A 113663-nucleotide genomic window follows, 5' to 3' on the forward strand; every position below is an offset into this window, starting at 1 on the left:
CCGGATGCCAAAAGGACATCGCCGACCTTCAACGGATTGCCGGCGGCATTGAGGGGCCGCACCTCCAGAAGGTCATCCCCGCGGCCGCTGACCACCACCGCCAGTCCGTCGCGGCCGCGCCGCGCCGGAACGACATTCTTGCGGTCGGTAATCAACTGGATGCGGGACACAGATGGGCCGACTTCCAGCGTACGACCGATCAGGCCGGCGGCGGCACGGACTGGCTGTCCGGTACGCACGCCATCAGCAAAGCCTGCATCAAGAATGGCGTAACGGTGGGTGCTGGTCGCGGACGTGGAAAGCAGCCGGCCAATGGCGACCGGTCGCACGTCGCCCCTGGTCAGGCCCAGCAACTGCTGCAACTGCCGATTTTCGGCTTCGAGTCCACGGGCGCGGATAAGTTCGCGGCGGGCTGCGGTCAGTTCCTGACGCAACTGGCGGTTCTGTGACCCGGCATTCCACCAAGCGGCGATATTGTCATCCACCGCGCTGACCGACGAGGTCCCGGCGTTGATGACGCGGCCAACCGGTGCCGTGGCCTCAGCCACGACCATCCGCAAATTGCTGAATCCGACCGGGTCGACCATCCAGATGATGGCAGACAACAGGCCGGCGATGACCCCGGTGATGGCCACGACATAGGCCGCGAAGGCCCCATATTGGGCCCGGCGGTCATATGCGCGGCGACCGGAGCTGGACGACGCCATGCTGCTATCCCCGTGTGCCTCAGGCGGTCAGCAGGACGCCGCGATAGACCGGGTCCTCCATCGCGCGGCCAGTGCCAATGGCGACGCATGTCAACGGATTGTCAGCGACCGAAACCGGCAGGCCGGTTTCGTTGCGCAACACCGTGTCCAGATCATGCACCAAGGCGCCGCCGCCGGTCAGGACAATGCCCTGATCAACTATGTCGGCGGCCAGTTCAGGAGGTATGTTTTCGAGAACGTTGCGGACACCGGCAACAATTGCGCTGATCGGTTCTGACAGGGCATCGGCGATCTGGCCCTGGTTGATCTCGATTTCCTTGGGCACGCCATTGACGAGGTCACGCCCCTTGATGTGGATGATCGCACCCTTGCCATCGTCTGGACGGCGGGCGACGCCGAAATCCTTTTTGATGCGTTCTGCCGTGGCTTCGCCGATCAGCAGATTGTGATGGCGACGGACATAGGAGACGATGGCTTCATCCATCTTGTCCCCGCCGACGCGAACGGAGCTGGTGTAGGCTAGGCCCCGCAAAGACAGAACGGCGACTTCGGTCGTGCCGCCGCCAATGTCGACAACCATGGAACCGACTGGTTCGGTCACCGGCATGTTGGCGCCGATGGCAGCGGCCATGGGCTCCTCGATCAGGAACACCTCGCTCGCTCCGGCATTGCGGGCGGCATCACGGATGGCGCGGCGTTCGACACTGGTCGAGCCGGAGGGGACGCAGATGACGATTTCCGGGTAGCTCCACGGCATGGGGTTGCCGCCTGACACCTTTTTGATGAAGGCCTTGATCATCTTTTCCGCGACGTCGATGTCCGCAATGACACCATCGCGGAGCGGGCGAATCGCCTCGATATTCTCCGGGGTCTTGCCCATCATCATCTTGGCATCATTGCCAACGGCCTTGGTCGTGCGGATGCCGTTGATCGTTTCGACCGCCACCACCGAAGGTTCGTCGAGCACAATTCCCTTGCCGCGGACGTAGACCAGCGTGTTCGCTGTGCCGAGGTCAATGGCCATGTCGTTCGACGAGAATTTGAACAGCTTGGTAAAGAAGGACATTCCCGGTTCCATGTCTGGGGAGCTAACAATCAACCATCGACCCGATGATGGCGCTTGTTACGGCTCCGAAAAAACGGCTGACAGAGCCGCTTCCTACGGCTCTCCCGGTTCCATTGCAACGAGCCCCGGGAGCTGGTGCGGATGGACGGAAAGAATTACCGGTGGGAACGGGTCGCAGTGCCGCTTCGACTGCGCTAGGATGCACCCCATGTCAATACGCAGACTCCCCGAAAACTTGGTGAATCGCATCGCAGCGGGGGAGGTGGTCGAGCGTCCTGCCAGCGCGCTGAAGGAACTGGTAGAGAATGCAATTGATGCCCGTTCGCGTCGCATTGCCGTGCGACTGATGGGCGGGGGTATCGATGGTATAGAGGTAAGTGACGACGGATGCGGCATTTCTCGCAATGAACTGCCGATTGCCTTTGAACGCCATGCCACCTCCAAACTGCCCGACGAGGCAATTGAGGCGGTCAACACACTCGGATTTCGCGGGGAGGCCCTGCCTTCGATTGCATCAGTGGCGCAGGTCCGTCTCGAAAGCCGCGTCGCAGGGGAGGATGGCTGGTCCATCAGCGTGGACAATGGCCGGGCAACTGACCCAGTGCCTGCCGCCATTCCCCATGGCACGCGGGTAAGGGTTACAGGCCTGTTTGAAAGGGTCCCGGCAAGGCGTAAGTTCCTGCGTTCAGCACGGAGCGAATATGCCGCCTGTCTCGACCTGATGCGGCGGCTGGCGATGGCGCGTCCGGATGTCGGGTTTTTGCTGGAGCATGATGGGCGTACCATCTTCAACTTGCCGCCTGACCAGGACCGGCCGACACGGGTAGCCGCGCTGACCGACAGGGACCTGAAGGCGAACAGCATAGCTGTCGATCTGGAGCGCGATGGCGTTGTGCTTGGCGGCATTGCAGGGCTGCCGACGTTTCACCGGGGCATTGCCGACCATCAATATCTGTTCGTCAATGGCCGACCGGTAAAGGACAGGTTGCTGACCGGAGCCGTCCGCGGCGCCTATGCCGATTTGTTGGCGCGGGACAGGCATGCGGTTGTGGCCCTTTTTCTGGAAGTGCCGCCGAGCGAGGTGGATGTGAATGTCCACCCCGCCAAGACCGAGGTCCGTTTTCGTGATCCGCAACTCGTCCGCGGCATGATTGTGTCTGGCCTCAGGCAGGCGATTGAACGGGAAGGGCACCGCAGCAGCCAGCCCGCGGCCGCCAGCGCCATGGCGTTGTGGCAACGGGAAGGCGAGGGACCTCGTCCCCCGGCTGGCGGTTTTCAGCCGGCTGTGCAGGCGGCATGGGATGGTTCCCAACCATCTCAGCCTGTATCTCAATATGCCGGGCCGACGGGCTTGGTTGCTGATACCGGACGCAAGTTTGAAGGTTTTGGCGCGCTGGCTCCGGTATCTGCGCGGGCCGAGGTAGCGGTTGCGTCTGTGCCCGTTGCCAGCGATGCGCCGCTCGGTGTCGCGCGCGGCCAGGTCGCCGCCACCTATATCGTCGCGGAAGCAGAAGATGGGCTGGTGCTGGTCGATCAGCATGCCGCGCATGAGCGGCTGGTGCTTGAACGGCTGCGCGCCGGAGCCGCCGGTAGCGGCGTGGCGGCGCAACGGCTGTTGCTGCCTGATGTTGTTGATCTGGAAGAGACAGATTGTGACCGTCTGGAGGCGCGGATCGAGGAATTGTCGGCGTTCGGCCTCGACATTGAAAGATTCGGACCGGCGGCGATGCTGGTACGGGCGACGCCGGCACTCCTCGGCACGGTCGACACCCACCGTCTGCTCAAGGATCTCGCCGATGACCTCGCCGAGCATGATGCGCCTTTGTCCATTGGCGAACGTATCGATCATGTCGCCGCGACGATGGCCTGTCACGGCAGCGTGCGCGCCGGGCGCGTACTCAGCGTCGCCGAAATGAACTCGCTGCTGCGGGAAATGGAGGCAACGCCGCACAGCGGCCAGTGCAACCATGGCCGCCCGACCTGGGTCAAGCTGGGCCATGGCGACATCGAAAAGCTGTTCGGTAGGCGCTGAGGCTGATCAGCCTTCGATAGGGGCAGCTGGGTGGCGAACCTTGATGAGGCCGGTGCTCTTCATCGTCATCACTACCTCGCCATGCTGGTTGAAGACTCGGGTGACACCCGAAATCAGGCCCATTTCAGGGCGGTTGGCCGAGCGACGCTTTGACAGGGTTTCATTTTCGACGCTAAGCGTGTCGCCGGGATAGACGGGCTTGACCCAGCGCAACTCGTCAATCCCCGGTGAGCCGAGGCTGGCGCGGGGACGGCGCTGCATCTGGTCCACCATCATCCGCATCGCCATCGATCCTGTGTGCCAGCCCGAAGCCGAGAGGCGACCAAAGTAGGTTTGGGCAGCAGCCTCGTCGCTCAGGTGAAATGGTTGGGGGTCGTACCGGCTGGCGAACTCGATCACTTCCTCGCGGGTGACGGCATAGCTCCCATAGCGTTCGACGGTGCCGACTTCGACGTCTTCATAATGGATGACCTGATCTTCGGACACTAACGACCCCTTTGCTCAGCTGATGGTCACGTTGGTCGATCCGCGCGCCATGGTGGCGGTCGCACGGCGCGAGATCGTGCCGCCGGGACTCGAAACCCGGTCGAGAACCATGTAATGCGTCTGCCAAGCGTCCGGTGTCACCTCACATACGCCATAGCCCCGCTGATCATTCATGAACTTGACCTGCGGGTTGGCGGCCATCAGCACATCGGCACCATTGCGCAGATCGCGACCGTCGCCGCCGCTGCTGATCGAGGTGATGACATTCTCCATCGCCACTGGCCGATCCCCGTCAAACAGCTGGCCAGCGAAATTCTGATGCTCGTCACCGGTCAGCACGACGACATTGTCCAGGCGCGAGAAGCGGCGCATCATCCTGCGCCGCGCCGCGTCATAACCGGCCCAGCTATCGATGTTGATGATCTTTTCAGGACCCTGCGTCCGCCCGCCATCGCGCCGGTCGAGCGGCATCATCATGATCTGTTGCGCGACACAGGTCCAGGTAGCGTCGCGGCGGGCAAAGCTGGTGTCGAGCCATTGTTCCTGCGCCTGACCGAGGACGGTGGCTTCGGGATCGTTGACCCCGGCACAGATGGGCTTGAACCCGTCGTCACAGGGCTGGTCGCTGCGCCAACTGCGCGTGTCGAGCACATTGATCGCGGCAAGCGTGCCCCAGTTGAACCGGCGATGGGCGTTGATCACCCGGCCATCGGGGAAGAGGGCTGCGCGGACGGGCATGAACTCGTACCAGGCCTGCATCGCCGCGGCGCGGCGCAGGGCAAACACCTGATTGGGGATATCCCGATCCTGCGAGATATCCTGCACCCAATTGTTGTGGATCTCATGATCGTCGAAGGTCGAGATGAAGGCGTGGCGCGCGCGGGCGGCCTGCAGGTCCAGATCGAGCAGATGCTGGGCATAATGGGCGCGATAGTCATCAAGTGAATAGACTTCGCGCAATCGATGCTCGCGGATTTTCGGCACCGGCAGGCCGCCAGCGCCAAAATTATAGTCGGGCGAATATTCATAGATGAAGTCGCCATAATGGTAGACGAAATCGAGATCGTCGCCGGCCATGGCGCGATAGGCGGTGTACAGGCCGCTCTCATAATGCTGGCAGCCGGCTATGGCGAAACGCAGCCGGTTGGCGGCGGAGCCAGCCGCAGGTAGCGTCTTGGCCCGACCAAAGAGTGACCGGTCGGAGCCGATGCTGAAGCGGTACCAGTAGGTCGTGCCGGCTTGCAGGCCGCTGACCTCGACATGGACGCTGTGGCCGAGTTCGGGTCGGGCAGGGGCCTCTCCAGCCGCGACGATGGTGCGGAAGCGGTCATCGCTCGCCACTTCCCATTTTACCTGCAGCAGTGACATAGGCATGCCGCCATGCGGTGCGTAGGGTTCGGGCGCCAGCTTGGTCCAGATAACAAAGCCGTCTGACGAGGGATCACCCGCCGCGACTCCAAGCTTGAACGGATAGGCCGAAAACCAGCTTTGTGCGCGGACGATGGCCGGCGCGGCAAGCGCGGTGCCGGTGGCACCGGCAATGAACAGGCGGCGGTTCAACATGATGGCGAGCCCTTCAGACAGCGAATCGTTTGCGCGATGGTTAGCCAAGCAGGGCGTCAGGGCAATGAGGGAAACACGCTCGCCCGGAACGGATCAGCTGTGCAGGAAGTGCATCACGTCGCCGTCCTGCACGACATAGGCCTTGCCTTCGGCGCGCAGCTTGCCGGCTTCACGGGCGCGGGCTTCGCCGCCGAGCGCGACATAGTCAGCGTAGGCGACGGTTTCGGCGCGGATGAAGCCCTTTTGGAAATCGCTGTGGATGACGCCGGCGGCCTCGGGTGCGGTGGCGCCGTTGTGGACGGTCCAGGCGCGGGCTTCCTTGGGGCCGACGGTGAAGAAGGTGAGGAGGTGCAGCAGCTCGTATCCGGCGCGAACAACGCGGGCGAGGCCGGTTTCGTGCAGGCCCATTTCCTCAAGGAACATCATGCGTTCGTCGGCGTCCATGCCGACCAGCTCGCTTTCGATCGCGGCGGAGACGACGACAGCCTGCGCGCCATCCGCAGCGGCTTTCTCAAACACACGGGCGGAGAAGGCGTTGCCGCTGGCGGCGCTGCCTTCGTCAACGTTGCAGACGTAAAGGACCGGCTTTGATGTCAGCAACTGGGCCTGGGCAAAGATGCGTGCTTGGTCATCGTCATTGGGGACGGTAAGGCGGGCGGGTTTGCCCTCGCGCAACAGATCGAGCGCCTGTCCGAGCACGGCGGCGGCGGATTTGGCTTCCTTGTCGCCGCTGGTTGCCTTTTTCTGGAAGGCGGGGACGCGCCGTTCGAGGCTTTCGAGGTCGGCGAGCAGCAATTCGGTCTCGACCGTTTCGGCATCGGCGATGGGGTCGACGCGATTGTCGACATGCTGGATGTCGTCATTCTCGAAACAGCGCAGGACGTGGACGATGGCGTCGACCTCGCGGATGTTGCCGAGGAACTGGTTGCCCAAGCCTTCACCCTTGGACGCGCCACGCACGAGGCCGGCGATGTCGACAAAGGCGAGCTGGGTTTCGATGATCTTCTGGCTGCCGGCGATCTTGGCCAGCTCGTTGAGGCGCGGGTCGGGCACCGCGACCTGGCCGACGTTGGGCTCAATCGTGCAGAAAGGATAGTTCGCCGCCTGTGCTGCCTGCGTTTCGGTCAAGGCGTTGAACAGGGTGGACTTGCCGACATTGGGCAGCCCGACGATACCGCATTTGAAACCCATTATGTGCTGTTCCGTCTTGTGCGCGGCGGGGCAGCGGCCCAGCCGGAATCTGCGCGTCGCTTGGCGTGTCGAAGCAGGCGCGTCAACTCTTTCCCGCCGATCTGCATCAGCGGCGGCACTTCGTAATAGCCGAACCAAAGACTAGACCAGTGGCGGCGGGGATGGTGCGACCCGTCGACTGTCCAGGATGCGTAGTAGCCGGGCAGGCGGTAATTTGGCCGAGCCGAGAACTCCCGCACTTCATTCCAGCGGAACTGGCGAGTGAACAGTAGCCCCTGCGTCGTGAAGCCGTCAGCGTCTATCATCAGACGATACCCGATCGAGCGATCCAGCCCGATCACTGCCGCGAGCAGAAAAACCGCAGAACACAGAAGTATCAACAGCAGGGCGATCGGATTGGCGCGCGTTTCGATGCCAGCGAACACCAAAATCGCGGGCAATGTCCCAATAGGTCCGACGAGGAGCAGAGTGATGATCTGGGCCCAGACGCGTCTGTGGATCGTCAACGGCAAATGCCGCAGTTGGAGCCGGCGCGGAATGGACCGCTCCCGCTTGGGCATTATCCCGCCATCCTCAACGCCACATCATTCATGAAGCGTACGTCGTCGCCCTTGGCAAGCCATTCGGCTTCGGCGGCGATGGCGGTGAGGAGGTCGCTGAGCGGGTCCATTTCGGCTTTGGCGAAATTGCCGAGGACGTAGCCGGTGACGCGGTCCTTGTGGCCCGGATGACCGATGCCGAGGCGGACGCGGCGGAAATCGGCGCCGATGTGGGCGATCATCGAGCGGATGCCGTTGTGGCCGGCCGCGCCGCCGCCGGTCTTGACCTTGAGCTTCATCGGATCGAGATCAAGCTCGTCATAGAAGGCGGTAACGTCGCCGACTTCGGCCTTGTAGAAGCGCATGGCTTCACCGACGCTGCGGCCGCTTTCGTTCATGAAGGTTTGGGGTTTGAGCAGGATGATCCGCTCCGGGCCGATGCGCCCTTCGGCGGCAAAGCCCTGAAAGCCACGTTTCCAAGGGGAGAAATTGTAGCGGTCGGCAATGACATCTACCGCCATGAAGCCGACATTATGCCTGTGCAGCGCGTATTGCGCGCCGGGATTGCCGAGGCCTGCCCAGATTTGCATCGATCAGAATCCGTCGCCCCGGACCTGATCCGGGGCCGCTCTATTCCCGGCGGAAGGCCGGGAGCGGCCCCGGGTCGAGCCCGGGGCGACTGTCATTCTTACTCGCTGTCGTTCTTGGTCGTGTCGCCCTCAGCCGAGCGCAGGCCCGACGGAGCAACAACGGTAGCGATGGTGAAGTCACGATCGGTGATCGTCGGCTTGGTGCCTTCAGGCAGCTTGACCGCCGAAATGTGGATCGAGTCGCCGACTTCATAGCCGGTCAGGTCGATCACCAGTTCTTCGGGGATGTGGTTCGCGTCGCACGCCAGCTCAACGTCATGGCGAACGATATTGAGCACGCCACCACGCTTCAGGCCCGGCGAAGCGGCTTCATTGGTGAAAACCACCGGCACGTTGACGGTGAACTTCGAGTCCTTGTTGATGCGATAGAAATCCACATGCATCGGACGGTCGGTGACCGGGTGGAAAGCGACATCCTTGGCCAACGTCATGGTCGTCTTTCCAGCCACTTCGACTTCGATAGTGGCAGAGAAAAAGTGACCCGTCATCAGCGCCTTAACCAGCGCCTTTTCTTCGACGTGGATGGCTTCGGGCTCCTTGTTGTCGCCGTACAGGACGGCGGGGACGCGGCCCGAATTGCGCAGTGCACGAGAGGCTCCCTTGCCAACTCCTTCACGCGCTTCGGCCGACAGCGTCAGCTGTTCGCTCATGATATTACTCCGGTCTGGAAAACAGAAACTCCCGCCACGCCTCCAGGGATGACCATGTCAGGAAGTGCGCGCGCTTAGCGACAGTTGCGGCAAAAGGCAAGCGAGTGTGCCATTGGACCGCGCTCAACGGTCTGGCAATCGTTCGACCACAAATCCGCGGGCGGATAGCATGGCGGGAAGATTGTCCGGGCCGACCAGATGGGCGGCGCCCACCGCAACCAGCACAGTGCCCGGCCGTTGCATCCTGGCCGACAATTGATCAGCCCAGCGCCGGTTGCGATCGGTCACCAGCGGACCGAACAGCCCTGGCAATTGAATGAAATCCTGGTGGGCAAGCCGGGCCAGTGCCGCTGTGTCACCGCTGGCCCATGCGCGAACGGTGGCGCGGATGGTATCGGCTGCGCCATTTGAACGACGCACGCTTTGCGTCAGCATCTGATCCTGCAGCGGGACAGGCAAATCATCGAACAGGGCAAGTTGCTGGCGCGCGGTTTCCAGTCCGCTGACCGGCTTGTTCGCCCTGGCAAATGCGGCGGTCAGGCGCTGTTCCACGCCATTGTCGACAGCGAGACCGGAATCGGCAGTGGAGACGTTGCTGACGGTGAGGCTCAATGCCCAGCTTTCCATTCGGTCAGCATCACGTTCATCCAGTCCGGCAGCGCCGGCGAGATCGACCAGCCGGTCTGCTGCAACAGCGTCAAGGCGTTGGTCTATCGGCGCAACGGCTTCATCACTTGCCATCAGGGCGAAAAGGGCAGGGGCCTGCTCGACCTCGGAGGGTGCCAGTTCAAGAAGCAATTGGTCCGACTGCTCTACAGCGCGGCGGATACGGTCATCCTGCCAGTCAAGGTCCGCGGGAAGCAGGTGGACCGAGCCCAGCAGGATGATCCGCGTATCACCGTCGCTCACCTGCCACATCGCCGGATGGACAGGACCGGTGACCATCGGCTCCGGCGCGGAACAGCCAGCCACCAGCATCAGCCCCATGAGGGACGGGATCAAGCGGCGATGTGACTGGCTGTTTCGCACGAGGGAAGCCCGATCAGTAGTTTAACCGCGTGACGGTGATACCGCCGCTGGTCAGCATCGACTGGACACTGTCATTGCCTGCCAGATGACCGGCGCCAACTGCGATGAACACGGTTCCCGGCTGGTCCATGCGGGTACGGATCCACTGCGTCCAATTGGCATTGCGCCGGGTCAGCAAGGCGTCCCGCAGTTCAGCGTCATCTTCCATCTCGGCATTGATCATACGACCGAGATCATCGGCATTGCCGGTTGCCCACAGATTGATCATCGTCGCTGTCTTGTCCTCCTGGGACACCGCCAGTTCAGCCGCCTCTACCAGCAGCTTTATCTGCGCCTTTTCGGGCAACGCATCAAAAAAGCCCAGCTGTTCCCGCGGAGTTTCGAGTGCGCCGACCCGCTTGCCAGCGGCGGTGGCTGCAGCGAAGAGGATGCGTTCGGCACCCTGCGCCGGGTCATAGCCGCGCTGCATCAGGGGCAGAACCGAAAGCAAGACGCCAGGTACCCAGGGCTCAAGCTGTTCAAATGCGGCAGGAGGCAGGCCGAGCCCTTCCATGGCACGGCTGTACACAGCGCGTTCCTGCTCGCCCAAGCGCGAAGACAGTGTTCGGCCATCCTGGGCCGTGCCAAGTGACCCGATCAGGCTTTGCATCGCTGCGGGATCATCATCCTGCGGTATTTCGAAAATGACTTCGCTGCTTGCATTGAAGGCATCGGCGACCGCTTCGTCGAACCAACTGAGGCCTGGTCGAAGGGCGTGCACCGTGCCGAACAGATAGATGGTGGTGTCGGCATCCCGAACGACCCAAAGGGCGGGATCGGCATCAACTGCAGTGGCAGCAGCTGGCGCGGTCGCCGGAGCAGACTGGGCAAGCGTCGGAGTGGCCGGAGCCAGCAGCAAGGCAGCCGTCGCGAACAGGCGACGGGTGAGCGGGAACTTGATCATGACTTGGTCCTTTCCACGGGGGGTAAGCTGTTGAAACTGGCTCAGAAAAATTTGCGGCGCATCCACACGCCCATCCACAGCAGGCTGCCGAGGATGATACAGTCGATGGCCGAGGGCTCGACCGCGAGGCCGGCTTTCCAAAGCACCCACCAGACGGGGATGCCGAACATCAAGGCATGGGCAGTCCAGTTGGCACCTTCGATATAGGCGTCACGCTCATGCTCGTCGGTCTGTTTGAGCCACCAGTTGGTCAGCCACGGCCCGGCAATGCCCCACAACAGCACGGCGGCAATGGCGAGAGGTGCCTGCACCATGCCTTCGGCGTCGAACAGGAGATGGGGCGCCAAAGACTGGGTGAGGCCAAAACCCAGGCCTGTGACACCGCCAAGCGTTAGTGCGATGATGGTTATCGTTGTGGATTTGCGCTCCCGACGTGGCATCTGGTCGACGCCGCGCTTTATTGCCAAGCTGTTGCGGAGGGCGACCCAGATGCACCACATGCCGAGCGCGGCGATCACTGCCACCACGACCATCGCCTTGATTGAGAAGGGCGGATTGCCGTCGGTCGCTCGTGCTTCGAGGAAGCCGACAAAGACGCCGGACAGGAAGATGAGGCCAATCACCGAAGCGATGATCCGAACGACACGGTTTGCGGTGGTTGGCTCGGCCCCGGTTGTCGTCGGCGTATCGGTTGCCGGAAGGTCAGAGGCTGTCATCGAAAATCTCCTCGATGGTCGTTTCGAACAGGCGGGCAATACGAAAAGCGAGCGGGAGCGACGGATCATGCTTGCCGGTCTCGATGGCGTTGACCGCTTGCCGCGAAACGTCGAGCCTTTCCGCCAGATCTGCCTGACTCCAATTGCGCATGGCGCGCAGTACCTTGAGCTTGTTGTTCATCATCGTGCCTGTTGGTGTCAGGTTTCCCTGACTTTATGTCGCGATTCGCTGACAAAGTCAAGTTAACATGACATAATGTCGCATGAATATGACTTTTGTCCTGTTTTCTGTGCATTGGTGCCATCGCAAGGGCGGTTCGCTTCCATGGAACGGGAAACTGATGTGCCGATTGCTTGACCCTGCGCGCCCCTTTCGCCAAAGGCCGCGCAACACCCTGTTGCACCTGCGAAGGAATTGTCCGTGGCCGCCGCACCGACCGATGGAAAGCCGCTCAGCTTTCAGGACCTGATCCTGACGCTGCATGATTATTGGGGATCACGCGGCTGTGTCGTATTGCAACCCTATGACATGGAAGTCGGCGCCGGCACTTTCCATCCGGCAACCACTTTGCGCAGCCTGGGACCGCAGCGCTGGAACGCCGCCTATGTCCAGCCGAGCCGCCGTCCGACCGATGGCCGCTATGGCGAGAACCCAAACCGGCTGCAGCATTATTACCAGTATCAGGTGATCATGAAGCCGAGCCCGGCGGATTTGCAGGAGCTGTATCTCGGCAGCCTTGACGCCATCGGCATCGACCCGCTGGTGCATGATATCCGTTTTGTCGAGGATGACTGGGAAAGCCCGACGCTGGGCGCCTGGGGGCTGGGCTGGGAAGTGTGGTGTGACGGCATGGAGGTGACGCAGTTCACCTATTTCCAGCAGGTTGGCGGCTATGACTGCAAGCCGGTTGCGGGCGAACTGACCTATGGGCTCGAGCGGCTGGCGATGTACATCCAGGGCGTCGACAACGTCTATGATCTCGCCTTCAACAATGATGGCGTGACCTATGGTGAGGTGTTCCTCGCCAATGAACAGCAATTTTCGGCGTGGAATTTCGAGGTCGCCGATACCGACAAGCTGTTGCGCTGGTTCCGCGATTGCGAGGCCGAATATGCCGCCTGCGTCGAAAAGGGCCTCCCGCTGCCGGCCTATGACCAGGCGATCAAGGCCAGCCATGTGTTCAACCTGCTGCAGGCGCGCGGCGTCATTTCCGTGCAGGAACGCGCCAGCTACATCGCCCGCGTGCGCGACATGGCCAAGGGCGCCTGCGCCGCGCACATCGAAAAGAACAGCGCGGCCTGGACCGAGCAATTTCCTGGGTGGGTGGCGTGATGACCGATTTCCTTCTCGAACTGCGCTCCGAAGAAATTCCGGCGCGGATGCAGGACAAGGCGCGGGATGATCTGGCGCGGCTGTTTACCGCCGAAATTGAAAAGGCGGGGCTCAAGGCCGCGAGCCTGACGACCTATGCCACGCCGCGCCGTCTCGCGCTGATTGCCGCTGGACTGCCGCTCGAAACGGCGGCGGTGCGCGAGGAATTCAAGGGCCCGCGCACCAGCGCGCCCGATCAGGCGCTCGAAGGTTTTTTGCGCAAGACCGGCATGACCAAGGACCAACTGGAGGACCGTGACGGCGTCTGGTTTGCGGTGATCGACAAGCCCGGCCGGGCGACAGCCGATGTGCTGGCCGAAGCCATCCCGGCGATCATCCGCGCCTTTCCCTGGCCCAAGTCGATGCGCTGGGGCACCGCCAGCAGCACAACGGAATCGCTGCGCTGGGTGCGGCCGTTGCAGGGCATTGTCGCGCTGTTGGGTGATGATGTGGTCCCGTTCGCCATCGATGGCATCGCCAGCGGATCGGCGACGATGGGCCACCGTTTCCATCACAAGGGGCCGGTGACCATTGGTAATGCCGGTGACTATGCGGTCAAGCTGCGCGCCGCGCATGTCATCGTCGATCAGGAGGAGCGCAAGGCGACGATCCGCGACCGGGCACAGGCGCTGTGCGCCGAACGCGGCCTGACGTGGATTGCCGACGAGGCGCTGGTGGCGGAAAATGCCGGCCTCACCGAATGGCCGGTGCCGTTGCTGGGTGATTTCGACCCCGCCTTCCTCGAAGTGCCGCCCGAGGTGATCCGCCTGACGCTGGCGACAAACCAGAAATATTTCGTGGCTTCTTATCCGCCTTCGGCGGAGGCGCCTTTCCCGTCCGCAAGCGGACGCGGCGATGCCAGTGCGACGGGTTCGGTCCGGCTGGCACCGGTCTTTATCTGCACCGCCAATATCGAGGCGAAGGACGGCGGTGAGGCGATTGTCGCCGGCAACCGCAAGGTGCTCGCGGCGCGGCTCTCCGACGCCCGCTTCTTCTGGACGCAGGACAAGAAGACCGCACTCGCGGACCATGCCAGGAAGCTGGAACGGATCACCTTCCACGAAAAGCTGGGTATGGTCAACGAACGGGTTCAGCGCATAGTTGAGATCGCTGCAGATCGACTCCCTGAACTGCTGGGATGGCCAATCCAAAAGGTTCGGCAAATGCAACCTAAGCTGCGCACTGCAGCCCAAATTGCAAAGGCTGACCTAGTAACTGAGATGGTAGGCGAGTTTCCTGAACTGCAAGGCACAATGGGTGCCTACTACGCCTCCGGCCTCGGCTCTGAAATCTCGAATGCAATCAGAGATCACTATAAGCCAGCTGGGCCTGCGGACGACTTGCCGAGCGGCGAGGTAGGTACATTGCTGGCATTGGCAGATAAATCCGATGCATTGTTCGGCTTTTTCGCAATTGGTATGAAGCCTACCGGGTCTAAAGACCCATTTGCTCTTCGACGGGCAGCTTTGGGCATAATCCGGATTGTTGTTGAAAACGATTTGAGGTTATCGCTTCGCAGTCTCTTTGGTGCCATCGATTTTGAGAGAATGTATCAATCATCGACGGGAGTGGAATACTCTGACCCGACGAGCGGAATTGTTGATTTCATTATCGACCGCCTCAAGGTTCAGCAGCGCGAAGCCGGTGTCCGGCATGACCTGATCGACGCCGTCTTTGCCCTTGGCGGGGAGGATGATCTGGTCCGACTGCTCGCGCGGGTGAAGGCGCTGCAGGCGTTCATTGGCACCGAGGATGGTGTCAACCTGCTCGCTGGGTACAAGCGGGCGGCGAATATCCTCAAGAAGGAAGGCGTCCCGGCTGGGGCCGCCGCCGCGCTGACCTACACCCCCGAACCCGCCGAGGCTGCGCTGATTGCCGCGCTCGATGCCGCAGAACCGCGCGCTGCCGCCGCTGTGGCCGAGGAGCGGTTTGAGGAAGCGATGGCGGCTTTGGCCACCCTGCGGGCACCCATCGATCAATTCTTTGACGATGTGACCGTCAATGACAGTGACGAAAACAAGCGCGCCGCGCGGCTGGGCCTGCTCGCCCGGCTGACAGCGGCGGTGAACGGGATCGCGGATTTTTCAAAGATCGAGGGGTAAGGGCAACAGCCCGACCCCGTCCCCCGGCGCAGCCTCCCCAAAAAGGCGCAGAGAGGAACCATGATGACCCAGCTTGTCCACCTGTTCGGCGGCGACGCCACCACCACGGAACGGTCCAAGGAACTGCTTGGCGGCAAGGGATCCAACCTCGCCGAAATGGCGAGCATCGGCCTGCCGGTGCCGCCGGGTTTCACGGTTACCACTGAGGTCTGCACCGCCTTTTACGCCAATGGCCGCCAATATCCGGCCGAGCTGGCGCAGCAGGTCGCCGCTGGCGTCGCGCATATCGAGCGCACCACCGGCCGCACCTTTGGCGATGCCGCCAACCCGCTGCTCGTTTCGGTCCGCTCGGGGGCCCGCGCCTCGATGCCCGGCATGATGGACACCGTCCTCAACCTCGGCCTCAATGACGAAACCGTGGTTGGCCTCGCCGCCGGTTCGGGCGATCCGCGCTTTGCCTGGGACAGCTATCGCCGCTTCATCCAGATGTATTCGGACGTGGTGCTGGCGCTCGACCATCATGATTTCGAGGAAGCGCTCGAAATCGCCAAGGAAGACCGCGGCTATTACCTCGATACCGAGATGCTGGCCGAAGACTGGCAGGCGCTGGTCGGCGAGTACAAGACCATCGTTGAAAAGCAGTGGGGCCGCCCCTTCCCGCAGGATGTGCAAGAGCAATTGTGGGGCGCGGTCGGCGCAGTGTTCGAAAGCTGGGAAAGCGAACGCGCCAAAGTCTATCGCCGGTTGAACGCGATCCCCGCCGAATGGGGCACCGCGGTCAATGTACAGGCGATGGTATTCGGCAATATGGGCGACACATCGGCCACTGGCGTTGCCTTCACCCGCAATCCGGCAACCGGTGAGCGTGCCTATTATGGCGAATGGCTGGTCAATGCGCAGGGCGAGGATGTCGTCGCCGGTATCCGCACGCCGCAATATCTGACCAAGGCTGCGCGGGAAGAAGCCAATGCCAAGCCGCTGAGCATGGAAGAGGCGATGCCCGAGGCCTATGCCGAGCTCGCCGCTGTGTTCGACCGGCTTGAGCAGCATTATCGCGACATGCAGGACATCGAGTTCACTGTCGAGCGCGGCAAGCTGTGGATGCTGCAAACCCGTTCGGGCAAGCGCACTGCCAAGGCTGCCCTGAAAATGGCGGTCGAGATGGCGGCGGAAGGGCTGATCAGTGAGGCTGAGGCGGTGGCGCGGGTTGACCCGGCGGCGCTCGACCAGTTGCTTCACCCGACGCTGGACCCCAGCGCACCGCGAGACGTCATCACCAAGGGATTGCCAGCCAGCCCCGGCGCTGCATCGGGCGCGATCGTGTTTGACGCCGACACGGCGGAAAAGCGGGCTGCGGCGGGAGACGATGTCATCCTTGTCCGCATAGAGACCTCTCCTGAGGATATTCACGGCATGCACGCGGCGCGCGGCATTTTGACGGCGCGTGGCGGCATGACGTCACACGCTGCGGTGGTCGCGCGCGGCATGGGCCGTCCATGCGTTTCTGGCGCCGGATCGCTGTCGATCGACAACGCCGCCCGGGTGATGCGCGTGGCAGGACGGGAGTTGCGCGAAGGTGATCTGATCACGCTCGACGGCACCAGCGGCGAAGTGATGGCCGGCAAGGTGCCGACGGTTGAGCCCGAGCTGGTCGGTGATTTCGGCACGCTGATGGTCTGGGCTGACGCAGCGCGGCGGATGAAGGTCCGCACCAACGCCGAAACGCCCGAGGATTGCCGCGTCGCTCGCCAGTTCGGCGCCGAGGGCATCGGCCTGTGCCGTACCGAGCACATGTTCTTTGACGCCAGCCGGATCACCGCTGTGCGCCAGATGATTCTTGCCGAAAATGAGGCGGGACGCCGTGCCGCGCTCGACAAGCTGCTGCCTGAACAGCGCAGCGACTTTGCCGAGATTTTCGCCATAATGGCCGGCCTGCCGGTGACGATCCGCCTGCTCGATCCGCCGCTGCACGAATTCCTGCCGCACCGCGAGGAGGATTTTGCCGAAGTGGCCGAAGCCGCTGGCGTCGACATCGCGACTCTGAAGCGTCGGGCAGGGGAGTTGCACGAATTCAACCCGATGCTGGGCCATCGCGGTTGCCGGCTGGGTGTTACCTTCCCGGAAATCTACGAAATGCAGGCGCGGGCCATTTTTGAGGCAGCCTGCGACGTCGCGGCCTCGAGCGGCGAAGCACCGATCCCCGAAGTGATGATCCCGTTGGTGGCCACCAAGCGCGAGCTCGACCTGATGAAGGCGGTGGTCGATGCCGCGGCCAAGGCGGTGTTTGCCGAAAAGGGCCGGACGCTCGACTATCTCGTCGGCACCATGATCGAACTGCCGCGCGCCGCACTGATGGCGGGCGAGATCGCCCATTCTGGGGAATTCTTCTCGTTCGGTACCAATGACCTTACGCAGACGACCATCGGCATCAGCCGCGACGATGCAGGCCGCTTCCTGACGACCTATGTAGACAAGGGCATTTTCGCTGCAGACCCATTCGTCAGCCTTGATGTCGAAGGGGTGGGACAGCTGATCAGCCTCGCCGCGGAGAGGGGCAGGGTGACCAGGCCTGACATCAAGCTGGGCATATGCGGAGAGCATGGCGGCGACCCGGCGTCGATTGCCTTCTGTGAAGGCGTCGGCCTCGATTATGTGTCGGCCAGTCCCTATCGCGTGCCGATTGCCCGGCTGGCGGCGGCCCAGGCGGCGTTGCGCAGGCCGAGCTGACCAGGACTGCGGCAGAGCCTCGCTCTTGCCGTTGTGAAGGCTATGCTGCATCATCCCGCCTGCCTCCGCTAACGTCCGACAATGGATGCGGCGGAACGGAAGGGGAGAGGGATGTGAAATCCATTTTGAAATGGACGGGGCTGATCGTGATTGGGCTAGCCCTGGGATCAGGGTTTGCGGTCTGGCAGATCCGGGATAGCGGCTTGGGTAATGATGTGCGCGTCGGGCCCTGGAGCACAGGAAGCGACTTTGGCACGACCGATGCGTCAATGCGCACCCGGGCCATTGTTGCTTTGCGCGGGCTGTTGGCCCTGCCGAAAGAGGAAGCGCGCTACTATACCGCCGCGATGGACAGCGCTGGTCAGCCACTTTCGGGCAAGTGTAGCTATACGCTGACCGGAGGTGCGATTGAGGCGCGCTGGTGGAGCATCACCCTGTATGACCGTGCAGGATGGCTGGTTCCCAACCGCTGGAGCCGCCATTCGGTGGGTAGTGCGACCATTCCGGCGGATCAGGCACAAAGCTGGACGATCAATGTCAGCCCACAGCAACAGGCGGGCCTTTGGATCCCGACGGGGACAGACAAGGACTTCGAACTGACGCTGCGCGCCTACAGGCCGCGCGGAATGATGGCGACAGACCCTGGTCGGGTGACTTTGCCAACCATCACCAAGGGGGAGTGCCAGTCATGATCCAACGTCTTGCGTCACTGGCCCTTGTCGCTGTCTGCGCTGTGGGCGGCTATTATGCCACCATGGCTGCCACACCTTTCGCCCTGATGCGGTTGGCGGAATCGAAAATGGCTGGAACGTCACCGACCAACAGCTTTACCCATTCGCCGCCAGTCCATGCTGAACGCCAGTTTGTCGTGCGCCCGAGTCCGGATCTGCTGTATTCCAGTTGCCCGTATGATCTGTCGGCAGGGCCTCTGGAGATTACCGCTGTTCCGGTTCCCGAGCGCTACAGTTCGATCAGTGTTTTTGATGCGAGAACCGATGTCGCCTTCGTCCGCAACGACGAGGAGATGGCCGGACAACCGATGCGCATCGTGCTCGCTCTCGAAGGGCAGGGGGTTCCCGCTGGCGTGGAGGTGGTGAGGCTGCGCTATCCGACCGGCATCGTCCTTCAGCGTGTGTTGCTGGCCGATCCTGCCGAAGCGGCACAGGTTGACCCCATCCGCAGTCAGGCAAGGTGCCGGACACTGGCATCCTGAGGCAGGAGGGCCAAAAAAACCGAAAAAGGGGGTTGCGCGACGGCGCGCCCCCGCATAGTAGCGCGGCTCCAACGCGCACCCGTAGCTCAGCTGGATAGAGCATCAGACTACGAATCTGAGGGTCGGACGTTCGAATCGTTCCGGGTGCGCCATTTTCCCCTTATATCGAAGCATGGCTGACGCTTTTGTCCGCAGAGCGATTTGTCGCCAAAATGGTTCTATTTTGCACTGGATCAATGTAGTTTGATTCCGGCTGAAATAGTTCAGCGTGCTTCGCAGAGACAATCGCGGCCAGAAGGCAGCGCCTGCGTTCACCAGGTCGCGAGGTCGTCATGACTGATTTTGTGCCGGTATGGGCGAGTATGCAGGCCGGACTGCCTGTGCTGATCCTGCATTTGGCCCTCACCACCTTTTTGTGGGGCATTGCCTTGGCCCTTGCCCATGGTCTCAGCAAGTGGCGGTTCGGCCGCGATGACGCACGAGAAAATCATGCGGTTACCCTTGTCCATGGCGGCGAGGCTCTGGCGCTGGCATTGCCATTGGCGGCCGCGTTGGCGGGATCAGTCAATGCCGCCGACAATCTGCTGTGGGGTGGGGTTGTCGCTTTGGTGCAACTTGGCTGGTCTCTGCTCAGCGTCTTGGCGATGCGTGCGATAGTCAGACGGGTGGGTCAGGGTGACATGTCCGCAGCGATTCATCTGATTGGCGTGCGACTCGGATTTGCACTTCTCAATTCCGCCGCCATCGGGAGCTGAATGTCAGGCTGATTGGTGGGCAAAGGCCAGGGTGCAACCATCCGCTTTGACCATGCAGCCGCTTTTCCATGCATTGGATTACCGTCCTTTCAGCTGTTTATCGCTGAAAGATTGCGATTCACTGCCTCCTTCCGCTAATTGCCGGCCAAGGATCAAAAAGGTCCGGGTCGCAAAAAAATGGGAGGTGGGCATGAGCTTCACCAAATGGCTGCAATGCCGGGTAACCGGGCATGCTCCGCTCAAGGATCGAGCGCAGAAATACAAGGATACCTATCGGGCGCCATGCGGGCGATGTGGCGGTACAGTGGAACGGGTCCGCTCCGGGGTTTGGCGTAGCCGTTGAGCAGAACATGTCTCCCCTGAAATCTCCTGTTTTCGGCCGTCTGGGCGAATTCGGCAGGCAACGAAGTTCTTCTCTTGTTCTTTTGGAACAAATGGGATACACATCTCCTATGGCCGATGCGTTGTAGCGCCTTGGCATTGCGTCTAGGTAGGAGGGCAGTCCCATGGCAGCACAACTCAAGGTGATTGACAGCACGATGGCTAATTCCCCGGAACGGCAGCGCGCACTCGAAGCAGCACTGGCCCAGATTGATCGCGCATTCGGCAAAGGTTCGGCCATGCGGCTGGGCAGCAAGGAAGCGATGGAGGTGGAGGCTATCTCTACCGGTTCGCTTGGTCTCGACATCGCTCTGGGCATTGGCGGCCTGCCGCGGGGCAGGGTGATCGAAGTCTATGGTCCGGAAAGCTCGGGCAAGACCACATTGGCCCTGCATGTGATTGCTGAAGCACAGAAAGCAGGCGGCACGGCGGCCTTTGTCGATGCCGAACATGCGCTGGATCCTGTCTATGCCAAGAAGGTGGGCGTCAACATCGACGAGCTGATTGTCTCGCAGCCGGATACAGGCGAGCAGGCGCTGGAGATTGTCGACACGCTGGTGCGGTCGAACGCGATCGACGTGCTCGTTGTTGATTCGGTGGCTGCATTGGTTCCGCGCGCCGAAATCGAGGGAGAGATGGGCGACAGCCATGTCGGCCTTCAGGCCCGGCTGATGTCACAATCCTTGCGCAAGCTGACCGGTTCGATCAGCCGCTCGCGCTGCATTGTCATCTTCATCAACCAGCTGCGCATGAAGATTGGCGTGATGTACGGCAATCCGGAGACGACGACGGGCGGCAATGCGCTGAAATTCTATGCCAGCGTCCGGCTCGATATCCGTCGCACCGGACAGATCAAGGATCGTGACGATATTGTTGGCAACGCGACCCGGGTAAAGGTGGTCAAGAACAAGGTTGCCCCGCCTTTCAAGCAGGTTGAATTCGACATCATGTATGGCGAGGGCATCTCCAAGATCGGCGAAATCCTCGATATTGGTGTCAAGGCTGGCTTGGTGGAGAAATCGGGCGCCTGGTTCTCCTACGACTCGGTCCGCATTGGGCAGGGCCGTGAGAATGCCAAGCAGTTCCTCAGGGAGAATCCGGAGCTGCGCGAAAAGCTGGAAAAGGCGATCCGTGGCAAGACCGAAGAGGTTGCCGATGCGATGATGGTCGGCCCCAGCGCGGATGATGATGTGGAATGAGTCAAAGGGGCCGGGTGCACCACCCAGCCCCTTTCGCTATCAGCGACATCGCCGATTCCGCCAAAGCTTCTAGCCAAGGCTGACGGGAATGGGCAGGATGGGGCAGAAGGCGCGGGATATGCGTCAAGGACAGGAGCTCCCCATGACCATCATCGTTCATCATCTCAACAACAGCCGCTCGCAGCGCATCCTGTGGTTGCTTGAGGAATTGGGTGCGGACTATGAAGTAAGGCTGCACCTGCGTGACGCAGTGACCAACCTCGCACCGCCCGAACTGATCGCCGTCCATCCCCTCGGCAAGTCACCGATGATCGAGGATGACGGACGGGTCATCATCGAATCCGGGGCGATTGTTGAATATCTGTGCGAACGGCATGGCGGCGGACATTTGGTTCCTGCACGAGGCTCCGATGCCCATGTCCGTCACCTTGAATGGCTACATTTTGCAGAGGGGTCGGCGATGACGCCGATCCTGCTGCAACTTTACACTTCGCGTCTCGGGGATGCCGCAGCGCCTTTGCAACCGCGCATCCACCAGCAACTCGCCGCCCATTTTGGCTATATGGAGGGCGAGCTCAATCATCATGGACATTTCATTGGCGATACATTGTCGGCAGCGGACATCATGCTCAGCTTTCCTGCCGAAATCGCGGTGATGCAGGGTGGGGCGGCCATGTGGCCAAAATTGGCTGCCTTTGTTGCCGCCATTCATGCTCGACCCGCGTGGCAACGTGCTCTGGTGCGGGGCGAGGCAGCCTACGCCTACGGCTGACGGAGGAAAGATCAGCCTGCTTTACCACCTGTAAGGTCATTTGATCGTCGCTTTCGGTCACTCCAACCGATTTTGATAGCTTGTCGGCGCCGCTGCCCTCGCCTAAGTCGCGAGCCATGACTTCGACCAACGATATCCGCCGCTCATTTCTCGATTATTTCGCGAGCAACGGGCACGAAGCCGTTCCGTCAGCACCGCTGGTGCCGCACAATGACCCGACGTTGATGTTCACCAACGCCGGCATGGTGCCGTTCAAGAATGTGTTCACCGGTCTGGAAAAGCGTAGCTATACGCGGGCTGCTTCCTCCCAGAAATGCGTTCGTGCCGGGGGCAAGCATAATGACCTCGACAATGTCGGCTACACCGCACGCCACCACACCTTCTTTGAAATGCTGGGGAATTTCTCCTTCGGCGACTATTTCAAGGAACAGGCGATTACCCATGCATGGACGCTGCTGACCAGCGACTGGGGCCTCGCCAAGGACCGGCTGACCGTCACCGTTTATCACACGGATGACGAGGCATTCGGCCTGTGGCAAAAGATCGCCGGCCTGCCCGATGAGCGCATTATCCGCATCGCGACCAAGGATAATTTCTGGTCGATGGGTGACAATGGTCCCTGCGGTCCGTGCAGCGAGATCTTTTATGATCATGGCGACCATATTTTCGGTGGCCCGCCCGGCTCGCCTGATGAGGATGGCGACCGGTTCGTGGAAATCTGGAACCTGGTTTTCATGCAGCATGAGCAGGAAGCGGGTGAGATCGTGCGTGATCTCCCGCGTCCGTCGATCGACACCGGCATGGGGCTGGAGCGGATCGCGGCCGTCATGCAGGGCGTCCATGACAATTATGACACGGACACGTTCCGCGCGCTTATCGCGGCATCGGAGGAGCTGACCGGAACCAAGGCGGTCGACGGGCAAAAGGCGAGCCACCGGGTGATTGCCGACCATTTGCGTTCCGCCGGCTTCCTGATGGCTGATGGCGTGCTGCCGGCCAATGAAGGGCGCGGCTATGTGTTACGCCGCATCATGCGCCGTGCAATGCGCCACGCCCATCTGCTTGGCGCGAAGGACCCGCTGATGCACCGCCTGGTGCCCGCGCTGGTCGCCGAAATGGGCGGTGCCTATCCCGAACTGCTGCGGGCCCAGCCGCTGCTCGTCGAAACGCTGGAGCGAGAGGAGACCCGTTTCCGTCAGACTCTCGACAAGGGCCTCAAGCTGCTTGACGAGGCAACTGCCGGGATGGGCGAGGGTGCTACCCTGGCGGGCGATGTCGCCTTCCGCCTCTATGATACCTATGGTTTCCCTTATGACCTGACCGAAGACGCCCTGCGAACGCAGGGCATTGGCGTTGACCGCGCTGGTTTCGACGCTGCCATGGCCCAGCAAAAAGCTGCTGCCCGCGCTGCCTGGAAGGGGTCGGGTGACAAGGCCTCGGACGATATCTGGTTCGACATTGCCGAGCGCTTCGGTGCCACTGAATTCATCGGCTATTCCAGTGATGAAGGTGAAGGCGAGGTTGTCGCCATCGTGCATGATGGTGCGGAAGTCGACGGCCTGTCAGCAGGCCAAAACGGAATCATCCTCACCAACCAGACGCCTTTCTATGGTGAAAGCGGTGGCCAGATGGGTGATGCAGGCACGATGAGCGGTGCCGGTGGTTTTGCGGCAATGGTCAGTGACACCGGCAAGCCTCTTGGCAGGCTCCACACGCACCAGGTGAGCGTTACTGCAGGGTCGGTGCGGGTCGGTGATGCGGTCAAGCTGAGTGTCGATTCGGCCCGGAGGGACCGTTTGCGGGCTAACCACTCGGCGACCCATTTGCTTCACGCGGCGCTGCGGGAACATCTTGGCGCCCATGTGACGCAAAAGGGGAGCATGGTTGCCGAAGACAGGCTGCGCTTTGATTTCAGCCACCCCAAAGCGGTGTCGGCCGATGAGATTGCCCGGATTGAGGCCGATGTGAATGCCCAGGTGCGCGGCAATGATGCCGTGACGACCCGGCTGATGACCCCGGATGATGCCATTGCCGCAGGTGCCATGGCTCTCTTCGGAGAGAAGTATGGCGATGAGGTCCGCGTCCTGTCGATGGGTCGCGCGACTGACAAGAGCTATTCGGTAGAACTGTGCGGCGGCACGCATGTCCGAGCGCTGGGCGACATCGGCCTGATAAAGGTTGTCAGCGAGAGTGCCGTTTCGTCCGGTGTGCGACGCATCGAAGCGCTGACTGGTGAGGCGGCTCGCCAGTATCTGGGCGGACGTGAGGAGGCGCTCAAGGTTGCCGCCGCAACCCTCAAGACGACCCCGGATGAGGTGCCGTCGCGTGTGGCAGCCCTGTCCGATGCGCTCCGCAAGGCTGAGCGCGAACTTGCCGAGGCCAAAAAGGCTCTGGCACTGGGTGGCGGCGGCGCTGCTGGAGCACCTGTGGCATCTGTGGAGCAGGTGAACGGTATCGGTTTTCTCGCCCAGATCGTCGAAGGGCTTGATCCCAAGGGACTGCGTGCCACGGTCGACGAGATGAAGGGACGGGTTGGTAGCGGCGTGGCCGTGCTTGTCGCCGTGAATGATGGCCGGGCCTCGATCGCGGTTGGCGTGACCGACGATGCAACCGGCAAGGCCAATGCGGTCGATCTGGTCAAGGCTGGCGTTGCCGCCCTTGGCGGCCAGGGCGGCGGCGGTCGACCGGACATGGCGCAGGGCGGCGGGCCGGACGGGTCCGCGGCTCAGGCTGCGGTGGACGCCGTCAAGGCGGCGCTGGTCGGCTGATGCGGCAGGCCCTCGCGGCTGTTGCCTTGGTGCTGGCGGGATGCAGCCCCAGCATTGAGGAACAGCGCGCCGAAAATCTGAAGCGCGACGCGATCGCCGCGGGGACCTATGGGTCACCGCAGGCGGGCTTTGTCCTGACATTGGAGCGTGGCAGCGACAGCCCTTTTGCTGAACTCGCCCGTTGCCGGAACGGCGCCTGCGAACCGGCGCAAACGCCACAGATTCGTCGCGGACTGAATGGTATCTTCTTTGAGCTCGCCGGCGACGGACAGGGCCGGCCACCGGCTTTGGTGGCTGTTGAGCCGGCCGAGGCCGGCGTCACCCTGCGCGCCGATTGGGGGCAGGGACTGGAGGAACATCATTTGCCCGTGCAGACACCCTCTGCTCGTTGAACCAGAGGCGTCCAAGGGTCGTCCTAAATGGCATCGGCCATATCATGATAATGATCGCCATATCATGATAATGATCGGAGTGCCCATCAGGGCAGTGTTTCTCGCGTTGCAAAGGATAATTGGTCGGGACGACAGGATTCGAACCTGCGACCCCCACACCCCCAGTGTGATGCGCTACCAGGCTGCGCTACGTCCCGACCGGAGCCGCGCCTCTAGCCCTGCCGTGCCGAGTATGCAAGCCAAGCGGGTGAGAAAATTGAGGCTCCCGCTTTGGCCGGTCATGGCAGGCGTCACGGGGTAGTTGTTGCGCCGACATGGCCGGCGTGATAGTCGCGCGCTCTCTTGCGTCCGGACGTTGAGGTACCATCTAGCGATGGTGCCGGACTTTTGGACCAGCCTTCCCGGCAAGCCATTTTGAAAGAATGCCATGACCTTGTTCCTGACACATGCCCAGGCCACTGCCTCTGCCAGCAGCACCGGTTCGACCGTGATGCTGATTGCCCAATTTGTCCTGCTCGGTGCCGTATTCTGGTTCTTCCTCATCCGTCCCCAGCAAAAGCGGATGAAGGAACATGCCGCAAAGCTTGCCGCGACCAAGCGGGGCGACATGGTGGTCACTGGTGGCGGCATCATTGGTAAAGTTACCAAGGTCGATGACAGCGAACTCGAGGTCGAAATCGCCAATGGCGTAAAGGTGAAGGTCGTCAAAACAACGCTCAGCGATGTTCTTACGGCGACCGGCAAGCCCGCAAACGACTGAACCCGGCCAACCGGAGCCTGATACATGCTCGACTTCCCTCGCTGGAAAACCATCCTTGTTTCGCTCGCGGTGGTGCTCGGCGCAATTCTCGCGGCTCCGACGCTGTTGCCGTCTCAGTGGACCGATGGCTGGCCCGAATCCTTGCGGCCCAAAGTCAATCTTGGTCTCGATCTGGCTGGTGGCAGTCACATCATGCTCGAGGCTGACATACTGGATGTCCGCAAGCAGCGCATTGATGCGATGGAACGGTCAATCCGTGAAGCCATGCGCGGTCAACCGGGCGGCGCTGATGACATTTCCATCGGGGATCTCGTGCGTTCGGCGAACAGCATTTCTTTCCTCGTGCGCGACAGCAGCAAGATCGATGAGGTACGAGAGCGGCTGAATGCGCTGACGACAGGTGCCGGCTTGTCCGGTGAACGAACCTGGACGATAGAAGTGCGGGACTCCACTCGTGTGGTGATGACTCAGACCCGTGCCGGTCTTGACCAGTTTGTCACGGATGCGATGGTCGGGGCGCGTGACATCGTCGAAAAGCGGGTCAATGCGCTTGGCACCCGTGAACCGACGATTGTGTTGCAAGGCAATGATCGCATCGTGGTGCAGGTACCGGGCCTTCAAGACCCCAAGGACCTTAAGGACTTGTTGGGAAAAACCGCGCGGCTCGAATTCCGGATGGTTACTGTTGACCCCGCTGCGGGTGAACCGGTTCCAGCCGTGCCGCCGGTTGGCAGCGAAGTTGTGCCTTATGCCAACGGCCAGGGCATGGAGATCGTCAGCCGCCAGGTGATGATCTCTGGTGACCAGCTTGAAGACGCGCAACAGGGGTTTGACCAGCAGACTGGCCGGGCCGTCGTCAACATCACGTTCAATAGCCAGGGTGCGACGATCTTCTCTCGTGTTACCCGGGAAAATGTCGGCAAACGTTTTGCCATGCTGCTGGATGGTCAGGTCTTGTCAGCACCATCGATCAATGAACCGATCAATGGCGGTAATGCCCAGATCAGTGGCGGCTTTACCACTGAATCTGCCAATGCCTTGGCCATATCCCTGAAGTCAGGGGCGCTGCCGGTCAAACTGACGGTGGTCGAGGAACGGACAGTCGGTCCTGACTTAGGCAAGGAATCGATTGAAAAGGGCGCCATCGCAGCGGCTATCGCCACCTTGCTGACACTGGGATTCATGCTTGTCGTTTATGGGCGGTTTGGCCTCTATGCGGACATCGCGCTGGTCTTCAATATTCTGATGATCGTTGGTGCCATGGCCATCATGGGGTCAACCCTCACTCTGCCCGGTATCGCAGGCTTTGTGTTGACCATTGGCGCGGCCGTTGACGCGAACGTGCTGATCAACGAACGTATCCGGGAAGAACTCAATCGCGGCCGAAAGCCGCTGGCAGCGATCGAAACAGGCTATACCGAGGCCAGTCGCGCCATTTTTGACGCCAACATTACCAATGTTATCGCTGCGGCTCTCATGTTTGCGTTCGGTACCGGTCCGATCAAGGGATTTGCGGTGGTGTTGACCATCGGGATCATCACATCAGTCTTCACTGCCGTGACGGTAACCCGCATGTTTGTCGCCCGTTGGTTCCGGTCAGCACGACCGGCCACCATCAATATTTGACGGAAAAGGGCTGAATCATGAAGCTTCTCAAGCTCGTTCCTGACAATACCAACATCCAGTTTCTCAAATGGCGCAATGTTGCCATGATCATTTCGATCATCACGATTTTGGGATCGATTGCGCTTGTCGCTGTACGTGGGCTCAATTTCGGCGTTGACTTTGCCGGCGGCCAGATGGTGCGTGTGGAATTTGCGCAAGCGCCCAATGTCGATCGTTTGCGTGATCAGCTTTCGTCACTGTCCGAAGGTGACATCAGCGTGCAGACCTTTGGCAAACCTACCGATGTTGCCATTCGTATGCCGCTTCCCGACACATCGAACATGAGTGCTGTCGATGCCAAGGCAGCGGCAGATCGCGCGGCCCAGCAGTTGGTGACAGCCATTCAACGCAGCTATCCTGACGCTCAGGTCAGTTCGGTGGATACGGTGTCCGGGAAGGTGTCGGGAGAACTGCTGAGCACGGGCGCGTGGTCGCTGGCGCTCGCTATGCTGGCTATCTCAATCTATATCTGGTTCCGGTTTGAATGGCAGTTCGGTGTCGGAGCGCTTTTTGCCCTTTTCCACGACGTCGCATTGACCTTTGGATTCTTTGCGCTGACCCAGCTTGAGTTCAACCTGAATGTCGTGGCGGCTTTGCTGACCATCATTGGCTATTCGTTGAACGATACCATCGTCGTTTACGACCGCATTCGGGAAAATTTGAGGAAGTATCGCAAGATGCGAATGGTCGAGTTGCTTGACCTGTCGGTGAACGAGACCCTCGCCCGAACCGTTATGACCTCATTGACGATGCTTTTGGCCTTGGCAACTCTGGTGCTGTTGGGACCGGAAGTCATTTTCGGATTCTCGATCGCTATGCTGCTGGGCATCTTTGTCGGCACATATTCGTCAATTTACATGGCGGCGCCGATCCTAGTTTGGCTCAAAGTCGGCCCGGACAGCTTCCTGGCGCAGAGTGAGACGGAACCAACGGCCAAGCCGGTAGACCCGAACGCGGGGGCAGTGGTCTGAAGCGGCGCAGAAGCCCCGCTGATCCGGCGGGGTGCCTGTTTGGCAGCACAGCTGGTGTCAGGCGACGCGATTGCCGCCCTTCCAGACAGCGGTAACACGACCCTGGACGGGGAGGCCGTCAAATGGCGTGTTTCCTGCAAGACCGGGCATCCGCCGTGCGTCGACTTGCCAGGGTACTTCGGAGTCGATCAAGATCATGTCGGCTTCCAGGCCCAGTTCAAGTTTGCCAGCCGAAACGCCCAGCAATCGAGCCGGAGCGGCGGAAAGTAGTTCAAACAATCGTTGCAGGCTGATCAGGCCGTCGCGGACGAAGCCGAGGCCGGATGCCAACAAGGTTTCTGCCCCGGCCATGCCAGGCGCGGCATCCGCGAAAGGAAGGCGCTTGTCCTCTGGTCCGCGTGGATCATGGCCTGATGCCAAAACATCAATTGTTCCGTCGGAGAGTGCCTGAAGCGCTGCCTGTCTGTCTCGCTCGTGGCGAAGCGGTGGGGAAAGGCGGGAGAAGGTTCGCCATTCGCCAAGTGCGACCTCCGAAAGCAACAAGTGAGCTGGGGTAATGCCGCAGCTCACTGGCAGCCCGGCAGCTTTTGCCGACCGGATGAGATCAAATCCACGAGCCGTGGTTACCTGTCTGAAATGGACTGGTGCGCCGGTCTGCTCCACCAGCGTCAGGTCCCGGGCGATCGCCATCGCTTCGGCCAAGGCCGGAGCCGCTGGCAATCCCAAGCGCAAAGCCATTTCCCCTTCGGTAGCTACGGCATTGCGGGTGAGACCTTCATCCTCGCTATGGACAATGGTGGTAAGCCCCAATGCGCTGGCATAGGACAGCAGTCGGGCCATCACGCCTGCATCGGCAATCCTATGCCTGCCCGTTGCAACCGCCCGCGCTCCTGCGCGTTGCATCAAGCCCACCTCGGCCAGTTCCCTGCCATCGAGGCCGCGGGTTGCTGCGGCCAATGGATGAACCCAAAGGTCAGGCTTGCCACCCTTGGCAGCGCGTTCGATGAGGCCGGGATTGTCCAGTACCGGTGGACCATCCGGCATCAGGGCCGCACGCGTGATGCCACCGAAATGAAAGGCGCGGCGATCCGTTGCGAAAACGCCAAGGTCAATAATGCCAGGTGCGAGCAATTGGCCCCGAGCGTCAAAAGTCTCGACATCGAGTGAAGCCGCGTCCGGATTGATCGCGGCGATGCGGCCATTCTCGACGAGCAACGTGCCGCTTTGCGATACATCGGCGTCTGATCGCACAAGGCGGGCATTGATAATCAGCATCATGCTCATGCCCAGCCCTCCGCACCGCGTGCCTTGCGGGTCAGGACATCGAGGCAAGCCATGCGGACCGCAACGCCCATCTCCACCTGCTCGGTAATCGCAGAGCGTTCAGGATCGTCGGCTATTGCGCTGTCAATTTCGACGCCCCGGTTCATCGGTCCGGGATGCATGACCAAGGCATCGGGCTTGGCCAGCGCGAGACGGGTTGCGGTCAGGCCGAACAGAGCATGAAATTCGCGGGCGCTGGGAATGAAAGTTCCATCCATCCGTTCGTTCTGCAGGCGGAGCATCATCACAACATCCGCGCCGTCGAGCGCATCCTCGATGCGCGTGAACCGCTGGGCACCCAGCAGCTCAACCTCTTGCGGCACGAGTGTGGCCGGCCCTGCGACTCTCACCTGTGCACCCATGGTCGCAAGGCCAATCATGTTTGAGCGAGCAACACGGCTGTGGCGGATGTCTCCGCAAATCGCCACAATCAAGCCGTCAAGGCGACCCTTGCGGCGGCGAATGGTGAGGGCGTCGAGCAAGCCCTGCGTGGGATGTTCGTGCCAACCATCGCCGGCGTTAAGCACAGGGCAGTCCACCTTGTCAGCAATCAGCGCGACGGCGCCGGAACTCATGTGCCGGATAACCAGCGCGTCAGCGCGCATGGCGTTGAGCGTCATCGCTGTGTCGATCAGCGTTTCGCCTTTTTTGACGCTGGATTGGGCAACATGCATGTTGACCACATCGGCGCCGAGGCGTTTTCCTGCGATTTCGAAACTGAGCAGTGTGCGGGTACTGTTTTCGAAGAAGGCGTTGATCACCGTGAGGCCGTGGAGGACGTCGGCTTTTTTGACGGCGCCACTGCGCCCCAGATCGACCCAGCGCTCGGCTTCATCGAGCAGGAAGCTGATTTCCCATGGCTGCAGTCCGGCAAGGCCGAGCAGGTGAGGATGCGGGAAGGCTGCTGACCCGGCTGGGTAGCGGCTGAAGGGGGCGGGCGGTGGCGATGTCATTAAAGCGAAGCCATTACGCCGCGGCAGGGGCTGGTGCAAGGGGAGGGTGGATCAGGGGCGTGGAAGTAGCTGCGACGCGTAGAAATAGAGGGTCAGACAGAGTGGGATTTCGATCACGACCAAAGTAGTCAAGATACTGGAAATAGGCTGTTTTGTCGTTTTGTGACGGAGAATCTGCTGAGCGGCAAAGACGCCATTGGCGCCGCCGACGACAGCCCAGAAAATCAGGGTCGACTCCGCAACCCGCCAACCCCCGGTTTTCGCCTGATGCTTGTCCCAGACCATCAGGGCGAATCCGGTGAAACTGGCGAACAGCAACCAATAGAACGCGATCTCGGTTCGGCTCATGCCTGCCTGACCAGTGCATCGAGGGCCCCCTGGAGGATATAGGCGGCGGCGGCATTGTCGACGCGCTCGGCCCGTTTGGCCCGGCTCATGTCGGCGGCGATCATTGCCCGTTCGACAGCAGCGGTTGACCAACGTTCATCCCAAAGCAGGATAGGCAGGCCAAGGCTGCGGATATTGCGGGCAAAGGCGCGGACCGACTGGGTACGCGGGCTGTCACTGCCGTCGAGATTGAGAGGCAGGCCCACGATCAGGCCAACAACATGTTCGCGCTGCACTTGTGCCGTCAGGCTGGCCAGATCAGCCGAGTATTTGGTCCGCCTGACCAGATCGGCAGGAGTGGCAAAGGACCAGCCGGCATCACAAAGTGCCGTGCCGATGGTTTTTGTCCCGACATCCAGGCCGATGAGCCGTCCTCCCTCAGGCAGGGCGGCGGAGAAGGCGGCGACATCCTCTGTCAGCAGGACTGGTGCCTCGGTCACCCCTCAGCGTGCCTGAAACGCGGCCAGCCGTCGCCGTGCGTCAGCGCGGACATTGGCCCAGAACAGGGGATAGTCGAAGACATGGTAATTGTTGCCGGGCAGGACAAAGGGTCCGACCTCCGGGCCTTCGCCGATCAAGAGGAAACCGCGCCCGCCGTCGCAGCGGGCACCCGTCGCTCCAGGGAAGAGAGTGCCATCGGCAAAGCCGTCGTCCGCCTTGACAGTCCCGAGATTGGCCGAACGGGGGGCAGTGCCGTTTGCCGTGCCACTGATGGGATTGACGCACAGCATCGCACTGTCGCGACGTGACTGCCCATCAAATCCGATGCTGTTGTCATACACTTCGAGTATCAACGAGGGATCTGCGGGTTCGGCAAAGGTCTGCCAACCGAGCACGCAATTGGTGCTTTCCTGCCCTTCGCAAGCCGGCAGGCCCATCCGCGGCAGGTCGTGGCGAACCGACACAGGCCAGCCGACCACATATGCGGCGACAATACGCGAGGCGATGGGCCGCCCGGCTACCTTGTCTCTGAGCAGGCGCGTGAGGTGCAGCGCGCCCTGACTGTGCCCGGCGAGGATGATCGGCCGATCCGGACCGACATCGGCAAGGAACTGATCAAAGGCAGCCGAGACATCGCCGTAGGCGACATTCAGGGCACGATTGGCGGTATCTGTATCCTCTGTCAAAAAGGCGCCCATGGCCGCCTGTTGATAGCGGGGCACCCAGACATCGCCGGCCCCGGCCATCGTCGAGGCCATGCCACGAACGAACAGCAAAGCTCGCCAATTGGCTTCGGCGTCATCCAGCGGCGCATTCCAATGATCCCGCTTGAGATAGCTGGTTGGGTGTATGAAAAAGATGGCAGCATTGCCGCGTTCCGGTTCGACCGGAACGCGCGGCGGATTGGCCACAGGGCCTTCGGCAGGGTCGCGGGTAGCCGTGTCGATAGCGCGCGGCATCCAAAGGGTGGGATTATCGCCGGTCATGCCGGCTCGAGCGATCCACATGGCATTTTCGGCATAGCCTTGCCGCAGCGGTTGGGGTTCGCGAAACTCCTCTGTTGGTACCATCGCCGCCCGCATGAACGGACCGGGGTTGAGGCGATAGGCGACAGCAAGAACGATAACCAGGGCGATAACAAACGCCACCAGATAGAGGAATTTCCGGACCACAGGCCATCCTTTGCATCCGCCGCGCGCACCACCCGGCATCCGGCGAAATAGGTTGCCAGTCCGGGGCGCGCAATGCCAGAGTGATTGTGATCAGACCGGGAGAGCGGGCCATGGCCGAAGGCAGCAGTCAACGTATCGATGTCCGCGACATTCCCTGGGCCGCGCGGCCATGGATCATGGCCATGGTCGGCACAGCAGCAGGCTGGATATTCTGGTGGGCGGTTACCTCGGCCGATCAATCAGGGCAGGACATGGCGCTGTCCCGCGGATGGTCGGTAACAGCGACATTCGTCGCTGTGGCCGCAATCAGCTTCATCATGACAGTGGAGCTTCGCCGACTCCACTGGGCGACTGGCTTTGCCCTGTTCTGGGGCGCGATCATCGCTTTTGTTGGCTGGTCATCCCTGGGCTATAACCGTGGTTTCGAACTGGTCAGCCTGTCGTTTCTGGCGTCGATATTCGCCGTTTTGCTGGCCGCCCCACTGTTCCAGACGGCACGTGACGAGGGCGGTTGGCGCTTCCCGCCATTGGCGGTGCAGATGCATGCATGGACCGACGCGGTAATCGGTGCGACCGGCATGGTTTTCGTGGGAATAAGCTTTGCGCTGTTTGCCCTGATCGCTGGTCTGTTCGACCTGATTGGCATCGAATTTTTCTCTAACCTGCTCAAGGAAGGCTGGTTCGGCCTGATGCTCGCCGGTTCCGCATTTGGCGCGGCGGTCGGCATCCTGCGCGAGCGGGATGCATTGGTTGGCACCATGCAGCGGCTGGTGCGGATCATTCTTTCGGTTCTGGCGCCGGTGTTGGCTTTTGCGCTGGTTCTCTTCCTGCTTTCCCTGCCAGTCACTGGACTCGCCGGGCTGTGGGATGGCTGGGTATCGGCGGCGGTATTGACCCTGCTTGCAGCGGCAGGATGCTTCATTTTGCTCAATGCCGCGATTGGCCCAAAGGATGGCGATGAGGTTGGAGACGGGGAGGCCAAGCCGGTTCAACCGGTTTTGCTCTGGTCGGCACTGGTCCTGGCGCTGGTAGTGCTTCCGTTGGCGCTGCTGGCCGTTTCAGCCCTTTGGTTGCGGATCGGGCAATATGGTTGGACGCCTGAACGCATCTGGGGTCTGCTGTCGGCGCTGATTGCCTTGGCCTATGGGATTGCGGGCTGGTGGGCGGTGATTCGTCAGCGGCTCGGCTTTTCCTCCCTGCTTCGGATCCTGGAAACGCGGCTGGCGCTGGCAGTTTGTGGGCTGGCGTTGTTGCTTTCGCTACCGATTGTTGACTTTGGAGCGATTTCGGCGCGCGACCAGCTGTCACGGCTGCAATCCGGTGCGGTCAAACCGGCCGATTTTGACTGGGCAGCGATGGCGTTTGATTTCGGTCCGGCCGGGCGGGCGGCGCTGGAGCGTCTCGCTCGCACTGGTCCGGCGGATCAGCGCGAACTGGCTGGTGAGGCGCTTAAGGCCGAGGACCGCTACAGGCTTGCGAATGCGCAGCGCAACGCGCCCGACAGTGCCACGATCAGGCAGGCGATGGTGATCCGTCCCGCAGGACGCGCCGTGCCTGACGCTGCCGTGAGAGTCATCCGCCAGATGGGTCTGTGCGGCGCCGGAACATGTCTTGTGCAGTGGATAGACGATGAACGTTTCGTGCTGGTGTCTGGTCGCGAGGAAGGCGAATATCCCCTGGTCGTGCTGTTCACCTCCGCTGAGGATGGTGCCCAATGGTCGAGCAATTACCTCAACAGCGGGGCTTCCCAGCTGACCGGTGATCTGGAAGCCGTCCGGATTGAGGCGCGCCCGGTCAGCCGGCGACAGGTGTACGTCAATGGCCAGCCGGTCGGGGATGAGTTCGAATAGGGCAGCGGCGGCCGGGCTGACAGGACCGGGTCGCGGGGTTGGCGCTTGAAGCAAGCGGCTCCCCCTGCTAGCGGCTGATCTCCGCACTTTTGCAAGCCAAGGATGATGCGCCAGCATGTCTGTCGATAATGCCACCGTGACCAAGATCGCCAAGCTAGCCCGCATCGCCGTGAGCGATGCCGAGGTTGAAGCCCTGGTCCCCGAACTCAACAATATTCTCGGCTGGGTAGAGCAATTGGGTGAAGTGGATGTGACCGGTGTGGAGCCGATGACAGCGGTGATCCCCAACACGCTGCGGTTGCGGGACGATGTGGTCAATGCCGATCCGCTGACCGGTGGCAATGTGCGTGACAAGGTGCTGGCCAATGCCCCTGAACCGCAACATGGCTTTTTCGGCGTGCCCAAGGTGATTGAGTGAGTGCCAAAGGCATGAATCCGATCATCCCGTGCAGCCGCGCAGTGGCGACTGGCACGGGATCCAGAAACGAAAACCGGAATGCGATCCCGCTCTGGGTCCCGGCCTTGGCCGGGGAACTTCGAGAGATTTTGATATGACCAACCTGACCGACCTTGGCATTGCCGCGATCCGCGATGGTGTGCGCGATGGCAGCTTTTCGGCTGTCGAGGTGGCCACCGCTTTCAACGCTGCGGTGGATGGCGCGGACGCGCTGAATGCCTTTATCGTCAAGACGCCGGAGCATGCGCTTGCTGCTGCCAAGGCTGCCGACGATGCGAGGGCCAAGGGTGAGACGCTGGGCGCAATGGCCGGCGTGCCGATTGGCATGAAGGATTTGTTCGCGACGCAGGGCGTGCAGACCACGGCGGCGAGCCACATGCTTGAGGGTTTCGTACCCCAGTATGAATCGACCGTGTCGGCCAAGCTGTGGGCGGCGGGTGCCGGGATGCTGGGCAAGCTCAACCTCGACCAGTTTGCCATGGGGTCGTCGAACGAAACGAGCTATTTCGGCAATGTGATTTCGCCCTGGCGTCGCAACAATGGCGATACGGCTCCGCTGGCGCCGGGTGGATCGTCGGGTGGCTCGTCGGCGGCGATTGCCGCACGGCTGTGCCCGGCGGCGACCGGTACCGACACGGGCGGGTCGATCCGCCAGCCGGCGGCCTTTACCGGCATTTCGGGTATCAAGCCGACCTATGGCCGCTGTTCGCGCTGGGGCATCGTCGCCTTTGCTTCGAGCCTCGATCAGGCCGGGCCGATGGCGCGTGACGTGCGCGATTGCGCGATCATGCTCGAAGCCATGGCCGGCTTTGACCCCAAGGATGCGACCAGCCTCGACATGGCGGTGCCGCAGTGGGAAGCAGGCCTGAACGCCGACCTCAAGGGCAAGCGCGTTGGCATTCCCAAGGAATATCGCGTTGATGGCATCGACGCCGATATCGCCAGGGTGTGGGATGATGGGATCAAGTGGCTGAAGGACGCGGGCGCGGAGATCGTCGATATCTCGCTGCCGCACACCAAATATGCGCTGCCGACCTATTATATCATCGCCCCGGCCGAAGCCTCGTCGAACCTCGCCCGCTATGATGGCGTTCGCTATGGCCTGCGTGACCTGCCGCAGGGTGCGGGTTTGCAGGACATGTATGCGGCGACGCGGGCGGCGGGCTTTGGCCCCGAGGTCAAACGGCGCATCATGATCGGCACCTATGTGTTGAGCGCGGGCTTCTATGACGCCTATTACACGCAGGCGCAGAAGGTGCGGGCGCTGATCGCCCGGGATTTCGAACAGGCCTGGAACAGTTGCGACGTCATCCTGACGCCAACCGCGCCGAGCGCGGCATTTGGCCTCGGCGACAAGACCGCTGATCCGCTGTCGATGTATCTCAACGACGTGTTTGCGGTGCCAGCGTCGCTTGCCGGCCTGCCGGCGATGTCGGTACCCGGCGGACTCGATGCCCAAGGGTTGCCGCTGGGCCTCCAGATCATCGGCAGGGCATTTGACGAGCAGGGCGTTCTCAACGCCGGCCTCGCAATAGAACAGCGCAGCGGCTTCAACGCGCGCGCGGACAAGTGGTGGTAAGATGAGCAACTATCGTATCAAGGGCGAAACAGGTGAGTGGGAGGTCGTCATCGGCCTCGAAGTCCATGCCCAGATCACCACGCAGGCCAAGCTCTTCTCTGGCGCGGCCACCGCTTTCGGGGCCGAGCCCAATACGCAGGTGAGCCTCGTCGACGCGGCGATGCCGGGGATGCTGCCGGTGCCGAACCGTGAATGCATCCGCCAGGCGGTGCGCACGGGTCTCGCCATCGAGGCCGAGATCAACCAGTGGAGCCGGTTCGACCGCAAGAATTATTTCTATGCCGACTTGCCGCAGGGTTACCAGATCAGCCAGCTGTATCATCCACTTGTTGGCGAAGGCTCGCTGACAATCGAGGCGGATGAGAAGGCGGGCATCCCGGAGGCGAAGCGCATTGGCATCGAGCGGATCCACGTCGAGCAGGACGCCGGCAAGCTGATGCATGACCAGCATCCGTCGATGTCCTTTGTCGATCTCAACCGGTCGGGCGTGGCGTTGATGGAGATTGTCAGCCGGCCGGACATGCGCTCGCCGGCGGAAGCGGGTGCCTATGTCCGCAAGCTGCGTTCGATCCTGCGCTATGTCGGTTCGTGCGACGGAAACATGGAAGAAGGCTCGATGCGTGCCGACGTCAACGTTTCGGTGCGCAAACCGGGCGAGGAATTCGGGACGCGGACCGAGACCAAGAACGTCAATTCGGTGCGGTTTGTCATGGCGGCGATTGAGTATGAGGCGAAACGCCAGATCGAGCTGATCGAGAGCGGCGGCACGGTGGTGCAGGAAACGCGGCTGTTCGATCCCGACAAGGGCGTGACGCGGTCGATGCGATCCAAGGAGGATGCGCATGACTATCGCTACTTCCCCGATCCCGACCTGTTGCCGCTGGTGCTCGACGATGCCTTTGTCGCCGAATGCCGGGCGAGCCTGCCCGAGCTGCCCGACGCCAAACGGGCACGGTACGAAGGCGCAGGCATAAGCGCCTATGCTGCGGGTGTTCTGACGGCGGAAGTCGAGGCGGCGCGCTGGTTCGATGCGTTGCTGGATACAGGCGCCAAGCCTGTGGCAGCCGCCAACTGGGTAACCTCCGAGCTATTCGGCGCGCTCAACCGGTTGGGCCGCGAGATCAGCGACAGCCCGGTGAGCCCGACGCAGGCAGCCGAGTTGCTGGCGCTGGTCGATGACGGCACCCTGTCTGGCAGCCTTGCCAAGCAGGTCTTTGAGAAAATGCTGGAAACCGGCGATACGGCTGGGGTCATTGTCGAGCGCGATGGCCTCAGGCAGACAAGCGATACTGGCGCGATCGAGGCGGCGGTTGACGAGGTGCTCGCCGCCAATGCCGACAAGGTCGAGCAGTATCGGGCGGGCAAGGAAGCCCTGTTCGGATTCTTCGTGGGGCAGACGATGAAGGCGATGGGCGGCAAGGCCAATCCCAAGATGGTCAATGAGGTGATCCGCGCCAAGCTGGGTTGACACCGGTCAGGGCGCGGCAGGTAGCTCCTGCGGGCCGCGGCCCGGATAGACGGTATCGCCACCATCCGGCAGGGATTCGGGGGGCGTCGCATCCGGCCCAGTGGGAACGGGTTGTTCCACCGGTGACGGCGTTGCGGGTGTCTCGTCAGGTGATTGCGGGTTGATCGTGTCGGGTCGTGGGCTGGTGGCCATGGTCATTCTCCCGGGATGGCGAACCGCAAGGGTCCACCGGTTCTGTCCCCTACGGTCTGGCAGGCTGACAGTTCCACGTCATTGATCTGGCGCATGACGGGACCGTTTGGAGCAAGAAGGCACAGGGGCTTTCACAGGGGAGGGGACTCGCCCCTTGCCCTATCCCCCCTCGCTGCTATAGAGCCGCCCGACCGGCGAACCGCCGAGGTCCAGTTCGTGCGCGGAACGCGCATGGCCGGGGCAGACAGGCGGGCGTGGCGGAATTGGTAGACGCGCTGGTTTTAGGTACCAGTATCGCAAGATGTGGGGGTTCGAGTCCCTTCGCCCGCACCAGTTGCCATGCCTGACAGGGCCTTCGCGTCGCGGAGGGCCGGTTGAACAGAGTTTTTGCTGCATTTGATGCAGGTCGATTGAGAAAGCGCCGGATAAGACGATGAAGCATGTCGAAACGTTGAACGAGGGCCTGAAGCGCGCCTATTCGCTGACCATCACCGCTCAGGACATTGAAGCCCGGGTGACTGAGGAACTGAAGGCCATTGCGCCGACCGTGCGCATGCCCGGTTTCCGCCCCGGCAAGGTGCCTGCCAATCTGGTGCGCAAGCTCCACGGCGAAGCGCTGGCTGGTGAAGCCCTGCAAAAGTCGGTGCAGGAAGGCGTCGATACGCTGATGCGCGCCGAAAAGCTGCGTCCGGCGATGCAGCCGAGCGTCGCCCTGGGCGAAGGCTATGCCCATGGCAAGGATGCCGAAGTCACGGTTGAGCTGGAAGTGCTCCCGGAATTCGAACTTCCCTCGCTCGACAATATCGTGCTCGAGCGCCTGACCGTGCCGGCCGATGAAGCCGCGATTGACGCGCAGGTTCAGCGTCTGCTTGGCCAGATGAAGCAGTTTGAAGATGCCCCTGCCAAGCACAAGGCGAAGAGCGGCGATCAGGTTGTCATCGACTTTGAAGGCAGTGTCGACGGCGTGCTGTTCGATGGCGGCAAGGGCGAAGACATGGCGGTCGAAATCGGTTCGGGCATGCTGATTCCGGGTTTTGAAGACCAGCTGATCGGGGCCAAGATCGACGAAGAGCGGACGCTCAATGTCACTTTCCCTGAGGATTATCAGGCAGAGAATCTGAAGGGCAAGGCCGCCCAGTTCGCGATCAAGGTCAAGGCGGTCAAGGTGCCCGCCGAAGCAAGGGCTGACGACGATTTCGCCAAGCAGCTCGGCCTGGAAAGCATGGAGCAGCTTCGCGGTATCCTCAAGGATCAAGCCGAACAGGAGCTGAATGGTCTGACCCGCACCCACATGAAGCGTCGCCTGCTCGACCAGCTGGCCGCCGCCCATGATTTCCCGGTCCCGCCGACCATGGTCGAAGCCGAATATGCCCAGATTTGGCAGCAGCTTGAGCAGGAAGCCCTGCGTGAGGACGATGTCGAGGCCGCCAAGGCAGAGCTGGAAAAGGACAAGGATGAGTATCGTGGCATTGCCGAACGTCGCGTCCGCCTCGGCCTGCTCCTCTCGGAAATCGGTCAGGCCAATGGCGTGACGGTTGCCCAGCAGGAAATGAACCGCCTGATCGCTCAGGCCGCGCAGCAGTATCGTCCGGAAGACCGCCAGCGTTTCGTCGAATATATCCAGCAGGATCCATTGGCGGCTGCCCAGCTGCGCGCGCCGCTGTTCGAGGACAAGGTCGTAGACTTCCTGTTTGACAAGGCGACGATCACTGATCGTGAAGTGACCCGCGAAGAGCTGGAAGCGGCGATCGAAGCTGACGACGACGGCCATGTCCATGGCCCGGGCTGTGGCCACGACCACAGCCATGACGAAAAGCCCAAGGCCAAGAAGGCTCCGGCGAAGAAGGCCAAGGCTGACGAGGCTGCCGCAGAAGACAAGCCGGCGAAGAAGCCGGCGGCCAAGAAGGCCAAGGCTGACGAGGCACCTGCAGCCGAAGCCGCGGAGAAGCCAAAGAAGGCTCCGGCCAAGAAGGCCGCCAAGAAGGACTGATGATACCCACCGCCGGCCACTTCACCAGAAGGGCCGGCGGTTTGGTAACGGGCTGTCAATAATTGTCCTGAGATATCGGCCCCTCTTGAACGGGCCTGCGTTGCGTCCGATGTAGGGCGAGAGAGCTGAAGAGTTTGAGAAGGAAGATACGAACCATGCACGATCCGTTTGACACCATCACCAACGCGCTGGTTCCGATCGTCATCGAACAGTCGAATCGCGGTGAGCGCAGCTTCGACATTTTCTCGCGCCTGCTGCGTGAGCGCATCGTTTTCGTCACGGGCGAGGTTGAGGACAATATGGCCTCGCTGATCGTTGCGCAGTTGCTGTTCCTGGAATCGGAAAATCCGACCAAGGACATTTACATGTACATCAACTCGCCGGGTGGCGTGGTGACCGCCGGCATGGCGATCCACGACACGATGCAATATATCCGTCCGCGCGTCGGCACGGTGTGCATCGGTCAGGCCGCGTCCATGGGGAGCTTCCTGCTCGCCGCCGGTGAGCCGGGCATGCGTGTGGCCTTGTCGAATGCCCGCGTGATGATCCACCAGCCGTCAGGCGGTGCGCGTGGTATGGCATCCGACATCGAGATCCAGGCGCGCGAGATCCTGCGCATCCGCAAGCGGATGAACGAGCTCTATGTGAAATATACGGGCCAGCCGCTCGAAAAGGTGGAAAAGGCGATGGACCGCGACACGTTCCTCGAGGCGGAAGAGGCCAAGGAATTCGGCCTGGTCGATCTGGTCTTTGAAAAGCGCCCCACTGGCACTGACGCAGTTGCCGGGGCCTGATCCGGTCCCGGCCCGCGGGGTTGGCTGGTGCCAGCCCCCACAGGCAGACGTGACAGGTTGCAGCCAACACGGGACAGTCTGTCCCGCTTAACCTCAACCGTTCACCCATTTGTCTTATTGTATTCTTGTCGCCCGCGCTTAGGATGGGGGGCGACCGGCAATCTAACGCCGTCTGGACGAGTGATTTATGACGAAATTGAGCGGCTCGGATTCCAAGAGCACCCTCTATTGCAGTTTCTGCGGGAAGTCGCAGCATGAGGTACGCAAACTGATCGCTGGGCCGACCGTGTTCATCTGTGATGAATGCGTGGAGCTGTGCAACGACATCATCCGTGAAGAAGCCAAAGGTGCGGCCGCACCGCGCAAGGGCGGCGGCGTGCCGAGCCCCCGCGAAATCTGCGATGTCCTCGATGACTATGTGATCGGCCAGTTTGCCGCCAAACGCGTGCTGTCGGTCGCGGTGCACAACCACTACAAGCGGCTCAATCACTCGGGCAAGGGTGATGACGTCGAACTGGCAAAGTCGAATATCTTGCTTGTCGGTCCGACCGGTTGCGGCAAGACCTTGCTGGCGCAAACGCTGGCGCGCACCTTTGACGTGCCCTTCACGATGGCCGATGCGACCACCCTGACCGAGGCGGGCTATGTGGGTGAGGATGTCGAGAACATCATTCTCAAGCTTTTGCAGGCCGCCGACTATAATGTCGAAAAGGCCCAGCGCGGCATCGTCTATATCGACGAGATCGACAAGATCAGCCGGAAGGCCGAGAATCCGTCGATTACCCGCGACGTGTCGGGTGAAGGCGTGCAGCAGGCACTGCTCAAGATGATGGAAGGCACTGTGGCCAGCGTTCCGCCTCAGGGTGGACGCAAGCATCCGCAGCAGGAGTTCCTTCAGGTCGACACGACCAATATTTTGTTCATTTGCGGCGGCGCCTTTGCTGGTCTGGAAAAGATCATCGGCGACCGCATGCAGGGCAAATCCATCGGATTCGGAGCGCATGTTGCGGGACCCGAGGAGCGGCGCACCGGGGAGGTTTTGCGCAATGTCGAACCAGAGGACTTGCTGAAGTTTGGCCTGATCCCGGAATTTGTCGGTCGTTTGCCGGTCATTGCGACGCTCGAAGACCTGGACGAATCGGCGCTGGTCAAGATCCTGTCAGAGCCGAAGAATGCTCTGGTGAAGCAGTACCGCAAGTTGTTCGAGCTGGAAGAGGTTGGCCTGACCTTCACGGATGATGCGCTGGTGGCGATTGCCCGCAAGGCGATCCAGCGCAAGACGGGCGCTCGTGGTCTGCGTTCGATTGTCGAGGCGATCCTGCTTGATACCATGTTCGACCTGCCGCAGCTTGATGGCGTCAGTGAAGTGGTCATCGACAAGGATGTCGTAGCCGGCAGCAAGGAACCGATTCGCGTGTTTGCCGAAGCTGCAAGGGCAGGGGCGGGCGACGCTGCCTGAGGCAGAGGACGAATCTTTTTCATTGTTGCATTTTTGCACTGCGTCAAAGGAGTGGAATTCTGCGGAATTCCGCTCCTTTCTGCCATGGCGGCATTGATTTTCCTGATTCAGTGGCATGCCACAGCGTGACGCGGTGCTTCGGGCTTGATAGGGGCCCCGCCATGTAACAGTCCCGACACATTGGCTGTCCAATGCGAAGGGGTTGCCGGATACCCGCACCAGTTGAGGATGCTGAGGCAAACAGCGGGACCGGAAGACAAGGCAAGGGGCGAGCCGAGCGGTCCAGCCCGTTGCCAGCCGTTTCAGGTTGCACGATTGTTTCAGGGGATTCAGCATGAGCATGCGCATTTATCTTGCCGCCAGCGTGGCGGGCCTTTCGCTGGCTACAGCCATGGCATCGCCAGCCGCGGCACAGGAAACCACCGCTGCTGTGCGCGGTACCGTCGAGGCCGAAGGCGCCCCGGTGACCGGCGCGACGGTTGTCATCACTCACGGCCCCTCGGGCACGACGGTCCGCACCACGACCGGCTCGGATGGCAGCTTCTCGGCCAATGGTCTGCGTATTGGCGGGCCCTTCACGGTTACCGTTGACGCGAGCGGTTACGAAACCTCGACCATCACCGACCTCAACCTGACTGCCGGTCAGGCCTTCCGCCTGCCAATCGTGCTGCAGGCCAGCAACGATATCATCGTGACCGCCGCCAATCTGGGCGGTGCTCTGGAAACCTCGACTGGTCCGATCACGGCTCTGGGGCGCACCGAGATTGAAGGGGCCGCCTCGATCAACCGCGACATTCGTGACCTTGCCCGTCGTGACCCGCTGGTGACGATGGACCTGTCCAACTCGCGCACCATTGAAATCGCCGGTAACAACGGCCGTCTGAACCGCTTCTCGGTCGACGGTGTGCAGTTCAGTGACGACTTCGGCCTCAACAACGGTGGCTTGCCGACCTCGCGCGGGCCAGTGCCGTTCGACGCCATCGAACAATTCTCGGTCAAGACCGCTCCTTATGATGTCGCCGAAGGTGACTTCCAGGGTGGCGCGATCAACGTCGTGCTGCGTTCGGGTGGCAATCGCTTCCGTGGATCAGGCTTCTTCACCTACACCGACGACAGCCTGACCGGTGACAGCACCCGCGGCCGCGCCGTTTCGCTCGATTTCGATTCGAAGCAGTACGGCGGCCATATCTCTGGCCCGATCGTTCGTGATCGCCTGTTCTTTGCGCTGACCTATGAGCGCACCGAGGAAAGCGATCCGTTTGATAATGGCGTCGGCGCAGGCTTCTCGAACCAGGTCCCCGGTATCACCCAGGCCCAGATCGACCAGGTCAGCGCGATTGCCCAGTCGGTTTATGGCTATGATACGCTGGGCCAGATCCAGAATGCCACCGAGACGGACGAGAAGATCGTTGCCAAGCTCGACTGGAACGTCACCGATGATCATCGTGCGTCGCTGACCTATATCCGCAACGTCGGGACCCAGCAGTTCCAGCAGAACACCTTCACCACTGCTCCTTTCGCCCTCGGCCTGTTCTCGAACGGGTATGAACTGTCCGAAGAAGTGAATTCGGGCGTGTTCCAGTTGAACTCGACCTGGTCAGACGACCTGTCCAGCGAATTGCGCGTGTCCTATCGCGACTATAACCGCGATCAGACGCCATTCGGCGGTCGTGGTTTCGGCCAGTTTGAAGTCTGTCTTGATCCGACCTCGATCAATGCCGGCACCAACACGGCCATTTCGTGCGGCGGTTCGCGTCTGTTCTTTGGTCCGGACGTTTCGCGCCAGTCGAACGATCTCAACACCGAGAATCTCTCGGTTGATTTCACCGCACGCTATGAAGCCGGCGATCACTCGTTCAAGTTCATGGTGGGTTACACCAATGTGAGCGTGTTCAACCTGTTCCTGCAGCGCAGCCTCGGCGATTTCTACTTCGACTCGGTTGCTGATCTTCAGGCCCGCAATGCCAACCGCCTGCGTCTGGGTGGTGCGGTGCCGAGCCTCGATCCGAACGATGCTGCCGCCAGCTTTGGCACGCAGAACTGGACGATCGGCCTGCAGGACGACTGGCAGGTGAACGACACGCTGCAGGTCACCCTAGGTGTTCGTTATGACCTGTTCAATAACGACGCCTATCCGCCGCTCAACCCGAACTTCGTGGGCCGCTATGGTTTCTCGAACCGCGAAACATTCTCGGGCAAGGGTGTGTTCCAGCCGCGCTTCGGCTTTAACTGGCAGGCTTCGGACGCGCTGATCGTGCGTGGGGGTGTCGGCATCTTTGCCGGTGGTACGCCGGACGTGTTCGTTTCGAACAGCTTCTCGAATACCGGTCTGCTGACCAACTCGATCGACATCAACCGGACAAACTGCGCCGCGTCGAACACATGCGCTGGTCTGAATGGCGTGACGGGTCGCACCATTCCGGGTGAAGTCGGCAACTTCCTGGCGACCAACGTCGGTTCGCTGGCGCTGGCTCCGACCAATGCCATTGACCCCGACCTCGACGTCGCCCGCAAGCTGAAGGCTTCGCTCCAGGCCGATTATGAAGCCGATCTTGGTGCACTGGGTGACGGCTGGCTGTTCGGTGCCCAGATCCTCTATGATGAGAATCTGCGTGGCTATACCTGGACCGACATCCGTTCGGTTCCGGGTGGCACGCTGCCGGACGGCCGCGTTCGCTATCGCGCCCTGCCAGGCGTCACGGGAACCAACCAGGATCTGTTGATGACCAACAGCTTCCGTGGCCGCGGTATCTTTGGCTCGTTGCGCGTTGCCAAGGAGTTCGACTTTGGCCTGTCGTTCGACGCCAGCTACACCCGTTCGGATGTACAGGACGAAGGCGCGCTGACCTCGGCTACCGCCGGTTCCCTCTATTCGAACAACGCTTTTGCTGACGCCAACTTCGCTGCCTATGGCCGCTCGATCTATGAGATCCGCGATCAGTGGAAGTTCAGCGTTGATTTCCGTCGCGAGCTGTTTGGCGACAACGAGACCCGCATCTCGCTGTTCGGTGAATATCGTTCGGGTCGGCCCTACTCCATCACCGCGCTGGACAATTCTTCAGGTCGTCTCGCGACCTGGGGCACGATCGGCAATGGTGGTCGCGTTCTGGCCTATATCCCGACGCTCAACGACCCCCGCGTCAGCTTTGACACGGCAGCCAGCGAAGCGGCGTTCAACACGCTGGTGACCCAGCTTGGTCTCGATCGCTTCCGTGGTTCGGTCGTTCCGAAGAATTCCCAGACCTCGCCGGACTTCTTCAAGATCGACCTTCACCTCAGCCAGGAGCTTCCGGTTCCGGTGCTGGGCGGCGCCAAGATCCGGCTGTTCGCCGACATCGAGAACGTCCTGAACCTGATCGACAGCGATTGGGGTGCCCTTCGCCAGGTCGGCTTCCCCTACACGGCTGCGCTTGCTCGTGTAGCCTGCCTCACCGCGGCGACCCCGACCGGCACCGCTGGTACGGTGAGCACCAGCACAGCGACCAACTGTGCACAGTATCGTTACTCGAACGTGCTTGCGCCGAACGAAGTGCTGGTCACCCGCCAGTCGCTGTACGGCATCCGCGTTGGCGTCCGCTTCGAGTTCTGATCCGGACACAGTGTGAATCGAGACAGGGCGCGGTGGCTGAGGTCGCCGCGCCCTTTCTTTTTGTCTCTCCAACCTCCGTTGAACGCCAGATTCGTCAATCACCAGATGGTTTGGTGATGTTTTTGAATGGTTAGCGCAAGCAGCTGTCCAATCCGCTGCCTTCTACAATCCGCATGCGGGCTATGATGCTGTTGCCATAGCGTCGCGTGAATCCACGGGGCGCCACGGCGCCACGCTTTTTGGGCAACGGCAAGACGGCGGCAATGCGAGCAGCTTCTTCGCGCGAAAGACGGCTGGCATCATGACCGAAATAGCGTTGCGCACCGGCATTGGCTCCATAAGTGCCAATCCCGGTTTCCGCGATGTTGAGATAGACCTCCATGATCCGCCTTTTCCCCCAGATAGTCTCGATGAGGAAGGTGAACCATGCTTCGGGAATCTTGCGCAGGGCCCGGCTGGCGACCCCGCTACCTTGCCAGAGGAATGCGTTCTTTGCGGTTTGCTGGCTGATGGTCGATCCGCCCCGCATCCTCCCTCCTTCAGCATTGCGGCGCATTGCTTCGCGGATCGCTTCGATCTCGAAACCATTGTGACGGCAGAAATTGCCATCCTCTGCTGCGATTGCAGCTCTGGCCATGTCCGGGTCCATTTCCGCCAGAGTCATCCATTCCCGGGTGGCCCCGCGATCATCGAGCATCATCGTCAAGGTCGTGGGCGGCGGAATAACCGCATAGGCCAGAACCCATAAAAGCGAGAGGCCGACAAACCAAAGGATGGATTGGAGCAGGAACCGTAGGGCTTTTATCATCGGGCAAATCTGCCCCTAGTTGCCAGCCGGTTGCAAGGGGAGAAGATCCGGATCCGGTCGATGGAGACCCTGAAGCGGTGCACCCAGCTGTTCCGCGCGCTTCATCATCGAAAGGCGTGTCATTGGTCGGTCAAGAGCCAGAAATTTGCTGGGTGCCATGCCCAGGAATTCCTGACAATCGCGCACGAAATGCGCATAATCGAAGTAACGCTGGTCGATAACCCCGCTCCAATTGGTGTCGGGCATGCTGATGATGCTGCTGATTGATTTGAGGAAGCGGGTTCGACGCAGCAGCAATTTCGGCGGCAGGCCAAAATGGTTTCGGGCCAAACGGCGCAACTGGCTGGCGCTCAGATCAAGCACAGTCTGGAGATCAGCGAGTTCGCTATCGTCGGAATGGGTCAGTCTGGAAAACAGGCCGGCAATGGACGGGGCAACTGGCGACGCCGGGCGCAGACAGCTTGTGAGCCATTCGTCAAAGAGCTGCTGGATAGCCTGAGGTGAGGGATCGTGCCGGGCGCGCTCTATCAATCCTTCCGGCACGTGCGCGATATGGGGCGAGAGAGGGACAATGCAATCGGTCAAAACATGTGCCGGCACACGGAAAAGACGATGCCAACCCAATGGGGTTATGCCCGCACCGACCATCAAGCCGCCAGTTGAACGACTGTGCACGCCACGGCTGGCGGGGCCGAACAGGGCGATTTCCGGAACGGGTCGCATCGGCTCTCCGACCGGCGCGCAGTGCCAGCCACCATCCTCCAATGTCAGCCGGATATTGCTCCAGCCGGGAAAGAAGAGTTCTTGCCAGACAGGGCTCCCCGGCGGACCGGCGCAATAGACATGATAGCCCGAAACCAGTCCTTCGAGGGACGGGGCAGGACGCATGAACTGGACGGACAAGTCCATTTGGTCGACTGGTCGAACTGGCATGATGGCGAGGGGGCCTAGCGGTCTGGTCGCCGCTATCAGCAATAGAATCTGCGCAGATGCAAGCGTAAACCGCTGATTAGGCGCCAGCATCCGCGAGAAACTTGATTGGTGGGCGCGGGTGGTCGCTCATGCCTGGGTGTGCTGACGCGCAGCATGATCCACGTTTGGAGGTCATTGGGCGGCGAGGCAGTCCAGACTGATTGGCTGACCTGCTCAATCCGCTATCAATTTGCCGGCAGAAGTTTGCGCTCACCAGCTATCGCGAGCATCGCCTTTTGCAGCTTTTCAAAAGCACGCACCTCAATCTGGCGAACCCGCTCTCGGCTGACGTTGTAGGTCTGGCTGAGCTCTTCGAGTGTTTCCGGCTCGTCGGTCAGACGGCGACGGGTGAGAATGTCCCGCTCCCGGTCATTGAGCCGTTCCATCGCTTCGGCCAACAGCGCATGACGATGATCACGCTCCTGCGCATCGGCAACCCGCTCATCCTGAAGCACAGTGTCGTCCTGGAGCAGGTCTTGCCACTGGCCTTCGCCATCCTCCCGCATCGGGACGTTGAGCGAGGCATCGCCGCCCATCGACATGCGGCGGTTCATGCTGACCACCTCTTCCTCGGTCACGCCGAGGTCGGTTGCGATCTTTGCCACATGTTCGGGTGACAAGTCGCCATCCTCAAAGGCGGCGAGGTTATTTTTCATCCGGCGAAGATTGAAGAAAAGCTTCTTCTGGGCGGCCGTCGTGCCAAGTTTGACGAGACTCCAGCTGCGGAGGATGAACTCCTGGATTGAAGCGCGGATCCACCACATCGCATAGGTCGCAAGGCGAAAGCCGCGATCAGGGTCAAATTTCTTAACACCCTGCATCAGGCCGATATTGCCTTCAGAAATAAGTTCGCTGACCGGCAGGCCGTAGCCGCGGTAGCCCATGGCAATCTTTGCAACGAGCCGCAGGTGGGACGTGACAAGTTGCGCTGCAGCATCGGAATCCTGATGCTGCTGATACCTTTTGGCCAGCATATATTCCTGCTCAGGCGTGAGCATCGGGAATTTGCGAATCTCCGACAGGTAACGGTTGAGGCCTGCCTCACCGCCCAATGTGGGCATCGTTGCCGGTACGTTGCTGCCTTCAGCCATGATCTTATCGTCTTTCCCTGGGCGACTTGCGTGTTTGTTGCGGGAGAATCATACGCTCAGTCGGGTGAACAGTTGCTGCATGTCCGTTGGCAGGGGGCTGTCGCAAAGGACGGTTGCCCCTGTCACCGGATGAATAAACCCCAGCCGCGCCGCATGCAACGCCTGACGCGCAAAGCCCACGGACCGGAGTGTGCCGGCATGACGTGACTGGGCGCGCCCGTATACAGGGTCGCCCAGCAAAGCATGACCGATATGGGTCATATGAACGCGCACCTGGTGTGTGCGTCCGGTTTCCAGTCGGCATTCCACCAAAGCAGCGCCGGACAGCCGCTCCAAAGTGCGGAAATGCGTCACTGCGCGCTTGCCACGCCCATCGTTGACGACTGCGATTTTCTTGCGGTCGTTGGTTGAGCGGGCGAGCGGGGCGTCAACCGTGCCGGCTGGGGGGGCCGGGTGTCCGTTGACGATCGCCTGATAGACGCGTTCGATACTGTGATCGAAAAATTGCCGGGCCAATCCTTCATGCGCCTTGTCAGTTTTGGCGACCACGATCAAACCGGATGTGTCCTTGTCGATCCGGTGAACGATTCCGGGACGCGCGACTCCGCCGATACCAGACAATTGACCGGCGCAATGGTGGAGAAGGCCATTGACCAGTGTACCATCGGGATTGCCGTTGGCAGGATGGACGACCATCCCGGCTGGTTTGTCGACCACCACCAGATGTTCGTCTTCCCACGCAATGACCAAATCCATCGCTTCGGGACCGGCTTCTGGTGTGACGGGTGGGGGCAGGGTGATGGAGAGCAGCATTGGCGACCCGACCCGGGCGGAAGCGCGCGGAACGTCATGTGCGCCGGTTACTGCTATTCGTCCCTCGGCAAGAAGCGCTTGTACCCTTTCACGCGAGAGGTCCGGAACGCGATTGGCAATCGCGCGATCAAAACGCTCACCCACCTGGCTGGCGTCGATTTCGACCGGCAAGATTGTGAACCCCCGTTCCATGGAGTAGGAAATGGGTATGGCGGTTCGCATATCAAGAGCGGTGCTGGAAGCGATCATCAGCGATGCTTCGACAACGCCGACTGTCGAGCGATGCGGCCTCTTGCTGGGTTCGGCCGATCATGTGACCGCATGGCTATCCGTCGCCAATGTTCATCCTGAGCCCGACCAGCATTTTGAGTTAGACCCGGCGACTTTGATCGCTGTGGAAAGGGCCGCAAGGCAGGGTCATGGCCCGGGTGTGGCCGGCCATTATCATTCCCATCCCAAAGGGTCTGCGGTGCCGTCACTGGCCGATGCAGAGGCGGCGGCGCCCGACGGGCGGCTTTGGTTGATGACGGCACAAGGCGAATGCCGATTGTGGCGTAGCGTCGCCGCGATGCCCCTGGCCAATGATGGTACCGGCGCGCTGTGGTTAAGCCGCTTTGTCGAAGAAGAGATTGACGTGACGGACTGAGTGGCTGCTTGCCAGTCGCGGTCAGCCACCCTAACAGCCATCGGGACCGGACCGGTGTCAAGGTTCAGCAACGCAGGGAAGCAGTGCCATGGCTGATGATGCCATTGATTTCGCCAGCATGATGGTTTCACGACTGTGCCATGACCTGCTCAGTCCGGTGGGTTCCTTTGGCAACGGTCTGGAGCTTCTTGCCGACGAACAGGATGCGGAGATGCAGAAGCGGTGCATCGAACTGCTTGAATCATCGGCAAGAGTAGCCATCAACCGACTGAAATATTTCCGTATCGCCTTTGGATCGGCCGGCGGGTACGGGGATGCGATTGCCGCTGCTGATATCCGCGAGGCGCTCCTTGGTCTGGTACCAGAGGGCCGTGCGGTGGAGCTGAACTGGATTGGCGGCGAATCCGGTGTGCCAAAATCAGCTGCGCGTTTGCTGTTACTGTTTGGCATGGTGACGGTAGACGCGCTGGTGCGCGGCGGGCGCATCGACATGGCGATTGAAAGCCGGGGTGAGACACTGGAGCTTGCGGTGCGCGGGTCCGGTGACCGGTTAGTGATCGATACGGCCAGTGAGGCACATTTTGCCGGCGGCACTGAGCCGCTGGCGCCCAAGACCGTGCCAATAGAACTTGCGCGCCGTATTGCACGGGAGCGGGGCGGAGACATCATGATGTCGCGCCCGTCTCCGACTGAACTGGTGGTCGGTGCGATTATCAAAGCGGAATAGGCACTTCCTCCGGATTTCAACAAGGCGTTAACCATGGTTGTGCATAGCTGATCCCGATGATCGGGACAGGCGTGCCATGGATGACCTGCTGAAAGAATTTGTCGGCGAAACGCTCGACATGATGGATGCCGTTGCCGGCGATCTGGTCGCTTGGGAAGCGGACCCCGCCGACCGTTCCGGCCTCGACGGGATTTTCCGCACAGTTCACACGGTCAAAGGTAGCAGCAGCTTTTTTGACCTGCCCCGTATCACCGCCATTGCCCACGCTACTGAGGAATTGCTGGACGTTTTGCGATCGCGCAAGGGCGCGCCCACCCGGGCCAGCGTTGCCGTGGTACTGGTCGCCTTTGACAAGATTCGAGAGATAGCCGTTCACCTTTCTGCCTCAGGTGGCGAGCCGCTTGGTGACGACAGCCGGTTGATAGCGGCGCTGCTTGCCGACGTGCGTTCAGCTGATCGTCAGTCTGTTGTTTCCGCGTCCGGCGAAGCGCAGCTTGGCCACGCCAAAGGGTCAGCGCCGGCGCTCGAAGAATTGCCCCAGGCCTGGCGAACAGTCCGGGTTCCGCTGGCCCTGCTTGATGAACTGATGATCGGTGTTTCGGATCTGGTTCTGTCGCGCAACGAGGTGGCCGCTCAGTTGCGGGCTCGTGGCGAGGATATGGAAGCCTTCGCGGCCTTTGGGCGGATGAGCCAATTGCTGGGTTCGGTGAGGGCGATGGTCAGCACCATGCGCATGGTGCCGCTACGTCACCTTTACGCGCCATTGCCTCGACTGGTGCGCCAGCTAGCGGGCGAACTGGACAAGCAAGTGCAACTGTCGCTTGAAGGCGGCGATGTAGAAATAGACCGGGAACTGGTTGAAGTCCTTCGCGACCCGATCATCCATATGCTGCGGAACGCGGTTGACCATGGTGTCGAAGGCGAGACGCATAGGCAGTATGCGGGCAAGCCGGCGGCCGGACACATTCGGGTTTGCGCCCGGCAGGCAGGCAATCGCATCCTGATCAGCATCAGTGACGACGGCAAAGGATTGCCGATCGAGGCGATTGTGGCCAGTGCGATCAGGGCGGGACATGTCACGCCGGATGATGTTGCGGCGATGGACGAAGCCGGCAAGGCGGACTTGGTGTTTCTGCCGGGCCTGTCAACGGCGGCAACCATCAGCGGCATTTCCGGGCGGGGAGTCGGCATGGATGTCGTGAGGGCCAATATCGAGAGGCTCGGCGGGGTCATCCGGATTGACTCAAGGTCTGGGCATGGAGTCACGCTAACACTCGATGTGCCAATGACACTGACGGTCATATCGGCCCTGGCTGTCGATGCAGGCAATCAAAGCTTTGCTATTCCCCGCAGTGCTATTGACGAGGTGATGTTGCTGTCCAGCGACGCCGTGCAGCAGCATGATCAGCCGGCCACCGCTGGCCTAGTCCGGGTCAGAGAGCGGATGCTGCCGATGCTCAGGCTTGAGTCGATTTTGGGCGTTGGTGACGATGGCGCGGATGAAGAGGGTGACCGCGCACTGATTATCTGCCGCCATGGCAATGCCGCTGCCTTTGCCCTTGATGTACCGGATGTGCGCGATCATGAGGAGCTGGTGATCAAGCCCCTGCCGCCGGTGCTGCTGTCGATTGGCATGTACAGCGGGCTGAGCCTGCCGGACAGCGGCAAACCCATGCTGGTGCTGGATATTGATGAAATTGCGCGTCGGCACATCGGCACGGTTCCGGCCAGCATCAAGCCGGATCGCAAGGATGCGGTGGTGCCGGCTGAGAAGAGAGGCAGATCCTGGCTGACCTATAGGGCCGAAACTGGCGGCCCCTGGCGCGCTGTGCCGATGGACCATGTCGAACGCCTCTACGATGTTCCCGCCAATCATGTGCATGCAAGCGGTGGCGGCCTCGTCGCACAGGTTGACGACCGGTTGATCGCGGTCGCCGGAGACCGGTTGCCCGAGGCAGCTTTGGCACACTATCGCATGATAAGGTTGAACGATGGCTGTCGTGTCGCAATGCTGCCGGTGTGGCAGATTGGCGATACAGTGGAGTTGAAAGCGGAACTGCCACCCGCTGATCTGAATGCGGGCCTGAGTGGTCTCACCCTGATGGACGGCGATTTGGTCGAACTGGTGGACAGCTATGTGCTGCTGGCCAGGTATGGCAATCTGCCGGGACGGCGCGATGTACCTTGCAGCCCAGACCGTCCCGAGCCGGTTGAACATAACCGTGAATTGTGGATTGTTGACCCCGCCGGAAGCGAATGGACCACATCCTTCCTTGTCCCCACCCTGGTTGCGGCGGGTTACCGTCTGGCCATTGTCACCGAGCGGAACCAGGTGACAACCGAAAGAAGCCCGGTCATCCTGCTATCGCCCAAGGGGCCGGCAGATCCGCTGACATTGGAAACAGGGGAAGCGGTGCATCACTTGTCGGCTTATGATCGGGAGGGATTGCTGAGCATCATCGGTGGCGGACCAGCTCCGAGCGCACCGATACCGGTCGTCAGGGACGAAGGGGCGGCGGCATGAGCGGATCAGGATCAGCCAGTTTGCATCTGCTGTGCCTTATAGGTGGCAGCACCGTTGCCTTTCCAGCTGCCGAGATCGAAGCTGTCGTATCGGTTGATGCGATTGTTCCGGTTCCGGGCGCGCCATCGATGGTGCGGGGACTTGCAGCCATGCGCAGCCGGTTGCTGACCGTGCTGGATTGCCCGTTGATGGTTGGTGCGCCACATGAGCGGGCAGGACTGATGGCTGTCATCACTGTGGCTGGCCATGGCTATGGCCTGTTGATTGATGATGTTGTTGATGTGGTTGAGTTGACCTTGGTCGAACCATTGCCTGGTCGACCAGACGCTGCCTGGCAGAAGTTGCAGCCAATGCTGGCCGACCATCATGGCGAACCAGTTTTAGTCGTTGATCCGTCGCGATTTGTTGACATGCCGAGGGCGAGTTTCCCGCATGCGGCTTAACCGGTCATGCACCAGTTGTGTTTAACTGTATCGGCAGCGTGATCAGGGAGTAATGCAGCATGGCCACATGTCTGGTGGTGGATGACAGCAAGGTAATCCGCAAGGTTGCACGTCACATCATCGAAGGATTAGGGCTGACCGTGGAAGAGGCCGGAGACGGCAGCGAAGCGTTGTCTGCCTGCCGGGAACGTCATTTTGACCTTGTCCTGCTCGACTGGAACATGCCCGTGATGAACGGCATGGAGTTTCTTTCAGCAATCAACGGTCATGGCCTGGCGCACCGCCCCAAGATCATGTTCTGCACGACGGAAAATGGCACTGCCCATATTCGCGCTGCAATCGAGAATGGCGCAGACGAATATGTCATGAAGCCTTTCGACCGGGATACGCTCGAACGGAAATTGCACCTGATCGGGCTCGCCTGAGGGGGCGGGACGATGTCCGCACATGCAGCACAGCCGATCACCGCCCAGACGGGGCCCGACGGACATATCAGCGTCATGCTGGTCGATGACAGTATTGTTGTGCGTTCGATCGTCGAGCGCATCATAGAATCGGATGCAGGTTTGCATATCGTGGCCTCGGTAGCCACTGCACCGGAGGCGCTGGCGATTCTGGAGCGGGAAAGGGTGGATGTCATCCTGCTCGATCTGGAAATGCCTGCGATGCACGGTCTCGAGGCCTTGCCTCTGTTACTGGCAAAGCAATCCGATACGCGCATCATCATCCTCTCGGCAAATTGCGAGGACGGTGGCACGGCAGCGGTTGAGGCATTGTCACTGGGTGCGGCAGACACATTGCTGAAGCCAGGCCGGGGCACATTCGCCGGGCGCTTTGGCGTGACGCTGATCGAGCGGATACGGGCCCTTTCAGAGCGTGGTCCGGTTGGAGCTATCAGTGAGGAGAAGGCGCCGCTTCGCCACTGTTCGGTCCCTGACTCTGTGCCATCGCGAAGTATCGGCGCTGTGGGCATCGGGGCATCGACCGGCGGCATCATGGCAATCAACCAGTTCCTTGCTAGCCTGCCGCGCTGGTTCGAAGCACCCCTGTTCATCACACAGCATCTGCCAGCCGGATTTATCAGCTATTTTGCCGAGCAGCTGCAAAGGGCAAATGAACGCGCAATAAGGGTTGCGGCCGACGGAATGGCGGTCGAGGCCGGCCATGTCTATGTTGCACCCGGCGATGGGCATTTGCGCGTGGTTGGAACGACAACCGGAACCCGGATCATTATTGATCGCGCAGCAATGCCTTCAGGCGCCACACCTTCGGTTGACCCGATGCTGGCTTCGCTGGCCGACGCCTATGGCCCGCAACTATGTGGTGTCATGTTATCAGGGATGGGGCGTGACGGGTTGGAGGGAGCACGCCGGCTGTGCGCGCATGGCGGGATCATGCTGGCACAGACAATGAGCAGCAGTGTTGTTTGGGGTATGCCGGGCGCTGTGGTGCGCGAGGGGCTGGCGCAAGGACAAGGCGATCCGGCCGAACTGGCCCGTTTGATTGGCCGCATCGTTCGGGGATTGCATCGATGACTGTTCGCAATCCGTCTGATCAGGCTGCGGAACGGATCCTTGCTGCCTTGCTGGAGGCACGGGCTGGCCATGCCCTGTCGCCGGAACGGATGTGGCGGATTGAAACCGTATTGCACCCTATCTTGCGCGAGCGGGGATATCCTTCGCTCGAAGCGTTGGTGGTGGCTCTTGCATCAGAGGCGGACCGCAATCTGGTTGACCAGGTGGTCGATGCATTGATCAATCACGAAACATATTTCTTTCGTGATCACGCCCAGTTCCTCGACATCGAACGGGTTGCTCTGGAATGCCTCAGGGAAAGACGGACGCGTCATCGCACATTGTCGGTCTGGTCGGTCGGATGCAGCACCGGGCAGGAGCCCTATTCACTCGCCATGGCCCTTGCCGAACGGCCTGAGCATTGGGCCGGTTGGGACATCAACATATTGGCCACAGACATCAGTCCATCAGTGATCCGGACGGCCCGGGCCGGGCGTTACAGTCATTTCGAGATCCAGCGCGGCCTCCCCACGCGGCTGATGCTGCGCTGGTTCGAACCCGATGGTTCCGACTGGTTGTTGCGGGGTGATATCCGCGACAGAGTCCGTTTTGCCGAACACAACCTGTTGTCCGATACACTGCCGCCGGGTCCGTTTGATCTCATCCTGTGCCGGAACATGTTATTCTATCTGACCCCGGAGCATCGCAGTCGTGCCGTGACACGGCTGGCCGCGGCTTTGGCGCCTGATGGCCTTTTTATGCTTGGCGCGTTTGAAACCATGTTGACACAGGGGGCGGCATTTGCGCCCGATCCTGAAGCGCGCGGATTTTACCGCTTGTCTGCCGCCGAAGCGAGACCGCAGGGCAGATTGCAGGCGCGCTGACACTCGGCGCTTGCCTGTGCCGGTGCCGGGTGGCATGCCGGCTCTGAGGAGCGGCGCCGCCGCATCGGAGGCATTGCACACTATGGTGGGACAGCGATGAGCAGGATGATCGAGCGCTGGTCGCCCAATTTCGACGAACGCACCTCTCCGATCTCCATGATCGTGTTGCACTATACCGGTATGCCTGATGGACCTTCGGCAATCGACTGGCTTGCAAATCCCGAAAGCCGGGTTTCGTCCCATTATGTTGTCAGCGAGGACGGAACCGTCACCTATATGGTGCCGGAGGACAAGCGCGCCTGGCACGCCGGGCGCAGCTATTGGCGCGGTGTGGTCGACATCAACTCGGCGAGCATCGGCATCGAGATCGTCAATCCGGGGCATGAATTTGGGTATCGGCCCTTTCCCGACGAGCAGATCGACAGCGTGATCCGTCTGGTCCATGGCATCAAGGACCGGTACCAGATCACGCGCGGAAACATCGTCGGCCATTCCGACATTGCGCCGCAGCGCAAGCAGGACCCGGGAGAATTGTTTCCCTGGAACAAGCTCGCGCGGCTCCGGCTGGCCCTGCCTCGCCCGACACGCAACCTCACGGATCCGCTATGGTCGGATGCCGGGTTTCTGCTAGCCCTCGAACGCTTTGGCTATGACGTGTCCGACAAGCTGGCGGCCGTCGTGGCGTTTCAGCGGCGGTTCCGGCCCGAACTGGTAGACGGCACGATCGACGGCGAGTGCCGGGCGATCCTGCTGGCGCTGCTCTTGCCACAGCCACAGGGGGATTGACCGTGCATCATGAGGGCAGCTGTCTATGTGGCGAAGTCCGTGTGCGTGTGGACGGCGAACTTGGGCCTCCCGATGCATGCCACTGTAGCCAGTGCCGCAAATGGTCGGGTCACGTCTGGGCATCGACCGATGTGCTGCGCGAACAGGTGGCATTGGAGGGCGAAGAGCATCTCCGCTGGTTCCAGTCATCCGAAAAGGTGAGGCGGGGATTTTGTTCCCGCTGCGGCTCGTCCCTGTTGTGGGACGTCGAGGGCAGGTCGCGGCTGGCGATCGCGATGGGTGTGTTTGATACGCCGACCGGTGCGCGCTTGCACGCGCATATCTTCACCGCCGACAAGGGCGACTATTATCCGCTGGATGAGGGAATCCCGCAGGAGTGATCCGGCGATTTGCGCTTGGCAAGACGATAGCCTAAAGCGGTTGGGCCAGAGGGCCGGGCGGCCGCGGGTGCAGTGATGCGCGCGAGGAAAGTCCGGGCTCCGCATAACCACGGTGCCGGATAACGTCCGGCGGGGGCAACCCCAGGGACAGTGCCACAGAGAAGAGACCGCCTATGGCCGTCGTCCGGGCAACCGGATACGCGGTCAGGCAAGGGTGAAACGGTGCGGCAAGAGCGCACCGCGCGACTGGCAACAGAAGCGGCACGGCAAACCCCACCGGGAGCAAGACCGAATAGGGATGGCGCGAACGCTGGCGAAAGTTGGGGTTCAGGGTGTGGTTGTCACCCAGTCGTCCGGGTTGGTTGCTTGAGCCCGTCGGCAACGGCGGGCCTAGAGGAATGGTCGCCCAGTCGCAGCGATGTGATGGACAGAACCCGGCTTACAGGCCCTCTGGCACCTTTTATCCAAACGTTGCCAGCCATGGCTGGCAATCCCTCCTTGCCCGAAGTAAGGGGAGGTCATGGTGCGACAGACCCGAAGTGATAATTGGGGTTTTCCCAGCTGGCGAGGCTATGGCAAGTCACGCGAGACGGTAAAGGTGCGGATCTGTGACCGGCATGGTTGCACGGCGCCCGGCATTTGCCCGGCACCGAAATCACCCAACAGCCCCGAACGCTGGATGTTCTGTCAGGACCATGCGGCAGAATATAACCGGGGCTGGGATTATTTCGAGGGACTGTCCGCCGAAGAAGCCGCCGAGCGCGAGCGGCAGGAGAGGGCGACTGCTGCCGGTTATACCACGTCCAAGCATCAGCAATGGGCGGTTCGTGGTGATGAAGGTCGGAGCGCCGATGAAATGCGGGCGCTCGATGTGTTCGACCTTGCGCCGGATTGCTCGTTTGAGGATGTTCGCAAGGCATGGCGGGCGCTGGCCAAGGAAACGCACCCCGACGTGTGTCCCAATGATCCCGCTGCCGCCAAGCGGTTCCACGCCGGACAAACGGCGTTTGAGGTGCTGCGACAGGCCGAGGAGCGGCGCAGCTGGAAGGGTTGAACAAGGTCGCCCGATGGCAGCACATTGTTGCCCGTGTCTTGCCGCAATTGCCCGTGAAGAAGGCCCCCGAGTATGGGGGGATGAAAATGGTCAGAATGGCTTTGGCGGGGTTGGTGCTGTGCGGGTTGCTGGTTCAGCCGGTGCAGGCGCAAATGCATCCGCTCAATGGCGCAACAACCGTAACCGCTCGCGGAGCAGAGGTGCGTGCCACGCTGCGGCTTGCACTTGGCAGCCGGGCGCAAGTGCGACGAGATCGGCAGCCGATTCGCCTTGAGCTGATGGCCGGGCCCAATATGCGTGTCGCCGACGGCGCGCCGATCGGCAGGACAGCCGTGCTGGGTGGTGACGGCGTCCGGTTCAGCTTTTCGCCCGGCCATTCGGCTGAAGTTGCGCTAGCCGGCGTCCCCGTTTTCACTCGCTATGCCAATGCCCGGGTTGCCGCTGCAGAGAATGCAGAGCAGGGAGGCGGGGTCAACGGATGGGCAATCGCCGGCGGGGCCGTCCTGATTGGACTGGGCGTCGCCTTTCTGGCGTTGGAAGACGCGATCGATTGCAATGAGAATGGCGATTATGTTTGCGAATGACGCCGGCATCGATTGACGCGCGATTGGAGCCTTTCAGGCGTAGCGATTGGCTGTTTCGCGGATCAGGGCGATCATGTTGGGGATACCTTGCGTCCGGTTGGACGACAATTGCCTGGTCAGATCAAAGGGCGCCAGTTCCGCTGCAATGTCGGTTGCCAATATGGCGGCTGGCTCGCGATCCTGCACTGCGATCAGTACGAGTGCGATGATGCCTTTGGTAATGGCGGCGTTGCTGTCTGCCAGAAAATGGAGCCGGCCATTGTCGTTGCGGACCGGATAGACCCAAACCGATGCCGAACATCCGCGCACGAGTGTGGCATCGGTCTTCAGCGCATCGGGCATGGGTTCAAGGCTACGGCCGAGATCTATCAACAGTCGATAGCGATCATCAGCGTCGAGGAAATCATATTCCTCTGCGATTTCAGAGAGAGTCGTGGCGGTCATGCCGGGCCTATAGCCGCTGCGCTCCCCTTACGTCACCCCCGCCGCTGATGGGCGGCGGGCACGTCACCGGGTTTAGAGATCGACTCCTGCGGCAATGGCTTCGAGTTTGCGCAGCCGCTCCCGAAGATCGGCAATCTCTATGCGGCTGGCGGTGTCCTGGCTGCTTCCAGAGGCGTCGCCCCGCACGTGGCCGGCACCAGCATGTTCAATCTCGAACCGTTTGAGATTGACCCAGTCACGCCAGCCATTGAGCGCCACAAGGCTCATGACGGCAACTGACAGAAAGCCGAGCGAAGCCGATGTCAGATAGAGCATCTGGTCAGTCATCATGCATCTCCCTTGGGAAAATCCGCGCGCGGTGCATCGGGCAGGGCGCGCAGGGCATCAATTTCATCGGCAATAGCGGTGCCGCGATCGGTGAGAATACGTTCCAATACCCGTACCCGATGTTCGAGTCGTTCGACATGGGCCGCATATTGCGCTGATTTTTCAGCGGTCAGTTCCGACTGCCTTTCGAGCTGTCGCTCCTTGAGATCGATCCAGCGTTTCCAGGCGGCGAACAGCATACCAAAAATCGGAATCGACAGGGCCAGGATCGGGATGAAAAGCGGGCTCATGCAGGCGTCCTCATATTGGCGTTCAATTGGCAGGACCGCGAAGGGCCTCGATCTCCGCTGCGAGATGGACCCCGCGATCGGTGACGATGCGCTCGACATTGGCGAGACGATCCTTGATTGAACCGAGCTCAGCGCGAAGCTGCGCATTTTCCTGGGTCAGCAACTTGATCCGCTCGCCCTCGTCGTTGCGCATCGGGTAGAGGGACTGACCCCAAGCGCCATCGAGCGGGTAGCCATTTTTCACCCGGAGCCAGGTGGTGAACACCCACCCCACCAGTCCGATAACGCCCAAGATGGCGATGGTTGGTGCCATGGCTTCAAAAAATGCCAGCTTGTCCATTGCAACTCTCTCTTTCACCCGAAGTGCGGCTTGGTCAGCGCAGATTCTCGATTTCCTCGGCGAGGCGGGTCGACTTGTCCGTGGCGATACGCTCCAGCACAGCGACGCGTTCCTCGATCCGCAGCAGCTTGCCCTTCAATTCGGCATTCTCCTGGCTCAACAGGTCGATCTGGCGGTTATCGGGCAGGCTTGGCCTTTCAGTCTTGCCGCCCCATTCGTCTTCCAGCGGATAGCCATGACGGGCGCGTATCCAGTTGTTTACCAGCCAGCCGACAGTGCAGAGCAGCACGATGGCAACAACCATTGAAGGTCCTTCAAACATGGGTCTGGTCTCCTGTGACTGAGTGATCAGCGAAGGCTGTCGATTTCGTCGGCCAACCGCTTGTTCCGGCTGGTGTAAAACAGTTCGATGTCGGCAAGGCGACGGTCAATGTCGCGGAAACTGGCGCGGACATCACGGGTCGATCGGGCAGGGTTGGCGCGGACACCCTGCCAGAAACGCTGCTCTTCCGGACCTGCATAGAGGTCACGTGGCTTGGGTTGGGCAAACCAGCCGGCGCAGACATAGGCTATCAACGTCCAGGGAAATCCGCCCATCAGGGTGAGCAGCACCATCGCTACACGAACCCAGACCGTATCGATGCCGGTATAGTCCGCGATACCCGAGCAAACGCCCATCCATTTGGCATTCTGCTTGTCGAGATAGAATTGGGTGCGGCGTGCAGACATCTCAGTTGCTCCTGTCTTTGCGATAGTCGAGCCGCGGTTCATCATCGCGTTCGGATCTGATGGCCGGGCGCCAGTCGGGATTGTCGGCGGCAACGATCCGCTCAACGGTGTGCATGCGGTCTTCGAGGCGACGGGCGAGATCATAGAGATCCTCTAGCAGCCGTTCATCCTCTACCGGCAGCGTCGCGGCACTCTTCCATTTCGTGACATAATGGAGGATCAGCCAAGGCAGGCCGACAAACAGCATGCCAACGACCATGACGGGTCCGAGTACATCTTCCATGGGATCAGCCCTCCCGCTTGGCGGCAGCAGCTTTCATGGCCGCCAGTTCTTCTTCGATTGAATCCTCAGCGCGCAGATCGGCGAACTCGTCCTCGAGCGTGCGCGGTTGGCCGAGGTTCAGGGCGTCGGCGCGGCCTTCCGCGTCATCAACCCGGCGTTCCAGATCGTCGAACCTGGAAAAGGCTTCCTGCACGCGCTCACCATTGGTCAGCTCACGCAAGCGGATCTTGTTCTCCGCTGATTCCAGACGGTTGGAGATGCTGGTCTGTCGCGTGCGCGCTTCCCGCAGCTTGGCCTGCAATTTGGTGATGTCATCCTCATACCCGCGCAAGGCTTCGTCGAGCACAGCGATTTCGCCTGTCAACCGTTCCGCCATCTCACTGGCTTTGCGCTTTTCACCCAATGCTGCTTTGGCCAGATCCTCACGGCCCTTGGACAAGGCCAGTTCGGCCTTTTCATGCCAATTGTCCTGGAGTGCTTCGAGCTTGGAGATGTGCCGACGCATTTCCTTCTGGTCGGCGATGGTCCGGGCGGCGGACGCGCGCACCTCGACCAGCGTTTCCTCCATTTCGAAAATGATCATGCGGATCATCTTGGCCGGATCTTCCGAACGGTCGAGAAGATCGGTCACATTGGCGGCAACGATGTCACGGGTTCGTGAAAAGATGCCCATGATTTTTTCTCCTTTTGGCCCGCGGGGGGCTTGCGACGCTGTCTGTATCGGGAAAGGGCGGGAAGGAACGGGTGGAAAAAAGTGGTGCCGGGGCAGGGCAAGGGGGGGGAAGTGCCCCGGCACCACATCGGCCAGGCGGGTCATGCCAGGCCGGCTTTTACTCCGACAGCCACCAGGAGGGCAGCCGAAGGAGCGGGAAGGTCGGGCCGAAAGGACTGGTTCATGCCCAACACCAGCGGGATCAGCAGCATCACGGCAGCGATGCTTGCCTGTGTTGCACGAAGGGTGGTGGCGGTCATGGTCATCATCCTCATCGGAATATGTCGTTCGAAACATGTATCGCAGGAACTGTGCCAATTTCGCGAAATCCCGAAAATCTGCGGTTTCGATGAAAGTGTGACGGCTGAGTGGGAAATTTCGCTTGCCTTTGGTTGGGAAATTTCACCATCTATTGGGATGCAACGCGAAACTCGCTTCGTCGGCCAATCCAGCGCCTTTCTCGACAGTGTCGAACGGGCAACCTCTGCCGCTCTGCTGCACCGTCCCGTTTTGGTGATTGGTGAGCGAGGCACGGGCAAGGAATTGATTGCCGAGCGTTTGCATCGCCACAGCAACCGCTGGTCCGGACCGCTGGTCACGATGAACTGTGCAGCGCTACCCGAAACACTCATTGAGGCTGAGCTTTTCGGCCATGAAGCCGGTGCCTTTACCGGTGCCACGCGCGCGCGACCCGGCCGCTTTGAAGAGGCTGACGGCGGTACTTTGTTTCTTGACGAACTGGCCACCCTGTCGACCGCTGCACAGGAGCGGCTGTTGCGGGCTGTGGAGTATGGCGAAGTCACGCGGATAGGATCGTCAAAGCCGCTGCGGGTGGATTGCCGGATCGTGGCGGCGACCAACGAACATTTGCCGGACTTGGTCGCACGAGGGAAATTTCGTGCCGATTTGCTCGATCGCCTGTCGTTTGAAGTGATAACCTTGCCGCCGTTGCGGGCCCGCGAGGGAGATATTGCCGTGCTGGCTGAGCATTTTGGCCAGCGGATGGCAGCCGAACTCGGGTGGAGCATGTGGCCCGGTTGGGGTCCGCAGGCATCTGCATTGCTCGAAGCGCATGACTGGCCGGGCAATGTGCGGGAATTGCGCAATGTGGTCGAGCGGGCGGTCTATCGCTGGCCGGCACCGGACAAGCCGGTCAATGAGATCACATTTGACCCCTTTGCCAGCCCCTGGGCGCCGCAGGGCAGCGGATCGCGAAAGGTCACCGGAGACGGAAATGCATCGCCGGATGCCAAAATCGTGCCCAATCCATCGGCCTCGCCTTTGTGCTCTGATTTGAAGGCAACAGTTGACGCTTATGAGAAGTCGCTGATTGAAGCGGCCTTCGCGCGTTGTCGCTACAACCAGAGGGCAACGGCCACGGCGCTCGGTCTGACCTATGACCAGCTTCGCCATGCGATGAAGAAGCACGGGATCGGCGCCTGAGCCTCAACAAAAAAGGCGCCCTGATCGTTCGACCAAGGCGCCTTCTTCAGCGTCAAGGGATGATCAGCCGTGGTTCGCGGCAATCATCGCGAAGAACATCGGGATCGAGAGCAGCGTGTTGGTGCGGCTGAAGATCATCGCCCGCGTTGCGGAAGCGGCTTTTGTCGCGTCATCGGCTTCGACGAGGCCAAGGGCCTTTTTCTGTGCCGGCCAGATGATGAACCAAACGTTGAAAGCCATGATCAGCGCAATCCACATGCCGATGCCGATCAGGCGGTAGTTGGGATCGGTCAGGGTGAACGCCTGATGGGCGTAATTCCCATGAATGGCGATAGCCAAGCCGGTGAGGACTGTGAACGCCGCACCCCAGCGGAAGAAGAACAGCGCCTTGGGAGCGATGTATTTCGATACGCCCGGTTTCAGTTCGGCAGGCACGCTAGGCATGGTGGGGATCTGTACGAAATTGAAATAATAGAGGAGACCGATCCAGACCACCCCGAAAAAGAGGTGTAACCAGCGCAAAACGCTCGTCACCATTTCGCCATTGCCGCCGACCAAGGCGATCAGCGCTATGGCGGCGACCAGGCCGACGCCGAGCACCGCGTGAAGATTTCCGAAGAATTTTGTCATGCGAATCCCCTGATGTTGCGAAGGCAAGGCGCGACGCAAGTCCCGGTTGCCCCGTGTAATTCCTGCAAAGGGCTTATGGCACTGCCCGGCACAGGGGGCAAGCGGTTGCGCGGGTTGCCGTCACAGTCATCAACGGGCGAGACCGAGAGACGGATTGCCGGTCAGGTTACCGATCCCCGAGGTTGAGGCCGTGGCGCATGAGGAGCGGCACCTGGCTCATCGCAAAGAGGAACGAGACGGCGGTGATGCCCCAAGTCTTTATGGTAAGCCATTGATCAAACGAAAAAAAGGCGCGCATCCCTTCGTTGGCGATAGCCATGGCGAGGAAGAAAAGTCCCCAATTACGAGACAGCTTCAGCCACCCCTCCTGGGAGAGGCCGTCATAAGCGGCCTGCAGCAGATATTTGAGCAAAGGCTTGCCACGCATCCAGCCACCAAGCAGCAGCAGGGCGAAGCCGGCATAGATGATCGTCGGCTTGATCTGGATGAAAGCGGCATCATGGAAATAGATGGTCAGCGCGCCAAAGCCGAGCACGAGAATGGCCGACAGCCACAGCATCGGCGAAACCTTCTTGAGTTTCCATTGGGAGACCAGCAAGGCGATGATGATGGCGATCATGAAGGCGATCGTGCCCTTGATCGCACCACCAGTGGCCGCAAAGGCGCCTTCACCCTTGGTAAGCTGGAACACCGCGAAAAACACCAGCAGCGGACCGAAATCGATAACGAAGGGCAGCCATGACGGGTGCGCCGGCTTGGCAGCCTCTGGCGGGCCACCAGCGACTTCGACTGCATCCTGCGGCATTTCCTCGCTCATTTCATTCGTCCTGCAATGGCATCGGCAAGTTGGCGGGGGTCAAACGGGCGGAGATCGTCAATGGTCTCACCGACTCCGATGGCATGCACTGGCAAGCCGAACTTTTCGGCCGCTGCCACCAGCACACCGCCGCGCGCGGTCCCATCCAGCTTGGTCATGACGAGGCCGGTTATACCAGCCAGTTCGCGGAAGGTTTCAATCTGGGTCAGTGCGTTCTGGCCGGTGGTGGCGTCCAGCACCAGCACGACATCATGCGGTGAAGCGGCATTGAGCCGACCCAGCACCCGCTTGATCTTGGCGAGTTCGTCCATCAATTCACGCTTGTTGTGCAGCCGACCGGCGGTGTCGACGATGAGGACGTCGATCCCTTCGGCAGTGGCCCGCTTGACCGCATCATAGACCAGCCCGGCAGCGTCGCCGCCTTCAGGTCCGGTCACGATGGGCACGCCGATGCGGTCCGCCCAGATTTTGAGCTGGCCGATGGCGGCGGCGCGGAACGTGTCCCCTGCTGCCAGCATCACGCCATAATCCTGTTCAACAAAATTATGGGCAAGCTTGGCAATGGTTGTTGTCTTGCCCGATCCGTTGACGCCAACCACCAGAATGACTTGCGGACGGGGAAAAGCGACAATGTCGAGCGGTTTGGCCACCGGGGCCAGCACCTTTTCGATTTCGTCCGCAATCAGGGCCCGCAAGGCGGTTTCATCGCCCGGGGTGTCCAGTTTTTCGTCGGCAAGCCTGGACCGGATGCGCGCCGCCATGGCCGGGCCCAGGTCGGAAACGATCAGGGCATCCTCGATCCGGTCGAGGGTCGCGTTATCCAGCTTTCCACCGGAGAATAATCCGCCCAGATTTTCACTGAGCCGTTCTGACGTGCGCTTCAGGCCTCCAAAGAGGCGGTCCTGCCATGTCGTTGCGGCAGATTGAGGGAGGTCATCGGTCATGCCGCCTCCTTGCCGATCAGGCCGCGTTCGTCCAGTCCGATGATGGTTACCGCGCATATCGACCCGGCAGCCGCCGGTGCGTTCAGGCGAACGCGGGCAAAATTGTCGAGATGTCCGCTCATCCCGTCCCTTTCAACCAGCATCCTCTGCCGGGTGCCAACAAGGCTGCTGAGCCAGCCATTGCGATGGGTGCTGCCGACCAGTCTCAGGGCCGTTGCCCTTGCCTTTACCGTGGTACGGGACAGTTGGGGCATACGGGCTGCCGGTGTGCCTTCCCGCGGGCTGTAGGGAAAGATGTGGGAAAAGACGATGTCGCAGGCGTCGATCAGGCTTTCATTGGCCAGGGCGGCGCTCTCGTCCTCGGTTGGGAATCCCGCAATCAAATCGGCGCCGATGGCAATTTCTGGCCGGGCCGATTTGAGCCGTTCAACCATGGCGATAGCCTGAGCGCGGCTATGCCGCCGTTTCATCCGCTTGAGCATCAGATCATCGCCATGCTGCAGCGACAGGTGCACATGAGGCATCATGCGCGGTTCATCAGTGAGCAGCTCAAACAGGGCATCGTCAATCTCGGCGACGTCGATCGAGCCTAGGCGGAGGCGATGTACAGCCGGGACCGCATCGAGCAAGGTCCGGATCAGACTGGCCAACGTTGGCGTGCCCGGCAGATCATGACCGTAGCTGGTAAGGTCAACCCCAGTCAGAACCAGCTCGGCATGTCCGCCGCCTGTCAAACGGCGGGCGGCAGCAATAGCGTGATCTATGTTGACGGAGCGCGAAGGGCCGCGGCCATAGGGAATGACGCAAAATGTGCAGCGATGATCGCAACCGTTCTGCACCTCGAGAAAGCCGCGCGCATGATCGGCGAACGCAGGGATGAGTTGGGGTGCTGTCCGTGTCAGCGCCATGGCGTCGCCGACAATGATGCGATGCATAACATTTGCGTCAAAGCGGTAATGGATGGGATCGAATTTTTCGGCATTGCCAAGCACCCGATCAACCTCGGGCATGGCTGCGAAACGGGCCGGATCGACCTGGGCGGCGCAGCCAGTAACGATGATGCGGGCATCAGGTTGTTCGCGTCGCGCGCGACGGACGGCGGCTGAAGCATCCCGCATGGCGCCCGAGGTGACAGCACAGCCATTGACGACAACGAGCTGGTCTACCGCGCCTGATCCTAAAGATGCCAGAGAGGTGCGGATAGCCTCGCTTTCGGCAATGTTGAGGCGGCAGCCGAAACTTTTGATGGTGAGGGCCGGACCGGACTTATTGTCGAGATTCATTCGAAGCGGGCCCAGTCGGTTGTGCCACGGAACACCTCCACCGCTGGCCCTTGCATGACCAGGCTGCCATCCGCCCGCTGATCGATGATCAGTTCACCGCCCGGCAGGCTTACCGTCACCGGACCGGTCACGCGGCGTGACCGTAAAGCGGCGGCCGCTGTCGCAATGGCGCCAGTGCCGCAAGCGCGAGTAAGCCCGACTCCCCTTTCCCAGACACGCAGCCGGATGGCTGATGGACCGGTAACAGTCGCCACATTGACGTTGATCCGTTCGGGGAACAGCGCATCATGCTCAATCAGGGGGCCCAGCCGATCCAATTCGACCGAGTCACAATCGGGCACGAAGAAGATGATGTGAGGATTGCCAACATTGATTGCGATGGGGCCGGACAAGTCATCCCACGAGACTGGCATGGCCAGCGTATCTATCGGGTAGGCCAGTGGAATGGCATCCCAGTCAAAGGCGGGCGGAGGAAAGTCGATGCTGATCAGGCCACCCGACAGGTCTGCACAAAGCAGGCCGCCTGACGTTTCAATACGCGGAGACCCTCCGACCAGGCGGGCGACACAGCGGGTCGCATTGCCGCAGGATTCAACTTCTGACCCATCCGCGTTCCAGATGCGCATGCGGACATCGGCGACAGTTGAGGGCTCGACCAGGATCAGCTGGTCGCAGCCGATCCCTTCGTGGCGGTCAGCAATGGCGCGGGCGCTTTCAGCCGTGATGGTGACCGGCGTCTGACGGGCATCAATCACGACAAAGTCGTTGCCCAGCCCGTGCATCTTGATGAATTCGCCAATCATGGGGCGCAAATAAGCGTGCAACGCATACATGTCCATGACCGGCGGGTCTCGCCCCGTTCGCCATGCACTGGTCAGGCAGAGTGGCGGTGGCCTGAGTGATCCAGTTCGGGGAAAAGGTTGGGAGCGACTTCAGTGTGGCGCTGTTGCACCATCTCGGCTGTCAACGCCCCGCCAAAATAGTGACCCTGACCGATCGCGCATGAAAGTTCGCTCAACCGGCGAGCCGTGTCATCGCATTCGATACCCTCGGCAACGACCGGAAGTCCAAGCGATTTGCCGAGCTGCAGCACGGCTTCGGCGACCGAGTCAGGGGCTTGGTGCTTAGACATTTGGGCAATGAACTCACGATCGATCTTGACACTGTCGAATGGCAGTGCGCGCAGGCTGGCGATCGAGGAATAGCCGGTGCCGAAATCGTCAAGCGCCATACGGATACCTTGATTGCGCAGACTGGTGAAAATGGTCTGGGCCATCGGCAGATTATCAACAATGGCGCTTTCGGTGATCTCAAGAATCAGCCGCTGCGCGGGAAAGCCCGTTTCCGCCAGCAGCTTCAGAAGCTTTTGCGCGAACCAAGGGTCACGCAGCTGCAATGGGGATACATTGATGGAAAGGCTCAGGTCTGCCGGCCACAGGATGGCATCAGCAAAGGCGCGACGGAACATCTGATCCGACAGGGCGGAAATCAGCCCCTTTTCCTCGGCCACGGGAATGAAGTCAGAGGGTGGCACAATGCCCAGACTGGACGAGTGCCAACGCGCCAGCATTTCATACCCAACCGGTTCTCCACTCGCCAAGTCTATCAGCGGTTCATAGACTGGATACAGGGCATTGCTCGCCAGCGCGAGGCGCAACTCTCCCTCGATCCTGTCGCGTTTGGCGAGCGCTTCGCCCATGCTGGCATCAAAGCCGGTATAGCGGCTGCGGCCTAGGCGCTTTGACTGGTACATTGCCGCATCGGCATTGCGAAGTAATTGTTCTATGGTGATCGAGGGATTGTCGGCGAGAGCCCCCCCGAGCGAGCTGCTGGTCGATGCGGCGAGGGCTTCAATCTGCACCGGATCAGTAAGGAAGCTGACGAGAGCTTCCCCCAGCTTGTGGAGTGCCTCATGATCTTCCGTTGGCAACGGAAGAAGAACGGCAAATTCATCGCCGCCAAGGCGGGCACACAGCGCGCTGGGCGGGCAGGCCCTGGCTATGCGGTTGGCCGTTTCCTTGAGAAGCCGATCGCCACCGGCATGGCCATAGAGATCGTTGATGCTTTTGAAGGAGTCGAGGTCGATCACCAAGGCGGCAACGGAATGACCTGCAGCGCGCCACTCAGCGAGGCGGGCGCTGCCGATCTCATCCAGCGCTCGTCGGTTCAGAAAGCCGGTAAGTGCATCATACTGGGCGAGTTCAAGAGCCTTGGCTTCGGCAAGCGTGCGGCGGACGACTTCGGAACGAAGGTCTCGATATCGGCGCCAGCCGAACAGGATGAGGGCAATATTGAGTAACAGGGTGCCAGCCACCGCGGACTGTGACTGGCCTACCATGTTTGTGAAGCCGAGTATTGAGCGCAGCCACGCTGTCCCTGTGCCGACCAGCAACAGGATGGCGGCAAGGGTGATCCCGCCGACCAAAAAGTCGTGGCCGACGCTGTTCATGACCTGCCGGGTGGCGGTCTTGGTAAGGGTCGGGTCTGTCGAGAGGCTCAAGTGCAGGGCCTTTAATGATTGATGCCGCTGGTTTAGAACTGCTTTGGTAACTTTGTGGTTAATGGCTCTTTGGCTTGCCTATCGGCCATAGCGACGCTAAGGGACGTCCAGTTTCGGGGCGGGCCAATCGGCCGCGCCGGACCTATCACCACGCTGGTCGGCGAGTTTTCGCCCACCGGCGTTTTTCGCGTTCACCTGCGCTGCTCCGATTCGGGCGTGCCGGGACAAGACAGGAATGGCCATGTTCGATAGTTTGAGCGAACGCCTCGGCGACGTCTTTACCCGGCTAAAGGGTCGCGGCGCGCTGAATGAGAATGACGTTCGCGAAGCGATGCGTGAGGTGCGGGTTGCGCTGCTGGAGGCAGATGTGGCCTTGCCGGTGGTGCGCAGTTTCATCGACCAGGTGACCGAACTGGCTATCGGTCAGAATGTCCTGAAGTCGATCACACCTGGTCAGCAGGTTATCAAGATCGTTTCCGATGCGCTGACCGAAATGCTCGGATCAACCACGTCTGACCTCGTGATTGATGTGGTGCCCCCGGCCGTTATCATGATGGTCGGACTGCAGGGCTCCGGTAAAACCACGACAACGGCCAAACTGGCCAAGCGACTGAAGGAAAAGGATCGCAAGAAGGTCCTGATGGCGTCGCTCGACGTCAATCGCCCGGCGGCTCAGGAACAGTTGGCAACGCTCGGCACACAGGTTGATGTGGCGACATTGCCTATCGTGCCAGGCCAGCAGCCGGCGGAAATCGCCCGACGGGCGATGCAGGCCGCCAAGCTGCAGGGCTTTGACGTGTTGATGCTCGACACGGCAGGTCGTCTCCACGTTGACCAGCAGCTCATGGACGAGATGCGCGCGGTCGAGGCAGAGGCCAAGCCGGCGGAAACCTTGCTGGTAGTGGACTCGCTGACCGGTCAGGATGCGGTGCAGGTGGCGCAGCGCTTCTCTGATGATATTGCCCTGACTGGTGTTGTGCTGACCCGGATGGACGGCGATGCGCGCGGTGGTGCGGCGCTTTCGATGCGTGCCGTTACCGGAAAGCCGATCAAGTTCGCTGGCACCGGCGAAAAGATGGACGCCATCGAACCCTTCCATCCGGAGCGGGTCGCTGGACGCATCCTTGGCATGGGCGATGTCGTCAGCCTGGTCGAGCGGGCGGCGGAAACGATCCAGCAGGATGAGGCTGAGAAGATTGCGGCGCGGGTTGCCAAGGGGCAGTTCGACCTCAATGATCTGCGTGCGCAGTTGGGCCAGATGCGCCGCATGGGCGGCATTGGCGCTATTGCGGGGATGATACCCGGCCTGAAAAAGGCGCAAGCGCAAATGGCGCAGGGTGGCATGGATGAACGTATCCTGTTGCGCATGGACGCGATTATCTCATCGATGACGGCCACCGAGCGGGCGCGGCCGGCGATCATCAACGCCAAGCGCAAGATCCGCATCGCCAAGGGGTCGGGCACGCAGGTGCAGGACGTCAACAAGCTCCTCAAGATGCATCAGGAAATGGAAGGCGCCATGAAGCGCCTGAAGAAGATGGGTGGATTGAAGGGGCTGGGCGCTATGTTTGGTCGCGGCGGCGCTGGTGGCATGGGCGGTCTTGGCGGCCTGATGGGTGGCGGCGGCGGCATGGGGGCCATTCCGCCGGACATCCAGAATTTGCTCAGGAAGAAATGAGTTTGGCCTGGTCCCGCTGAAGCGGGGGAGGGCGGATTGCACAGTAACATAGATAGACGAACAGACAGAAAGAAGGATTATAACAATGGCAGTCAGCATTCGCCTTTCGCGCGGTGGTTCCAAGAAGCGCCCTTATTACAAGATCGTCGTTGCCGATGCGCGCAGCCCGCGTGACGGCCGCTTCATCGAGCGTATCGGCAGCTACAATCCGCTGCTGGCGAAGGACAATCCCGAGCGCGTCAAGCTTGACGTCGAGCGCGCCAAGCATTGGGTAGAAGTCGGCGCCCAGCCGACCGACCGTGTCGCTCGCTTCCTCGACGCCGCTGGCGTGAAGGAGCGCGCCGCGCGTAACAACCCGAACAAGGCTGAGCCGGGCAAGAAGGCCAAGGATCGCGCCGAAGAGCGTGCTGCCAAGGCTGCTGAAGCGGCTGAAGCCGCTGCTGCCGCCGCCGCCGCTCCGGCGGTCGAAGAAGCACCGGCTGCTGAAGAAGCCGTCGCAGAAGCCCCTGCCGCTGAAGCGACCGAAGAGCAGGCCGAAGGCTGAGCCTCGCCATGCGCAACCCCGACCGCCCGGTGATGCTCGCCGTGATTACCGGCGCGCATGCCCTGGGCGGCGAGGTGCGGCTGAAACTGTTCGGCGAGGGCGCCGACGCATTGAAGCGCTACAAGAGCTTCAACGGCGGCACCCTTGTCCTGTCATCCATCCGTCCCGACAAGGGCGGGGCGATTGCCCGGTTCAAGGAAATCGCCGATCGCAGCGCGGCTGAAAAGGCCCGGGGAACCGAACTCACCATCCCGCGCAGCGCCCTGCCTCCCCTGGCTGAGGGCGAATATTATCACCACGACCTGATCGGACTGCCAGCTGTCGCTACGGATGGCACAGTGCTCGGCGAAGTGGTGCAGGTGGACAATTTCGGCGCCGCGGACATTCTCGATATCCAACGCCGACCGCAGATTGATGGCAAGGCGGGGAAGCGCTTCATGGTGCCGATGACTGTCCAGGCTGTGCCGGAATGGAATGACGAACGGCTGGTGATCGCAGATGAATTTGTCGAGCCGGAATAGCCGATCCCCGCTAAGCAGCCTGGCTGTTTGACCCTGCTACCGCAATTGTATATACAGAACGTATATACGGAGGGCGGCATGGGCAAGGAATATCGCGCCAAGGTGTTCAAGTCTGGCAATTCGTTGGCGTTGCGGTTGCCCAAGGATCTGGGGCTCAAGGAGGGATCGATCATGGTGTTGCGCGAGCAGGCCACGGGATTCGTCGTCGAGCCTGAGGACCGGTCCCAGCGGAAGATCGACATCAGCGGCTTTGCCGGAAAGGCACCATGGCTGAAGCCAATTCCTGCTGAATTGCGTGAATTTGAGGAACGACCGACTACTGTCGCGGCCCGTGAGGCAGAGGCGCAAAAGGCGAAAGAGCGACGTCAGCCGTGATCCGTTACATGCTTGATGCAAATTGCGCCATTTATGCCATGATTGATGCGTCGTGCGCGATCAGCCAACGCATCGCTGGATTGTCTCCGGGGGACATCGTCATGTCGGCGGTCAGCTTCTCGGAAGTGGCGCTGGGGACTCAAAATCAGCGACCGCCTCCGCCCGAGGTTCTTGATGCCTTTGTCGAGGCGGTGCCGATCCTTCCCTTTGATGAGGCTGCCGCTCGGGTATATGCAAGGCTTCCGTTCAAACATGCGCACTTTGACCGGTTGCTGGCCGCCCATGCGCTGAGCCTCGGGGCGATTGTCGTGACCACCAATGAAGCCGACCTTGCTGATGTGCCGGGGTTGGTGGTTGAGAATTGGGCTGTTTAATGCTGTCACCACTTTGCGACCCGGATAACGCGACCTTTTGGCTCTATATGGCCATGGCCGTCTTCGCTGCGCTGGTAGTGGGTTTCGGCTATGGACGCTGGGCTGGATCTCGAGTTCGCGGCGGCGGATTGATCAGTGCGCAGTCTTGGTTGATCTTGATGCTTTCGATCGCATTTCCCTTTGCCGCCACGCTGTTGGCGGCACTCATCTATGATGCGCTGTTTCCAAGTGTTGATCATTGCGGAACGACGGATCGTCACGTGCTTCCAATTCTAATGACATTGGCGACATTTCCGAGCATCTGGTTTGCTGCTGTGGTAGGCAGTCGACGTAAAGCGCTATGACCTTCATCACCCACATCCTCACCCTGTACCCGGACATGTTTCCGGGGCCCTTGGGGCACAGCATGGCAGGGCGCGCGCTGGAGCGGGGGCTGTGGTCCTGCGCCGCGACCAACATTCGCGACTTTGCCACTGATAAGCATCGCACGGTGGATGACACTCCGGCGGGTGGCGGGGCGGGGATGGTATTGCGCGCTGATGTGCTGGCGGCGGCGCTGGACGGGGTGGTGCGCAACGTAGACCGGTCCGTTTGTCTTGAGCCCGTCGAAGGGTGGTCCTTATCTGAAACCGAAGAGAGCAAGAGCGGTCCTTCGACAAGCTCAGGACGAACGGATTCTGGGGACGGGGAGAATCAGCCCCTCCCCGTTCTCGCCATGACGCCGCGTGGCAAACCCATCACGCAGCAGCGCATCCGCGAGTTGGCCGCTGGCCCCGGAGTGATCATCCTCTGCGGGCGGTTTGAGGGGTTTGACGAGCGGCTATTCGAGGGGCGGCCCGCGATCGAGCAGGTCAGCATGGGCGACATTATCCTTTCCGGCGGGGAGATGGGCGCGCTGATGCTGCTTGATGCTTGCATTCGGCTGCTTCCCGGCGTAATGGGCGCGGCTTCTAGCGGGGATGAGGAGTCGTTTGAAAACGGTCTCCTCGAATATCCCCACTATACCCGACCCCAAGAATGGGAAGGGCGCACGATCCCTGAAGTGCTGCGATCGGGGGATCATGCGAAGATCGCCGCCTGGCGGAAACAAAGGGCGGAGATGGACACACGGTTACGCAGACCGGACCTTTGGGAGCGCCATGTCGGCGCTCGGGACCAGTCTGCCTCTGGCGCGCGGCGTGAGACAGAGGAAGAGGCATGAACCTCCTGCAACAGATCGAGGCCGAAGAAGTCGCCAAGGCGATGGAAGGCAAGACCATTCCCGATTTCCGTCCGGGTGACACGCTGCGCGTCGGCGTGAAGGTCGTTGAAGGTGAGCGCACCCGCGTGCAGAACTATGAAGGCGTCTGCATCGCCCGCTCGAACAAGAGCATCGGTTCGAACTTCACCGTTCGCAAGATTTCGTTCGGCGAAGGCGTGGAACGCGTGTTCCCGCTGTACAGCCCGAACATCGACAGCATCACCGTCGTCCGCAAGGGCGCCGTGCGTCGCGCCAAACTCTATTATTTGCGCGGTCGCCGCGGCAAGTCGGCGCGTATCGCTGAACGTCGCGACAATCGTCAGGACGCTGAATAAGCGCCGGTCGGGCAAGCTGTGCTTGTCCGGACAACAGCAGAAACGCTTTTGTGAAAGGGACCGGTTGCTCCAAGGGGCGACCGGTCCTTTTGCCATATAACCATTTGCCATTGCCGACCGCCTGAACGGTCGCACAAGCAGGGAATTTCGCCATGGGTTATCGGGTTGCAGTTGCAGGCGCCACCGGCAATGTCGGCCGCGAGATGATCAATATCCTCGCCGAGCGGGCCTTCCCGATAGATGAACTGGCGGCACTGGCCTCGTCCCGTTCGGTGGGTGAGGTGATCGATTTGGCCGACACCGGCAAGACGGTGAAGGTACAGAACATCGAGCATTTCGATCCCACCGGCTGGGACATCGCCCTGTTCGCCATCGGTTCGGAAGCGACCAAGATTTATGCGCCCAAATTTGCGCTGGCTGGCTGCGTGGTAATCGACAACAGCTCCCTGTACCGCATGGATCCGGATGTGCCGCTGATCGTGCCGGAAGTGAACCCGGATGCCATTGATGGCTATACCCGGCGCAACATCATCGCCAACCCCAACTGCTCGACCGCGCAGATGGTGGTGGCGCTCAAGCCGCTGCATGATGCTGCGACAATCAAGCGCGTTGTGGTCTCGACCTACCAATCGGTGTCAGGCGCCGGCAAGGCGGGCATGGATGAGCTGTTCAACCAGACACGGCAGATTTTCGTTGGCGACGAAAAGGACGTCAGCAAGTTCACCAAGCAGATCGCCTTCAACGTCATCCCGCACATCGACAGCTTCCTCGACGACGGCTCGACCAAGGAAGAATGGAAGATGGTGGTCGAGACCAAGAAGATCCTCGATCCCAAGATCAAGGTGCATGCCACCTGCGTGCGCGTGCCGGTGTTTGTCGGCCACTCGGAATCGATCAACATCGAAATGGAGCGCGAACTGGGGGCCGAGGAAGCGCAGGCGATCCTGCGCGAAGCACCGGGCATCATGCTCGTCGACAAGCGTGAGGATGGCGGTTACGCAACGCCGATCGAAGCGGCAGGCGATGACGCGACCTATGTCAGTCGCGTGCGTGAGGACCCGACGGTGGACAATGGTCTGGCGCTGTGGTGCGTCAGCGACAATCTGCGCAAGGGCGCGGCATTGAACGCCGTCCAGATCGCTGAACTGCTCGGGCGGCGACATCTGAAAAAGGGCTGAGAAGGGGGGTGTCCGCGCTTGGCCTTTCGCGCTTTCAATTGACTGCCTTGGCGATTTTGGCCCTGCTGGTTATGCTCGTCAATATTCGGCAGCCATTCCCGAGCGTGGCGCCTTTGCATCATGTCCCGACGGTTGCTGTGATTCTCTGCGCACCGTGGTGGCTGCGACGCTGGCCGCTCGGCAATGTGGCACTGGTTTGCCTGTTGGGCTTTTTCGCACTGCACAGCTTTGGTGCACGATGGACCTATAGCAGCGTTCCCTATGACGCATGGTTCAGGACCTTGGTTGGTACTGATTCCTCACATTTGTTCGGTTGGACGCGCAATCACTATGACCGCCTCGTACACTTTGCCTTTGGCGGATTGATGATGATGCCCGTGATGGAATGGCTGCGTCCGGTCTTGCCGGGGCTGTCAAGCAGGGTTCGATGTGTCGCAACGGTCGTTACCCTGCTGTCCGCAAGCGCGGTTTATGAATTATTCGAGGGGCTGCTCGCCCTTGCGGTGCCAGCAGACCTTGCAGAGGACTATAATGGGCAACAGGGTGACCCTTGGGATGCACACAAGGACATGGCGCTCGCATTGGCTGGTTCATTGCTGGTCGCTGCGGGATTGAGATGGAACCGCCCGGTCCTTAGTCACTGATCGGCGGGGGCTTGCCGATCATTTTGGGCTCCTTGGCGAGGAAAATCAGCGGGACACACAGGGCCACCAGCCAAGTCAGCAACCAGAAATCATCGAGATAGGCGATCATCGCCGCTTGCTGTGTCACCATGGCATTGAGTGCGGTCAATGCACCATCCCCGACAGGGCCCAACCGATCGATGCTCGACAGGTCAACGCCCGGCGTGTTGAACGGTGTGAGGGCGGTGCCAATGTCGGCATGGCTTTGCTGCATGTTGCGGTAGAGCAGGGTGGTGATGAGCGAGATTGAGGCGCTGGCGCCGATCGACCGGAACAGGTTGAGCAGGCCGGCGCCGTCGGTGCGATAGGCCGGCGGCAGAGTCGCGAAGGCGATGACGTTGAGCGGCATAAAGCACAGACCTGTTCCCAGCCCTTGTATAAGGCCGACAATGACAAAGGGCTCCCACCCCATTTCTATGGTCCAGCCGGTCGACATCCACAGCGAGTATGCGCAAATGGCGAAGCCGATGGCGATCAACCAGCGCGGGCCGATGACCGTGACGAGGCGAGAGGCAATGAACATTGAAATCAGCACACCAACACCGCGTGGCGCGAGGATCAGGCCCGTGTCGAGCACACTATAACCGTAGATCCCCTGCAGCATCGGGGGCAGCAGGGCGGATATCGCTATCATCACCATGCCCATGATGAGCATGTAGACGAGGGCGGTCAGAAAATTGGTGTTCGTGACAAGACCGCGAGGAAATATGGGATTTTTGGCGGTGAACAGATACACGCCAAACATCCACAACGCCGCTACCGCGATGAACAGTTCGACAATGACTTCGGTTGATTCCAGCCAGTCTTCGGTTTGACCGCGGTCGAGCATCAACTGAAGCGAGGCAAGGCCAATGGCAAAAAGCAGATAGCCGACATAATCCAGCCTGCGGCGCGTGATAGGACGCGACGGCAACAGCCACCACAACATCAGCAGTGTTGGAATGCCGATGGGTATATTGATGTAGAACACCCATCGCCAGCTATAGCTTTCGGTCAACCATCCGCCAATCATCGGTCCGCTGATCGGGCCAATCATGACGCCCATGCCCCAAATGGCCATGGCCTTTGCCTGTTGTGACGGCCGATTGATGTCGAGCATGATGGTCTGGCTGATCGGGCCGATGAAGGCGGCGCAGACACCCTGGAATATACGGAACAGCACCATTTCCGTGAGGTTTTGGGCAATGCCGCAAAGCATCGAAGCGACCAGGAAACCAAACACTGCCCAGAGAAAGAGATTGCGGGAGCCGACGCGGTCGGAAAGCCAGCCGGTTATCGGTGTCGCGACAGCCGAGGCTATGATGAAGCTGGTAAGCACCCAGGTGACCGATTCCGACGTGGCCCCAAGGCTGGTTTGCATGTGCGGAATCGCGACATTGGCGATCGTGGAATCGAGAAACTGGATGATCGAGGCGCCCATCACGGCCACCATCAACAGACCGCGATGCTTGACCGGCAAGGCCGCAACATCGGTATCGGGCACTGCCGCCGCGGGAACGGTGTTCCGTTCAGGCTGGCCCGCAACCGATGCCATCGTCAGCGATTCTGATTGTCAAAATGGACAGTCACATGGGCTGAAAGCCCGGCGATCAGCGGGCGCGAGGACCGTTGATCAATGGCAATCCGTACCGGCACACGCTGGGTCACCTTTACCCAGTTGCCCGTGGCATTCTGGGCGGGAAGTACCGAGAACTCACTGCCGGTGCCGGCACCGATACTTTCGACATGACCAGTGAGGGAAAGGTTTGGGTAGGCGTCAAATTCAATGGTGGCGCGCTGGCCGACGCGCATCCTGTCCAGATCGGTCTCCTTGAAGTTGGCTTCAACCCAGCTTTGCCCGTTAGCCACGATGCTGACGGCGGGCAGTCCGGCAACGATCATCTGGCCAACGTGCAGGCGTTCGGCCTGGCTGATCACACCTGAAGTAGGCGCCCTGACTTCGGTTCTCCGCAATTGCAGCATGGCTTGGTCGCGGCGGACTTCGGCAGACAGAATGCCGGGATTGACCCCGGGCGCGATGGAACCCGTTGCCAATTGCGCCATTGCCCTTGCCTGTGCCGCCTGTGCGTCGGCAAGCCGCCCTCTAGCCTCGTTCACTGCATTCTCGGCAGCGTCGATTCGGGCACGGGTATTGAATCCGCGTGCCATCAAAGCCTGTTCACGCGCCAAATTGGTCTGGGCAAAGGTGAGGGCACGTCTCGCCGTTTCGATATCTGCTCCCATGGTGTCAGCGGTCAGTTGCAGGGTGGTGACATTGGCCTGCGCACTCGCAATGTCGGCATTGGCCTCGGCAATCGCGATCCGATGGGGCTCCGGATCGATGCGGAACAACAGGTCTCCGGCCTTGACCTGCTGATTTTCACGGACAGCCACTTCCACGATCACTCCACCGATCTCGCTGCTGACCGAGACCTTGTTCTGGGCAACATAGGCGTTGTCGGTGGAAACTGATCGGCCGCTGGTCAGCCACAGATAGCCACCAGCAAGCGCCAGAAGCAGAGGCACGCTGAGCATCAGGCCATAGCGCCTTAGTTTGCCACCGATGGCAGAGTCTCCTTCTGCTTCAGCCTCGATAGATGGCTTTGCTAAATCGGCAACCGGCGGCACCGCCGATGCAGTGTGCTGGGGCGCCGGTTCTGACGGCCGCATGTCGTCGGTTTCCGGGGACGAGAATCCTTGGCGGTTGTCCTGTTCAAGCGGTGGCATGGGTTGCCTCACTCTTGCGGTCATCATTATCAATCTGTCTGGAGGCGACATTGTTGCGGAACCGGTCAACAAAGTCCGCAAAACTGGCCAGCTCAGTTGTCGTGAATCCCTCCAGGGCCACTTCAAGCAGACGATTGGCTATGGCGCGCATGTCTTCGACCAAGGGAATGGCCTGATCTGTGAGATAGAGACACCAGGCCCGACGATCGGCTGGGTCAGCCCGACGTTCGACCATTCCCGATTCCTGCAACCGGTCGATCATCCGGGAAAGGGTGATGGGTTCGACCTCCATCAAGTCTGCAGCTTGACCCTGTTTGATACCCGGATGTCTGGCAAGCGCTGCGAGAACGCGCCACTGTTGACCGGTAATGCCAATGGATCGGGCCTCGGCGTCAAAGGCCCTGCGGAAAAGGCGCGAAGCATCGGCCATGAGAAAGGTTATAGGTTCGCTCATAACACTGACTATAATAGCAGTGCTTATAATAATCAATGCTCAGTGGGCGCGATTCAAAACCGATGCAAGCCGGCAACTGTGCCTGTTCCTGCCGGACGTGCTATGCCAAGAAAGCTCACGGATCTGGGTTCCGCGAAAGGGGAGAAAGCAGACGCTATGTCAGAGGCACACAGGATCAGTAAGGGCAGCTTTCGTGCCTCGGACGGCTGTGCGCTGGTCTGGCACGAGATGGGCCGAGGGCGACCGGTGATTTTGCTGCATGGCCTGTTTTCAAATGCCAACGTCAACTGGATCCGCTTTGGCACAGCGGCGCGGATTGTTGAACAGGGGTATCGGGTCATTATGGCCGATCTCAGGGCGCATGGCGAGAGTTCGGCCCCCCACGATCCCGCATGTTATCCTGACGATGTCCTGGCGCGTGATTGTGAAGAATTGATCGCCCACCTTGGGCTCTCCGAATTTGATCTTGGTGGATTTTCGCTGGGAGCAAGAACAACGGTGCGTGCGGTGGTCGGCGGGCTGCGCCCCGACCGGGTGATCCTTGGCGGTATGGGACTGGCTGGCCTTGCCGGGTGGAGCGGTCGCCGGGATTTTTTCCTCCGGGCCATTGACGCCTACGCCACCGCCAGGCGCGGTGACGATGTGTGGATGGCAATCCAGTTCATGAAGACGATGAAGGTTGATCTGGTGGCCGCGCGCCTGTTGCTGGGCACATTTGCCGATACTAGTCCGCAAGCGCTCAAAGCGATTTCAATGCCGACGCTGGTGGTATGCGGGGCAGATGATGAGGACAATGGATCGCCATGCGAACTGGTTGCGGCATTGCCGGACGCGAAGCTGGCCACCATTCCCGGAACGCATATGAGTTCGGTCACCGAACCGGCTTTGGGGGAGGCGATGGCCGCTTTTCTGGGGCCCCCATCCTGATCATCGCCTTTCGCGGCTTGACCCCCGCCAGTCACGGTTTCACTCTGATCGCCAACAGGAATTTTTTGTGAGGATGCAGTCAATGAAGAGTCGCTTGCCGCGGGCCATCTGGGCGCTGTCGATTGCCGTTTCACCCTTGGCCGTCGCCTCGGTTGCCCAGGCCGAGGAACTGGAAGGGGGAGGCGATCGGCCAATGGCAGTGGCCAGTGCAGCTGTTTTCCAGCCTGCACCAGCCACCGCGCGGACCAATGCCGCACCGACTGCGGCAGAGGCGGAACGATTTGTTATCGAAGCAGAGCGCCAATTGCTTGAGTACAGCAACCGGGCCCAGCGTGTGGCCTGGGTTTATGAAACCTATATCACCCCGGACACCGAGGCGATGACGGCTGCGGCGGGCGCGGAAGGCACCGAGCTTTCGGTCAGGCTGGCGCTGGAAGCGGCGCGCTTTGCAACAGTGCCGGGATTGCAGCAGGAAACCGTGCGCAAGCTCAACATGCTACGCACCGGCATAACCTTGCCCGCACCGACTACCGATGGGGCGGCTGATCAGCTTGCGTCTGTGGTAACGCGGATGCAATCGGCCTATGGCGCAGGTCGTGGAACGTTGCGTGGCCAACCAATCAACGGTTCCGATATTGAGGCTGAAATGGGAACCAATCGTAATCCGGCAGAGCTGGAGGAGATGTGGACCAGTTGGCACGACAATGTTGGCGCACCGATGCATGATGATTATGCGCGGATGGTCGAGATCGCCAACCGTGGCGCGCGGGAGCTCGGTTATGCGGACGTCGGTGCGCTGTGGCGGTCCAATTACGACATGCCTCCGGCAGAGTTTGCCGGGCTGACTGAGCGGTTGTGGCAGGAAGTCAAACCGCTCTATGACGAATTGCATTGTTTTGTCCGGGCGGGGCTCAACGCGCGTTACGGCGAAGAAGTGCAACCGGCGGCAGGACCGATCCGCGCCGACCTTCTGGGCAACATGTGGGCGCAAGAATGGGGCAACATCTATGACGTGGTTGCGCCCGTCGGTGCCGGCGAACTGGGCTATGATGTCACCGATCTGCTGACCAGCAACAATTTCGACGCACTGCGCATGGTACGTCAGGGTGAGGCCTTTTACTCGTCACTCGGTTTCGAACCGCTGCCGCAGACATTCTGGGATCGTTCGCAGTTCCTCAAGCCTGCCGACCGGGAGGTCATTTGTCATGCATCTGCCTGGAACATAGACAATGTCGACGATATCCGGATCAAGATGTGCATCAAGGTGAATGGCGATGACTTTGTCACCATCCATCATGAGCTGGGCCACAACTATTACCAGCGGGCCTATAACCGGCAGAGCTTTCTCTATCTTAACGGTGCCAATGACGGCTTCCATGAAGCGATCGGAGACACGGTGGCGCTGTCAATGACCCCCGATTATCTGGTGCAGATTGGCCTGCTCGATCCGCTCAATGTGCCGGGGCCGGAACGCGACGTAGGCCTGTTGCTACGGCAAGCGCTGGACAAGGTGGCTTTCCTGCCATTCGGATTGCTGATTGACCGCTATCGCTGGGGCATTTTCTCAGGTCAGATCCGGCCTGATGGCTATAATGCGGCCTGGAACGCGCTTCGCCTGCAATATCAAGGTATCATGCCGCCCGGGGATCGGCCTGCCAACGGCTTTGACGCCGGGGCGAAGTATCACATACCGGCGAGCGTTCCCTATACTCGCTATTTCCTCGCCCGGATCCTGCAGTTCCAGTTTTACGAGGCCGCATGCCAGCAGGCTGGCTGGACCGGGCCGCTGCATCGCTGTTCCTTTTATAACAACCGCGAAGTTGGAACACGACTTAACGCGATGCTGGAAATGGGCGCGAGCCGCCCATGGCCTGACGCACTGGAAGCCTTTACCGGCAGCCGGGAAATGTCGGGGCGGTCAATGGTGGCCTATTTCCAGCCACTGCTTGACTGGCTCCGGACCCAGAATGAAGGCCGCGCTTGCGGCTGGTAAGCAAGGGCGGGGAGCGGGCTGATGCGCCCGCTTCCCCTCCCCGGCCATAATCAGTCGGTAACAGCTGCGTGCCATGGGGCAAAAGGTCCGTTCCCAAGGGCGGCAGACTGGACCTGGGCCGCGCAGGCGTTGATTGCGTCTGTTCCCCGGGTGTTGGGATGCACCGGGCGGCGAAGTGGGCGTCTTCCCAGTGGCAAGGCGATAATCTCGATAATCGCCTTGGCCACATCGTCGGGGTCGGTTGTGCCGCCTCCGGCAAAGCGACGGCGCGATGCAGCCAGAAACTCTGCATAGGCGGCGCGCTGTTCCTCACCTGAGCGCGCAACCATTTCATCTGACAGTCGCTCGCCTGTCCGCCAGATGTTGGTCGGATAACCGCCTGGCTGGACAATAGTGACCTCTACACCATGTGGTGCCAGCTCATAGGCCATCGCCTCGAACATTGCTTCAACGGCATGTTTGGTTGCCGCATAGGCCCCAACGCCAGGCATAACGACGCGCCCTAGTTGCGATGAGACATTGATAATGAGCCCACGCCTTGCCCGTCGCATGGCAGGCAGGGCCGCCCGGGCCGTGCGCATATAGCCAAACACATTGGTATCAAAAATGAGGTCGAGTCCCTGGTCGTCCGTCAGTTCGACCGGTCCGGAAAGGCCGATTCCAGCGTTGTTGACCAAGGCATCAAGAGCACCTCCGGCCAGACGCTCGCCCTCGGCAACCGCACTGCGAACCATCATGGCGTCATTGACATCAAGCTCGACCAGATGAAGGTCGAGCTGTTCTCTTGCCGCAATTTCGGCGAGTTCGCGCGCCTCGCTGCGGCGTCCCCCATCAAGGTTGCGCATGGTGGCGATGGTCTTTGCGCCCGAACGAGCCGCGCGCAGGGCGGCCAGCCGACCAAAGCCCGAGGAAGCACCAGTGATCAAAACTGATTTGCCCGAAAGATCCGCTGTTTGAGCCGGGGTGCTCGCCGAAGCAGCCCCTTCGAAAAGGGATGCCGTGGCAAGTGTTCCCAGCGCGGCGCCCGCTCCCAGCAAGGACCGGCGGGTGGGAGCGATGGGATGGTCAGACATCTGTAGTTCCTCTCTTGATATACAACTGGGGGGAAGGAAATCTGTCGATCAGGCGTTGCGTGCCATCAGGCCACCATCGACCGGAATGACAGCGCCCGTAATGTAGCTGGCAGCCGGGAGAACGAGGCTGAGAGTGATGTTGGCGACTTCCTCTGGCAGTCCATAGCGTTTGAGGGCCGTTCGCCGCTTGGCAAAGATGATCTTGTGCTCATCGGGGACCTTGGCCGTCATGCCTGTATCAATTGGGCCTGGGCATATGCAGTTGACAGTGATGCCTTCAGGGCCAAGGTCGACCGCCAGTCCCCTGGTGAGGCCGGTCACGCCGGTTTTTGCAGCGACATAGGGTGTGTCGCCGGGTGTCGCGCCCAGCCCTTCGGTCGAGGCAATGTTGACGATCCGCGCCGCATCGCTTTGTCGCAACCAGGGCAGGGCCGCGCGCACCATGCGCTGATGCGCCGTCAACATGACAGTGAGGGCACGGGCCCAGTCCTCGTCATACGCATCGCCATCAAGGGCGCTGAAACAAGAGATCCCCGCATTGTTGACGATGATGTCGATGCCGCCAAAAGCGCCGGCAATGGCTGCAACGGTGGCTTTGATTGCGTCATGGTCGGCGACATTGAGGGCAAAGGCGCGGGCAGAGGTGATGCCGTCAGCGGCCAGCTCATCAACAACCGCTTGGCAGGCATCCAGTGAAACATCGGTGACGGCAACCTGGGCGCCTTCCCGCGCGAACAGATGGGCTGTGGCCCGGCCCATGCCAGACGCTGCACCAGTCACAATCGCGGTGCGCCCGGCAATCGAACGGTCAAGAGGGCGATAGGGTGGCATCATCGGGTAACGTCCTTTTGCACGGCGTTGCTGCGGTCTCGCAGGATCATCGACTGGCTGGCGGATGCCATCAGCGTTCCGTCGCGCGCAAAGATGCGCATCGTGCCGAGCGTAAATCCATTGGCGATGGCTTCAAGAAATACCTCGCACAATACCCAGTCGGTGGCCACCAGCGAGCCATAGCGAATGGTGTTGTCGAGACTGTTGCCACCCAGAACCTTGCCCGTCGCATTGCGGATTCCAGGCGTGAAAAAATCAGCCATGACGGCCAAAACGGTACGGTTTATCGGCACATCCTCTGTTGGGCGCATCCAGAACAGGAGCCGCCCATCCTCCTGCCTTCCGGCGGTCGGAGCATAGCCAAAATAGCCATGGGCAGGCCTGAACACAAAACGGCCGCCGATGCTGGCATCGGTGTTCCAATGCGCAATCTCGGAACAGTCCTCGGGTGGCGGAGCTACCGCGGGGCGGGCCCACTGGTCGCTCGGACCATCCCGCTGACCCAGCGCGGCGGTCGCTGTGATGATTTCCCGCCCTTCATGGCGGATGGTTGCCCGTGCCTGAGTGATGGCACGTCCGACAGTTGCCAGATCGACAGCAATATCAATTGTGCTGCCTGGACGAACATAGGACAGATATTGCGCGGTGGCCCATATTGCGGGTCGGCCGCTGGCATGTTGCATGGCCTCCACCGCGCAGGCGAGACCGGCTCCGCCGAACAGGAAGCGATGATCGCCTCGTCCAGCGGCCAGCCCGTCTGTGACTGTCATCGTCCAGCGTTGATCGCCGGAGGGTCGAAGAGTAAGGAAATCCTTGGTCATCCCGTGGCTGTATCAGCGCGGCGGGCCGCTGAAACCTACTGCCTCTCGCAGGGCGTTGGCGTCGATCAGGCGACCATCGGTCATTACCCAGAGCGTGTGCCGCAGGTCACCGATGCGTTGACTGGGGTCACCATCGACCAGAACGAGATCGGCTTCCTTGCCGACGGTGATCGAGCCGGTGCTATTGTCTGCACCAACCAGCCGGGCAGGCCGGATGGTTGCCGACTGAAGCGCCTCGGCTGGCGTCATACCGGCTTGAACATACAGCTCCAGCTCATGGATCAGTTCCAGCCCGCTTCCATCGGTACCGGCAACGATGGGCACGCCAGCGGCCTGCATCCGTCCGACCAGTTCAACCAGCTTGGCAAAGCTGGCCTGATAGTCGGCGCGGGTCAGATCGGCGGGGGGCGCGAAACCACCGGCGCGGAACGCACGTTCGGTTTGTGGTGGCAAGGTGCCCACGAACGGGGCGTACGAGGCAGATACCTGCCCGGATTCAGCGTTTAGAATTCCCGCAAAGGCAACCAGGGTCGGATCGCTGACGATGCCTTCGCTGGCCATGCGGGTGATCAGTGTCGATATTGGCGGGGCCGTCAGATCCAGCGTCCGGGCGTAACGCCCCGGTCCTTCAAAACGGGCAAAGCCGTTGGACACATTGACCACACTGTCCGGCATGGCCTGCATGGCTATGAAATTGATGTGGGTTATCTCGTCATAACCGGCATCAATCGCATCCATCGCGCGCATGGTCGCCGGGACATGGCCATGGACATGCATGCCCAGACGATGCGCCTCTGCGATGCCGGCACGCAACCAGTCCGGTTGCATTGACGTGTAGAATTTGATTGCGCGGAACCCATTGTCATGCGCTTGGCGCACGGCGTTAGCCGCCTCCTCGGAGGAGGTGACCGTGACGCCGCCCTGAGCAGCTAAGGGGCCGGCGCCGTCGATCAGGACCGATGTGAAAACCGTCGGGCTAAGCAATTGCCCGGTCGCGACGCGCTGTTGCCGAGCCAGTGCAGGTTGCACGTCGGCGCCGGGATCCCGGGCACTGGTGACGCCGAGCGTGAGCAGCATCGGTCCGCTGGCATCGTCACCCATGTGCATGTGCGCGTCCCACAAGCCGGGCACCAGCGTCTTGCCGCGCCCGTCGATCCGGCGGGCATTGGCCGGAACCGGAGTGCTCGCTGCAGGGCCAGTCGCAGTGATCAATCGGCCGTCGACCACCACCGTTTGATCCTCGCGCCACGCGCCCTCAATACTGTCAAAGAGGCGAACATTCTCAAAAGCGACAGGAGTAGACGGCAGCTGGCCAAAACGCTCGACAAAGGCAGGATTGCGCCGGGCCATGGCCTCATCCTGGATCTGTTGCAGACGCGCCATTTCGCCTGCCGCTGCGGATGGCATCAATGAAATCCAGGACGTGATTGCGAAAAATTTTCCGTCATCCATCCAGATGGGGAAAGCCGATAGCGCGAGGCCGCTGATCGCCCATAGCTGGATTTCGTTCTGGCCGATGGTTGCTGTCGCAATCTGTTCGGCCCGTGCCTGACCACTTGGTAACAGGGCAAGCCTGTGTTCGGGCGCTGCTATCAACCGTTCAGCAAAGTCAGCGCTGGCGACAAATGGGCCGCCAAAGCTCGAATAGACCGCAGCACCGTCACCGGCGCTTTCCCCGCTGTCAACCGGGCTGGACCAGCGTGCTCTGCCATTGGCAAAGCTGTAACTTTCAGCGGCGTTGCCGTTTGGCGTGAAACCGCGGATGATCAAGCTGGTGATGTGGCCATTGGCATTGACGGCTATGCGCGTGTCCTGCTCAAAAACCTGTCCGCGCAGGTTCATGGATTCTCGAAAAAGGTTGTCGCCGTTGGCGTCGCGCCAGCGAAAAGCGGTGCCGTGCTGTCCTGCGGTCGAAAGCAGCAAGAAGGGCTCCGCATCCGTGGGCGGGGCGGCAAGCTGATCAACAGGAGTGGGCACTTCGGAGTCAGTTGCGCTTACGGCGGCAGGTGGCGGCTGATCTATATGCGCCATGGCGGGAACCGAAACGGCGGCAAGAAGCATGGCTGCTGCATGGGTGAAGCGCATGAAAATCCCCTTGGTCCAATGGAGTCGGACCAAGACTGACATTCATGCCGGGAGAGAGCAAGCGCCTAGGTGGCGTGGACAAATTGGCTGCGGCCAGCAGATTTGCTATTGGGGCTTGAGATGACCTGTGCACGCTGCGAAAACCTGGCCGAGGATGTACGCTTTCGGTCGCGAGGCGAACTCTTCCGCGCGATTGAGACAGTCCGACAGGCTTTGGCGAACGGTGACGTCGTAGAGGTCGATGCAGGGCCGATGAGGGGAGTGGTTGCGTTCAGCGACCTATCGGATGCCGGTCCGCTCGACGACCTCTTACTCTATCGCTTCCGCTGCCCTGACTGCGGGCAGATCTTTGTGCTGGGCGCGGAAACCTATCACGGCAGCGGTGGCTCTTGGGGCAAATCAGAGCCGCTCGGGCCACCGTGATTGACGTGGCTTCCCCGGATAGATTCAAGGCTGCTTTTTGGAGGCAGGCTTGAGCAGGGGCGATGTCACTGGAGCAGAATGGCGCGTTCCGAAGGGCTAGTCGCACTTCGGGGCCGAGAGCCGTGGTCGAGACCGGCCACCCTGTACAACCAGCATGCCAACTCCTTCCTCGGACAGGTTCATATCGCCGCGACCAGATACTGGCGCAAATTTGTCCACGCCGGTCAGGCAGGCACCTCAGCGGAAAGGTGGCTCATTGAAGGCGCGCAGCTTGCGGCTGTGCAACTTGGCGCCTTCCTTGCGCAACAGGTTGATCGTTTCGACACCAATCTGAAGGTGAGCCGCGATCGCTTCCTCATAAAACCGGTTGGCCTGTCCGGGCAGTTTGAGTTCCCCGTGCAGCGGCTTGTCGGACACACACAGCAAAGTCCCGTAAGGCACGCGGAAGCGATAGCCTTGGGCCGCTATCGTAGCCGATTCCATGTCTATGCCGATGGCGCGTGACTGGCTGAACCGAAGGGCGCTTTCCGAGTAACGCAATTCCCAGTTTCGGTCATCGGTCGTGACAACAGTGCCAGTGCGCATCCGACGTTTCAGATCTGCACCGCTCTCGCCCGACACTTTTTCTGCGGCCTCGGCGAGGCTGACTTGCACTTCGGCAATCGCCGGAATCGGGATTTCGCGTGGCAAGACAGTGTCCAGCACATGATCATCGCGCAAATAGGCATGGGCCAGAACATAGTCGCCAATGCGTTGGGTGGGGCGCAAGCCTCCGCAGTGGCCGATCATCAACCAGGCCTCGGGACGAAGCACGGCCAGATGGTCCGTGACCGTCTTCGCGTTGGACGGACCGACGCCGATGTTGACCAGGGTGATGCCGGAACGGTCCGGAGCGATCAGGTGATAGGCCGGCATCTGGTGGCGGCGCCAAGCACTGTCCGCGACAAGTTGTGTCGGGTCCGCGCCCGGTGCTTCGGTATAGAGACCACCTGCGCCCGACAAGGCAGTGTAACCGTCCTTGCCGACCTGATCTGCAGCCCAGGCAACAAATTCATCGACATAGCGATGATAGTTGGTGAACAGGATGAACTTTTGGAAATGCTCCGGCGGTGTGCCGGTATAATGTTTGAGCCGGGCGAGGGAAAAATCCGTGCGCAGCGCATCAAACAGTGTCAGCGGATGGTTGTTGCCGACTTCGGTGATGAACAGGCCGTCGGCCAGCTCGTCACCAATGTCGGCCAGCTCCGTCGAAGGGAAATGGCGGGATAATTCTTGCGTGGAAACGCCGCCCAGTGCTCCACCGGTGAGCCCGTCGAGAACATAAGGAAAGGGAATTTCCTGTTTGCTGGAGACCACTTCAAAACGGACGCCATATTGGCCGGAAATCAGACTGAGCTGTTCGCGCAAATAGGGTTCGAACAGGTCTGGCCTGGTGATGGTGGTAGCATAGCAGCCCGGACCAGGCAGGCGGCCAAAGGCCACTGACCGGTCACCGCCAAGTTCTTCACCATCGTAATGGATGCGCAGTTCCGGGTAACAAAATGCGCCCGTGGATCTGACAACCGGGTCCGGCAATGTCCCTTTCGCCACATAGCCGGCCACGGCTTCGCGCAAGCGGTGAACCGCCGCATCATATCGCCGGTGGATCTGGTCTATGGCTGTATCGACAGCTGCGCGGTCCCGGTTGGTCATTTGGAGAGCCCCGATCAAAGCTGACCGAGCATATGCTCCGCGCTGCTGACATTGTATTCGCCGGGCGCTTCGACGTTCAGTTGCTCGACTACACCGTCATTGACGACCATCGAGAAGCGCTGGCCACGGGTGCCCATGCCAAATTTGCTGCCATCCATCGTGAGGCCAAGGGCGGAGACAAATTCGCCATTGCCATCTGCGAGCATGGTGATGCCGTCGGCGCCGGCTTGCTTGGCCCAGGCGCCCATAACAAATGCATCATTGACCGCTGTTGCGGCGATTTCCTCTATGCCCTTGGCCTTCAGCTCGTCTCGCTTTTCAATGAAGCTCGGCAGATGGCGGGCCGAGCAGGTCGGAGTGAAGGCACCCGGAACCGAAAAAACGGCAACTCGGCGTCCCTTGAAATAGTCGGTCGTCGCAACCTGTTCGGGGCCGCCTTCGGTGACCTTGACAAGGGTCGCGGCGGGGAGGGTGTCACCCTTTTGAATGGTCATGGTGTATCGCTCCTCAATTGGTTTTGGCGTTGTTGTTGCCGTGCCTATAGAGCGCAAGCGCCGGTCCTGCCAACAGAGGAACCAGTGAAAAGATGAACATCGCCGTCCGCCATTTCCTTTTGTGGCGCAGATGTCCGCTGTCGCGCATGGCGCGAATGCCGTCCCTTGGCTTGCCGGCAAGCACCCAATCCACGCCCATTTCAAAACGCGAAATGGCCTGAGCCTCGTCACGCAGCGCCTCGGCAAGGGCTGCTTCTGGCCTGCCGGAAAGGGCAAGTGCAGCCTTTTGATAAACAGCCGCAGTCGTCTCCATAAGGCGCGCGCGATTGCTCGACAAGGAAGCCGGGTGACGACGATAGTCCACCAGCGGCTCGGCCACCAGGCGGCCCGTTGCACCGGTCGAGAGCAGGCGGAGCCAGAGATCAAGGTCCTCTGAAGAACGCAGTGACTGGTCATAACCGCCGACTGCCTTCAACGCCGCAGCCCGGACAGTGCAAAGGCCAAAAACCGCTCCTTCGCGACGGAGAAGCCGTTCCAGCGTAATAGGTTCATCTTGCGGGTAACGGTCGGAAAATCGTTCGCCGGCATGAGCAGGCGTGCCAAAGGAAATTGCGTCGCAAGTAACAAAAGCTGCCTCGGGATGCTCGGCCAGCTTGGCGACCATTTTGGCGAGATAATCCGGGTGATAGCGGTCATCCCCGTCAAGCAGGGCAATCAGAGGCGCGCGTGCTAAGGAGATGCCATGATTGCGCGCGCCAGCAAGCCCCGCGTTGTCGATCCTTACGAGCGAGAAGCGCGGATCGGTCAGAAAGGGCGCGCACACAATGGCTACATGGTCGGGAGAGCCATCATCCACGACAATCGCTTCGAAATCGCCAAACCGCTGATTTTTTAAAGACTCCAACGCTTCCGCCAGATAGGCGGCAACATTGAATGCCGGTATGATCACGGACACGGCAGGGTCGACCTTGCTTGGCCCGCTCGTCACCCCGCCTGGTCCTGGGGGCATTTGTGTCATTATCAGGGCATTCTTTCAGTCAAAGGCTGCGCGCCAAGGTATAGCATCATGCATAGTCCAAGATATTTTACCGGACAGTTACTCCTGGCTTTGCCGGCCATCGGAGACCCGAGATTTGACCATGCGGCCATCGTCCTCATCAGCCATGATGACCAGGGTGCCATGGGCATAGCGGTGAGCCATCAAGCCGAATTCACTGTCTCGGAACTGCTTGATCAAGCAGGCATCGCCGGCACTGTGTCACCCGACCCATGGGTTCTTGTCGGCGGCCCGGTCGAACAGCAGCGCGGATTCGTGATCCACAGCCGGGACTGGGGCGGTGAGGGGACGATAGATGTGGCTGGCGCTTTTTGCGTGTCAGGATCGCTGGATGTGCTGAGGGCAATCGCGCAGGGTCGAGGTCCATCGATCTGGCAGGTCGCGTTGGGCTATGCCGGTTGGGGACCGGGGCAGCTGGAAAGCGAAATTGCGAATGACGCCTGGCACGTTACCAAACTTGACCATAGTTTGCTGTTCGACATGAATCCCCCAGATCGCTGGCGAAGCGCCATGGAAAGGGATGGCATCGACCCTGCCAGGCTGGTTGCAAGGGGCGGCACCGCCTGACCGTTGTTGCCCCATGATATAAGGAAAACTTTATATCTTCTTGCGCGAACAGGGTGGGGGCAGTAAGGGGCCGATCAACGCCGGATCGGGCCATGGAACCCCAGCCGATCCCGCTACGCCTTTCCAATGGAGTACAGACTGTGGCATCGACCGCCCCTGACTATGTGATTGCCGACCTGTCGCTGGCCGAATTCGGTCGCGCTGAGATCAATATTGCTGAAACTGAAATGCCCGGCCTGATGGCACTTCGTTCCGAATATGGCTCGTCGCAGCCGCTCAAGGGTGCCCGTATCACCGGCTCCCTGCACATGACGATCCAGACCGCCGTCCTCATCGAGACGCTGGTTGCTCTGGGTGCCGAGGTCCGTTGGGCCACCTGCAACATTTTCTCGACGCAGGATCACGCGGCAGCCGCAATTGCAGCGCGCAATATTCCGGTCTTTGCGGTCAAAGGTGAGAGTTTGGCCGATTATTGGGACTATGTCGGCCGCATTTTCGACTGGGACGATGGGGATGGCCAGACCTGCAACATGATTCTGGATGATGGCGGCGACGCCACCATGTTCGCATTGTGGGGTGCCCGTGTCGAAGCCGGCGAGACCCTGTTCGAGCCGAGCAATGCCGAGGAAATCGAGTTCGTTCGCGCGCTCAAGGCATTTTTGGCCGCGAAGCCGGGTTACCTCACCGAAACGGTGAAGAATATCAAGGGCGTGTCGGAAGAGACGACCACCGGCGTTCACCGGCTCTATCAGATCGCCAAGGACGGCAAGCTGCCGTTCCCCGCGATCAACGTCAACGACAGCGTTACCAAGTCGAAGTTCGACAATCTCTATGGCTGCAAGGAGTCGCTGGTCGACGCGATCCGTCGCGCCACCGACGTTATGCTCGCGGGCAAGGTGGCCTGCGTCGCCGGCTTCGGCGATGTCGGCAAGGGTTCGGCTGCCTCGTTGCGTCAGGGCGGCGCCCGCGTCATGGTCACCGAAGTCGATCCGATCTGCGCGCTGCAGGCGGCGATGGAAGGCTATGAAGTCGTGACAATGGAAGAAGCTGTCACCCGGGCTGACATCTTTGTCACCGCGACGGGCAATGAAGATGTTATCACCGCCGAGCATATGAAAGCGATGCGGCCCATGTCGATTGTCTGCAATATCGGTCACTTCGACAGCGAGATCCAGATTTCCGCGCTCGACAATTACAAGTGGACCGAAGTGAAGGCTGGTACCGACCTCGTCGAGTTCCCCGATGGCAAGCAGATCATCATCCTGGCCAAGGGCCGTCTGGTGAACCTGGGCTGCGCCACCGGCCACCCGTCGTTCGTCATGTCGTCGTCGTTCACCAACCAGACGCTGGCGCAGATCGAACTGTTCACCAAGAGTGACCAGTACAAGAATGAGGTCTATGTTCTGCCCAAGCATCTGGACGAAAAGGTCGCTGCGCTGCATCTCGAAAAGCTTGGCGTGAAGCTGACCAAGCTGAGCGACAAGCAAGCTGCTTACATTGGCGTGAGCTCCGAAGGACCTTTCAAGCCGGATCATTATCGGTACTGAGGGTCCGTCAGGCCTTCCAGGCCTGTTCGTTGACAGGCCGCTCAAGACCCACCGTCCGGCCCAATGCCGGACGGTGGTTTTTTTGCTTTCCGGCAGGCACTGGTCGCCCTGTCTGTCGAGCCCGGCTGTGGAACAGGTCGACCGCAGCCGCTTTGCCGCAGCGCCAGTTTCGGCTAGGCGGGCAGGGCATGAAGCCAATCCCGCGCCTCAACCTGATTCCCTTGTCCAAACGATGGCAATGACCAGTCCCGAAACCATGGCTATAGTCGGCGCACTATTGGCGCTTTGGTTGGCTGTGGCCGGTTGGGCGATTGTCCGGGGCATCATGATGCAACGGGCCGCAGCGTTCAGTGCCCGTAAGGCAACCCAGCTTGCGGCATTGCTTGATTGCTCGCCATCGCTTCCGCTTATCGTCCGCTCTGACGGACGTATCGAAGGCCCCGGCGGCATTGCCCAGTTGTTCGGTTTGGAAACGCTGCCGGCGACGATTTCCGGGTTGGCAAATGGCGGGCCGGTAGTGATCGAACCGGCTGGCATGGACCAGCTGATGCAGGAAATTGTTGCAGCCCAACGGACCAGCAAGTCCTTTGCCATCGTCCTCAAATCAGTGACTGGGGGAAAGGCACTGCGTGTGCGCGGTGTCCCCGCGCCGCCTCAGCTCAACAGCAGCGGTTCTGCCCTGCTATGGATCACCGATGCCAGCGACAGTGAGGCCAAGGCCAACCAACTGCGTCAGCAGCGCGAAGACGCGATTGCGGCGTTTGAGGCAATTTCCTCACTGATCGAAGCGGCGCCCTTTCCGATGTGGTTCCGCGACAGCGAGTTACGACTGGCACTCGTCAACCAAGCCTATGTTCGCTCCGCAGAGGCTGACAGTGCGCAGGATGTTGTCGCGCGGCAAGTTGAACTTGTCGAACCCATCGCCGGACAGAGCGCGCAGGCAGCGGCGCAGGCCGCCCATGATTCAGCCGAGTCCGTCTCGCGCTTCATTCCTGTCACAATTGCCGGCTCGCGGCGCATGATGCAGGTCGTTGATGTGCCAATCGCGGATGTCGGTGTGGCGGGATATGCCATCGATAGACAGGAATTGGAGGACGCGCGCAGCGATTTTCGTCGCTTTTCCGAAGCGCGGCGATCCATGCTGGACCAAATGTCTGCAGCAGTGGCTGAGTTTGCCCCGGATAGGTCCTTGCGTTTTGCCAACAGGCCATTTCTTCGCCTGTTCTTGCTGGATGAGGAATGGGCGGCCACGGCGCCACCATTTGAACGATTGCTTGACAGGTTGCGGGACAATAGCCGCACGCCGGAAGTGCGCGATTTTCCGGGCTGGCGGGCGGAGCGCCGCGGCTGGTTCGCAGCCACCGGCATGATCGAAGAAAGCTGGCTGCTGCGCGATGGCACGCATTTGCGAGCGGTTGCCCAGCCTGCACCGGATGGCGGGCTTTTGCTGATCTTTGAGGACCGCACTGAACAGATTCGCTTGGCAAGTGCGCGTGACACATTGCTTCGGGTGCGGACAGCGACGTTTGACAATTTGTTCGAAGCGGTCGCCGTCTTTGCCCCTGACGGCAAGCTGAACCTCTGGAACCAAAGATTCCGAAGGCTTTGGGATGTCAGCGAGGAGTTTCTGGTCGGTCACCCAAGGATCGACGCCCTGCTCGACAAGATCGGCCCGCGGCTGGAGGACCCGCGTCAGCAGAGCGTGCTGCGACAGATGATTGTCGGCGCCACCGGAGAGCGACAGCAACGGAGCGGCCGCATTGGCTTCAAAGGCGGGCAACAATTTGATTTTGCCGCCATTCCCTTGCCGGACGGCAATGCCTTGTTCACGTTGATCGATGTGACGGACAGCCGCAAGATCGAAAGGGCATTGCGTGACCGGGCGGAGGCACTGGAGGCTGCGGATCGGGTCAAGACCGATTTCCTATCACGCATAAGTTATGAACTACGCACGCCACTGACCTCGATCGGTGGTTTCGCGGAAATGCTCAATGGCGGTTATGCCGGCGATTTGCCTGACGCAGCCAAGGATTATGTAAAGGCAATCCTGTCCTCTACCGAAGCATTGGGCCAACAGATCGACACCGTTCTTGATCTCGCACAGAGCGAGGCGGGGACCATGCCCTTGGAAAGACGGCCTATCGCACTGGGCGCGCTGCTGCGTGATGCAGTGGCCGCCGCTCAGCCAGATGCCAAGGCAGCGGGCGTGGAACTGGTCACTGACATCAGGGTCGGATTGGGCCAGATTGACGGCGACGCAAAACGTCTGCGTCAAGTGGTCGACCACATGATCAGCCATGCCATTTCCGCTTTTGGGAATGCGCAACATCAACCCGAAGGCGGGCGGCGCGTATTGGTGCATGGTGATGGCAATTCATCATCTGCCCAATTGGTGGTGTCGGACAATGGACAGGGCAGTGAGTCGTCCGGGACTCAGGCTGTCGCCATGGCGCTCGCGCGCCAACTGGTCCAGGCGCATGACGGTCGTTTCGACCTGGTTCGGCGTCCCAGTGAAGGGTCAATGACAGCAGTGTTCCTGCCGCGATGAGTTTCCACTTCACCCTTGCCCAGACAGACGAGATCGGCGTCGCCATCGCCGCTGTGATCCAACCCGGTGACTGTATCGGCCTGGTGGGTGATTTGGGCGCTGGCAAGACCACGCTGGCGAGGAGCATTCTTGGCGCTCTCGGGCTCAAGGGTGAGGCTCCGAGCCCCAGTTTCGCGATCGTCCAGCATTATGCCCCGCCTGAAACCAGCATGCCCGTTCTGCATGTCGACCTGTACCGCATAGATGATGCCGCCGAGATTGCCGAACTGGGACTGGATGAGGCCCGTGATGACCATGTCTTGCTGATCGAATGGCCCGAACGGATGGGGACGTCCATGTGGTCCGACATGATGCGTCTCCAAATAGATTTCGACGGCGAGGATGCCCGACGCTTGACAGCGTTGGTGCCACCGGCTTGGGAAGGGCGATGGCCGTTCCCGCAATGATTCCGCCCCCTGCCACTCACGATTTCCTCGTAACTGCCGGTTGGACAGGTGCGGACGTGCAACCTCTTGCCGGGGACGCATCGTTTCGTCGCTATTTCCGGGTTTTGCTGGGCGGCCGCAGCGCAGTTTTGATGGATGCGCCTCCGCCGCATGAAGACCCGCGCCCATTCATCACCATGGCTGAATTTCTGGCCAAGGTCGGGCTTTGTGCGCCGCGCATTCTGCACCATGATCTGGAGCAGGGCTTGCTGCTTATTGAGGATCTGGGTTCCGACCGCATGCGGGAAGCGGTGGATGCTGATCCTGCTTCCGAATTGCTGACATACTCCGGCTTGATCGATGTTCTCGTGACCTTGCATCGCCATTCGCCGGCTCCCGGTTTGGCGCACCATGATCTGTCCGTCTGGCTTGATGAGGTCATGCTGTTGACTGACTGGTATGGGCCTGCAGTGGGCCTGGATCTGCCGCGCGACAGTTTTCGAGCAGCCTGGCAATCCGTGCTTGAGCCGGTCGAGCGTGATGGGCTGGACCGTGTAACGATCCTGCGTGATTTTCACGCCGAGAACATCATGCTTATCGCAGGCGGAACAGGTGTGGGACGATATGGCCTGCTCGATTTTCAGGACGCACTGGCCGGTCACCCGGCCTATGATCTGGCATCGGTGCTGGAAGATGCACGTCGCGATGTGACGCCGGAAGTTGAATGGTCACTTATTGATGCCTACGTCAATGCGACCGGTCGGGACGATCGGTTCGAGCGGGCCTATTGGTCACTGGCGGCTCAACGGAATACCCGTATTCTGGGTGTGTTCTGCCGATTGTGGAAGCGTGACGGCAAGGCCCACTACACCAGTTTCCAACCGCGTATGTGGGGGCTTTTGGAACGTGATTTGGCTCATCCCCATCTCGCTCCGGTCAAAGCCTGGTTTGATGAGCATATCCCCGCCGAGAAGCGCGCACCCATCTGGTCACGTCTGCCATGACAGGGGCCGGGGACACCGTGAAGAGCGCGATGGTGATGGCCGCCGGCTTGGGCAAGCGGATGCGTCCACTCACCGCGACGAGGCCAAAACCCCTGGTGCACGTCGCGGGTCGGGCCCTTATCGATCATTGTTTTGACCGGATTGCCGACGCCGGGATCGGTCATGTCATCGTCAACGTCCATTATCTTGCCGATGCTTTGGAAGCACATCTGCGTGGACGCAGCTGGCCCTTTGACGTGGACGTTTCCGATGAACGGACCCGGCTTCTTGAAACCGGTGGTGGCCTCGTAAAGGCTGCGTCGCTTTTTCGGGGAGACCCGATTTTATGTGTCAACAGCGACAATATCTGGACGGATGGACCCACCAACGCAATCTCCCTTTTGGCGGAGCGGTGGGATGATGAGCAGATGGATGCGCTTTTGCTGCTGGTTCCCCAGGCGAGGGCGACAGGTCATTCCGGGCAGGGCGATTTCCACATGGATCAGGTTGGCCGGCTCTCGCGGCGCAAGCCGGGCAGGGTAGCCCCCTTTGTGTACACGGGGATCCAGCTTCTGTCTGCCAGATTGCTGCGGGATGCGCCTGAAGGGCCCTTCTCGACCAATATTCTCTGGGACAGGGCGATGGCCGACAGGCGATTGTTCGGGCTTTCGCACATTGGCCAATGGTTCGACGTAGGCACGCCGCTGGCCATCCCAAAGGTCGAGACCGCGCTTGCCGGTTGAACCGGTCCGGAAGCACGCTCAGGCAGGCGAGCGGCTGATCTATTTGACCCGTTTGGACATGATTTGTCGTGCAAACCGGCTTTGCAGGTGATTGAAGGGCAGGGCATGAGCAAGTCGTCTTACCCGTCCCTCTATACGATTCCGGTGCATCTTACCTTTGCTGACGCACTGGTGACGGGGATTATTGAGCAGCGCGGCAGTGACGTCATGGCGTTAGCCGGCGGATTGGTTTTACTGCCCAACAGTCGAGCGGTAACGGCTGTCCGTGACGCCTTCATTCGCCATGGTGGCGGGTCGTTGCTGTTGCCCCGTCTCGTCGCTCTGGGTGACGAGGAGCTGGACGAAAGTGTTGGTGCGGCACTCGATCGGATTGATGGGAACGATATCGACCTGCCGCCGGCCATGCCATCCATGTCTCGGCGCTTTCGCTTGGCGCAAATGGTGGCGCGTCAGCGTCCGGATATTCCAGCCGGAGAAGCATTGCGCCTTGGCGATGGTCTGGCGCGTGTGTTTGATGCCCTGGCGATTGAAGATGTGCCGCTGGACTCACTGACGACCCTGGAACGTCACGAGCCTCTGGCGGAACATTGGGAAACCGCATTCGGCATGCTGCAGCAGCTTGCAGCGGAATGGCCAGCGATCCTTCGCGAGACCGGGATGATCGACCGGAGCCGCCGTCGGAACATGGTGTACGATCGCACATCATCACGTTGGGCGAGGTTGGGCCTGCCCGCTGAATTCGTGATCGCTGCTGGCATCTCCACCCCGGCACCAGCGATTGCGCGTCTGTTGAAAACCATTGCCTGGGCCGATGGAGGCGCGGTTGTCCTGCCCCATCTCGACCTAGCGATGGATGAGGCCTGGTGGGATGCGCTCGGGGCTGATCCACAGTCGGCGGGCGAAGCCGCTCCTCCTCCGCTTGAAAGCCATCCGCACCTGCATCTGAAGCTCTTGCTCAATCGCATGGACATGCGACGTGAAGATGTCCGACCTTGGCCGGTCAACGAAACTGCCGGCAATGGACCGGCGCATCGTCAGCACCTTGTCCGTCATGCCTTTGCGCCAGCCAGTTTCACTGCCGGCTGGCTTGATGTGCCTGGCGGCGAAAGGCGGTCCGACGGCATAGCACAATTTGACTGCGCAACACCTGCTGAAGAAGCGCTGACTATTGCGCTCGCGATGCGGGAGGTTCTTGAAACACCCGGAAAAACAGCGGCCCTTGTAACGCCCGATCGTTCGATTGCGATACGTGTTGCCGGACATCTTGGCCGATGGGGTATCACGGCCGATGATTCCGCAGGGCAACCCTTGCCATCAACAACAGCTGGCGGGCTCGCTTTGGCACTTGCCATTGCCATGGCTGATGGTTTTGCCCCTGTCGCGTTGATCAGCCTGCTGTCGCATCCCCTGGTCAGGGCAGTCGAAGCCGAAGATCGGCGCCAATGGATGGATCAGGTCCGCCAACTTGACCTTGTGCTTCGGGGTCCGCGCCCGGCAGCGGGGCTCGCGAAGCTCTCGGAATTGTTGGCACAGCGTGCACAGGCGCCAAAGATCAACGGACGTGAAAAGGCGATCCGGGGAGCGCTTTTGCAATGGTGGCTCGACCAGGCCACTCCATTGCTTAGCAGGGCTGGAGGAGACCTGTCCGACGCAAAGGGGCTGTCGCTGGTCGCTCTGTTGTCCGCACTCAGGCAAGGCCTTTCTGCACTGTCTGATGACAATGTTTGGGCCGGCGCAGATGGTCGTGCACTTTCGTCCCTGCTCGAAGAGGTTGAGAGTGTAGCCAGCCTGCTCGATGTTCCTCTCAAGGCTCGCGACCTGCCTTCATTGCTGCGCCAATTGATGCAGGATGTTGCGGTCCGGCCGCCGCAGGGCGGACATCCGCGCCTTTTCATCTGGGGACTGATCGAAGGGCGCTTGCAGCGAGCGGATAGGATGATCCTGGCCGGTCTGAATGAAGGGCAATGGCCGCAAAAGGCATCGCCTGATCCCTGGTTGCCGCCGACTGTGAGACGAAGTCTCGGTCTGCCCGGACTGGAACGATCCTCTGGCCTTGCCGCGCATGATTTTGCCAGCGCCCTTGGTTCACCGGAAGTCATCATCACAAGGTCCCAGCGCGATGGGCCGGCGCCGACGGTGCCTTCGCGCCTGTTGCTTCGGTTGACGGCGTTGGCGGGTGAAGATCGGATCAGGGCACCGTCATTCGATTTTGCAGGGTTGGCTGGCGCACTCGACATTTGTGAGTCCCCGCAACCCTTTGCGAGACCCGCATTTGCGCCATCGGCGGATCGTCGGCCGCGCTCGCTGAGTGTTACCGAGGTTGATACACTAGTTGCTGACCCATTCGCCTTTTACGCCCGCAATGCCCTGGGGTTGAGGCAGCTTGATCCGCTCGATGCAGAACCGACCGCGGCATGGCGTGGTACGCTGGTGCACGCCGCGCTCGAACACTGGCTGAAGCAACCGCACCGCAGCATCGAAACGATCGGTCCCATCGTGGAATCCTTGTTGGCCGGGCCCGGGGTGAGCGCCGTCTTGCGCGCCTTGTGGGGACCGCGTCTTTTTCCGCCCCTGCAATGGGCGGCCGAAACGGTGATTGCGGATCAGCTTGCCTCAGGCCGGGTAGCATTGGTTGAGGCGTCGGAATCCCGCGGGACTGCGATGCTTGGTGCAATCAGCCTGTCCGGTACGCCAGACCGGATCGACAGGTTGGCGGACGGGAGCCTGGCGATTGTTGACTACAAGACCGGCAGTGGTCCGAACAAGAAAGCGGTCGACAGCCTTTTTGCGCTGCAATTAGGCTTGCTGGGCCTGATTGCCGAAGCTGGTGGCTATACGGGGAAGCCCGAGATCGTCTCGACATTCGAATATTGGCGCATGAACAAGTCACAGAGCAAACCGCGCAAGGGGCAGCTTGGCTGGATCGATACACCGTTCCGAAAAACCAAGGACGCGCGCATTCATCCCGGCAATTTTGTTGCCGAGGCCCGTGCGAGACTGGAAGGCGCCGTCGCCCGATGGCTGGTGGGCGAGGATGCGTTCATCGCCAAACTGGAACCCGAGTTTGCCCCCTATGCCGATTATGACCAGCTGATGCGGCTGGAGGAATGGTATGGCCGGGAAAGTGGCCCGAACGATCCCGGTGATCGGGCATGAGCAGGATCAACACCCTTTCAGAGGAGCAGAAACGGGGCGCTGATCCTGAGGCGAACGCCTGGATGTCTGCTTCTGCCGGAACAGGCAAGACCCAGGTGTTGACGGCGCGGATCAAGCGGCTCCTGCTTGATGGCGTGCCGCCACATGCCATCCTGGCCATCACCTTCACCAAAGCGGGAGCGGCTGAAATGGCCCGGCGTGTTCGGGCGGACCTCGCCAACTGGGTGCGTCTGAAGGATGCCGATTTGCGGGCCGAGCTATTTGCCATAGGCGATCGCCGATTTGACGATCCTGTCCGGCTTGCCTTTGCAAGGACGCTGTTCGCCAAAGTGATTGATGCGCCGGGTGGTGGTCTGGCGATCCAGACAATCCACAGTTTCTGCCAGACACTGCTAGCCGGATTTCCTGAGGAAGCCGGTTTGTCACCGGGCTTCAGAGCGCTGGATGAGGCGGAAAGCCGCGAAATGCGCGCCGAAGTTCTGACTGATATCATTGTTGATGCAGGAACGGGCAGGGACGAGGTGCTGCTGCGCCGTATCCATGACCTTGCGCTCGCCGTCCATGAAACGGACCTGCACGGCTTTCTGGATCGTTGTGCGGCCAGCGCCGATGCGCTCGACCATTTGCCCTCCGGGATCAGCCCTTGGCTACGGCGGGAATGGGGATTGCCGACCGAAATGACAGGCCAGCAATGGCTCGAATCTAGATGCAGTGATGACGCCTTTGATTGTCAGGGTCTGCGGGCAGTCGAGGCTGTCTGTTCCGGCTGGGGTGCTGAGACTGGCAGAAAATACTGCGCCGTGATCGCCAACTGGCTCAGCGCGCCACTGTCACAGCGGTGTGCCTTGCTCCCTGAGTTGCAAGGAATATTCCTCACCCAGAAGGGTGACCTGAACAGTCATTGGAGCAAGGCACTTGTTGCCGCGCAAGACCTTGCCGTGCGCCTGTCGGATTCCATCCACGAGACGTTGGCCGTCGCCAGATTTCTGGCAAAGGCTGATGAAATTGCCAATGCGCTGGAGGTGGGCCGCGCATTTGCAAGAGCAGTTGCCGGTCGCAAGCGGCGGGATGCGTTGGTCGATTTTGACGATCTTATCCGCCTCACCGCGGAGTTGCTTGCGACGCCGGGGCGTGCCGACTGGATTCGCTATAAACTGGACCAGCGGATCGATCATATCCTGGTTGACGAGGCGCAAGATACAAATGAACGGCAATGGCAGATTGTCTCTGCCCTGGCCGAGGAATATTTTGCCGGTCGTGGTGCCAAGGACGATGCCCTGCGCACCCTTTTTGTTGTCGGTGATTACAAGCAGGCCATCTATGGCTTTCAGGGCACCAGCCCTGAGAATTTCGCAGGAGCGCGCCACCAGTTTTTCCAGCTTGCCGCGGCTGCCGAACGCGACTTTGACGACGTCGGGATCAATCGCAATTTCCGTTCGTCCCCTCCTGTCCTCTCGGTCGTCGATGGCGTTATCGCAAGCCTTGGACCCGAGGCACTTGGTTTGCCGCTGCAAGCCGTGCGTCATGAATCAGCCATCGCAGGCGCGCCAGGCCGCGTTGTCCTGTGGCCGGTTGTTTCGGCCGATGACGAGGCCGAGGATTCCGGTGCCGATGAAGCTGGCGTTGACGAGGAGGGCTGGATCGATAGTGCCACCCGGCGTGTGGCCAGCCGGATTGCGGCGACCGTACGCGACTGGATAGACAATGGTCTAGATGGCGAAACTGTTCATCCACGCGATGTCATGGTGCTCGTCAGAAACCGGCGCGATCTTGCCGGATTGCTGGTTTCCCGGCTTCAAGCGCACGCCGTGCCTGTTGCCGGGGTTGACCGGCTCAAACTCAAAATGCCGATTGCCGTTCAGGATTTGCTCGCGGCCGCCCGCTTCGCCCTTCAACCGAATGACAGCCTGACGCTGGCCAGTTTACTGGTGTCACCGCTGCTGGGCTGGACTCATGAGGAACTGCTTGAGCATGGCTGGCGTGCCGACAGTGATGGCCGCAACGGTCCGCTTTGGCCACATCTTCGGCAGCGTCTCGAACAGGGTTTGCTCGATCGGTCGCGAATGGCACCCTTGTTCGACATGCTGCGCATGGTCGGCAATGTAACGCCCCATAGGTTTTTTGAGGAGATATTGTCTGGGCCTGCCCAAGGCAGGGCGAAGCTGCTTGCCCGGCTTGGCAATGCCGCGCGCGATCCTGTTGAAGAACTGGTGAGCAAGGCGCTTGAGTTCCAGACCCGCGAAAGCGGCTCTTTGCACGCATTTCTGAGTGCATTTGACAGGGGCGAGGTGGAGATCAAGCGCGAGCTCGACAATGATGCGGACGAAGTGCGGGTGATGACGGTCCATGGCTCCAAGGGCCTGCAGGCGCGCATTGTCATCCTCGCTGATGCAACCCACGATCCGGAGCAAAGCCGCGAGCGCGGGATCGACTGGCCCACTCCGCATGGTACCGTGCCGTTGCTTTCCATCCGCAAGGATGAGCGGCCCGAACCAGTGGCCGCTGTTGCCGAAGCGTTGCGGGTCAAGGAGATGCAGGAACATTGGCGACTGCTCTATGTCGCCATGACCCGCGCCGAGCGCATGCTGTTTGTTGCTGGGTCCCTTGGCAAAAAAGCGAAGGACGGAGAGCCGCCGGAAAGCAGCTGGTACAAGGTCTTGAAAGAGGTGGTTGAGGGCATGGGTGCCGGCTGGCAACCGATTGCCGATTCCGCCTGGGCCAGCGAATGCGCTTATGTGGTCAGGGGGAGGGAGCCGCGCGGCAGCAATGCCCGGAGCCCGCAGCATGCGCCAGTCATACCGGCTTGGGCGCGCGTAGCCGCACCCCAGGAACCGCGTCCATCCCGTCCGCTTGCACCATCTTCGATCGGTGAGGCTGACGAGCTGACTGTGCCCAGGCCGCCCGTGCCGCAACCATCACCGGGGCTGGCGGCTGAGCGTGGCTCCCTGATCCACGCCCTGTTTGAGCGATTGCCCCCGGTCGAGCCCTCCCGTCGCCGGACGGCAGCAGCGCGCTGGCTTGAAAAAAGTGGAAGCATTTTCTCGGAAAAAGAGCGCGCTGCCATGCTTGATGCCGTGCTCGCCATTCTCGATGATCCCGTCCATTCGGCGTTGTTTGGCCCCAACTCCCTTCCCGAGGTGCCCTTTTCGGCACTGGTCGGGGGGCAGGTCATAGCCGGTGCCATGGACCGATTGATCATCGACTCTGACCGTGTCCGTGTTGTCGATTACAAGACCGGTCATTTTGTTCCCGCCACGCCGGACGATGTGCCGATAGGGTATCTGCGCCAGATGGCGGCATATACCTGCGCGCTGGAAACCATCTTCCCGGCCCATAGGGTCGAGTCGGCGCTACTGTTTACCAACGGTCCCACTTTGATCGAACTGCCGCCATCTTTGCTGGCAGCGCACAAGCCAGACTTGTCGGGGGGCAAGGCAAAGTCGGTCGATAGCGCTTGAGCGCAAGCCTCTGCATCCCTATTTCGGTTGTCGTACAGAATATTGCAGGAGCATAACAATGGGTACCAAGGCTATCAGTGACGCGAGCTTCGAGGCAGACGTGCTTCAGTCGGACGTGCCCGTCCTCGTGGATTTCTGGGCGGAATGGTGCGGTCCGTGCAAGATGATCGGTCCTGCTCTTGAGGAAATCAGCGACGAACTGGCCGGCAAGGTTATCATCGCCAAAATGAACATCGATGATCATCCCGGAACGCCCGGAAAGCTCGGTGTCCGCGGCATCCCTACGATGATGCTGTTCAAAAATGGTCAGAAAGTAGCGGAGAAAGTGGGTGCTGCACCCAAGAGCGCGCTGAAGGGTTGGCTCGAAGGCGAACTCTGACGTTCAACTCCGGTAATCGGCGTTGATGCTGATGTAACCATGGGTCAGGTCGCAGGTCCAGACTGTTGCCTGACCCTCTCCCAGCCCAATGTCGACATGGATTCGAATGTCCTGTCCCTTCAGATGGGCGGCAACAGGCGTTTCGTCATAGCCATCGACAGGCAATCCATCTCTCGCCACCACAGTATCCCCAAAGCTGATCGCCAACCGGTCACGGTCGGCGGGTTCACCAGCCTTGCCGACAGCCATGACCACGCGGCCCCAATTGGCATCCTCGCCAGCAATGGCAGTCTTTACAAGTGGAGAATTGGCGATGGCTAGGCCGATGCGCTTGGCGCTGCTGTCGCTTTTCGCACCGGTCACGCTGATGGCAACAAACTTGCTCGCGCCTTCGCCATCCCGAACGATCTGATGGGCAAGGTCTCGGCAGACAGACCGGATCGCCGCCGCCAACGCATCGGCGCCGCAGTCGTCCATTCGCCGGATGATCGGGTTGCCGGCTTTGGCCGTCGCGAATACCAATAAGGTGTCGCTGGTTGACGTATCGCTGTCGACGGTGATGCTGTTGAATGTATCGCGATTGGCTGACGAAAGCATGGCTTGCAGGATGGCCGGCTCGACCGCAGCGTCGGTAAAGACATAGGCAAGCATCGTCGCCATGTCGGGAGCAATCATTCCTGATCCCTTGGCGATGCCGACGATGTTGACCGTGCGGTCGCCAATGACTGCTTGTGCCATGGCTCCCTTGGCGAAGGTGTCAGTGGTGAGGATGGTATTCGCGGCCTCCTCCCATGTGCAGGGACTAGCCTCAAAAGCAGCGGCAAGCCCGTCGCGCGCCTTGTCTTTGGGCAATGGCACGCCGATCACACCTGTCGAGCAGACAAAAACATCTTCCTTCGCGCAGCCGAGATGACCGGACACCGCGGTCATGATCAGCTCCACCGCTTCGCGGCCCCGATAGCCGGTGAAGGCATTGCTGTTCCCTGCATTGACAATCAGTGCCCGGGCCGAACCTCTGGCAATGCCTTCCCGGCACATTTCCACTTCGGTAGAACAACAAAGGTTGCGCGTCGTCACCCCGGCGACAGCCGTACCCTCAGCCAGTTCGACATAGGTGAGGTCGCATCTGTCCCAATTCTTGTATCGCGCGCGGGCGACACGCAGCGTCACGCCGGCAATCGCTGGCAGGTCAGGAAAGTGTGTGGGCGCGAGTGGGGATGTTCCGTTCATTGCCGTGCAGATGCATCAGCCCGATAAAGAGGTCAATTGCCAGCCTGGATAACCGCAGGTTCATTCACAGTGGGTCATGCACTACAGAGCAGGTTGACCTTTCCGACCGGAGAGCGCCATTAAGGCGCTCCAGCTTCGAACCGCTCCTTGCAAGGATGTGCCTGACTGTGATCCGTTACAACACCATTTTCCGTCGCGTTGCAGCCGGTGGCACAGCTGCCTTGGCCTTGCTTGCTGCGCCTGCAATCGCTCTGGTGCAAACGCCTGCTCCGTCAGCACCAAGTCCGGCCCCGAATGCCGATGGCAGCACGAATGCCCGCCCGCTCGGCTCGATCGCCAATTGGGTGGCGATGGAAGACTTACCCTCGGCAGCTATGGCACCGGGCATCAACCACGCAGTGCGGGTGCGCTTGAGCGTTTCACCGCTCGGCTTTGTTGATGGTTGTACGGTGCTGGCAAGCAGCGGAGATGCCAATGTAGACAGCGCCGTATGCACCGCGCTGCAACGCAATGCCTTTTTCACGCCCGCGATGAATGCTGCCGGCCAGGCGATTGCCGGAGAATATGTTCGGAACGTCCGCTGGGCGCCGCCTCCTGCGCCAACTGCCCCAGCTGGGACACCGCCGGCGCAATAGGGCAGGGCACTTGCCGCCTTGATTTGATAGGTTGCCAGTGGCCCTTGAACATCCGTGCGCTTTCAGTTGGACGAACGCTTTGGCAAGGACTATGTGCCATTGTATGACAAGATTGTGTCCTGTTGACACGGCATTGAGTAGCTGACCAGCCTTGGAAATCCTGCCTTTCTTTTATGCGCTGCTGGCGGTCCTGACCGGTGTATCTGCCGGGGACCGTGTCGCGCTGGCCGAACGGGCTCCAGTGGCTGCCTGTGCTGCTCAGGAGTCTCAGGCTTGTACTGTCGTTCAGACGTCGTCTGTTCCTGCGAGCCGACCTGTGGCCGGCCTGCCTTTGATGCGCTTGCTGCTGGACGTGCCGCATTGGACAGCCATCGACACTGGTCGCATTTTCCGTGTGGCCGGGTTCGCGGTACGTCGGATCTAGCGGCTGTCTGCCTGCAAAGCTGCATAGTCAGCTTGGCTGGAATTTGAGGCGCAAGGCGTGCCATCGACCAGCCCTATCCTTTCCCATATCCTGCTTGGTCGGCGTCCCTGTTTACGCGACGATTGGTCAGGCCCCATCAGGACTTCACCATGTTCAACAAAATCGCCAAATCCATCTTCGGTTCCTCGAACGATCGCTATGTCAAATCGCTGCGCAAGACGGTCGAAAAGATCAACGCTTTCGAACCCGCAATCTCTGCCCTCGACGACGATGGTTTGCGGGGAAAAACGGTTGAGTTTCGTCAACGTCTGGAAGCTGGCGAGACACTGGATGCCCTGTTGCCCGAAGCCTTTGCTGTCGTGCGCGAAGGCGCCAAGCGGACGCTTGGGCAGCGTCATTATGATGTACAGATGATCGGTGGCATTGTCCTTCACCGTGGCGAAATTGCTGAAATGCGTACCGGTGAAGGCAAGACGCTTGTCGCGACGCTGGCCACCTATCTCAACGCTCTTGAAGGCAAGGGCGTGCATGTTGTCACCGTCAACGACTATCTGGCCCGGCGCGACTGCGAATGGATGGGTCAGGTCTACCGTTTCCTGGGTCTGACGACCGGGGTTATTGTCCCCAACATGCAGGAACATGATCGGCGAGCAGCCTACGCCGCCGACATCACCTATGCGACCAATAATGAGTTGGGTTTCGATTATCTGCGCGACAATATGAAATATACGCGTGAGCAGATGGTCCACAGGCCCTTCAATTTTGCCATTGTTGATGAAGTTGACTCGATCCTGATTGATGAGGCCCGCACGCCACTGATCATTTCCGGCCCGACTGATGACAAATCGGAAACCTATGTGCATGTCGATGCGCTGGTGAAGCAGCTCGTCGAGGAAGATTATGAGAAGGACGAAAAGCAGCGCACGGTCATCCTGACCGAGGAAGGCACCGAAAAGGTGGAGCGCTTGTTGGAGAACGCCGGTCTGCTCGAAGGGTCAAACCTCTATGCGATCGAGAACACCCAGATCGTTCATCATGTGAACCAGGCATTGCGCGCCAATGTCCTGTTCCGCCGGGATACCGACTACATCATCAAGGACGGCAAGGTGATCATCATCGATGAATTCACCGGGCGCATGATGGATGGCCGGCGCTGGTCGGATGGCTTGCATCAGGCGGTTGAGGCCAAGGAAGGCGTGAAGATTGAGCCGGAAAACCAGACACTGGCGACCATCACCTTCCAGAATTATTTCCGCATGTATCCAAAGCTTGGCGGAATGACCGGAACGGCGGCCACCGAAGCCGCTGAATTTTATGACATCTACAAGCTGAACGTGGTCGAAATTCCCACCAACCGTCCTGTCCAGAGGATTGACGAGGAAGATACATTCTACAAGTCAACGGTCGACAAGTTCAAAGGCATTGCCAAGACCATCAAGGAACATGCCGACAAGGGGCAGCCGGTTCTGGTTGGCACCGTTTCGATTGAAAAGTCCGAGCTCTTGTCAGGCTTCCTCAAGGAAGAGGGAGTGGAGCATAATGTTCTCAATGCACGATACCATGAAAGCGAAGCGCATATCGTGGCCCAGGCCGGCCGTACCGGAGCCGTGACCATCGCCACCAACATGGCCGGTCGCGGAACCGACATTCAACTTGGCGGCAATGTGGAGTTCCGCATTGATGACGAGCTGCGCGATATGCCTGAGGGGCCTGAACGCGACGCGGCTGTCGCCCGCATAACCCGCGAAGTTGAGGAAGAACGCGAACGGGTGAAGCAGGCCGGTGGCCTGTTTGTCCTGGGTACGGAACGTCACGAAAGCCGGCGGATCGACAATCAGCTCCGTGGCCGCTCGGGCCGTCAGGGCGACCCCGGCCTGTCGCGCTTCTACCTCAGTCTGGACGATGATTTGTTGCGCATTTTTGGCCCGGACACGCTTTTTGCCAAGATGATGCGGTCAAACCTTGAGGATGGTGAGGCATTGCCGCCTTCGCGTTGGCTGTCGAAGGCTATCGAGACGGCGCAAAAGAAGGTCGAGGCGCGCAACTATGAAGCGCGCAAGCAGGTCGTCGATTACGACAACGTCATGAATGACCAGCGCAAGGTCATATATGAACAGCGTAGTGACATCATGGATGCCGAGGCTGTTGACGATGTGCTGTTTGATATGCGCCAGGAAACGGTCAATGCCATCGTTTCGGACGGTTGCCCGATCGGCAGCTTCCCGGAACAGTGGAATGTAGAGTTGATCGAGCAGCGGTCGCTCGAGATCCTGGGCGTGGAGGTCCCGCTTCGTAAGTGGATGGATGAAGATGGCCTCGATCCTCAGATCATTGAGGAGCGTATCGCCGGGCTTGCCAATGCGCATGTCGAAGCAAAGGCCTCAGAGATAGAGGCATCCATGTGGCGTTCGGTTGAAAAGAGCATCCTGCTCCAATCGCTGGATCACCACTGGAAGGAGCATTTGGCCACACTCGACGCCTTGCGCACGGTCATCTTCCTGCGGGCGTATGCGCAAAAGACACCGCTCAACGAGTATAAGCGGGAGGCTTTTCACCTGTTCGAACGGATGCTGGCCACTATCCGTGAGGATGTGACCCGCACTGTTGCCCGCGCCCAGTTCCGGGTGGAAGAACCCGCCCCACTGCCCGAGTTGCCGGACTTTTTGACGACCCATATTGATCCGTTCACCGGTGACGACGACAGTCACGACATTGATGGGGGGGCGCTGGGTGTCGTCAGTACGTCTGCGCCGCGTATGGCTGCTGCACCGCAAGCGGGCGGTGCTGCCGATGTCCCGCCCCCGGCGAGCCGCAATGCGCCTTGCCCCTGCGGTTCGGGACAGAAATACAAGCATTGTCACGGCGCCCTCTGACAGGTCGGGTACACAGTCTCGAAAGCGAAGGGGGCAGTAGTGTCTATCTGCCCCCTTACTCCGCTCCCGATCCCGTTGCATGGCGCGTGCTGTGGTCCCGCTGATCGTGAAGCTGCGGACGCATCAGCTATGTCCTTAGGGCAGGGACGAGGAGCCCTGTCCATGCTATTGAGCATCTCAGTCACGCAGGAAGGCAGAATCAGATGAACAAGGGCCAGTGGATCATCAGCGCATTTGTTGCGGGTGCCCTGGCAACCGCCGGCGCCTATATCGCCATTCAATGGAACGCGATGCCGCCGGAAGGCCAAGCGAGCGCCGACGATCGAGCCAATCCGAACGGCCCGATGGCCGGGCAGACCTCGCCGCGGTTGAGCGAACAGGCAGCGCAAACCATAGCTGTGCAAACATTGATGGGCGATCCTTACGGACGGACAAGCGCCGAGGTGCTCAAAAACATGACAGCCAAAGGCCTGGAGCTGAACGCCGGTCAATCCGAATGGGTGTGGGAAGTCAGGATCGCACCGAGCGCTGACATGCCCCAAGGCATCAACGGCGAGCTTCGCATCAATGCCAATGATGGCCGGCTTACACCGGTAATGCTCCCGTTCCTCGATTGAGGATCCGTAACAGCCATCGAGGGGGAGGATAGCGATGCTGCCAAGTGGCTCCCCGGGCAGGATTCGAACCTGCGACCGATCGATTAACAGTCGATTGCTCTACCGCTGAGCTACCGAGGAATGCCTTGGCTGGCGGCGCCGTGTCGGCGCGGAGAGCCCTTTGCAACGGCAGCGCGCCGAATGCAAGACCGCTTTGGGCAAAATTGTGACTTTGTTGCCTTCGTACCGATCAACCCAGAAATTGTTCCTGGGCAATACGATCATCAAGCGCATGTTCGGGATCGAACAACAGCGTCAGCTGCCTGCTGCGATCAACCGCCACATCCACGCTGCGCACATCGCGCACCTCGCGTTGATCGGCGACGGCGCTCACCGGGCGCTTGCTGCCTTCGCGAACGATGAAACTGAGCCGGGTACGCTCCGGGACGATGGCCCCGCGCCAGCGTCGGGGGCGGAAAGGGCTGATCGGGGTCAACGCCAAGGCTGCGGAATCGAGAGGGAGTATCGGACCATTGGCGGACAGGTTGTAGGCGGTAGAGCCCGCAGGGGTCGCCACCAATATGCCGTCGCATATCAATTCGGGCAGCATACAGCGGCCATCAACCATAACTTCGATTTTTGCCGCTTGCCGCGTTTCGCGCAGGAGCGATATTTCATTGATTGCCGGCAGCACATGGTTTTGGCCCGACATGGTGGTAATTTGGGCCACAAGGGGATTTACCGTAAAGGCCTTGGCCCGATCAAGGCGCGCCTCGAATGCATCGAGGCGATACTCATTCATCAAAAAACCAATTGTACCCCGGTTCATGCCAAACACGGGCACAATTCGGTCTCCATCGAGCAGGCCGTGCAGGGTCTGGAGCATGAAGCCATCCCCCCCCAATGCGACGATCAGATCTGCCTCTTCTGGTGCGACCCAGTCATATCGATCGCGCAATTCCCGCGCGCCGGCCTGGGCAAGGAGCGAGCCCGAATCGACCAGCGCCACCTTGCGTCCGCTGCCAATACTGTTCATCCTGCTCTCTGCCCTGTTTTGCCGGCGTAATCATGCCTTGTTGCGGTGGCTAGCTTGCCCGTGGGGGCGGTGCAAGCAATAGGCAAGGATTAGGCCTTAAGGATGGCGCATGAATAGGGGCGAACATCAGCGGCGCATCGACGCTGAACATGGGGTGATGGTTGGCAACGACCCGTTGCTTATCCTGTCGTTCCGCCATCGCGATGATCTGGCGGATGAGGTGACGAAGCTCGGCCATGGTGTCATTGCCGCGCGGCGAGCCGACGGCCTCGCCCAGCGGCTTTCCTCCCTGAATTGCCGGTTGATTCTCCTGGACGCGCGCGAAGCGGTTATCGAGGCACTCAAGGCTGCCGAGCAATTGACGGCCAGATTAGGGCCATCGGCTGTTTCGATACTGCTGATCTATGATCGCCGGGATTCGGATTATCTTCCAGCCTTTGTTGATGCTGGCGTTGATGCGATGCTGGCAGCCCCCTGGCAACCAGCGGAATTGTCGGCTGCCCTCCAACTCGCGCGTCAGACAGTGACTGTTGGCGGAAACCATGGACCCGGCGGCGGTCAATGCTGGTGGCAGGCTGATCGGGAGGGCCGCCATCTGCAGATTGATGCCGCGTCCGACCAGCAATTGCGGGACAGCTTTCCCGTGAAGTCCAGTCTCAGGGCGGTTGTTGCCAGCTTTGGCAGCGAGGACCGGCGCCGCGCATTCGCCGCCATGCGCAAATTGCGGGCTGAGGGTGGATATGCTGCCTTCGTCCAGCGTGTGCCAAGCGGCAATCTGCCGGGAGAGTTTGTCCATCACCTCGTTTTGCAGGGCAATCGTCTTGCCGGACAAGTCGAATGGAGCCGGGCGCGGCAGGACCATACCGTGCTGCGCGGCAGTGATTCCGTGACCGGATTGATGGATTTGTCGACGGCAGTATCTCTCGTTGAAAATCATGTGTCTGCCCGACAGGAACCCTTGGCAATTTCGCTGGTCCAATTGGTCGGCCTGGATCGTTATAATGATGACGCCGGATTTTCCGCTGGAGACGCGCTGCTGCGCAGTGTCGCCCGCCAGCTTGAACGGGCCGTCCGTCAGGAAATAGGCGGCGATGCAACCGTGGCCCGTGTTGGCGGAACGCGCATGGCGGTGATTGTACCCGGCATGCACTCGGCAGGTCGGCTTGATGTCGGCCTCAGGGGCTTTGCGGCTGCCCTGGCCGATACGACCCTTGGGCCGGCCCATTCCGCATTGGGTATCCGCATTGCCACTGGCCTCATCGAACCGGGCCAGTTGGTCCACGAAATGCTTAGCCGGCTTGCTCGCCG

The 113663-nt window shown here is 60.6% G+C and carries 110 protein-coding genes, 4 tRNA genes, 1 other RNA gene and 1 pseudogene (2 of these 116 cut by a window edge); 65 read left to right on the forward strand and 51 right to left on the reverse strand.

Annotated features, from left to right (window positions below; translation table 11 throughout):
• Together GV829_RS11155 and GV829_RS11160 are read right to left on the reverse strand one after the other, a co-directional pair.
• Window positions 1-707: the 5' portion of a rod shape-determining protein MreC gene (locus GV829_RS11155; RefSeq protein ID WP_169946692.1), read on the reverse strand. 205 nt of this gene lie to the left of the window's left edge; 707 of the gene's 912 nt are visible here — the first part of the coding sequence; the start codon lies at window positions 705-707; its stop codon lies off the left edge, out of view.
• Between the two features lie 19 nt (window positions 708-726).
• On the reverse strand, window positions 727-1773 hold the full coding sequence (locus GV829_RS11160; RefSeq protein WP_169946694.1) for a rod shape-determining protein: 1047 nt from the start codon (window positions 1771-1773) through the stop codon (window positions 727-729).
• 208 nt (window positions 1774-1981) lie between these two features.
• Between GV829_RS11160 and mutL the strand changes: the two genes are divergently transcribed.
• Window positions 1982-3805, forward strand: a complete 1824-nt coding sequence (gene mutL, locus GV829_RS11165) for a DNA mismatch repair endonuclease MutL (RefSeq protein WP_169946696.1) — start codon at window positions 1982-1984, stop codon at window positions 3803-3805.
• A gap of 6 nt (window positions 3806-3811) precedes the next feature.
• Here the strand turns inward: mutL and GV829_RS11170 are convergent, their stop codons facing one another.
• From GV829_RS11170 to GV829_RS11215, 10 genes are all read right to left on the reverse strand, one after another.
• Window positions 3812-4291 carry a MaoC family dehydratase gene (locus tag GV829_RS11170; protein ID WP_169946698.1) on the reverse strand — a complete coding sequence of 160 codons (480 nt, stop codon included), beginning with the start codon at window positions 4289-4291 and terminating at the stop codon, window positions 3812-3814.
• Between the two features lie 15 nt (window positions 4292-4306).
• Window positions 4307-5902, reverse strand: coding sequence for an alkaline phosphatase D family protein (locus tag GV829_RS11175; protein WP_425505412.1), 1596 nt, complete (start codon window positions 5900-5902; stop codon window positions 4307-4309).
• Between the two features lie 45 nt (window positions 5903-5947).
• A complete protein-coding gene (gene ychF / locus GV829_RS11180; protein ID WP_169946700.1) occupies window positions 5948-7045 on the reverse strand; it encodes a redox-regulated ATPase YchF in 1098 nt (365 codons plus the stop codon).
• The gene (locus tag GV829_RS11185; protein WP_169946702.1) at window positions 7045-7605 is read right to left on the reverse strand and encodes a hypothetical protein; all 561 of its coding nucleotides are present in this window, start codon (window positions 7603-7605) and stop codon (window positions 7045-7047) included. The genes ychF and GV829_RS11185 overlap by 1 nt, the downstream gene beginning before the upstream one ends.
• Window positions 7605-8174 (reverse strand): aminoacyl-tRNA hydrolase, encoded by a 570-nt coding sequence (pth, locus tag GV829_RS11190; RefSeq protein WP_169946703.1) that lies wholly within the window; start codon window positions 8172-8174, stop codon window positions 7605-7607. Before pth ends, GV829_RS11185 begins: the two co-directional genes overlap by 1 nt.
• Before the next feature lie 98 nt (window positions 8175-8272).
• Complete coding sequence (locus tag GV829_RS11195) at window positions 8273-8884, reverse strand: 50S ribosomal protein L25/general stress protein Ctc (protein WP_169946705.1); 612 nt, start codon at window positions 8882-8884, stop codon at window positions 8273-8275.
• Window positions 8885-9007: 123 nt separating this feature from the next.
• Window positions 9008-9871 (reverse strand): TraB/GumN family protein, encoded by an 864-nt coding sequence (locus tag GV829_RS11200; RefSeq protein ID WP_169946707.1) that lies wholly within the window; start codon window positions 9869-9871, stop codon window positions 9008-9010.
• A 55-nt stretch (window positions 9872-9926) separates the two neighbouring features.
• Complete coding sequence (locus tag GV829_RS11205; RefSeq protein ID WP_169946709.1) at window positions 9927-10856, reverse strand: TraB/GumN family protein; 930 nt, start codon at window positions 10854-10856, stop codon at window positions 9927-9929.
• A gap of 41 nt (window positions 10857-10897) precedes the next feature.
• A complete protein-coding gene (locus GV829_RS11210) occupies window positions 10898-11572 on the reverse strand; it encodes a hypothetical protein (RefSeq protein ID WP_169946711.1) in 675 nt (224 codons plus the stop codon).
• Window positions 11559-11753 (reverse strand): helix-turn-helix transcriptional regulator, encoded by a 195-nt coding sequence (locus GV829_RS11215; RefSeq protein WP_169948265.1) that lies wholly within the window; start codon window positions 11751-11753, stop codon window positions 11559-11561. The genes GV829_RS11210 and GV829_RS11215 overlap by 14 nt, the downstream gene beginning before the upstream one ends.
• Window positions 11754-11987: 234 nt before the next feature.
• Between GV829_RS11215 and GV829_RS11220 the strand changes: the two genes are divergently transcribed.
• The 11 genes from GV829_RS11220 (at window position 11988) to GV829_RS11270 (ending at window position 25253) form a co-directional block, all read left to right on the forward strand.
• A complete protein-coding gene (locus tag GV829_RS11220) occupies window positions 11988-12905 on the forward strand; it encodes a glycine--tRNA ligase subunit alpha (RefSeq protein ID WP_425505413.1) in 918 nt (305 codons plus the stop codon).
• The gene (gene glyS, locus GV829_RS11225) at window positions 12905-15046 is read left to right on the forward strand and encodes a glycine--tRNA ligase subunit beta (RefSeq protein WP_169946715.1); all 2142 of its coding nucleotides are present in this window, start codon (window positions 12905-12907) and stop codon (window positions 15044-15046) included. The genes GV829_RS11220 and glyS overlap by 1 nt, the downstream gene beginning before the upstream one ends.
• 63 nt (window positions 15047-15109) lie before the next feature.
• The gene (gene ppdK, locus GV829_RS11230; RefSeq protein ID WP_169948267.1) at window positions 15110-17773 is read left to right on the forward strand and encodes a pyruvate, phosphate dikinase; all 2664 of its coding nucleotides are present in this window, start codon (window positions 15110-15112) and stop codon (window positions 17771-17773) included.
• A gap of 269 nt (window positions 17774-18042) precedes the next feature.
• Window positions 18043-18465 (forward strand): DUF1214 domain-containing protein, encoded by a 423-nt coding sequence (locus GV829_RS11235; protein WP_169946717.1) that lies wholly within the window; start codon window positions 18043-18045, stop codon window positions 18463-18465.
• Window positions 18462-18986 carry a DUF1254 domain-containing protein gene (locus GV829_RS11240; RefSeq protein ID WP_169946718.1) on the forward strand — a complete coding sequence of 175 codons (525 nt, stop codon included), beginning with the start codon at window positions 18462-18464 and terminating at the stop codon, window positions 18984-18986. Before GV829_RS11235 ends, GV829_RS11240 begins: the two co-directional genes overlap by 4 nt.
• 75 nt (window positions 18987-19061) lie before the next feature.
• Window positions 19062-19138: transfer RNA gene (locus GV829_RS11245), tRNA-Arg, on the forward strand.
• Window positions 19139-19318: 180 nt separating this feature from the next.
• On the forward strand, window positions 19319-19741 hold the full coding sequence (locus GV829_RS11250) for a DUF350 domain-containing protein (RefSeq protein WP_169946720.1): 423 nt from the start codon (window positions 19319-19321) through the stop codon (window positions 19739-19741).
• A 506-nt stretch (window positions 19742-20247) separates the two neighbouring features.
• Window positions 20248-21321, forward strand: a complete 1074-nt coding sequence (recA, locus tag GV829_RS11255; protein ID WP_169946722.1) for a recombinase RecA — start codon at window positions 20248-20250, stop codon at window positions 21319-21321.
• Window positions 21322-21463: 142 nt separating this feature from the next.
• Complete coding sequence (locus tag GV829_RS11260; protein ID WP_169946724.1) at window positions 21464-22093, forward strand: glutathione S-transferase family protein; 630 nt, start codon at window positions 21464-21466, stop codon at window positions 22091-22093.
• Window positions 22094-22209: 116 nt separating this feature from the next.
• Window positions 22210-24861, forward strand: a complete 2652-nt coding sequence (gene alaS, locus GV829_RS11265) for an alanine--tRNA ligase (protein WP_169946726.1) — start codon at window positions 22210-22212, stop codon at window positions 24859-24861.
• Entirely contained in the window at window positions 24861-25253 is a 393-nt protein-coding gene (locus GV829_RS11270) for a hypothetical protein (RefSeq protein WP_169946728.1), read from the forward strand. Before alaS ends, GV829_RS11270 begins: the two co-directional genes overlap by 1 nt.
• A gap of 120 nt (window positions 25254-25373) precedes the next feature.
• Here the strand turns inward: GV829_RS11270 and GV829_RS11275 are convergent.
• A tRNA-Pro gene (locus GV829_RS11275) sits at window positions 25374-25450 on the reverse strand.
• A 236-nt stretch (window positions 25451-25686) separates the two neighbouring features.
• Between GV829_RS11275 and yajC the strand changes: the two genes are divergently transcribed.
• The 3 genes from yajC to secF are packed head-to-tail and all read left to right on the forward strand — an operon-like array spanning window position 25687 to window position 28649.
• Window positions 25687-26013, forward strand: a complete 327-nt coding sequence (gene yajC / locus GV829_RS11280; protein ID WP_169948269.1) for a preprotein translocase subunit YajC — start codon at window positions 25687-25689, stop codon at window positions 26011-26013.
• 24 nt (window positions 26014-26037) lie between these two features.
• A complete protein-coding gene (gene secD, locus GV829_RS11285) occupies window positions 26038-27639 on the forward strand; it encodes a protein translocase subunit SecD (protein ID WP_169946730.1) in 1602 nt (533 codons plus the stop codon).
• A 17-nt stretch (window positions 27640-27656) separates the two neighbouring features.
• On the forward strand, window positions 27657-28649 hold the full coding sequence (gene secF / locus GV829_RS11290; RefSeq protein ID WP_169946732.1) for a protein translocase subunit SecF: 993 nt from the start codon (window positions 27657-27659) through the stop codon (window positions 28647-28649).
• A 57-nt stretch (window positions 28650-28706) separates the two neighbouring features.
• Here secF and GV829_RS11295 read toward each other — a convergent pair whose 3' ends face one another.
• From GV829_RS11295 to GV829_RS11315, 5 genes are read right to left on the reverse strand one after another with little or no spacing between them, the layout of a single operon-like run.
• The gene (locus GV829_RS11295; RefSeq protein ID WP_169946734.1) at window positions 28707-29933 is read right to left on the reverse strand and encodes a dihydroorotase; all 1227 of its coding nucleotides are present in this window, start codon (window positions 29931-29933) and stop codon (window positions 28707-28709) included.
• Entirely contained in the window at window positions 29930-30925 is a 996-nt protein-coding gene (locus tag GV829_RS11300; protein ID WP_169946736.1) for an aspartate carbamoyltransferase catalytic subunit, read from the reverse strand. The genes GV829_RS11295 and GV829_RS11300 overlap by 4 nt, the downstream gene beginning before the upstream one ends.
• A gap of 51 nt (window positions 30926-30976) precedes the next feature.
• The gene (locus tag GV829_RS11305) at window positions 30977-31273 is read right to left on the reverse strand and encodes a DUF1294 domain-containing protein (protein WP_169946738.1); all 297 of its coding nucleotides are present in this window, start codon (window positions 31271-31273) and stop codon (window positions 30977-30979) included.
• Window positions 31270-31734: a Holliday junction resolvase RuvX gene (gene ruvX, locus GV829_RS11310; protein ID WP_169948272.1), complete on the reverse strand. Its 465-nt coding sequence runs from the start codon at window positions 31732-31734 to the stop codon at window positions 31270-31272. The genes GV829_RS11305 and ruvX overlap by 4 nt, the downstream gene beginning before the upstream one ends.
• 21 nt (window positions 31735-31755) lie before the next feature.
• Window positions 31756-32925, reverse strand: coding sequence for a DUF3089 domain-containing protein (locus GV829_RS11315; protein WP_169946740.1), 1170 nt, complete (start codon window positions 32923-32925; stop codon window positions 31756-31758).
• Between the two features lie 110 nt (window positions 32926-33035).
• Here GV829_RS11315 and GV829_RS11320 point away from each other — a divergent pair, with 110 nt between their 5' ends.
• From GV829_RS11320 to gatB, 4 genes are all read left to right on the forward strand, one after another.
• Window positions 33036-34775, forward strand: a complete 1740-nt coding sequence (locus GV829_RS11320; protein ID WP_169946742.1) for a DUF4153 domain-containing protein — start codon at window positions 33036-33038, stop codon at window positions 34773-34775.
• Between the two features lie 115 nt (window positions 34776-34890).
• A complete protein-coding gene (gene gatC, locus GV829_RS11325) occupies window positions 34891-35193 on the forward strand; it encodes an Asp-tRNA(Asn)/Glu-tRNA(Gln) amidotransferase subunit GatC (protein WP_169946744.1) in 303 nt (100 codons plus the stop codon).
• Window positions 35194-35326: 133 nt separating this feature from the next.
• Entirely contained in the window at window positions 35327-36811 is a 1485-nt protein-coding gene (gene gatA / locus GV829_RS11330; RefSeq protein WP_169946746.1) for an Asp-tRNA(Asn)/Glu-tRNA(Gln) amidotransferase subunit GatA, read from the forward strand.
• Window position 36812: 1 nt separating this feature from the next.
• A complete protein-coding gene (gene gatB, locus GV829_RS11335) occupies window positions 36813-38279 on the forward strand; it encodes an Asp-tRNA(Asn)/Glu-tRNA(Gln) amidotransferase subunit GatB (RefSeq protein WP_169946748.1) in 1467 nt (488 codons plus the stop codon).
• Between the two features lie 6 nt (window positions 38280-38285).
• Here the strand turns inward: gatB and GV829_RS11340 are convergent, their stop codons facing one another.
• Complete coding sequence (locus GV829_RS11340) at window positions 38286-38471, reverse strand: hypothetical protein (protein WP_169946750.1); 186 nt, start codon at window positions 38469-38471, stop codon at window positions 38286-38288.
• A gap of 248 nt (window positions 38472-38719) precedes the next feature.
• On the opposite strand from GV829_RS11340, the gene GV829_RS11345 reads away from it, so the two are divergent.
• From GV829_RS11345 to GV829_RS11365, 5 genes are all read left to right on the forward strand, one after another.
• Window positions 38720-38804 (forward strand) — tRNA-Leu (locus GV829_RS11345).
• A 100-nt stretch (window positions 38805-38904) separates the two neighbouring features.
• Complete coding sequence (tig, locus tag GV829_RS11350; protein ID WP_169946752.1) at window positions 38905-40461, forward strand: trigger factor; 1557 nt, start codon at window positions 38905-38907, stop codon at window positions 40459-40461.
• 155 nt (window positions 40462-40616) lie between these two features.
• Window positions 40617-41255: an ATP-dependent Clp endopeptidase proteolytic subunit ClpP gene (clpP, locus tag GV829_RS11355; RefSeq protein WP_169946754.1), complete on the forward strand. Its 639-nt coding sequence runs from the start codon at window positions 40617-40619 to the stop codon at window positions 41253-41255.
• Window positions 41256-41442: 187 nt separating this feature from the next.
• Window positions 41443-42714 carry an ATP-dependent Clp protease ATP-binding subunit ClpX gene (clpX, locus tag GV829_RS11360; RefSeq protein WP_169946756.1) on the forward strand — a complete coding sequence of 424 codons (1272 nt, stop codon included), beginning with the start codon at window positions 41443-41445 and terminating at the stop codon, window positions 42712-42714.
• 334 nt (window positions 42715-43048) lie between these two features.
• Window positions 43049-46303 carry a TonB-dependent receptor gene (locus tag GV829_RS11365; RefSeq protein ID WP_169946758.1) on the forward strand — a complete coding sequence of 1085 codons (3255 nt, stop codon included), beginning with the start codon at window positions 43049-43051 and terminating at the stop codon, window positions 46301-46303.
• Window positions 46304-46433: 130 nt separating this feature from the next.
• On the opposite strand, the gene mtgA is transcribed toward GV829_RS11365, so the two are convergent.
• From mtgA to GV829_RS11385, 4 genes are all read right to left on the reverse strand, one after another.
• Entirely contained in the window at window positions 46434-47111 is a 678-nt protein-coding gene (mtgA, locus tag GV829_RS11370) for a monofunctional biosynthetic peptidoglycan transglycosylase (protein ID WP_169946761.1), read from the reverse strand.
• 15 nt (window positions 47112-47126) lie between these two features.
• Window positions 47127-47999, reverse strand: a complete 873-nt coding sequence (locus GV829_RS11375) for a helix-turn-helix domain-containing protein (protein WP_169946763.1) — start codon at window positions 47997-47999, stop codon at window positions 47127-47129.
• 269 nt (window positions 48000-48268) lie between these two features.
• Entirely contained in the window at window positions 48269-49174 is a 906-nt protein-coding gene (gene rpoH / locus GV829_RS11380) for an RNA polymerase sigma factor RpoH (RefSeq protein WP_169946765.1), read from the reverse strand.
• A 48-nt stretch (window positions 49175-49222) separates the two neighbouring features.
• A complete protein-coding gene (locus GV829_RS11385; RefSeq protein ID WP_169946767.1) occupies window positions 49223-50179 on the reverse strand; it encodes an RluA family pseudouridine synthase in 957 nt (318 codons plus the stop codon).
• 10 nt (window positions 50180-50189) lie between these two features.
• Here GV829_RS11385 and GV829_RS11390 point away from each other — a divergent pair, with 10 nt between their 5' ends.
• From GV829_RS11390 to GV829_RS11445, 12 genes are all read left to right on the forward strand, one after another.
• Window positions 50190-50633 carry a M67 family metallopeptidase gene (locus GV829_RS11390; protein ID WP_246202849.1) on the forward strand — a complete coding sequence of 148 codons (444 nt, stop codon included), beginning with the start codon at window positions 50190-50192 and terminating at the stop codon, window positions 50631-50633.
• Window positions 50634-50721: 88 nt separating this feature from the next.
• Entirely contained in the window at window positions 50722-51360 is a 639-nt protein-coding gene (locus GV829_RS11395; RefSeq protein ID WP_169946769.1) for a histidine phosphotransferase family protein, read from the forward strand.
• Window positions 51361-51436: 76 nt separating this feature from the next.
• Window positions 51437-53884 (forward strand): chemotaxis protein CheA, encoded by a 2448-nt coding sequence (locus GV829_RS11400; protein ID WP_169946771.1) that lies wholly within the window; start codon window positions 51437-51439, stop codon window positions 53882-53884.
• Window positions 53881-54327: a chemotaxis protein CheW gene (locus GV829_RS11405; protein ID WP_169946773.1), complete on the forward strand. Its 447-nt coding sequence runs from the start codon at window positions 53881-53883 to the stop codon at window positions 54325-54327. The genes GV829_RS11400 and GV829_RS11405 overlap by 4 nt, the downstream gene beginning before the upstream one ends.
• Window positions 54328-54386: 59 nt before the next feature.
• The gene (locus GV829_RS11410) at window positions 54387-54752 is read left to right on the forward strand and encodes a response regulator (RefSeq protein WP_169946775.1); all 366 of its coding nucleotides are present in this window, start codon (window positions 54387-54389) and stop codon (window positions 54750-54752) included.
• A gap of 12 nt (window positions 54753-54764) precedes the next feature.
• Window positions 54765-55862, forward strand: a complete 1098-nt coding sequence (locus GV829_RS11415) for a chemotaxis protein CheB (RefSeq protein WP_169946777.1) — start codon at window positions 54765-54767, stop codon at window positions 55860-55862.
• Complete coding sequence (locus GV829_RS11420; RefSeq protein WP_246202850.1) at window positions 55859-56725, forward strand: CheR family methyltransferase; 867 nt, start codon at window positions 55859-55861, stop codon at window positions 56723-56725. The genes GV829_RS11415 and GV829_RS11420 overlap by 4 nt, the downstream gene beginning before the upstream one ends.
• 96 nt (window positions 56726-56821) lie before the next feature.
• On the forward strand, window positions 56822-57511 hold the full coding sequence (locus tag GV829_RS11425; protein ID WP_169946779.1) for an N-acetylmuramoyl-L-alanine amidase: 690 nt from the start codon (window positions 56822-56824) through the stop codon (window positions 57509-57511).
• A gap of 2 nt (window positions 57512-57513) precedes the next feature.
• The gene (locus tag GV829_RS11430; RefSeq protein ID WP_212612178.1) at window positions 57514-57891 is read left to right on the forward strand and encodes a GFA family protein; all 378 of its coding nucleotides are present in this window, start codon (window positions 57514-57516) and stop codon (window positions 57889-57891) included.
• A gap of 45 nt (window positions 57892-57936) precedes the next feature.
• Window positions 57937-58349: RNase P RNA component class A (gene rnpB / locus GV829_RS11435), an RNA gene on the forward strand.
• Window positions 58350-58411: 62 nt separating this feature from the next.
• Window positions 58412-58945: a J domain-containing protein gene (locus GV829_RS11440; RefSeq protein ID WP_169946783.1), complete on the forward strand. Its 534-nt coding sequence runs from the start codon at window positions 58412-58414 to the stop codon at window positions 58943-58945.
• Window positions 58946-59031: 86 nt separating this feature from the next.
• Window positions 59032-59529, forward strand: a complete 498-nt coding sequence (locus GV829_RS11445; RefSeq protein WP_169946785.1) for a hypothetical protein — start codon at window positions 59032-59034, stop codon at window positions 59527-59529.
• 33 nt (window positions 59530-59562) lie between these two features.
• On the opposite strand, the gene GV829_RS11450 is transcribed toward GV829_RS11445, so the two are convergent.
• The 9 genes from GV829_RS11450 to GV829_RS11490 all read right to left on the reverse strand — a co-directional run bounded on the left by GV829_RS11450 (window position 59563) and on the right by GV829_RS11490 (window position 62914).
• Entirely contained in the window at window positions 59563-59973 is a 411-nt protein-coding gene (locus GV829_RS11450) for a SufE family protein (RefSeq protein WP_169946787.1), read from the reverse strand.
• Between the two features lie 72 nt (window positions 59974-60045).
• Window positions 60046-60303 carry a hypothetical protein gene (locus GV829_RS11455; RefSeq protein ID WP_343042818.1) on the reverse strand — a complete coding sequence of 86 codons (258 nt, stop codon included), beginning with the start codon at window positions 60301-60303 and terminating at the stop codon, window positions 60046-60048.
• On the reverse strand, window positions 60300-60590 hold the full coding sequence (locus GV829_RS11460; protein ID WP_169946789.1) for a hypothetical protein: 291 nt from the start codon (window positions 60588-60590) through the stop codon (window positions 60300-60302). The genes GV829_RS11455 and GV829_RS11460 overlap by 4 nt, the downstream gene beginning before the upstream one ends.
• Window positions 60591-60612: 22 nt before the next feature.
• The gene (locus GV829_RS11465) at window positions 60613-60930 is read right to left on the reverse strand and encodes a hypothetical protein (RefSeq protein WP_169946791.1); all 318 of its coding nucleotides are present in this window, start codon (window positions 60928-60930) and stop codon (window positions 60613-60615) included.
• A 34-nt stretch (window positions 60931-60964) separates the two neighbouring features.
• A complete protein-coding gene (locus GV829_RS11470) occupies window positions 60965-61252 on the reverse strand; it encodes a hypothetical protein (protein WP_169946793.1) in 288 nt (95 codons plus the stop codon).
• A 26-nt stretch (window positions 61253-61278) separates the two neighbouring features.
• A complete protein-coding gene (gene pspC / locus GV829_RS11475; protein ID WP_169946794.1) occupies window positions 61279-61659 on the reverse strand; it encodes an envelope stress response membrane protein PspC in 381 nt (126 codons plus the stop codon).
• A gap of 1 nt (window position 61660) precedes the next feature.
• A complete protein-coding gene (gene pspB, locus GV829_RS11480) occupies window positions 61661-61942 on the reverse strand; it encodes an envelope stress response membrane protein PspB (RefSeq protein ID WP_169946796.1) in 282 nt (93 codons plus the stop codon).
• 4 nt (window positions 61943-61946) lie between these two features.
• Entirely contained in the window at window positions 61947-62615 is a 669-nt protein-coding gene (gene pspA / locus GV829_RS11485; RefSeq protein WP_169946798.1) for a phage shock protein PspA, read from the reverse strand.
• Window positions 62616-62755: 140 nt separating this feature from the next.
• Window positions 62756-62914: a hypothetical protein gene (locus tag GV829_RS11490; protein ID WP_169946800.1), complete on the reverse strand. Its 159-nt coding sequence runs from the start codon at window positions 62912-62914 to the stop codon at window positions 62756-62758.
• Between the two features lie 157 nt (window positions 62915-63071).
• Between GV829_RS11490 and pspF the strand changes: the two genes are divergently transcribed.
• Window positions 63072-64097: a phage shock protein operon transcriptional activator gene (gene pspF / locus GV829_RS11495; protein ID WP_169946802.1), complete on the forward strand. Its 1026-nt coding sequence runs from the start codon at window positions 63072-63074 to the stop codon at window positions 64095-64097.
• Window positions 64098-64160: 63 nt separating this feature from the next.
• Here pspF and GV829_RS11500 read toward each other — a convergent pair whose 3' ends face one another.
• The 6 genes from GV829_RS11500 to GV829_RS11525 form a co-directional block, all read right to left on the reverse strand.
• Complete coding sequence (locus tag GV829_RS11500) at window positions 64161-64727, reverse strand: urate hydroxylase PuuD (RefSeq protein ID WP_169948281.1); 567 nt, start codon at window positions 64725-64727, stop codon at window positions 64161-64163.
• A gap of 166 nt (window positions 64728-64893) precedes the next feature.
• On the reverse strand, window positions 64894-65544 hold the full coding sequence (locus tag GV829_RS11505; protein WP_169946803.1) for an inner membrane-spanning protein YciB: 651 nt from the start codon (window positions 65542-65544) through the stop codon (window positions 64894-64896).
• Entirely contained in the window at window positions 65541-66488 is a 948-nt protein-coding gene (gene ftsY, locus GV829_RS11510; protein ID WP_169946805.1) for a signal recognition particle-docking protein FtsY, read from the reverse strand. Before ftsY ends, GV829_RS11505 begins: the two co-directional genes overlap by 4 nt.
• Window positions 66485-67771, reverse strand: a complete 1287-nt coding sequence (mtaB, locus tag GV829_RS11515) for a tRNA (N(6)-L-threonylcarbamoyladenosine(37)-C(2))-methylthiotransferase MtaB (protein ID WP_169946807.1) — start codon at window positions 67769-67771, stop codon at window positions 66485-66487. The genes ftsY and mtaB overlap by 4 nt, the downstream gene beginning before the upstream one ends.
• Window positions 67768-68574, reverse strand: a complete 807-nt coding sequence (gene dapF, locus GV829_RS11520) for a diaminopimelate epimerase (RefSeq protein ID WP_169946809.1) — start codon at window positions 68572-68574, stop codon at window positions 67768-67770. The genes mtaB and dapF overlap by 4 nt, the downstream gene beginning before the upstream one ends.
• A gap of 71 nt (window positions 68575-68645) precedes the next feature.
• Window positions 68646-70271 (reverse strand): putative bifunctional diguanylate cyclase/phosphodiesterase, encoded by a 1626-nt coding sequence (locus tag GV829_RS11525; protein WP_169946811.1) that lies wholly within the window; start codon window positions 70269-70271, stop codon window positions 68646-68648.
• 241 nt (window positions 70272-70512) lie between these two features.
• Here GV829_RS11525 and ffh point away from each other — a divergent pair, with 241 nt between their 5' ends.
• From ffh to GV829_RS11575, 10 genes are all read left to right on the forward strand, one after another.
• Window positions 70513-71949 carry a signal recognition particle protein gene (ffh, locus tag GV829_RS11530; RefSeq protein ID WP_169946813.1) on the forward strand — a complete coding sequence of 479 codons (1437 nt, stop codon included), beginning with the start codon at window positions 70513-70515 and terminating at the stop codon, window positions 71947-71949.
• A gap of 85 nt (window positions 71950-72034) precedes the next feature.
• Window positions 72035-72493, forward strand: a complete 459-nt coding sequence (gene rpsP, locus GV829_RS11535) for a 30S ribosomal protein S16 (protein WP_169946815.1) — start codon at window positions 72035-72037, stop codon at window positions 72491-72493.
• 8 nt (window positions 72494-72501) lie between these two features.
• A complete protein-coding gene (gene rimM / locus GV829_RS11540; protein WP_169946817.1) occupies window positions 72502-73014 on the forward strand; it encodes a ribosome maturation factor RimM in 513 nt (170 codons plus the stop codon).
• A 78-nt stretch (window positions 73015-73092) separates the two neighbouring features.
• The gene (locus GV829_RS11545) at window positions 73093-73389 is read left to right on the forward strand and encodes an AbrB/MazE/SpoVT family DNA-binding domain-containing protein (RefSeq protein ID WP_169946819.1); all 297 of its coding nucleotides are present in this window, start codon (window positions 73093-73095) and stop codon (window positions 73387-73389) included.
• The gene (locus tag GV829_RS11550) at window positions 73386-73763 is read left to right on the forward strand and encodes a type II toxin-antitoxin system VapC family toxin (RefSeq protein WP_246202852.1); all 378 of its coding nucleotides are present in this window, start codon (window positions 73386-73388) and stop codon (window positions 73761-73763) included. The genes GV829_RS11545 and GV829_RS11550 overlap by 4 nt, the downstream gene beginning before the upstream one ends.
• Before the next feature lie 47 nt (window positions 73764-73810).
• On the forward strand, window positions 73811-74107 hold the full coding sequence (locus GV829_RS11555) for a hypothetical protein (protein WP_169946821.1): 297 nt from the start codon (window positions 73811-73813) through the stop codon (window positions 74105-74107).
• A complete protein-coding gene (gene trmD / locus GV829_RS11560) occupies window positions 74104-74964 on the forward strand; it encodes a tRNA (guanosine(37)-N1)-methyltransferase TrmD (protein ID WP_169946823.1) in 861 nt (286 codons plus the stop codon). Before GV829_RS11555 ends, trmD begins: the two co-directional genes overlap by 4 nt.
• A complete protein-coding gene (gene rplS, locus GV829_RS11565; RefSeq protein WP_169946824.1) occupies window positions 74961-75338 on the forward strand; it encodes a 50S ribosomal protein L19 in 378 nt (125 codons plus the stop codon). The genes trmD and rplS overlap by 4 nt, the downstream gene beginning before the upstream one ends.
• A 152-nt stretch (window positions 75339-75490) precedes the next feature.
• On the forward strand, window positions 75491-76516 hold the full coding sequence (locus GV829_RS11570) for an aspartate-semialdehyde dehydrogenase (protein ID WP_169946826.1): 1026 nt from the start codon (window positions 75491-75493) through the stop codon (window positions 76514-76516).
• Between the two features lie 47 nt (window positions 76517-76563).
• Window positions 76564-77160 carry a DUF2238 domain-containing protein gene (locus GV829_RS11575; RefSeq protein ID WP_246202854.1) on the forward strand — a complete coding sequence of 199 codons (597 nt, stop codon included), beginning with the start codon at window positions 76564-76566 and terminating at the stop codon, window positions 77158-77160.
• Here GV829_RS11575 and GV829_RS11580 read toward each other — a convergent pair.
• The 3 genes from GV829_RS11580 to GV829_RS11590 are packed head-to-tail and all read right to left on the reverse strand — an operon-like array spanning window position 77150 to window position 80359.
• A complete protein-coding gene (locus GV829_RS11580; RefSeq protein ID WP_169946828.1) occupies window positions 77150-78733 on the reverse strand; it encodes a DHA2 family efflux MFS transporter permease subunit in 1584 nt (527 codons plus the stop codon). The genes GV829_RS11575 and GV829_RS11580 overlap by 11 nt on opposite strands.
• Window positions 78734-78735: 2 nt before the next feature.
• On the reverse strand, window positions 78736-79905 hold the full coding sequence (locus GV829_RS11585) for an HlyD family secretion protein (protein WP_246202856.1): 1170 nt from the start codon (window positions 79903-79905) through the stop codon (window positions 78736-78738).
• The gene (locus GV829_RS11590; protein ID WP_169946830.1) at window positions 79892-80359 is read right to left on the reverse strand and encodes a MarR family winged helix-turn-helix transcriptional regulator; all 468 of its coding nucleotides are present in this window, start codon (window positions 80357-80359) and stop codon (window positions 79892-79894) included. Before GV829_RS11590 ends, GV829_RS11585 begins: the two co-directional genes overlap by 14 nt.
• A gap of 156 nt (window positions 80360-80515) precedes the next feature.
• On the opposite strand from GV829_RS11590, the gene GV829_RS11595 reads away from it, so the two are divergent.
• Together GV829_RS11595 and GV829_RS11600 are read left to right on the forward strand one after the other, a co-directional pair.
• Complete coding sequence (locus tag GV829_RS11595) at window positions 80516-81286, forward strand: alpha/beta fold hydrolase (RefSeq protein ID WP_169946832.1); 771 nt, start codon at window positions 80516-80518, stop codon at window positions 81284-81286.
• A gap of 193 nt (window positions 81287-81479) precedes the next feature.
• Window positions 81480-83279, forward strand: coding sequence for a M2 family metallopeptidase (locus GV829_RS11600; protein ID WP_425505453.1), 1800 nt, complete (start codon window positions 81480-81482; stop codon window positions 83277-83279).
• Between the two features lie 50 nt (window positions 83280-83329).
• On the opposite strand, the gene GV829_RS11605 is transcribed toward GV829_RS11600, so the two are convergent.
• From GV829_RS11605 to GV829_RS11620, 4 genes are all read right to left on the reverse strand, one after another.
• Entirely contained in the window at window positions 83330-84352 is a 1023-nt protein-coding gene (locus GV829_RS11605; RefSeq protein ID WP_169946836.1) for an SDR family oxidoreductase, read from the reverse strand.
• Window positions 84353-84400: 48 nt separating this feature from the next.
• Window positions 84401-85186, reverse strand: a complete 786-nt coding sequence (locus tag GV829_RS11610) for an SDR family NAD(P)-dependent oxidoreductase (protein ID WP_246202857.1) — start codon at window positions 85184-85186, stop codon at window positions 84401-84403.
• Window positions 85183-85953, reverse strand: a complete 771-nt coding sequence (locus GV829_RS11615) for an acyl-CoA thioesterase (RefSeq protein ID WP_169946838.1) — start codon at window positions 85951-85953, stop codon at window positions 85183-85185. Before GV829_RS11615 ends, GV829_RS11610 begins: the two co-directional genes overlap by 4 nt.
• A gap of 63 nt (window positions 85954-86016) precedes the next feature.
• A complete protein-coding gene (locus GV829_RS11620) occupies window positions 86017-88089 on the reverse strand; it encodes an amidohydrolase family protein (RefSeq protein ID WP_169946840.1) in 2073 nt (690 codons plus the stop codon).
• Window positions 88090-88209: 120 nt separating this feature from the next.
• Here GV829_RS11620 and GV829_RS11625 point away from each other — a divergent pair, with 120 nt between their 5' ends.
• Entirely contained in the window at window positions 88210-88512 is a 303-nt protein-coding gene (locus GV829_RS11625; RefSeq protein ID WP_169946842.1) for a hypothetical protein, read from the forward strand.
• A gap of 237 nt (window positions 88513-88749) precedes the next feature.
• On the opposite strand, the gene GV829_RS11630 is transcribed toward GV829_RS11625, so the two are convergent.
• Genes GV829_RS11630 through GV829_RS11640 form a run of 3 tightly spaced genes read right to left on the reverse strand, consistent with a single transcriptional unit; the run spans window position 88750 to window position 91716 of the window.
• A complete protein-coding gene (locus tag GV829_RS11630) occupies window positions 88750-90204 on the reverse strand; it encodes an AMP nucleosidase (RefSeq protein ID WP_169946844.1) in 1455 nt (484 codons plus the stop codon).
• Between the two features lie 14 nt (window positions 90205-90218).
• Window positions 90219-90698, reverse strand: coding sequence for a peroxiredoxin (locus tag GV829_RS11635; protein WP_169946846.1), 480 nt, complete (start codon window positions 90696-90698; stop codon window positions 90219-90221).
• A 13-nt stretch (window positions 90699-90711) separates the two neighbouring features.
• Window positions 90712-91716, reverse strand: coding sequence for a glycosyltransferase family 2 protein (locus tag GV829_RS11640; RefSeq protein WP_169946848.1), 1005 nt, complete (start codon window positions 91714-91716; stop codon window positions 90712-90714).
• A gap of 48 nt (window positions 91717-91764) precedes the next feature.
• Between GV829_RS11640 and GV829_RS11645 the strand changes: the two genes are divergently transcribed.
• The 9 genes from GV829_RS11645 (at window position 91765) to trxA (ending at window position 105561) form a co-directional block, all read left to right on the forward strand.
• Entirely contained in the window at window positions 91765-92322 is a 558-nt protein-coding gene (locus tag GV829_RS11645) for a YqgE/AlgH family protein (RefSeq protein WP_169946850.1), read from the forward strand.
• A 92-nt stretch (window positions 92323-92414) separates the two neighbouring features.
• On the forward strand, window positions 92415-93869 hold the full coding sequence (gene ahcY, locus GV829_RS11650) for an adenosylhomocysteinase (protein WP_246202858.1): 1455 nt from the start codon (window positions 92415-92417) through the stop codon (window positions 93867-93869).
• A 238-nt stretch (window positions 93870-94107) separates the two neighbouring features.
• Complete coding sequence (locus GV829_RS11655; RefSeq protein ID WP_343042820.1) at window positions 94108-96417, forward strand: sensor histidine kinase; 2310 nt, start codon at window positions 94108-94110, stop codon at window positions 96415-96417.
• The gene (tsaE, locus tag GV829_RS11660; RefSeq protein ID WP_169946854.1) at window positions 96414-96863 is read left to right on the forward strand and encodes a tRNA (adenosine(37)-N6)-threonylcarbamoyltransferase complex ATPase subunit type 1 TsaE; all 450 of its coding nucleotides are present in this window, start codon (window positions 96414-96416) and stop codon (window positions 96861-96863) included. Before GV829_RS11655 ends, tsaE begins: the two co-directional genes overlap by 4 nt.
• A complete protein-coding gene (locus GV829_RS11665) occupies window positions 96845-97846 on the forward strand; it encodes an aminoglycoside phosphotransferase family protein (protein WP_169946856.1) in 1002 nt (333 codons plus the stop codon). Before tsaE ends, GV829_RS11665 begins: the two co-directional genes overlap by 19 nt.
• Window positions 97843-98568: a nucleotidyltransferase family protein gene (locus GV829_RS11670; protein WP_169946858.1), complete on the forward strand. Its 726-nt coding sequence runs from the start codon at window positions 97843-97845 to the stop codon at window positions 98566-98568. The genes GV829_RS11665 and GV829_RS11670 overlap by 4 nt, the downstream gene beginning before the upstream one ends.
• Before the next feature lie 105 nt (window positions 98569-98673).
• Window positions 98674-101724, forward strand: a complete 3051-nt coding sequence (gene addB, locus GV829_RS11675) for a double-strand break repair protein AddB (RefSeq protein WP_169946860.1) — start codon at window positions 98674-98676, stop codon at window positions 101722-101724.
• Window positions 101721-105182 (forward strand): double-strand break repair helicase AddA, encoded by a 3462-nt coding sequence (gene addA / locus GV829_RS11680; protein WP_169946863.1) that lies wholly within the window; start codon window positions 101721-101723, stop codon window positions 105180-105182. Before addB ends, addA begins: the two co-directional genes overlap by 4 nt.
• Window positions 105183-105240: 58 nt before the next feature.
• Complete coding sequence (gene trxA, locus GV829_RS11685; RefSeq protein WP_169946865.1) at window positions 105241-105561, forward strand: thioredoxin; 321 nt, start codon at window positions 105241-105243, stop codon at window positions 105559-105561.
• Between the two features lie 3 nt (window positions 105562-105564).
• Here trxA and argJ read toward each other — a convergent pair whose 3' ends face one another.
• Window positions 105565-106791 carry a bifunctional glutamate N-acetyltransferase/amino-acid acetyltransferase ArgJ gene (gene argJ, locus GV829_RS11690; RefSeq protein ID WP_169946867.1) on the reverse strand — a complete coding sequence of 409 codons (1227 nt, stop codon included), beginning with the start codon at window positions 106789-106791 and terminating at the stop codon, window positions 105565-105567.
• Between the two features lie 155 nt (window positions 106792-106946).
• Between argJ and GV829_RS11695 the strand changes: the two genes are divergently transcribed.
• The 5 genes and pseudogenes from GV829_RS11695 to GV829_RS11710 all read left to right on the forward strand — a co-directional run bounded on the left by GV829_RS11695 (window position 106947) and on the right by GV829_RS11710 (window position 111340).
• Window positions 106947-107426 carry a TonB family protein gene (locus GV829_RS11695; RefSeq protein WP_169946869.1) on the forward strand — a complete coding sequence of 160 codons (480 nt, stop codon included), beginning with the start codon at window positions 106947-106949 and terminating at the stop codon, window positions 107424-107426.
• A gap of 151 nt (window positions 107427-107577) precedes the next feature.
• Complete coding sequence (locus GV829_RS11700; RefSeq protein WP_169946871.1) at window positions 107578-107850, forward strand: hypothetical protein; 273 nt, start codon at window positions 107578-107580, stop codon at window positions 107848-107850.
• 149 nt (window positions 107851-107999) lie between these two features.
• Window positions 108000-110577: pseudogene (gene secA / locus GV829_RS11705) on the forward strand (preprotein translocase subunit SecA); the annotation flags it as partial.
• A 29-nt stretch (window positions 110578-110606) separates the two neighbouring features.
• A complete protein-coding gene (locus GV829_RS14460; protein ID WP_425505454.1) occupies window positions 110607-110723 on the forward strand; it encodes an SEC-C metal-binding domain-containing protein in 117 nt (38 codons plus the stop codon).
• A gap of 203 nt (window positions 110724-110926) precedes the next feature.
• Window positions 110927-111340, forward strand: a complete 414-nt coding sequence (locus GV829_RS11710; protein ID WP_169946875.1) for a hypothetical protein — start codon at window positions 110927-110929, stop codon at window positions 111338-111340.
• Between the two features lie 45 nt (window positions 111341-111385).
• On the opposite strand, the gene GV829_RS11715 is transcribed toward GV829_RS11710, so the two are convergent.
• Window positions 111386-111460 (reverse strand) — tRNA-Asn (locus GV829_RS11715).
• A gap of 109 nt (window positions 111461-111569) precedes the next feature.
• Window positions 111570-112355 carry an NAD kinase gene (locus GV829_RS11720; protein ID WP_169946877.1) on the reverse strand — a complete coding sequence of 262 codons (786 nt, stop codon included), beginning with the start codon at window positions 112353-112355 and terminating at the stop codon, window positions 111570-111572.
• Window positions 112356-112464: 109 nt separating this feature from the next.
• Between GV829_RS11720 and GV829_RS11725 the strand changes: the two genes are divergently transcribed.
• Window positions 112465-113663 carry the 5' portion of a GGDEF domain-containing phosphodiesterase gene (locus GV829_RS11725; RefSeq protein ID WP_169946879.1) on the forward strand. 784 nt of this gene lie beyond the right edge of the window, so 1199 of the gene's 1983 nt are visible here — the first part of the coding sequence; the start codon lies at window positions 112465-112467; the stop codon falls past the right edge of the window.

Source organism: Sphingomonas lacunae, from assembly GCF_012979535.1.
GTDB lineage: Bacteria > Pseudomonadota > Alphaproteobacteria > Sphingomonadales > Sphingomonadaceae > Sphingopyxis > Sphingopyxis lacunae.

Coding starts and splice junctions, on each gene's coding strand:
- GV829_RS11160 (WP_169946694.1), bottom strand. CDS start 1,773: ATGTCCTTCTTTACCAAGCTGTTCAAATTCTCGTCGAACGACATGGCC.
- mutL (WP_169946696.1), top strand. CDS start 1,982: ATGTCAATACGCAGACTCCCCGAAAACTTGGTGAATCGCATCGCAGCG.
- ychF (WP_169946700.1), bottom strand. CDS start 7,045: ATGGGTTTCAAATGCGGTATCGTCGGGCTGCCCAATGTCGGCAAGTCC.
- GV829_RS11185 (WP_169946702.1), bottom strand. CDS start 7,605: ATGCCCAAGCGGGAGCGGTCCATTCCGCGCCGGCTCCAACTGCGGCAT.
- pth (WP_169946703.1), bottom strand. CDS start 8,174: ATGCAAATCTGGGCAGGCCTCGGCAATCCCGGCGCGCAATACGCGCTG.
- GV829_RS11195 (WP_169946705.1), bottom strand. CDS start 8,884: ATGAGCGAACAGCTGACGCTGTCGGCCGAAGCGCGTGAAGGAGTTGGC.
- GV829_RS11200 (WP_169946707.1), bottom strand. CDS start 9,871: ATGGGGCTGATGCTGGTGGCTGGCTGTTCCGCGCCGGAGCCGATGGTC.
- GV829_RS11205 (WP_169946709.1), bottom strand. CDS start 10,856: ATGATCAAGTTCCCGCTCACCCGTCGCCTGTTCGCGACGGCTGCCTTG.
- GV829_RS11210 (WP_169946711.1), bottom strand. CDS start 11,572: ATGACAGCCTCTGACCTTCCGGCAACCGATACGCCGACGACAACCGGG.
- GV829_RS11215 (WP_169948265.1), bottom strand. CDS start 11,753: ATGAACAACAAGCTCAAGGTACTGCGCGCCATGCGCAATTGGAGTCAG.
- glyS (WP_169946715.1), top strand. CDS start 12,905: ATGACCGATTTCCTTCTCGAACTGCGCTCCGAAGAAATTCCGGCGCGG.
- ppdK (WP_169948267.1), top strand. CDS start 15,110: ATGACCCAGCTTGTCCACCTGTTCGGCGGCGACGCCACCACCACGGAA.
- GV829_RS11235 (WP_169946717.1), top strand. CDS start 18,043: ATGCGCACCCGGGCCATTGTTGCTTTGCGCGGGCTGTTGGCCCTGCCG.
- GV829_RS11240 (WP_169946718.1), top strand. CDS start 18,462: ATGATCCAACGTCTTGCGTCACTGGCCCTTGTCGCTGTCTGCGCTGTG.
- GV829_RS11250 (WP_169946720.1), top strand. CDS start 19,319: ATGACTGATTTTGTGCCGGTATGGGCGAGTATGCAGGCCGGACTGCCT.
- recA (WP_169946722.1), top strand. CDS start 20,248: ATGGCAGCACAACTCAAGGTGATTGACAGCACGATGGCTAATTCCCCG.
- GV829_RS11260 (WP_169946724.1), top strand. CDS start 21,464: ATGACCATCATCGTTCATCATCTCAACAACAGCCGCTCGCAGCGCATC.
- alaS (WP_169946726.1), top strand. CDS start 22,210: ATGACTTCGACCAACGATATCCGCCGCTCATTTCTCGATTATTTCGCG.
- GV829_RS11270 (WP_169946728.1), top strand. CDS start 24,861: ATGCGGCAGGCCCTCGCGGCTGTTGCCTTGGTGCTGGCGGGATGCAGC.
- secD (WP_169946730.1), top strand. CDS start 26,038: ATGCTCGACTTCCCTCGCTGGAAAACCATCCTTGTTTCGCTCGCGGTG.
- secF (WP_169946732.1), top strand. CDS start 27,657: ATGAAGCTTCTCAAGCTCGTTCCTGACAATACCAACATCCAGTTTCTC.
- GV829_RS11295 (WP_169946734.1), bottom strand. CDS start 29,933: ATGAGCATGATGCTGATTATCAATGCCCGCCTTGTGCGATCAGACGCC.
- GV829_RS11300 (WP_169946736.1), bottom strand. CDS start 30,925: ATGACATCGCCACCGCCCGCCCCCTTCAGCCGCTACCCAGCCGGGTCA.
- GV829_RS11305 (WP_169946738.1), bottom strand. CDS start 31,273: ATGAGCCGAACCGAGATCGCGTTCTATTGGTTGCTGTTCGCCAGTTTC.
- GV829_RS11320 (WP_169946742.1), top strand. CDS start 33,036: ATGGCCGAAGGCAGCAGTCAACGTATCGATGTCCGCGACATTCCCTGG.
- gatC (WP_169946744.1), top strand. CDS start 34,891: ATGTCTGTCGATAATGCCACCGTGACCAAGATCGCCAAGCTAGCCCGC.
- gatA (WP_169946746.1), top strand. CDS start 35,327: ATGACCAACCTGACCGACCTTGGCATTGCCGCGATCCGCGATGGTGTG.
- gatB (WP_169946748.1), top strand. CDS start 36,813: ATGAGCAACTATCGTATCAAGGGCGAAACAGGTGAGTGGGAGGTCGTC.
- GV829_RS11340 (WP_169946750.1), bottom strand. CDS start 38,471: ATGGCCACCAGCCCACGACCCGACACGATCAACCCGCAATCACCTGAC.
- tig (WP_169946752.1), top strand. CDS start 38,905: ATGAAGCATGTCGAAACGTTGAACGAGGGCCTGAAGCGCGCCTATTCG.
- clpP (WP_169946754.1), top strand. CDS start 40,617: ATGCACGATCCGTTTGACACCATCACCAACGCGCTGGTTCCGATCGTC.
- clpX (WP_169946756.1), top strand. CDS start 41,443: ATGACGAAATTGAGCGGCTCGGATTCCAAGAGCACCCTCTATTGCAGT.
- GV829_RS11365 (WP_169946758.1), top strand. CDS start 43,049: ATGAGCATGCGCATTTATCTTGCCGCCAGCGTGGCGGGCCTTTCGCTG.
- mtgA (WP_169946761.1), bottom strand. CDS start 47,111: ATGATAAAAGCCCTACGGTTCCTGCTCCAATCCATCCTTTGGTTTGTC.
- GV829_RS11375 (WP_169946763.1), bottom strand. CDS start 47,999: ATGCGTCCTGCCCCGTCCCTCGAAGGACTGGTTTCGGGCTATCATGTC.
- rpoH (WP_169946765.1), bottom strand. CDS start 49,174: ATGGCTGAAGGCAGCAACGTACCGGCAACGATGCCCACATTGGGCGGT.
- GV829_RS11385 (WP_169946767.1), bottom strand. CDS start 50,179: ATGGAACGGGGGTTCACAATCTTGCCGGTCGAAATCGACGCCAGCCAG.
- GV829_RS11390 (WP_246202849.1), top strand. CDS start 50,190: ATGGGTATGGCGGTTCGCATATCAAGAGCGGTGCTGGAAGCGATCATC.
- GV829_RS11395 (WP_169946769.1), top strand. CDS start 50,722: ATGGCTGATGATGCCATTGATTTCGCCAGCATGATGGTTTCACGACTG.
- GV829_RS11400 (WP_169946771.1), top strand. CDS start 51,437: ATGGATGACCTGCTGAAAGAATTTGTCGGCGAAACGCTCGACATGATG.
- GV829_RS11405 (WP_169946773.1), top strand. CDS start 53,881: ATGAGCGGATCAGGATCAGCCAGTTTGCATCTGCTGTGCCTTATAGGT.
- GV829_RS11410 (WP_169946775.1), top strand. CDS start 54,387: ATGGCCACATGTCTGGTGGTGGATGACAGCAAGGTAATCCGCAAGGTT.
- GV829_RS11415 (WP_169946777.1), top strand. CDS start 54,765: ATGTCCGCACATGCAGCACAGCCGATCACCGCCCAGACGGGGCCCGAC.
- GV829_RS11420 (WP_246202850.1), top strand. CDS start 55,859: ATGACTGTTCGCAATCCGTCTGATCAGGCTGCGGAACGGATCCTTGCT.
- GV829_RS11425 (WP_169946779.1), top strand. CDS start 56,822: ATGAGCAGGATGATCGAGCGCTGGTCGCCCAATTTCGACGAACGCACC.
- GV829_RS11440 (WP_169946783.1), top strand. CDS start 58,412: ATGGTGCGACAGACCCGAAGTGATAATTGGGGTTTTCCCAGCTGGCGA.
- GV829_RS11445 (WP_169946785.1), top strand. CDS start 59,032: ATGGTCAGAATGGCTTTGGCGGGGTTGGTGCTGTGCGGGTTGCTGGTT.
- GV829_RS11450 (WP_169946787.1), bottom strand. CDS start 59,973: ATGACCGCCACGACTCTCTCTGAAATCGCAGAGGAATATGATTTCCTC.
- GV829_RS11455 (WP_343042818.1), bottom strand. CDS start 60,303: ATGATGACTGACCAGATGCTCTATCTGACATCGGCTTCGCTCGGCTTT.
- GV829_RS11460 (WP_169946789.1), bottom strand. CDS start 60,590: ATGAGCCCGCTTTTCATCCCGATCCTGGCCCTGTCGATTCCGATTTTT.
- GV829_RS11465 (WP_169946791.1), bottom strand. CDS start 60,930: ATGGACAAGCTGGCATTTTTTGAAGCCATGGCACCAACCATCGCCATC.
- GV829_RS11470 (WP_169946793.1), bottom strand. CDS start 61,252: ATGTTTGAAGGACCTTCAATGGTTGTTGCCATCGTGCTGCTCTGCACT.
- pspC (WP_169946794.1), bottom strand. CDS start 61,659: ATGTCTGCACGCCGCACCCAATTCTATCTCGACAAGCAGAATGCCAAA.
- pspB (WP_169946796.1), bottom strand. CDS start 61,942: ATGGAAGATGTACTCGGACCCGTCATGGTCGTTGGCATGCTGTTTGTC.
- pspA (WP_169946798.1), bottom strand. CDS start 62,615: ATGGGCATCTTTTCACGAACCCGTGACATCGTTGCCGCCAATGTGACC.
- GV829_RS11490 (WP_169946800.1), bottom strand. CDS start 62,914: ATGACCGCCACCACCCTTCGTGCAACACAGGCAAGCATCGCTGCCGTG.
- pspF (WP_169946802.1), top strand. CDS start 63,072: ATGCAACGCGAAACTCGCTTCGTCGGCCAATCCAGCGCCTTTCTCGAC.
- GV829_RS11500 (WP_169948281.1), bottom strand. CDS start 64,727: ATGACAAAATTCTTCGGAAATCTTCACGCGGTGCTCGGCGTCGGCCTG.
- GV829_RS11505 (WP_169946803.1), bottom strand. CDS start 65,544: ATGAGCGAGGAAATGCCGCAGGATGCAGTCGAAGTCGCTGGTGGCCCG.
- ftsY (WP_169946805.1), bottom strand. CDS start 66,488: ATGACCGATGACCTCCCTCAATCTGCCGCAACGACATGGCAGGACCGC.
- mtaB (WP_169946807.1), bottom strand. CDS start 67,771: ATGAATCTCGACAATAAGTCCGGTCCGGCCCTCACCATCAAAAGTTTC.
- dapF (WP_169946809.1), bottom strand. CDS start 68,574: ATGATTGGCGAATTCATCAAGATGCACGGGCTGGGCAACGACTTTGTC.
- ffh (WP_169946813.1), top strand. CDS start 70,513: ATGTTCGATAGTTTGAGCGAACGCCTCGGCGACGTCTTTACCCGGCTA.
- rpsP (WP_169946815.1), top strand. CDS start 72,035: ATGGCAGTCAGCATTCGCCTTTCGCGCGGTGGTTCCAAGAAGCGCCCT.
- rimM (WP_169946817.1), top strand. CDS start 72,502: ATGCGCAACCCCGACCGCCCGGTGATGCTCGCCGTGATTACCGGCGCG.
- GV829_RS11545 (WP_169946819.1), top strand. CDS start 73,093: ATGGGCAAGGAATATCGCGCCAAGGTGTTCAAGTCTGGCAATTCGTTG.
- GV829_RS11555 (WP_169946821.1), top strand. CDS start 73,811: ATGGCCATGGCCGTCTTCGCTGCGCTGGTAGTGGGTTTCGGCTATGGA.
- trmD (WP_169946823.1), top strand. CDS start 74,104: ATGACCTTCATCACCCACATCCTCACCCTGTACCCGGACATGTTTCCG.
- rplS (WP_169946824.1), top strand. CDS start 74,961: ATGAACCTCCTGCAACAGATCGAGGCCGAAGAAGTCGCCAAGGCGATG.
- GV829_RS11570 (WP_169946826.1), top strand. CDS start 75,491: ATGGGTTATCGGGTTGCAGTTGCAGGCGCCACCGGCAATGTCGGCCGC.
- GV829_RS11580 (WP_169946828.1), bottom strand. CDS start 78,733: ATGGCATCGGTTGCGGGCCAGCCTGAACGGAACACCGTTCCCGCGGCG.
- GV829_RS11585 (WP_246202856.1), bottom strand. CDS start 79,905: ATGCCACCGCTTGAACAGGACAACCGCCAAGGATTCTCGTCCCCGGAA.
- GV829_RS11590 (WP_169946830.1), bottom strand. CDS start 80,359: ATGAGCGAACCTATAACCTTTCTCATGGCCGATGCTTCGCGCCTTTTC.
- GV829_RS11595 (WP_169946832.1), top strand. CDS start 80,516: ATGTCAGAGGCACACAGGATCAGTAAGGGCAGCTTTCGTGCCTCGGAC.
- GV829_RS11600 (WP_425505453.1), top strand. CDS start 81,480: ATGGCAGTGGCCAGTGCAGCTGTTTTCCAGCCTGCACCAGCCACCGCG.
- GV829_RS11605 (WP_169946836.1), bottom strand. CDS start 84,352: ATGTCTGACCATCCCATCGCTCCCACCCGCCGGTCCTTGCTGGGAGCG.
- GV829_RS11610 (WP_246202857.1), bottom strand. CDS start 85,186: ATGATGCCACCCTATCGCCCTCTTGACCGTTCGATTGCCGGGCGCACC.
- GV829_RS11615 (WP_169946838.1), bottom strand. CDS start 85,953: ATGACAGTCACAGACGGGCTGGCCGCTGGACGAGGCGATCATCGCTTC.
- GV829_RS11620 (WP_169946840.1), bottom strand. CDS start 88,089: ATGCGCTTCACCCATGCAGCAGCCATGCTTCTTGCCGCCGTTTCGGTT.
- GV829_RS11625 (WP_169946842.1), top strand. CDS start 88,210: ATGACCTGTGCACGCTGCGAAAACCTGGCCGAGGATGTACGCTTTCGG.
- GV829_RS11630 (WP_169946844.1), bottom strand. CDS start 90,204: ATGACCAACCGGGACCGCGCAGCTGTCGATACAGCCATAGACCAGATC.
- GV829_RS11635 (WP_169946846.1), bottom strand. CDS start 90,698: ATGACCATTCAAAAGGGTGACACCCTCCCCGCCGCGACCCTTGTCAAG.
- GV829_RS11640 (WP_169946848.1), bottom strand. CDS start 91,716: ATGACACAAATGCCCCCAGGACCAGGCGGGGTGACGAGCGGGCCAAGC.
- GV829_RS11645 (WP_169946850.1), top strand. CDS start 91,765: ATGCATAGTCCAAGATATTTTACCGGACAGTTACTCCTGGCTTTGCCG.
- ahcY (WP_246202858.1), top strand. CDS start 92,415: ATGGAACCCCAGCCGATCCCGCTACGCCTTTCCAATGGAGTACAGACT.
- GV829_RS11655 (WP_343042820.1), top strand. CDS start 94,108: ATGACCAGTCCCGAAACCATGGCTATAGTCGGCGCACTATTGGCGCTT.
- tsaE (WP_169946854.1), top strand. CDS start 96,414: ATGAGTTTCCACTTCACCCTTGCCCAGACAGACGAGATCGGCGTCGCC.
- GV829_RS11665 (WP_169946856.1), top strand. CDS start 96,845: ATGGCCGTTCCCGCAATGATTCCGCCCCCTGCCACTCACGATTTCCTC.
- GV829_RS11670 (WP_169946858.1), top strand. CDS start 97,843: ATGACAGGGGCCGGGGACACCGTGAAGAGCGCGATGGTGATGGCCGCC.
- addB (WP_169946860.1), top strand. CDS start 98,674: ATGAGCAAGTCGTCTTACCCGTCCCTCTATACGATTCCGGTGCATCTT.
- addA (WP_169946863.1), top strand. CDS start 101,721: ATGAGCAGGATCAACACCCTTTCAGAGGAGCAGAAACGGGGCGCTGAT.
- trxA (WP_169946865.1), top strand. CDS start 105,241: ATGGGTACCAAGGCTATCAGTGACGCGAGCTTCGAGGCAGACGTGCTT.
- argJ (WP_169946867.1), bottom strand. CDS start 106,791: ATGAACGGAACATCCCCACTCGCGCCCACACACTTTCCTGACCTGCCA.
- GV829_RS11695 (WP_169946869.1), top strand. CDS start 106,947: ATGTGCCTGACTGTGATCCGTTACAACACCATTTTCCGTCGCGTTGCA.
- GV829_RS14460 (WP_425505454.1), top strand. CDS start 110,607: ATGGCTGCTGCACCGCAAGCGGGCGGTGCTGCCGATGTCCCGCCCCCG.
- GV829_RS11710 (WP_169946875.1), top strand. CDS start 110,927: ATGAACAAGGGCCAGTGGATCATCAGCGCATTTGTTGCGGGTGCCCTG.
- GV829_RS11720 (WP_169946877.1), bottom strand. CDS start 112,355: ATGAACAGTATTGGCAGCGGACGCAAGGTGGCGCTGGTCGATTCGGGC.